A 115,343-nucleotide genomic window follows, 5' to 3' on the forward strand; every position below is an offset into this window, starting at 1 on the left:
GACCAAACAATAAAAAAAGAAGTTTGAAAAAAATTCAAACTTCTTTGTTCGCTTAATCTGTATTTTAGAAGAAAGGCACTCCCTCTACTTCGTAAGTTCCAAGAACAGAGCGCATTTGACCTGGTTCTTCCCAAATATATCCTTCGCCTAATTCTTCTCTTTGATTCTTTTGTTCAGTTTCAAAGACAAACAACGGAACATTTTCCTCTTTAATATGTGTATTTGTCAATTCCATCAAACTAATCTTGCTAACATCGATATGAACTATTTCTTTTAAGAAATTAAGTATATTCGCTAAACCAGTCTTTCCTTCAGAAAGTTCCGCTAACGCAAATTCCAACTTGTCATCAATTGAATGGACCAAAAATTTTTTAGTACCATCCTCCAAATGCAACATAATTGTACCAGCAACTCTTTTGCTTGCCAAAATTTCCACCTCGATCAACTTGTTCTATGGCTTACATAAAAATTCTAGCACATTTTCAGAAAAAATACACTTTTTATTTCTTATTTTCTTTCCGTTCTAGTTCAGATAATGCTTCTTCTATCCAAATAGGTAACTGCTCCGCAATAGTGGTAAATCCGATCTTACGATTTTTATTCGTGAAATACCTTTTTCTGCGATATGGAACAGCTGGATTTGTTTTTTCTAACGTTCTTAAAGATAAACTGATTTTTTTGGAATATTCATCAATGTCGATGATCTGAACTGTTACTGGCTGTCCGACTTTTAACAATGAATGGATATTTTTCGTATAACCGGATTGTACTTCCGAAACATGAATAAGTCCTTGCGTCTCGTTATCAAGAGAAACGAATGCGCCATAAGGCTGTATTCCTGTCACTTTTCCTTCAATTATTTGTCCAATTTTATAAGTCATCTACTTCCCTCTCTTCGCATTTATCATTATACTGTAAATAGCTCAAAAAAAGAAGCGACGAAAATGACTGGAGGTCTTAAGATGATCGAATTTGATAAACAGATTTCAAGAAAAGATACAGAAAGTGTAAAATGGGACGCAATTGCTGAGACATATCAAATGGATGACTTACTTCCTTTGTGGGTAGCAGATATGGACTTCTTGTCTCCCGGTGGGGTAGCTAAAGCGTTTAGTGAATACATCAAACATGGAATCTTTGGTTATGCCACTCTGTCTGATAAACTATATCAGGCTATCATTCATTGGGAACGCCAACACCATGCTGTGGAGTTGACGAAAGAAAATATCGTTTTTACAAGTGGTGTGTTAACTAGTTTAGCTGCAGCAGTACAAACTTTTACAAAACCAGGCGATTCTATTTTGATTCATGACCCAGTTTATCCTCCATTTTCCTCTATTATAGAAACAAATCAACGTCACATCGTTCGAAGCTCTTTGCTAGAAAAAAATAATCATTTCATCATGGACTTGTCTGACATGGAGAAAAAAATCGAAGAAAACAATGTAAAAGCAATGATTTTATGCAATCCTCACAATCCTGGAGGGCGTGTTTGGAGCAAAGAAGAATTGAAACAGTTAAGCGAATTGTGTTTAAAACATCAAGTGATTCTGTTTAGTGACGAGATCCATCAAGATTTAACTTTATTCGATCATACATTTACTTCCATGCTAACGATTGATCCTAATTTAGATGATCTACTAGTTGCTTTTACTTCCGCAACCAAGACTTTCAATCTAGCTGCAATCAAAAATTCAATGGTATTTATCAAAAATCCAGAGATGAAAGCTGATTTTGAAAAACATTTAGTGATGAACCAACAGCACGAAATCAACACTTTTGGACTGATTGGAACCCAAGCGGCTTATGAGACGGGTGGAGAATGGTTAGGCCAACTGATTCCTTATCTAGAAAAAAATGTTCAAACAGTTAATCAGTTTTTTGAACAGTATCTTCCGAAAGTGAGAATAATGAACCCTGAAGGAACTTACTTAATGTGGTTAGATTTTACCGCCTATATTTCAGACGACCAAGAATTGGAGAACACTCTTGTTCGGAAAGGAAAAGTCGTATTAAATCCTGGCATCACGTTTGGTCCTTCCGGTCATGGGCATATGCGCTTGAATATTGCTTGTCCAGAAGAAACTTTACTGGAAGGACTTAATCGAATCAAGTATGCTTTAGAGACAATCGATTAAATCATTTATTCAAAATAAAAGGACGAGACCTTACTAGGTTTCGTCCTTTTTCATAATTACTCCGTACCATACCAAACTATTCTGAAATTTCAATTGTTTCAATCACTACATCATGTACAGGTCGGTCTTGTGGACCACGTTGTACATTTGCGATTTCATCTACTGTGTCCATCCCTTCTAGTACATGTCCAAAGACTGTATGTCGGAAATCTAGCCAAGGAGTTCCGCCACCTTTATACGCTTCAATGATTTCTGATGGGAATCCAGCACCTTCTAGTTGTCCAAGCATATTAGCTGGCACATTTGTGTTATTTACAATAAAGAATTGGCTTCCGTTTGTGTTTGGACCTGAATTTGCCATAGATAAAGCTCCGCGAAGGTTGAACAGTTCACGACTGAATTCATCTTCAAAACTTTCGCCATAAATACTTTCGCCACCCATTCCTGTTCCAGTTGGATCGCCGCCTTGGATCATGAAATCAGGAATAACGCGGTGAAAAATCACGCCATCATAATAACCTTTTTTGGAAAGTTCAATGAAATTTTGAACCGTCTTCGGTGCTAGTTCAGGGAATAATTGAACAGTAATGTCACCACGGTTTGTTTTGATAACAGCTTTTGGTCCTTTTTCACTTTTTAAATCTAGTTGTGGGAATGCCATATTGTTTCCTCCTAATATTTGCATACTTCATAATAATAATAACATAATACCTAACCTCTCGTAAAAATACTAGATTTGTTTTCTTTTATTTTTCATCACTAGATACATTCTATAACTTACCGTTTCGATTTCGAATTCAAACATTTTTGAGAAGCATTCTCAATTAAATTCTGCTATAGTGTGAAAAGGGAGGAATTTTTATGGAAATCTATGACATTACAATCATCGGTGCAGGTCCTGTAGGGATGTTTGCCGCTTTTTACGCAGGAATGCGCCAAGCTAAAACAAAAATCATTGACAGTCTACCTCAACTTGGTGGTCAATTAGCAACTTTGTATCCCGAAAAATATATTTACGATATTCCTGGGTATCCAGCAATAAAAGCAAGTGAATTAATCGATCAATTAGAAAAACAATTAACTACTTTTAACCATACATTCCATTTAAAAGAAGAAGTTCTCTCGCTTACTCGTGAAGACGAAGTTATCGAGATTACTACAAATAAAGGCATCCATTATTCCAAAGCAGTCATTTTAGCTTTAGGAAATGGTTCATTCCAGCCAAGAAAATTGAATTTAGATAATGCTGAATCATTTGAAAACCGCGGATTGGATTATTTCGTGAATGATTTGATGAAGTATGCTGGAAAAAAAGTCGCTATTGCTGGAGGTGGTGATTCTGCTATCGATTGGGCGTTGATGTTAGAGCCTATTGCAAGCGAAGTTTACTTGATTCATCGTCGCCCGGAATTTCGTGCGCACGAACATAGTGTATCACGCTTGAAATCTTCATCTGTCAACTTGCTTACTCCCTATCTCATCGATGGATTATCAGGCAATAATGGGGAACTGACAGATATCCGGTTAAAAAAAGTGAAAAGTGACGAGACGATTGATTTGATGATTGATTCTCTGATCGTCAATTATGGATTCTCTTCTAATTTAGAACATCTTTCTTCTTGGGGACTTGATAGTACCAGAAATGCCATTACTGTAAAATCAGATATGTCTACTTCTATTCCAGGCGTTTATGCAGCTGGTGACATCTGTACCTATGAAGGAAAAGTGAAACTGATTGCTACTGGGCTAGGTGAAGCACCTACTGCAGTGAACAATGCTTTACACTATATTAATCCAAAGGAACGAACTCAGCCTGGTCACAGCACAAGCTTATACGATAAAAATCTTCGTCCTAGTTGATTTTTTATATCTCTTTGCATTTCAAGTTAAACCCGAAAGCAGTTTCTTGCATTTTTTTCATGTTCCGTTAACATGAAATAGAGAAAGAAAAAATAAAGGGGGAGCAATAATATGGTCGTCAAAACTGAGACTTTAGAAGAAAAGGCAAGAGAACTATTGAAGGAACGTGGCGTAACTGTAGAAGATATCGCACAACTTGTCATGTTTTTACAAAAAGACTATATTTCTGATTTGACTTTGGCGGATTGTACTGAAAGTGTCAACAGCGTGCTAACAAAGCGTGAAGTACATAACGCCATTATCACTGGAATCCAATTAGATATATTAGCAGAAAAGAAAAAATTGATGAGTCCGTTGCAACATATTATCGAAGATGACGAAGGCCTTTACGGTATCGATGAGATCCTAGCCTTGTCAATCGTGAATGTTTACGGTACGATCGGCTTTACGAATTATGGTTATATCGACAAGGTGAAACCTGGTATTTTAAAAGAACTAAACAGCCACGATGGCGTTCATGTCCATACCTTCTTAGATGATATCGTCGGAGCGATCGCCGCTGCTGCTGCCAGTCGATTAGCACACAAAGAACCAGAAAAAAGAAGTCGCCTTACTCAATAATTCAACAAAAAAAGAAAGAAAACGTCTATTTAGACGAGTTCTTTCTTTTTTGTTTGTTTCAAGCTATTTTTTCCTAAGAAAAGAAAAACAGCAAAAAATAATTCTAATAATACAAAAAATAAGATAAAGCTATGCATGAAAAATTCTTCTGGAAGTACATTGATGATTGGATCAGTAACAGGATCGAATAACCAGTCATCGTTGTTGAAAAACGTTTCATGAAAAAGGATAAAAAAGCGATCAAATCCTACCATCATGAAAAAACCGAAAACAACTGGCAGTAACATGCCGATTTGAAACGGACGAATCAACCGCCAAAGCCGATCATTCTTTTGCAAATATTTGATAAACAAAATACTCGGGATCAAAGTGATGAAAAACACAGCATAATCCACTAAAAACAAAATTTTCACTTCATAAAAGTGATGGGCTCCGCTAGCAGAAACTGGGAAATCTGGCAAGCTGAGGATGGTTTTGAAGGGATTATTGAGATAATTCATTAGGTGATCAAAATTTTTCAGTAATGTCTCTTGATCTAAAGAAGTATAATCCAAAATTTGCAAATGTCCGATATCAAATACGTATAGTGGTCGAAAGTTGATCGTCACACCAACTGCCAGACTGATCAGTGTCAGAAATAGGCTGAACAATCCAGCATATTCCATCCACTGCCATCTCGAATTTTTCATATTAGAAGCTCCATTCATCCAGTGATTGTTTCACATAGGTAGCTGGGATAGGCAACCCAGGTACATCTTCTTCTTTTGTAAAACCTGATAAAACGAGCAAAGTATCTATATTATTGCGTATCCCAGCTTGGATATCTGTTTCATAGTTATCTCCAACCATGATTACTTCTTCTTTTTGCAGCCCTAATACTTCAACGGCTTTATCCATAATGATGGCTTCTGGTTTTCCGATGTAGATCGGCGGCGTTTGGGTTGCTGTCTCTACAAAAGAGATGACTGACCCTGCTCCAGGAAGAAGGCCGCGTTCAGTAGGTATATTCTTATCTGGGTTCGTTCCAATGAAAGTAGCACCTTTTTGAATAGCAAGTGTTGCTTTAACTACTTTTTCATAGGTCAGATAATTATCTAAGCCTACCACTACATAGTCAGGAGCCTCTTCTTCCCATGTAAATCCGGCAGCTAAAATTAAGTCAATCAATCCTGCTTCTCCGATAACATAGACTTTTTTCCCTTTTCCATCTGCTTTCATAAAATCGATTGTTGCCAAAGTAGCTGTGTAGACTGTCTCTGGAGCTACATGAATGTCAAACTCATCTGCTAGACGATTAGCTACTGTTTCTGGTGACTTAGTCGTGTTATTGGTAACAAACAAGAAAGGTAATTTTCTTTTTTGCAATTCTTCCACAAATCGTTTACCGGCCGGTATGGGTTGTGTCCCACGATAAATCGTTCCGTCTAAATCAATTAAATATCCTTTATAGTCCATTCATCCACTACTCTTCCCTTTTTCTTATCGTAAATGCTGTTTTTGTTTTTTCTACTTGTTTAGGTTGTTCTTGTTTTTTTACTTTTTCAGAGGTTTTTGCTGACTCTGTTTTTCGATTTTTAATAACCGGTTTTTTGCGATTAGATGCGACTGGTCCTTTTTTCTCATCGATATACGCACGATTATGGTTTTTTTTCTTTTTTCGGCGCTGAGTTGTCTTTTCTTTTTTACCGCCGATTCTCTCGATGACAAAATACGCACAACCAAAATTGCAATATTCGTAAAGATAGTCTTCCAAGGAATCGATTCGCTGATCTGGATGCGCCCGTCGATTATCCGCTTGGAAAAATCCTTTTAGGCGTAGTTGTTCATAACCCCAATCTCCTACGATATAATCATATCGGGCTAGTACATCACTGTAACGTTCTCCAAGCTTTTCTGCATTAAATCCTTCACGATAATCGGACACAAGCCGATAATGTCTTTCACCTATCAAAAAATTACTGTCATCTAACAGTGTCACTAGCTCGCCTTTGACTTTTTCTGCTTTAGGCTCCTCAACGATTTCTTCCAAAGCAGCTGTCAGTTCTTCGGTGACTGTTGTTTCCTGTTCAGCTGATGATTTTTTCTTAGCAATTTCTGTTTTATGCTCAACGTTCTGCTGTTCATTTTGTTTTGCAGACATGCGTTCACCACCTATCTTTTTTATTATACCTTGTTTTTATTTGATTGGGTAGTGAGCTTTCAAGTAATCTCCTACCACACTTCGGATAAATTCAGGGAACAAAAATTCATTTTTTCCAGCAATCTCAATCGTTGGAAAAAATGGAACAAACATCAAATGATCTACGGTAGTAAAAGTATAATTTTTATTCAGATCGATTGGCTTGTTCTTCCAAAAGACTTGATGGTTAATAGAATCATATGTGATTCCATTATAGACCATCTGCCCAAAAATCTTACCGCGAAATCCCATTCCCTTCATAGGATAGTTACGTAAAAAGTTACGATTTTTTTCTATTTCTAAAACTAAGCGAATCAGATCATTTCCACCCAATGTGACATTTAACAAGTGCATCGGATGTGGCAACGCAGTGTGAAGCTGATCCTGATTGACCCGCCCTTTTGGAATTTCAGTTAAAAACAGACCACTGTTTAATATTGCTGCTTCCGTCTTTCCTCGTTCTTTCACCGCCTCAAGGGCGACTTGGATAAACGAATGCTCATTGAAGATATCTAGACTCAGAGAAAATGGCAAATCTGCTACTTCTTTTTCTTTTAATAATTCATGCCCACGTTCTAGATAACTATTTATTTCTTGTTCATCTTCTGTAAAAGCTGTCATTGTTTCGGTAGGGATGGCTTTGGCTGAATGCTTAAGGATTTTTTTCTCTTCATCGATGGTTAAATGGACTTCACCGACATACTGCCCGTACTTTCCAGCGGCTGCTATTTGGACATCATTGATTACGTGACCTTCTCTGAATAAATGATGGGTGTGCGATCCTAAAATAACATCAATTGCTGGTATTTCTTTTGCAATTTGGAAATCATCCTGAATCCCGAGATGACTCATCAAAACTAAAACATCCACTTGTGAACGTAAATCTTCGACTAATTCTGGCAAAATATCATAAGGATTCCGTATGTCCCAGCCATTCGGATTATAAGTAAGCGGAAATGGAGCAGTAAATGCAATTAGTCCGATTTTCGTCTGGTGTTTCGTTGTAATGATTTTATATGGTTTCGTCCATGCCGGTGGCTGGAGCGTATTTTTATCGAATAAGTTATCCAGGATGATATCAAACTCAGCATGATCGTATAAATGATTCAACTCTTCTTTGGAATTTCCTACGCCTTCATTGTTTCCTATCGTCGCTGCATCATAACCAACTTCATTCATCAGCAAGATATTTTCCTGTCCATTCGTTGCTTCTGACAATGGATGCCAACGATCCACAAAATCACCTAGATCTACTGCAATCGTTGTCGTTTTTTCTTTCTTTTCGTTTTCTCGTTTACGTTGATCCAAAAACCTTCTGATCCTTGGCCAATTTTCTAAATGAGAATGCAGATCATTCGTATGTAAAATCACTATTTTTTCCATGTACCCTCTCGCCTCTCTTTATCTTTATCATACCATAGGCAGCTTTTTCTTCCATTGAAACAAGCTCTATTTCAGAGTTTTTCCTGCCTTGAAGCAAATTGTATAAGTACAATATTCGATAAATCAGTCTGGCTAAAAAATCAGGAACATTCATTTTTACAGTACTATAAAAATAAAAAAAACAGACCCGAAAGTCTGTTGTCGTTTCATTATAATCAGACACATGGCGGAACCTGCTTAGTGCTGCTTCCTTCCAGACCTGACACGCTTCACAAGCCCACCATTGTCCTAGCCTTTCGGCAAAGAATAGTATACCTTATTTTTCATTCGTTGACCAGTCTTTTTTTAATTTCTTTTTTCGCTGGCGGAGCTTTCGGAAAAAGTCAGTCAAAATCATCCCACATTCGTCTTCTAAAATGCCACCTTCTACATATGCTTGGTGGTTAAACCGCTCGTCCTCCAAAAGATTCATCAAGGTACCGGCTGTTCCGCCTTTTGGATCATACGCGCCGAAATAAACTTCTGCTACACGAGACAAAATCATCGCGCCGCTGCACATAGGACAAGGCTCTAAGGTAACAAAAAGTGCAGCATCTTCCAAGCGCCAGCTTCCCACTTTTTCACAGGCTTCCTTGATTGCAAGCATTTCTGCATGTGTAGTAGCATCTTGCGTGGTTTCTCTAAGGTTATATCCTCTTCCAATCACTTTTCCATCCAATACAACCACTGCTCCAATCGGAACTTCATGAAGCATTTCTGCTTTCTTTGCTTCTGCCAATGCAAGGCGCATCCATTTTTCTTTTTCTACTGCATCAAGATTTGTATTTACCAATTACCCTTCCCTGCCTTTGTTTTTTCTTGTTTTACTTTAGCATATGATAAAAAGGCTGTAACTAACTTTTTTTTCTATGGTAAAATAAATACAAGAGGTGAACAAGATGAAAATGGATAAATTACTTGCTCTTTACCCACAAGCACAGAAAAAAAACTCTCCAGCATCAGAAGCGGATATCCTTTCTTTTGCAATTGATGATGCTTTTATCTGGATCAAACAAGATTCATTATCTCAACAAGAAACCAGCCTTTTGAAAGCGTTATTCCCTGTAATCAACGATCAAAAAAAACACCCATGGTATCACTATCTTTTTAAAGATGCTTCTTGTGTTCAAGAAAAAAGCTTTCGTTTGATCCAGCTTCACGTCGAATCAAAAGGAGAATTCTTAAAAAAAGAATGGCAAGATACTATTTTGGAATTATTTCGCTATTCTGCTGATTTCTTTTTTTATACAGACACAGATGCGCTCTTAGTCGAACAAATAAACCGTGATTATCTTGATGCTACTGAAATCAACGGTATTTTTCTATCTTTAGATGCTGATTTTGATACGACAACGTCTGTATTCGTTGGTTCTTTCCATTCACCTGGCACCGACCTCGTCCCTTTGTTTGCTGAAGAAAGAAAAATTTTTTTAACAGAGCAAAACAATCTTTATACTCACAGCCGTACTTTTTCTATGCAAGATGTGGCTTTACATTACTATACAAAAGATACTGTAAAAGATAGTAAGTTGATCAAAAGTTACATAGAACTGATCAAACAAAATGAAATGGAAGTGATCATTCAAGAATTATGGAATGAATTAGGCAATGTCAGCTCTGCTGCAAAAACACTGTTTCTTCATCGTAATACTCTAAAATATCGAATCGAAAAATTTCAAGAACAGTCTGGTTTCAATCTAAAAAAAGCCAACGATTTACTGTTTTGCTATCTTTTATTGCTTCATGAACATAATTAAAGATAGATTAAAGGGGTTGTGACAATAATTTTGTCACAACCCCTTATTTCGAATGAATAGTGTTCAAAAGCTAGTTTCTCTTACATCATTTTTTCAACAAAATGCATTAGCCGGTCTTTTACATCTTCGGTTGAATCTTTGATTGAATCACCATAAACAGAGATTTTCTTTTTTCCTGATTTGATTTTTGCTAACATTCCCATCAAAGAATCCAAGTCACTATCTGAAAGACCATCTACGATTTCTAGTAATTTTTCATTTCCATCAAATTTGTCATAGACGAATTTTTTTACTTTCGTCCGAGTAGTCATATGATGGATCTTTTCCATTACTTTTCCCGATACAACGACTGCTGTCGCTACACTGGCAGCGGCTGCTACGCTTAATCCGATTGTTACTTTTGTTGATGTTTTCATAAGTATCAGCTCCTTTTTATCTATCTCCATCATAGCATAGACAAAAAAATAAACGAACTAATCCACTCAGTGAAATCTCAATCCTTTAGGGAAAAAGTTCTTTACTGTTCCTTTTACTTGTTTCCCAAATCCGACAGGTATCTTATCTAATACTAGCAAAACCCATCCTTGATTCCCATCACGTTGAAATGTTTCTCCTGCTGTGTAAGATTGCCATTCCTTTTGAGTGATCGGCAAGCAAGGTATATTCTCTATCTTTTTTGTAGCAAGCGCTAATGCATAGCTAGGTTCAAATCGATTCTTTTTGAAATCTCCTAAATGCAAACCTGTACGTACGACTTTTAAACCATCGAGAGAAGGGGCTAACTCAGGAACTTCCCAAAGATGGTCGTTGAACACTAAAAGTCTTCCAGTAGCTTCATAATGAAAATCATTTGAAAACTCCGTCCAGAGTTTTTCCTGCTCTTTTGTCATTTGCACTTTACTTTTTTTTCGTGTCTTCTTTTCTTTATGCATCTGATTTTGTCCATGAAAAGTCAGCTTTGCAACAAAATGTCCTTCACCCTGATCTTTATGAGGCCATATACGTATTGTTTTTTCCAAACCAGCTACGCTTCCCCATTCAGAACGTCCTGAACTAACGGATTGAGTCAAAGGAATCTCCTCAATCGTTACTGGATAATTTTCTACAAGCCAGCTAATGATCTCTTCATTTTCTTCTGGTGCAAACGTACAAGTCGAATAAATCAGTTGTCCTTTATTTTTTAGCATTTTTATTGCTGAAGACAAAATCTCTTGCTGACGTTTTTGACAGTATAGCGGAGATTCTTCTGTCCACTCTTTTATTGCATTTGGATCTTTTCGGAACATTCCTTCTCCTGAACAAGGAGCATCAACCACGATCCGATCAAAAAAGCCCGAAAAATGAGGGACAAGTTCTGCGGGTGCATGATTTGTCACTATTGCGTTCGAAACTCCCCATCGTTCTATATTTTCTGATAAAATCTTCGCACGTTTCGGAAAGATCTCATTCGTCACTAATAACCCTTTCCCCTTCATTTGAGCAGCTAATTGGGTTGATTTACCACCGGGAGCCGCACACAAATCCAAAACTTTTTCACCGGGTTTTGCTGCAGCAGCTGTTCCAACGATCATTGCACTTGGTTCTTGGCTATATTCATACCCAGCTTGATGGAGGAAAGACTTTCCATTGACAGTGCCAAGAAATCCCTCATTGCTGTAGGGAGCGGGTTGTAATTCTTCGCTATGGTAAGTTTGGACCATGTCCAATCCTGCCGGTTTTAGTGGATTCCACCGAAATCCTTTTTTCACGCTTCCTTGTTCAAGCGCAGAAAAAAAATCGGATGCTTCTTCGCCTAAAAGAAGACGATATTTTTTGATAAATTGCTGTGGTAACGTTGTCGCTTCCTCCTTCATTCCAATGTTTCGTTAGACATTTTACAATCTTTTTTACGAAAAATAAAGGTGGCTGATCTACTTTTTCATGTTGCTGCCTAAGGTGACTGTTCCTTTAAGATATTTTCCAAGTATTCATCCGTCACCTCGTTTTTATCCCAAACAGCGTTCATCATTTCAAGAAAATCTTGAGAAGAATCATCTGAGCGCAAACTTCCCAATGCATTAAGCCATACCAATTCAAGCGACTTTTCTTCTTTGATCTTCGTGTGACCTTTGACATATGAGAAAAATGGCCGCTTAAATAGCGAATCCATGTCTAAATCAGATTTTGCAATGATTTCACGAATACTTTCATGGATAGAAAAAAAATCTTTCAATAAGTAGACAATGCTTAAAACATCATCGGAACTGCATTCAGCTAAGTAGTTTTCAAAATAAACAGTGATTTCTTCTAATATCTTCTCTTTTAACCCGCTGATTGATTTGAAATGTGTATAAATCGGGTATGTAGAACAACCGCAGAACTCTGCTAACTCTCTTGCAGTAATTGACTTCATTCCATATTCTTCCACGTATACCATACTTTTGAACAGCAAATATTCTTTACTATAATTTGTTACTCTCCCCATCATTCTTACCTCCGTCTCTTTTCATCTACCCATAAATAAATAACATAAATAATTCTAAAAATATTATTGATAATTATCAAAACATATTTAGTTATATCCATTAAAAATCAATTTTTCCGCCTTAAAAACAAGAATATCTTGACAAAATACCCTAGGAAATAAACAATAGAATAAACAAGGTAACAAAAAAATTAAATAACGTTATATAAAAAAGAAGGCGACACTCTGTGAGAATAACACAGACTGAAATGACTTTCCACTCACAGTTTTTGTCTAACTATATACAAAAACAGAATAAAAAGGAGGTATTTATGCTAATTGAAGCAAGAAAAAAAGAGTTACTTGTTCTACAAATGGTCATTCAAAAAAATAATTGTTCTTTACAAGAATTATCCAATGACTTACATATTCCAAAACGGACAATCAAAGAACTGATCCGAAAAATAAATGTATCACTCAAGCAATTTTTATTGATTGATGAATTTATTTATTCTAATCATAAAGGAGAGATCCAAACCAAAGAAACCGATCAAACTAAAAAGTTAGCTGTTTTTTCTAAGTTAAAATTATGCTACCTAAAAGAATCCAATCGTTTTAACTATTTGATGTTACTAATCAATTATCCACAAACTGCTGTACCAAAAAAATATTTACTTGAACAACTTTATATATCGCCCTCCTATCTCGAAAAACTGACAAAACAGCTCAATCATTCCTTAAAAAAATTCCATTTACGGATCCTATCTGTAAAAAATTGCTGTACTCTTGAAGGAAATGAGTTATCTATCCGTCTCTATCTTTACTTTTTTCTTTCAGATACATTTGGAGGTAACGATTGGCCATTTTCCTCACTTGAATTAAATGCACTAAAAATGAACAGTACAGATGAGCAAATAGAAAAAATTTCAAAACAAGAAAAAAATATCTACTTGCTGTTAACTTTATTCATATTACGAAACAAACAACAGGCATATTTTCCAAAAACTTCTTCTGAAATCACTGAATTGATGGACTTATTGCAGCATACACATGATTATTCAGAATACTTTACTTCTTTTTCAGTGAGTTGTCCTTGTGAAGAGACAGAAACAGAGAGAGCCTACTTTAATTATTTTTTCTATTGTTTTTTTCCAAATCAAATCTCTTTTCGACAAAAACAGGAGATTGGTTTCTTATTTTCCACAAGCAAAAACCTTATTTGTCGACAAGTCGGTCAATTGATGACTTACTTAACTCAACAGTTTCCTCTCAACCATTTAGAAAATAAAATACCAATTTATTTTTATTTTCTTGTGTTGGCAGTTGTTTTTTTCGAACTGTTGGGTGAATCCAGCAGTAGTTTTTCTACACTTTGCTTTCCAGAAGCCACGTCCAATCATTCTAGTTCTTTTATACAGGAAAAGAAATTAAGAGAAAAAATCGATACAATTTTTTCAAAAAATGGGGAAAGAAACCAAATCAGTCAATACCTTAGTCAATTGATCCAACACTTACTACTAACAGAAACGAAAGAGCAGTTACTCATCCATTTACAGATAACCAAACAGTTTACAGGAAATTATCATCTTCAAAGCCATTTGCAGGAGTTATTTCGCAAAGATGCTGTTAAAATTACCGCATATTCAGAACATGCTGATTTGATCATTACAGATCAGCATGAGAAAATTTCAGATGAAACGGAGACTTTCTATCTGGATACAACGCACAATACAGTGTTATTTGGCGAGTTAATAAAAGCTGTTCATGAACTGTATATGAAAAAAGGTTATGAGAACAAAACAAAGAGGATGTGACAAAATTCTTGTCACATCCTCTTATTCCAAATAAACGGTATTCAATCAGCTAACTCTCGGTATTAGCTCAGATCAAAGCACTGATTTCACAACTTCTTTATTTTAATCTCTTCGGTTGCCGCCGAACAATAAGATCAAGCGCAACAGCTGCAGGAATGTCGAAAGTGCTGCTGCAACATAAGTCAGTGCTGCTGCAAATAATACGTGTCTTGCCATCGGTACTTCTTCTTCCGTCAGTAGTCCGCCTTCACTCAAAATTTGGATTGCTCGCCGAGACGCGTTAAATTCGACTGGTAATGTCACCAATTGGAACAGTAACGCTAAAGAAAAAGCGAAAATCCCGATATTGATTAACGTAGAGTTCCAGCTAAGCAATACACCTACCATAATCAATGGGAACGAAATCATCGAACCAAAGTTAGCTGCTGGAACAAGTGCTGCACGAATCTTCAATGGGACATAACCCGAAGCATCTTGTACCGCATGTCCGCATTCATGAGCTGCTACACCTATCGCAGCAACTGAAGTAGACTGTGCAGTTGCTTGAGACAAACTCAACATCTTATTACCTGAATTGTAGTTATCTGTGAGATCTCCGGCAATTTGTTGAACACCGACATTATTTATCTGTTGACTTTGTAATATATATTGTGCTGCTTGTGTACCAGTCACATTGTTTTTGCTTCTCACTTGATCGTATTTTCGGAAAGTACTATTGACGTACGCTGACGCAATTCCGGAAATAACTAATCCAAGAATGACCAAAAGAAATGTCGGATCTAAAAAACCATACATTCCATAACCATACATTTTCGTTTCACTCCTTTTCGTTTACTTTATTTTATCATTAGTAGTAGGAAAAGAATGTGAAAAGACCTTGAATATTCTTTAATTCTTTTTCACAAATTCCGATTTCAGTTTCATCGGTCCAAATCCTTCTACCTTGCAATCGATATTATGATCGCCTTCTACTAAACGGATGTTCTTGACTTTTGTTCCTTGTTTAATGGCACCTGACGCACCTTTTACTTTCAAGTCTTTAATCACTGTCACGCTATCGCCCTCTAACAGACGGTTTCCATTTGCATCTAATACCACTAATCCGTCTTCTATGTCAGTTTCTTGTTCTTCTTTGTTCCATTCGTTCCCGCATTCTGGGCAAATCAACAAGCCTCGATCTTCATATGTGTACTCTGAGCCACATTCTGGGCAATTTGGTAATGTCATCTTCTTTCTCCTTTAAAATCTTTAGTGAGCACTATTGTAACGGAAAAAGAAGATCTTGAAAAGATACATTTGTGATTTTTACTACAAAAGGCACGTTTTCGAACGAAGTATCATTCTGTTTTTCTGCTCTTATACGATTGGCATATATCTTGGATCTCTTTATAGATTTCCTCTACTTCTGCTAAATCTTTTGCATTCGCACCACTTGCTAATGGATGGCCTCCTCCATGATGGCGTTTAGCCAATTCATTGATGATCGGCCCCTTAGAACGTAAACGTACGCGGTAATACCCTGAAGGCTGCTGAACAAAAATCCCCCAAGCCAGCACTTCGTCAATCACTCCAGGAAGTGAAACGATCGAAGCTGTCTCTGAATCATCGATTCCATATTTATCAAGAATTTCTTGCGGAAGGATTATTCTTCCTGCACCATTTTCATCCACCTGGATATTTTGATAAAGATAACCGGAAAGTTTAGCGACTTTCATCGGCATTTGTTCAATCTCTCTGTTCAAAGCACTTGCATCAAATGGATAATTTCTCAATATCGAAGCAATCTCTAATGTACGGGACGTCGTGGAGGGATACAAAAAGCGCCCTGTATCTCCGACGATTCCTGCATAAAGTAACCGTGCAGCCTTAACGTTCATCTTTAAAGATTCAGGAAACATCAAAGCAAATTCTGCAATCATCTCACTACAGCTACTTGCTTTTGTATTTACCCACACAAGATCTCCATAAGGGTCATCATTGGGATGATGGTCGATTTTGATCAGTTTTTCTGCCAACTGATATCTTTGATCACTGATTCTGGGTGAATTAGCTGTATCAGTCACGATGACTAGCGCTCCTTGGTAGAAGACATCTTCAACTTCTTGCATTTCTGCTAAAAAGCGAAGCCCTTCAATCGTTTCACCTACTTGACGTATTTCTTTTTCTGGGAAACTTTCCCGTAATAGTTCGGCTAATCCTACTTGTGATCCTAATGCATCAGGATCAGGGCGCAAATGCCTGTGGATAATGATTTTATCGTATTTTTTTATTGTATCTACTATTTCTTGCTGTACTGTCATTTCACTCCTGCTTTCTAAGAACGTTCCATTACTTGACAAACAACGATTGCTTTGGAAACGATGGTGTTTTCAATAAACACTTCGATATCCAGTTTAGCGGAACGTCTGCCGATTTCCAATACACGTGGACGAATGTCTAATTCGCTTTCCAATTGGATCAGCCGCAAATAATGTAGGTTCACTTGTTCAATCAAGATATTTCGTTTTTGGTTCATCACCATTGTTTTTTGTGCGACATCAGAAATGATTTCGCTAAGTACGCCAAAAGAAATGGTTCCAACGCCATTGACCATTTGTGGTGCTACTACGAATTTGAACTTAGGGTTTTCCAAACGATTTCCTTCACGGTCAGTATCAATCGTATGGATATTTCCAGATATCTGATCCGAAATCGTATCTGCAATCTGCGGTTGTCGCTGGACAAGCTGCATCGCTTTCATTACATCTTGCCGGGTAATCAAGCCTTCCAATGTCAAGTCATCGGAAACGACCGGCATGACTTCTAGCCCATCCCAGATCATTTGATGGCTAACAGAGGCAATACTCATTGTTTTCTTTACACTGATTGGTTCTTTCGTCATCACCCGATCGATGATCTGGTTTGGCGATTTCCCTAAAACATCTTTTGCCGTAACAATCCCCATCAAACGATGATGGCGGTTGACGACTGGAAAACGCGAATGCTGCGTTTCTTCTGACAAACGCTGATAATCAGAAATCGTATCTGTCTGCTGCAAATAATGAGTCTTTTCAGCTGGCATATAGATATCACTGACAAGCATGATATCTTTTTTGATCAATTGGTCGCTTAACGCTCGGTTGATCATGGTTGCGACTGTAAATGTATCATAAGAGGTGCGTAAGATCGGCATTTCAAGATCATCAGCTAGCTTTGCAATCTCAGCAGTCGTATTGAATCCTCCTGTGATCAATACTGCGGCGCCATCTTCCAATGCTAATTTTTGGACTTCCGCCCGGTTGCCGACGATCATTAGTGATCCTGGCGTAATATAGCGTTCCATGGCATGTTTAGTCATCGCGCCGATGACGAATTTATTCAAGACCTTGTCTAATCCTGCCGCCCCGCCTAAAACGTCCCCTTCAATGATCCTGACGACCTCGCCAAATGTCAAACGTTCAATATGTTTTTTTAATTTGCGTTCGATACGGATGGTCCCTACTCGTTGAATTGTTGAAACTAGTCCGACATTTTCCGCATCTTTGATTGCACGGTACGCTGTTCCTTCACTGACATTCAATTCTTTTGCGATGCTTCTTACAGAAATTCGATTGCCAACAGGTAAACTTTCAATATATTCTAAAATCAAATCATGTTTTGTCGCCATTTTCTGCCTACACTTCCAGCGTTTCCGAGACGCTCATTATTTTTCCTTCACTATCTTCCAGTAACTCTACAAAAGATTCGGGATCTTGTTCAATGACAGGGAAAGTATTGTAATGGATTGGAACTACTTTCTTGGCACGAATTGTTTGCGCAGCCTTTGCTGCATCTTCTGGCCCCATCGTATAGTTATCGCCAATCGGCAAGAAAGCGACATCAATATCGAATTCTTCTGCAAGCAATCCTAGATCACTGAAATAAGCAGTATCCCCTGCATGATAAATCGTTTTTCCTTCTGCTTGAATAATAATTCCGCTAGGCTCGCCCATATACTGAACGATACCGTCTACTTCATAGCTTGAACTATGCTGTGCATGTACGAATTTTACCACGCCGAATGGAAACGCATGTTTTCCACCGATATTCATACCGAATGAATCTACTCCTCTGCTGTTCGCATAATCAGCAATCTCAACAATACTGATAATTGTGGCTTGATTTTCTTTTGCAATAGGAATCATATCTCCTATGTGGTCACTATGACCATGAGTAATCAGCAACCAATCTGTCTTTACTTCTTCTGCAGTTAAGTCTGTCAATGGATTTCCTGTAATAAACGGGTCAATCATCACGCGTTGGCCATTTTCCATTTCAATTGTTAAACAGGAATGTCCATGATACGTAATTTTCATATTTTACACCTCGCGTTTTCTCTGTATCTTTTTTATTAAAAACGATTTCATCACTTGCACATCAATGAAAAAATATAGCTGCTAAATATATTTTCATTGGATTGATAGTACAGTATGTACAAAGCAATTGTAACAGATAATACAGGATGCACCAAGTACCAAGCAGATATAATCTCAAGTTTGAGGTCTCTGCTCTGCTTAGCTTCTCTTCTCGTCCCTTAACTAATTAAATCAGCGTAAATAGGATGGACGATCTTTTCTAAATCGGCTACTTTTATCCGAAGGCTTCTCCCGATTTCACCGCTTGACACAATTACTTCTTCTTTTTCTTTTAAAGAACTGTCTGCTAAAAAACAATAATCAGGATGTGCGAGTTTTATTCCAATAGGGGTGTTTGCTCCGTGGGGATATCCTGTATGCATTAATACAAAATCCATTCCAGGAAAACCAACTTTACGATCTTTCGTCACTTGTCTCGTTTTTTTGTAATCTAAGTGATCGTTCAAAGGAATCAATGCGATGATCACCCCAGTTTTGTTTCCTTTCACTACGAGAGTTTTACATATCAAAGCTGGATCAATCCCTCTTTTTTGTAGTTCTTCTGTGAAAGATTCTTCTACCACATGACTAAAATCAAGTGGTTGATAGCTGATCTTTTGTTCTTCTAAATAACGTTCGACTTTTGTTTGACTCATCATTGATTCACTCCCTTTATTCTATCGTTTATTATAAAGCGAGGGATGCTGTATTCAAAAATTATTTGTTTTTCGCAAAAAAAGAGCAAGACGAGCACTCTATAGAGAGGTTCATCTTACTCTTTTTGTTTATTTTTTATTTCGACGTTGAGTAGCTTCCATAATGACTGGCAAGATCACTGGGCGGCGTTTTGTTTGTTCAAATAAGTAACGGCCTAATTGATCTCGGATGTCTTGCTTTAATTTGCTCCACTCAAAATCATTGCTTTCTAAATGTTTCTCAACGATTGTTTCAATCATATTGCTGCTTTCTTTCATCAGATCACGGCTAGCTTTTACGTAAACGAATCCCCGTGAAGTAATTTGAGGTTTTGAAATGATTTTCTTTTCTCGCCGACTGATAGTGACAACCGCTACGAAAATCCCGTCTTCTGACAAGATTTTTCGATCACGTAAAACAATGTTTCCGATATCACCTATGCCTAATCCATCAATCATTACATTTTCTGCACTTGTAGTTCCTGCAACACTCATACGCTTGTTCTTATATTCCAGCACGTCTCCGCGTCCAGTAATATAGATATTTTTGTATGGCATCCCTACTGCATGAGCCAAATCTGCATGAGCAGCTAATTCACGATACTCTCCTTGAACTGGCACAAAATATGTTGGTTTCATCAAATTGATCATTAATTGCAAGTCATTAGGATTGGCATGGCCAGAAACGCGCATATTCTCAGAGATCAACTTCACTGTTCCACCAGCTCGATAAATGATATCTTCCGTTTTCGCCACGATGGTTTCCATCGCGATGCTTGGCGTAGTAGTGATATAAACCAAATCTCCTTCTTCAATCTTGACATTACGGTGTGTACCGTTTGCCATTTTTTGCAGAGACTTGATGGGTTCACCCATTCGGCCAGTTTCTAAAATGATCAGTTCTTCTGGATCATAGTTTTTCATGTCTTTCAACGTAACAAGCAGATCTTCACTTGGTAATTGAAGTTTTTCTAAACGCATCGCTGTGCGAATAATTCGTTCGAAATCTTGACCAGTCAAGACAACTTTTCGTTGTGCTTTTTCTGCTGCATCCAATACTTGTTGCACTCGTTGCAAATTACTTGCTACACAAGCGACGATGATACGCCCTTCCCAATATTTGATCGTATCAAATACTTCATCTGCTATTTGGGCTTCAGAAGCTACAGGCTGAGGATTTTCTGCATTTGCCGATTCACTTAGTAAGGCTAAGACTCCTTCTTTGCCGATTTCCGCCAATCGTGCATAATCTGTTTGATACATTGGGATAGCCGTTTGGTCAAATTTAAAATCTCCCGTATAAACGATACTACCTTCTTTTGTTTTCAGATTGATCCCCACTGAATCTGGTATCGTATGAGTGGTACGGAAAAAGCTCACTACTGTTTCACCAAAGTCTATTTCTGTATGCTCATCTACCACATGGAAATCCTTAAATCCTTTGGCTGCTTCATTACGACTGACATTCAATTTTGCTAACTCGATCGTCAACTCTGTCCCGAATACTGGTACAGAAATTTTTGACAACAAGTAAGGAAGTGCCCCGATCGCATCTGCATGTCCATGTGTTAAAAAGACACCAGCTACACGATCAATGTTTTCTTCTAAATACGTAAAATCAGGGATTACGACGTCGATCCCCAACAACTCATTTTCAGGATATTTTAGCCCACAATCTAAAATAAAAATATCCTCGCCCACTTCTGCGACATACATGTTTTTTCCATTTTCACGAACGCCGCCTAATGGGATAATTTTAATGGTACTCACAAACTTCACCTCTTCTTATGACATCCAAGTTTAAAGATGTCGATTTTCTTCTTTATCTAAATATATGAGCCATTCCAATGAAGCATATGCAAAATCACTATTTCTCAACTTATGGAGAATCAGCAGGAAAATTACCAGCACATCCGCGTTCTGACAGTTGGATGGGCATTTTATTTTGGATATACTTCATTAACAAAATGGATCTTTTGCGAAACGCTATAGCCAGAATACTTATATAAGTATTCAGCTGTTCCCCATTATTATACAACAAATAAACTAAATCGCTAGTATCAGCAATTGTTAGAACAACTATGCACGTAAAAATCCCTCTGTAGCATCTAGGATTTCTTTTGCTATTCCTCTTTCATTTCTTCTTCGTCGGTTTGAAACATACTTTTTTCATTTTACCACATTTTTTGCAATAACTATAGTGACTTTTTATATATACAGAACCTCATGTTGATGGTGTGCAAACAGCATAAGATTTAAGCTAGCTTTAAGATAGGTTGTCTATTATCAAATGCATCTACTAGGAGGGATGCAAAATATGAATTTTATGAAACGTGCATGGAAAAGTACAAAAGTAAAATGGGGACGTTCATTGTTATTATTTGCCGTGTTCACAGCCATTCTTATTTTTGTGCTAGCTGGCCTCACGATTCGAAGCGCTGCAGAAGAAGCAGCGAATCAAGCACAAAAAGAAGTTGGAGCAACAGTGACTTTAAGTGCCAATCGAGAAGCTTCATTTAAAAAACAGGAACAAACTTCTTCAAGCGGTTCTACCACTGAAGAACGTCCAGATCCAGGCAGTTTTTCTCTTACACCAGTTTCCTTAACGGACGCGGAAAAAATAGCTGAATTAGATAATGTAAAGAGTTATTCCTTTGAAAGTTCCGCCTCAGCTATGGCAAAAGATGGAATAACTGCCATCACTAGTTCTGATTCAAGTGAAGACAGTTCAGAAACTACTGATGCAGGCGGTGAACCTGCTGGAGGAATGGGCGGGAATCCGCAAATGACTCAAGCAGACTTTCAAATCAGTGGTGTGTCAGCAACTGCACAAAATAGTAATTTTTCTGATGGAACAGCAAAAATCACGGATGGTGAAGGAATAGATGACAGCGACAAAGGCACAAACAATGTAGTCATTGATTCTACTCTAGCAGAAACAAATGACCTGGCAGTCGGAGATACTTTCACAATCACGAGTACTGAAGATGAAGATACCACTTATGAAATGACGATCAAAGGAATTTATGAATCCAGCGAAACAAGCGGCAGTATGGGTATGAAATTCAACTTCATGAATCCGTCGAATACACTTTACACTTCTTACACTTTTGCAAATGAACTAAATGGGACATCTGACGATAACACGATAGATTCTGCTATTTACACTCTATCTGATCCAGATAAAATGGATGAGTTTCTCAAAGAAGCTGAGAAGCTGATCGACACAGATACATTTAGCTTACAATCAAATGATTCCATGTATCAGTCAATGTTGGAACCTTTAAACAACGTGGCAAGTTTTTCTAAAAATGTTGTTTTACTAGTGGCTGTAGCCGGTATTATCATACTTACTCTGATCATTATGATTACCATTCGGGAGCGTCGGCTTGAGTTAGGCGTCTTGCTATCTTTAGGAGAATCCAGAAGTAAAATCATTCTCCAATTGTTTACCGAAGTGGCTATTTGTATGATTCTTGCATTAGGAGTTGCTTCGCTTAGCGGAAACGTCGTCGCGAATGCCGTGGGACAGCAGCTACTTGACCAACAGACAGAAACCACGACACAAAACCAGCAAGCTCCTGGCGGTGGACAAATGCCAGGTAACAGACAAGAACAAGGCGGTCAACGCGATGGTCAACAAGGAACCACGAATAATCCATTTGCTGTTTCTGATCAAGTCAGCGAATTGGAAATCAATGTCAAACCTGCACAATTGGGACTATTAGCCGGAGTAGCATTTGGAATCAGTCTGTTTTCTGTCTTTTTAGCTTCTATAGGGATATTAAGATTAAACCCAAGAAAAATCCTATTAAACTAAAGGAGGAATTTGATGTTACGGACAGAACAATTGGGATTTTGGTATCAAGATCCGCAAGATGCGCTTTATAAAGATGTAGAACTGAATTTCGAAGCTGGAAAAATGTACGCTATTTTAGGAGCAAGTGGTTCTGGAAAAACGACTTTTCTTTCGCTTATTTCTGGACTAGATGCACCAAAAGAAGGAAAGGTATACTATCAAGATCGTTCACTGAACAAAATCGGGTTAAGAAGTTATCGTAAAAATGATGTCTCGATTATTTTCCAAGCTTACAACTTGCTTCCTTATTTATCGGCTCTAGACAACGTCATAGCAGCAATGGAAATCACTAAGACCAAGCAAGAGAATTATCGACAAGTTGCTTTAGATCGACTGGCTCGTGTAGGAATTGATGAAATATTAGCAAAAAAACAGGTGACCAAACTTTCGGGAGGTCAGCAGCAGCGAGTCGCTATCGTTCGTGCTATCTGCCGTGAACATCAACTAATCGTAGCGGATGAGCCTACTGGAAATCTAGATGAAACAACTTCACAAGATATCGTCAAACTTTTCCAAGAAATCGCCCATGAACAAAATCGCTGTATTATCATCGTGACTCATGAGATTGAAGTAGCAAAAAGCTGTGATGAAGTCTTTGAACTAAAAAATAAAAAATTTCAAAAAATCGAAGTTTAAAAAACAGGATAATGATCAAATAAAAAATCCGAACCATATCTGCGAGACAGATATGGTTCGGATTTTTTATTTGCTTGATTCAATTAGTAATAAGTGGTTTTTATTTTTTTTCGTCTTTTCGAGAAAACTTGTCTTTGACTTCGTCGCCTAAATTTCGAGCTTTTTCTTTGATGTCAGCACCTAGTGATTGTGCTTTCCCTTCTGTTTCTTTGCTCTTGTCGTCTGTTGCTTTGCCGTATGCTTCTTTTCCTTCACCGACTACTTTATCTTTCATATCTTTAGAACGTCCTTTTAAATCTGCCATTGTGCTTCCTCCTCTTAGTTTGTTTATTGATCTACCTTCAGGGTAACATCAACAACAGATACAGACAAACAGAACGCTCGTTTTCTAAAAAAGATAGTTAGAGCTGTTGATTAAAAACTTTTTTCGAAAGTCCCCCATACTTTGACTTCTTTTTCTTGGACCATTATTTCTCCTTTAGCGATAACTGTATCAATATCAAGCGTTTCTTTATCCAAGATACACAGATCTGCATCAGCACCAATTTCGATTTTTCCTTTTTTATCCAATTTCAATATACGTGCTGGATTACTGGTTATAGCTCGTAAGGCGATTTCCAAAGGGATACTTTCTTTTTGCACAGCTTCTTTGATCCCTACTAGCAATGCCTTGGCACTTCCTACTCCTAACCCTAGGAAATGATTGTTTTCATCAAAATAAGGCAAGCTTCCTTGTCCATCTGAGGTCATCGTGAAATTATCTAAAGAAACATCTTCCTCGATCAATCGTTTCAGTGCTTTGCTGAAGCGAACTTCACCATCTGTCTTCTCCCAAAAATCAGGATCTTCGCTAGCAGTGAAGTCAATCGTGCCACCACGTTTGGCAAATGCCACGCAAGCTTCAAATAATTCTGGTGTGCGATTTGCATGAGTAGGCAAAAATTGTGTGATCGGAATTTCTGTTTCTTCTACGATTCGTGTCAATAGCTCTAGCTTTCTTTTTCCTCCGCCTAAGTGGACATTGATGATCCCAGCTTTTCCGGATAACATGCCTCCTACACGAGCATCTGCTACTGCACGAGCGAACTCTTCAAAACTTGGCTGAGAAGAACGGTGATCGGATACTGCGATTTCTCCGATTCCGATAATTTTATCAATTGTCAAAAAGTCTTTGATGATAGAATCTGTTACTGTTTTTACCGGCAATCGGTACGAACCTTCGTATACATAAGTGGAGATTCCTTCTGCTTCCAGACCTTTCGCTTTGCTGATCAACGCAGTCATATCTCTACCTTCTCCGTCTGTTCCCAAACAACCGACAACTGTCGTTACACCAGCTGTAGTCAATTGGCTCAATGTGACTTCTGGCGTTCGATTTTGATAACCGCCTTCTCCTCCTCCACCTAAAATATGGAAATGACAGTCAATGAAACCCGGGGTTAGTACTTTTCCCTCACCTGAAAGTTCTTCTACTTCCACTCCTTCGTAGCCGCCTTCTAGCTGTTCTTCTACAGCCAAAATCTTCCCACCGGCAATCAGTACATCCATTTTTCCTAAGTAATCTGGTGCAAACACTTCAATTTGTCGAATGATTTTCATACATTTTTCCTCTTTCTTTAAGTATAACTGATGATAGGATCTTAAAAAATAATCCAAACGATAGAATCTTTACTCCTTTGATTTTACCGTAAAATGACGGTTCTTGGAGTCCTTATCTACTGTTTGGATTACTTTTTTATTTACAGGTCTCCAGTACTACTGCAGACCTATTGCAATGGCAATCATGATGAAAATAGTTCCTAAAACAAACAGGAATCCTTGCATCTTGATTTGGAATCTTGCCCATTTTGCCCATTCGATCCGTGCAACACCTAGCACACCAATCAAGCTGGCTGATACGGGTGTAAAAGCGTCCATAAAACCTGAACCAAGCTGATAAGCAAGAACTGCTACTTGTCTGGATACACCTACTAAATCTGCCAGTGGAGCCATGATTGGCATAGTCAAAGCTGCTTGTCCTGAATTTGATGTAACAACCAAGTTGAACAAACTTTGGAAGATGTACATCGCCCAAGCACCAATGACAGCTGGAACACCGGTCAACGCCGTCCCGATCCCATGCAAAATCGTATTCAAAGCTGAAGGAACAGATGCATCAGATCCTCCCAAGACAAGAAGAATCCCTTTGGCCATACCTACTACGATTGCTGTACCAGCTAAATCAGCTGCACCAGATTGGAAAGAAGAAGCGATGTCATTGACTTTCATTCCATCTAATTTGAAAAGAACAGCAATGATTCCAGCAACTAATCCCATCACAAAGAATTGAGAAGCGATTTCTGGAATGTAATAGCCTTTTTGAGTCACGCCCCAAACGATCCAGACAAGGACAACTAACATCTCTAATAAGATCAATTTATGCCCAAGCATGAATTTTTTATTTTCATCAGATGTCTTTTTGATATGAGAACGGAAATAATCATCTGATTTGTAAGTCAACGAACTTTCTGGTTTTTTACGGATTTTTTCTGCATATATCATCATATAACCAGCGGCTAATGCAGTAACAACTACCCACATAATCAATCGGAATGTCGCACCAGACAACACGGGGATTCCAGCAATCCCTTGAGCCACCGCTACGCTAAACGGGCTCATCCAAGAGGTCGCATTTCCGACTTGAGATGCGACATAAGTCACGGTTACTGCTACGATCGAGTCATATCCTAACGCAATGACAAATGGAACCATCACCATTGAGAATGGAATTACCTCTTCTGCCATCCCGAATGTAGCGCCACCGAATGAAAAAGCAAAGAATAATAGCGGTAAAGCTAAACGCTCCAGTCCCTTAGTTTTACTGATAAACGCATAGATACCTGCGTCGATCGCTCCGGTACGCATAATAATACCAAAAGCACCTCCAACAACAAGGATCAATGCAGCGATCCCTACAGCAGATCCATACTTATCTCCAGATACTAGTCCTTCAAAAACAAAATTTAAGAAACCAAAGCCGCCAAAATCATCTGTTCCCCATATTTTGGCTGTTTTATGCAATTTTTTAGAAGTATCATAGATATTTTCGCCGTACTGATCGTAAAGCACATCATCTGTCAAGGAAATTTCATCTAGTTTTTCCTGCGTAAGATTTTTTTCTCCGTCAGCAATGACTTTTTCCAATCCTTTTTCCGGAACATCCAGTTTTTCACGTTCTGCTGGATGATCTTGCAGTTCTTCTAATTGATCAAACACATACGACTTATCCAGCTCGTAAGCATAACGGAAGGAATCTTGACGTAAAACAGTACGAGTACTTGTTTCGCCATTTGCATCTTTGTATTCAATATCTTGCGTGCTGAACTTTCCTGCTGGAACGACAAAAGTCAGTATCCATGCAAAGATGACTACACCAAAAATAATGACATACGTATGGGGTGTCGATAATTTAGTGAAGTCGCGTTTCGGTTTTCCTGAAGAATTTGTTTTCTTCAAATTTATTTCTTCCTTTCTTTTTTCAGTAATTTTGATGAATAAAAAATGGATAATCAAATGAATTATACAGTAAAAATGACATTTCCACATGAATAATTTATTAGAAAATCACTTTTTTCTATTTTGCTTTTTTTCTCCTATGTATGATTATTTTTTTCTCTTTCCATTTATATTAAGTATTTTATTTCTCTGTTTTTCCTTAAAATTCTTTTTTTATTTTTAGATTAGAGAAAATCTCGTCCTGTTTTTTTCATTTTACAATCATTGAAAAATTGAATTTCATTGCAAAAAAAATAATAAACACTTATAAATATCCATTATCTATCCTTCAATTTTTGTGTATTTTATTTCTATTAGAAAAAGGTATCCTGTTGGACAATTTTGTTATATCAGGTAAACTTCATTGCAATAATGATAACAAATGTACTATAATTACTTTGTAAAGAGTTTTGGGGAAGACTCTTTCATCAACGTGTATTAAGAGACAAGAAAGAATCCATATGGATTCTTTCTTGTCTCTTTTTCCACTACTTTTTATTTTTCTGACACTACATATTCTTATAACTCATTTCTCATAACTGTGAAACAACTTATAAAAATAACAAACTTTAAACAAAACAAGCTTAAAATCAAAGATGATCCATCTTAAAATAACTAAAACAAAAAAAGTAGTCGTTGTTAATCCTCATTAATAATCGTTTTCTTTTTTTCAAACGCTCCATTTTTATGTGGAACATTATTTTTTTAAGGAACTTTGTCAACATGTGGATAACTATTTTCCACTTGTGTCCTGGACTAGCTGTTTTGCTGTAAAATACAAAACTTGCTGCAGCAAAAAGATCGTTGCAAGAGAGGCTGTTCCGCAGATCGCTGGATCTAGATTTGGCAAAGTCAAGACTGCATCATGTAAATTGGCGTGGTTGTCCAAAACCAAATCAGCAAATTCAAATAATCGCAAACCACTGCTATGTTGCGATTTGATACTTCGTGACAAATCAAATCCAGTAACAATGATTAATGGATGACCATTTTCTTTGATCCACTGAGCTAGTTCGATGATTGCCGGGTTTCTTCCTTCATTCGAAAGAAGAAGAAAAATGTCTTCTGATTTGACAGAAAGCTGATCAATAATTGCCTGTCCTGCACCTTCTAGCGTTTCATAGACACCTCCGGCTGGATTTTCAATCAATATACTTGGTACAAGATCCGGGGTTTGATCCCAAAATTCAAATGCTACACCACTTAGTGTGCGGCTAGCATATATCTGCAATCTACCACCTTGATTAATTTGTTTCGCGATCCAAGTGCCAGCTTGAAGCATCAGCGGCTCTTCTATCCTTAATTTCTCTTCCAATTGGTGATAATAGTCAAAATAACATAAACTCATTTATCTCTCCCGCCTAGCTATACTTGACATGAATAGAAACAGCTGCCTAATCTAAGGAAGTACATAAAAAAACAGTAGTTAGACAGTAACACATGTGGTCTTTGCTGTTTCAAACACAAAAAAGGCATTGAACGAATACGCCCAATACCTTGACATAGCAAATAAAACAACGTGCAGACCATGGAAAATATCTACATAGGGGTAGAATTTTCACCCTAGATTAGGTACAATAAATTAGGTCGATGCACTGCATTGACTATGGCAAAATGATCGGTCAGGGTGTATGTGTGTGACTGGTCATTCCCTGATTCTTAGCGCCAACTAAGGGTCAGGGAGCCTTTTTTTATTCAGCTGTTTCTATCTGAATTTATTGTAAGTAATCTCTTATCCAAGTGCAAGCACGAAAATACAAAAAAACATTGGTATGATTTATATATATATAAATAACATAAAAAAAGGAATGGCTTATCCCGATACAACAAGCATTCCTTTAAAAAAGATTCTTTTATATAAGTGAAAAAAGCTTTTTTCCACCAATTAAATAAATCTCTCATCTCAATAGTTTATCCATTATTTTATCTTTTTTTGCGTATACCTACTAAATATTACCGTCTTCTTCTCGTTCTTCTACTTTGTTCGAGAGAATCTGTACTAGAAAAAGTAGTTGTATGTCTACCTTTTCTGCCTATCCGAGACTTTCTTTTCATATATGGGATATAAATGATTAGATACAGTACAGCAAAAAATAAAGCAAATACGCAAGCTTCCCAACTACCTAACGCCAATTCAACCATCAAGGTAGCAACCGCAACGGATGCTGCATACCAGATAAAAATCAGAAACGTTTCTTTTTTTCTGACCATGCGAAACATGATAAATAGACTAATAAGCAATAGTGGCAACACAAATATCCAATTGCTTCCTTCCATCAGCCACTTGAGTATATCAAGCAGCGACTGTGCAACAGCGACTAATTTTCCCATAGTGAACACACACCTTTTTTTATAATTAAAAAATTCGCCTTTTTATTCTACTATGAATCTTCTGGCTTGGCTTTCATTTCTCTTATGTAATCATTTTCTTTTATACAACTTAAAAAAAAATTAAACCATTAGCAGAATATTTTCTGAATCTATTCACGAAAGTCTTTTTCTATCTTTCGTTTTCCACGACTCAACTGATCTAGAGTCAAAAAACTAAAACGACAGTTGCGCAAATGACGCACAAGCTGCCGCTTTAATAACAAATAGCCTTTCATTCTCAGCAGGCCACTTATTTCCAGTTAACTTTCTGTTCTTAGCTTTTTACTCAACTGGATAATATATGCACTTAATGAAGTCCCAATTTCCGAATGTTGAAGTCCATATTCAATATTTGTCTTCATATATCCTAACTTATCGCCTACGTCGTATCTTTTTCCTTTAAACTCTCTCGCATAGACCGCCTCTGTCTGGTTAAGAGTCTGAAGTGCATCCGTTAGCTGTATCTCGTTTCCTGCTCCTGGTTCTTGAGTTTCTAATATCTCAAATATTTTAGGAGTCAGTAGATAACGTCCGATAATGGCTAAATTACTTGGTGCTTTTCCCATTTCAGGTTTTTCTACAAACCCTTTTACTCTGCAACGACCCTTTTCGCTATCTGTTTTAGGATCAATAATTCCGTATTTAGATGTTTCATTTTCTGGTACACGCATGACGGCAACAGCGGAAGCTTGTGTTTCTTCATAATCCATCATCAATTGTTGAGTCAATGGGATATCATCTTTCATCAAATCATCCCCCAGCATGACGACAAACGGTTCATTTCCTATAAATGCTTTTGCTTGAAGCACGGCATCCCCCAGTCCTCTTGGATGAGATTGACGGATGAAGTGAAGATTGACTTGAGTCGTTTCTTCAACTAAAGCGAGTAATTCTGTTTTTTCCTTTTCCCGCAAATTGTTTTCCAATTCGATATTTGCATCAAAGTGATCTTCAATGGGTCTTTTTTCTTTTCCCGTTACGATCAAGATGTCTTCGATTCCCGAATCCAATGCTTCTTCCACAATAAACTGGATCGTTGGTTTATCCACGATTGGAAGCATTTCTTTTGCCATGGCTTTTGTTGCCGGCAAAAAACGTGTTCCTAGCCCAGCGGCAGGAATGACTGCTTTTTTGACCTTCACTTGCTGTTCCTCCTAAACGACGATTAACTATTGATCATCTATTTAACGAAGAGAAAATTCATTCTCCATTTTTCCGTCACGTAACATGATTTCTTTTGCTGCTTTTTTGATATCTTCTCCATTATACAAAACATTATAGATTGTTTGAGTAATTGGCATCTCAACACCTAGCTGTTGAGCTAGCTCTACTGCTGCTTTTGTCGTTGCCACACCCTCAACGACCATTCCCATGTTTTCTAGAACTTCTTCCAGCTTATGTCCCTGTCCTAACAAGTTACCGGCACGCCAATTGCGAGAATGAACACTTGTACAAGTAACGATCAAGTCCCCCACACCACTCAAACCGATAAATGTCAGAGGATTGGCACCCATCGCGACACCAAGACGGCTGATTTCTGCCAATCCTCGAGTCATGATTGCTGCTTTTGCATCATCTCCGAATCCTAATCCATGGATAGCGCCGGCACCAATTGCAATGATATTTTTCAGTGCTGCACCAGTTTCTACGCCAATCACATCATTATTTGTATAAATCCTGAAATAATCATTCATGAACAGTTTTTGTACATAGGCTGCTGCTTTTTGATCAATACTTGCAGCTGTAATTGTTGTGATATCATGTACTGCCACTTCCTCAGCATGGCTAGGACCAGATAATACAACAATTGCCTGTCTTTTTTCTTCTGGAATTTCTTCAGCCAAAACTTCTGAGATTCGTTTATGCGTATCTTGTTCTAGTCCTTTACTTGCATGTATAATGATTGGCTTAGTATTCATTTTACCAATAAGTTCCTGTGCGACTGAACGAATCGCTTTTGTTGGAACAACAAATAAAATAGCATCTGCGTTATCCACTGCTTCTGCCAATTCTTTATATCCGATAATCGATTCTGGGATCGTCAAATCAGGTAAAAAATGCTGATTTGTATGATACTTATTGATTTCATCAATCTGTTCAGGTACATTTCCCCAAATACGGACATCATGCCCGTTTTCTGCCAATGTTTGTGCTAAAGCAGTGCCCCAAGATCCAGGACCAAGAACTGCGATTTTTTGTTTCATGGATATTCCTCCAAATAAATAATTGATAATTTCCATTATAGTATACATTTCTTAAAGTTGGGACTAATTTCCATTGTTTTTAAGTGTTTGTTTACTTCTTTTATCGTTTTTACTTGAAATAATCAATGATATGTTACAATAGTCTACATTTTATTTTTACACTCGTTATGCTTTGCTTGTTCCTAAGAGGAAGCAGTTTTGACAATGTTACTACCAGCATTACTATTAGGAGGTTAGGAAACTTCTCCTAGTGAGTATTGATTTAAAATACATAAGAGACAGATTGAACATTTCTAAATCTGTCAGGTCCTGCAACGGACAGATTGTCTCTGTTGACGGTTGACATAGGAACTTTTGTTTTAGTCAACATTCTGGATACAAAACGCTATGTAAACTGGCGCAACTCGTTGTACTTGGACTTTTACTACGGATCCATGCAACAACTAAATAGTACTATTGCATAACAAAAAATGGTTGACACCCACATGTCCCATTAAACAGATTATAAGTTGAACTGTAGATAATGCAAAAAATGTGTTTTATAACGTAATTGATGCCAATATTTTAAAAAAATAAAGGGAGCAGTTATCGCTGCTCTCTTTATTTTTTATATTCTTTTTATCCAGTCTATCCTAATAATCAAACTGACGATAGTAGCGGCGTATCTCTAATGGATGGCAGTTCAACTGCTCCACATGAGCATCGATGCGTTGTGTCACTACATGCATCAATAAGAAAGACAAAACACGTCCGCGATATTTTTCACTGATACCTTCTACTGGATAGTCTTTTGTGTCTATCAATGTATAATTGCTGCAAATTTTTGGCAAAAGTTTAGCCACACGTTCAGATAACACTCTCTGTTCATCTTCGCCTAAAAATAATGTGACTGGGGTTGTTTCTTCTACGATCTCTAACGTCCCGTGAAGAAACTCGGCAGCATGGATAGATTTCGATGGAAGCCAGCTTTGTTCTTCCCAGTAACACATGGCATATGAATAAACAGCTCCCCATTGATTCCCTGCTCCAATAAAATAATGCATACTATCACGTCGATGTTTTTCTGCAAATGATAAGCCAAATGCATCTGCTTTTTTCTCTGCTTCCACTAGCCCTGTTGGTAAATAACGTTCGAGCTGTTCATAGTATTCTGAATAAGCTTCGAATTCTCCATTCAAATACATCAATCGATCTGCTGCCATAAAAAATTTGATTTGTTCTGTTCCAGGAGCTGGATAAGTGACCACAAAATCGCATAGCTGAGACAACTTACTGTTCGCTTTATCGATAAATCCAATCAGTGTCGCTCCTACTTTCTTGATTTGTTCTACTGCTTTCACTACTTCTTGAGTTGTACCGGTAACAGAGGACAAAATAACGATAGAATCTTTTGTTAATCTTTTGTTTCCAGTAGTGTAATATTCTGCAGCATGCTGTACAAAGACAGGCAAGTTGCTTTTCCCATTCATATAAGTGACAGCTTGCATCGAGGAAGCATACGTTCCACCGATTCCTAGATAATAGACAGCGTCAAATTTTTCCGCATAAAGTTTATCGATGATTTCTTCTACTTGCGGACGTAAAGCTAGTGCGCCTTTTATTGCTTTGATTTGTTCTTCTTCATTGAATTTCAGCATGATTTCCACCTCTTATAATTTACTTTTCAAGACTGTATCAAAGTCTTCAAAAATCTTTTTGTTCAAGTCAATACCTTTAGCTACTGCGGTTTTATAAGCGAATAGTTGAAACGGAACGACAAGCGCTAATACAGACAGATATTCATCACATTCTATTGCTAATCCAAGTGTTTTCTCGTTTCTTGCTTTTTTTGTGGTAATGGTGAGAGTCTCTCCAACGTACCGACTCATATATCTTTGCAACTTTTGCGAACGTTCCTTATTTACACTTTCCCCTTCAATAAAGAATAGCAAATGCGAAGCATCTGCCTCCAGGTATGGGCCGTGCATATAAGCTTCTAACTCAAATCCTTGTGACGGAACGCGGATTGTTTCAGTCAATTTCGTCTCTGCTTCTTTAGCTGTTCCCCAGTTTGGACCATATCCAATGGTGACGAAACGCTGTGCTAAACGAAATAAACTTTGATATCCATCAAAAAATTCTTCCGTTTTTTGAATAATCGCTGGTAAATGGTTGATTATTTTGCGCAACTGTTGCATGTAGTCTTGTTCTATTTTTTTGCTGATTTTATTTTTACTTATTCCAATTCCTATCCCTAAGAGTAGTAACTGTAAAACAGTCGCAGAATAGCCTTTTGTAACGAAGCCTACTGATTCTACCCCGGCACCTAAATCAATAATTTGTGCAGCTTCTAAAGCAAGTGGACTTTGCACGTCATTTGTGATAGCAACAACAGGTAACCCTTGTTTTTGTATCATTTTTACTGCTTCAACAGTAGAAGCACTTTTCCCGCTTTGTGACACAGCAATCACAGTATCGATTGAAGGAGAAAGTTTTCCATAATGGGAAAAATAAAAAGGTTCTTGAATATCGACAGTAAGATCACCATAAGATTCCAATGCTGGCTTCGCTGCTAAACAAGCGTTATAAGATGAACCCGTTGCTAAGATCAGTAAATTCACTGTTTTTTTCATATGTTCTCTTGTCGAAAAATCATTCTTTTTCAAGATCGTACTTAGTACTTCCTTTTCTTCATAGATATAATCTTGCATCGTAAACATTTTCTCTGCTCCTTTTTTAAAAAATCCCTATCCACGAACCAAAAATTCCAAAGAAAGCTAGTCCGATCAAGATCGTTAATGGTTTCACTTCTTTCTTCAATAGATAAAACACTATGCCAAATGCTCCAAGACATAAGATATTTGGAACGATATCATCAAAAATACTTTGAACAGTCACAGCATTTTCTCCTGAACCGATTTTTAAAGGAATATTGATGGTGATCATCGTGGCAGTCATTGCTCCAACGACCATCAGTCCAATAATAGACGCGCCTAATGTCAAACTTTCCATCATACCGTTTGCCTGGATCTTTTTCAAAAAACCCGTTCCTAAGCGATATCCCCAACCTGTTGCTAGATAGCGAAACAGAATATGCGGAATATTGAAAATCAAAATGAACAAGATAGGGCCTAAAATATTTCCTTGCATGGCTAAAGAGGTACCCACACCTGTGGCAATCAATCGCAAAGTTCCCCAAAAGAAAGAATCTCCTAACCCTGCAAGAGGCCCCATCAAAGATGTTTTGATACTATCGATCGCAGTCACATCAAATTCAGGATCATCCTTATTTTCTTCCTCCATTGCAGCCGTGATTCCTAAAATCAGTGTAACGATATGTGGGGTCGTGTTAAAAAACTCTAGATGCCGTTTCAAAGCTGCTGCCATTTCTTCTTTCGACTGATATAACTTTTTCAAAATCGGAATCATTGCATAAACATAAGCCATATTCATCTGACGTTCATAATTCCAAGAAAACTCCATTTGAAAAGAACGCCAAAATACGTGATTTAGCTCTTTTTTCGTTATTTTGCTGTTTTTGATCTCAGAATTCTTCATCTTCTTCTACCTCCCCTGCAGTTGTTTGAAGTGGTAGTTGACGGACATTCATAATATTGACTACCACAACTGCTAAAATCGCACCAAAAATAGCTACTCCGGTCACAGGAATCTCTAAGTAAGAAGCTATAGCAAAACCTAAGAAAAAATATGGTGCAACTTGTTTGTTGATCAGCAAACGAGCAAGCATCGCAAAACCAAGAGCTGGAATCAACCCTGTAGCTACTGACAACCCCTTTTGAACGAAGTCAGGAATCATATTTAATAGATTTCCGATCGTATTGCTTCCCACCATATAAGAAACCATTACCACAACACCAAGCATCAAGGAAAGACCGATACCGGCAAGCAAGTGCATATGCTCGACTCCTTTATAATTTCCTTCTTCTGCATAACTGTCTGCTTTATGGTTCATAATTGGAATCAAAAGCCCTAAGTAAATATTTTTCAATATCAATGTCAACGTAGCAATCGGCAAACCTAGTAAAAGCGCGGTTTCTGTACCGGCTCCAGCTGTAATAGCAAAAGCCGTCCCTAAAATCCCACCGGTCACAACATCAGGTGGAATCGAAGCACCTACTGAGAACGATCCGATAAATGCTAACTCTAAAGTTGCGCCCATAATGATCCCAGTTTTTACATCACCTAACACGATTCCTGTAAACAGCCCCGTCACAATCGGACGAGAAAGCAACGATGTCCCTAGTGCATATTCTGATTGTGCGACAAATGCAACAATTCCTAATAAGACTGCTTGTACAATCATTGAGGTTCTTCCTTTCTTACAAAACTTCTCTTACATCCACTTTTTTATCTGCTGGTACTTGACGGATCTCTACTTCTATTTGTTTGTCAATTAATCGTTTCAAGCGTTCCTCCTCTTCTGGTAAAATATTTACCGCTTTTCCGATGCTGCGAGTACCAGGTTTTGCCTTGATCCCTCCTAAGTTGATGGTTTTGATTTCTGGATACGCTTCTGCCAGCTTATATGCATCCTCGATCGATTCCACTACGATGAATAACTTATATTTATCTGTCACCCCGCTTTTCAACGCGGCAATCGAGTCATCAATTGATTTGATCACTAGTTTGACTCCTTGTGGCTTGGCTAATTTGATCGTTGTCTTTCGTATCTCATTCGTAGGTACATCATCATTAGCAATCAAAATACAGTCTGCGCCTATTGTTTGTGTCCATGAAAAAGCTACTTGTCCGTGTAATAACCGATGGTCGACTCTTGTCAATACAATCATTTTTCTTCCTCCTAAAATTCGTCTTCTTCTATTTTCTGATTGAGCCGCTCGTTACAAAACTGGATCATTTTTTTTGAATCAGTTAGCACCTGCTGGATCAAAACAGTTGTCTCTACTTCAGCGTCCAACCGAGATACTAGCTCAATCAATAGTGGCAAATTCAATCCGGCAACGAGATAGACATGATCCCGATTGATATATTGTAAGAATTCGTTGTTGACACTTCCGCCAAAAAGATCCGTCAGAACAATGATTTCTTTATCTTTGTACCTCATAAAAAGCTGCCTTACTGTTTCCGCTAAATCAAAATTCTCATCAGTATAGCAATCCAATACAGTAATAGAATGATTTTTCCCATAGATCAGCTCTAATGAATCTAATATCCCTGAAGCAAATTTTCCATGGGAAGCTAAGATAATTTCTCTATCCACTTTTTCATCTCCTCTTTTCACTTACACATACTAAAAAAGCAAGTTGCATGCCAAAATTAGTGGCAACAACTTGCTTATGTTCAAAATTCTTCTTCTATCGAGAGAAACTCTGTATCTTCACTCAAAATATCATAGATATAGGCAATCTCAGAATTGGGGATCATGACACTATAATGCTCTTCAATGACACTAAACGCAGATTTAATAGCAGATAACCCTTCTTTTTGACACTGCTTCCATTTCTCTAATCCTTGATAGGTTTCGATTGGCATTTGTCGGATCAATCGTTCAATGAGACAGCTCACATGGACATACAACGCTAATTTTTTGGGATTGCTGATGCTTCGATTCAACTGCACCTCTAATTCTCTCATAAAATGATCGATTTCTCCCATCACCTTCTCTGTATCTAGAATAGTCACGGAATCCAGTACTTTTTCCAATGAAAAATTACGAATGATGCGCTGATTGAATATTTCCTTCTCTGAAGCATTCATAGTAGTGTCCAACCATTCAGCTAGTACAGACATCTTTTCCCCCGAGATGAGGTCTTCTAATGAAAGATATTCGATATTGGTGATATCAGGATCTGTGGTGCCAATCATTCCTACGACTTCGTATATGGAAAATAATGGGTCACTGTTTTTCTTATCTTTTAATTGCTGATATTCATATGGGATGATTTTCAACTGACAAGCCGTAGGTAAGCTTTTTTCTAGCAGTTCACTTAAGTGGACCGCCGTACCGATTCCAGTGAAGCAAGTAGTAATGAGTGCTTTGGGTTTGTTTTCCTCTGGATAGAGCAGTCGCCATTCTGGCTGGATCTGTCGAACAGTCTCTTCTGCTATCTCTTCTAATGATACATTTTTTTGCAGGCATTCCCCTACTGTGATTGCTAAAGGTGTCGTCACATTATTCAAAATCAAAAGCGGTACGGATAACTGTTTTTTAAAAAACTGATGGATTTCTTTCAGAGATCCCATGTCTACTAATATGATCAATCCATTTGAAACATCGCTGTTTTCGCAATAATCAAGGATTTCTGAAGCAATCTGCTGTGGTGTGACATCTAGTGGCATATCAAATGATTCAAATAGATCCTCTTGTAATAAACGATTTACTACATTTGCCATACTGCTAGCAGTTGCATAACCGTGAGCAGCAATCATCGCTTTTGGCAGTCGTTTTTCTTTTGACCATTTCGCTTTTTTTAGATAGATCGTCAGTAAAATCCGATCCATACTTGTGTCTTCAATATCTAATTTGATCTTACTTAATTCCAGAATTCGTTGGACATAGTGATAACTAGATGGATAAGACTGAGAAACTTGTTGTTCTAATTCTTTGATTAGTTGGATAATATCATGTTCTTCCGGTAACCATTTGATAGTGCTTCGCTGATAGAGATAGTAACTCAAGGCATAGACACTGTTTCCATCGAATTTGATTTGATAGGCAGTTTCCATTTGTCGAAAGGTCTCTCGGATAGATTGTGTCCAATAAACCAGCAGCTCGTGTTTTTCTTGTCTACTGGTCTCAAACAGCAAAAAATCAAATAATTGAATCATTTCTTGCTTTAATTTTCCTTCGCAAGAATATAGCAGACAGTTATTTTTCTTGAAATCAATTAGGATTTGCTCAAAACTTTTAACGATTCGCTGCTGTTCGGGCTGTTGCTTCTCCATTAATTGCTCTAAGGTCTGGTCTTGCGTAATATAGATTCCTTGCTGTGCTGTATTTTTAGTAATAGGCTGCGCAAGTAGTTCTTTTTGCAAATGATGGATCGTGACATGGATTTCAGGCTGTTCACGCTGTTCAGCATATGCTTTTGCTGCTGAAACTTTGACGATATTTTTCAGCTCTCCTATGTTTCCGGATAATTTCTGACTTGTTAAAAGTGACAAAGCTGGTCCACTGACTGACAAAGGGCTCCCCATTTTTCTTTGTTCTTCGAGAAAAAAAGAGTAAATCAGTTCTAGCCGTTCATTACGACTACGCTGATTAAGTGCAGGTAGTTCGATTCGGATAGGTATTCTTCGAATGAAAGTTGTTAAGAAATGACTAGTAATCTCTTCAGTCGTAGCAAAAAAGAGACGTGTTTTGATCCGGCGTGACAAATTAGGTTCTCCCATACGATAAATCACACCTTGATCAAGATAGGTGAACAGTTTTTCCTGACCTTCTGGTGTTAAGCGATGTACCTCGTCTAAAAACAAGATCCCACCATCTGCTGCTTCAAAAGCCCCTTTTTTATTTTCTTCTGCACCAGTGTACGCTCCCTTAACATGTCCAAACAAATTGCTAGTCAAAAGTTCAGGATTATCTGCATATTGTGCACAATTAAAAGTGATGAATGGTGCAGAATCTTCTAGCAGATCATGAAGCAGACAATACTGATAGACCAAATTAACTAAATAACTTTTACCTGTGCCACTTTCGCCTGTAATCAAAAGTGGTAATCCGCCATCTGGATAGTAAAGAGCTGTTTTGATTTGTTCGATACTTTCTTTCAAACTGGCGTCGTATCCGATCATAAAAGAGAATAAGTCTTTTGGTTGCGCGAAAAAAGGCTGTTCCTCTTTGAGATCATCGATAGAAAAATAAAAATTCGTGCGTAACTTAAAAAATTGTTTTTCAAAAGCTTCTTTGTGGAAATAAATCACTGGTCGAGAATTGATTTTGACTAGTAGTTGCTCATCATTTAACTGGTTCAAATAATGACTGACTGTGTTTCTTTTTACCCCAAAATGATCAGCTAACCTTTGTGCTGTAAAGACCTCGTTCATATGTTCTAAATCGAAAAAGGCTGTCTGGTTCTCTAAGTAACATAAAATTTCCTTCTTCAACAACTTATTCACCCCTCCTCCATCATAGAAAACGGATTCATTTTGTCAATAAAATCTTTAATAAAGAATTGAAAAATATATCTTATCATAGACAGCAGCCTACTTATCCCTTATAATTTTTATTCTAAAAAACGTACAGTTCCTTCCAGTTTTTATACTGGAATTTCAACATATGAAAGAATAAGGAGGCTATGACTATTCAATGAAATCGGATAAATATAAAAACAGGAAACATACTTCCTGGAAAACTTTTCGAGAAATCATCGGATCTTATCTCGCTGTAGTTGTATTTTTGCCTTTGCTTTATATGGCTATGACAGAACAAACTCGTTTTATTGGCGTAGATACGCAATATATAGCCGAAACAGGATTTTTATTCATCTTTATCTTGATTTTTGCGTTCTATAAATCCTTCCATACAAAATAAGATTCACAGATTTCAACTTTCCTGTCTGTTTTTAGCTATTACAAATCCTTATATGTGGTATAACAACAATTTATTGGCATAATGAGGAAAAACGAGTTATGATGCTTTCAGAGAGTAAAGAGGTACTGTTGTCACCATCCTTTTTATTGATTACGTACACCACTCTTAGTTTTTTCCCATTGATTACGAAAACAAGGTAGAAACATTGATGTTCCTACCTTGTTTTCTTTTTTTATTTTCAGATCAAAATCTCAAGTAGCTTTTGACTTGATGTCGGGAGGTTGTCTTCGTTCCATCAAACCTGATAGAATCTGCGCCAAACCATAGTTTTCTCCACTATTATTTATTCCTCTAAGATAGTACCCACAATAAACGAATAAATATTTTTCTCATTTTCATACTCCTTCTTTGAAAATCAATTAGATTTCTCTCAACCCACTTTTTTACAAAAATTACGTAGCAAAAAAGATTGCAAGAACAAATTAAAAAAGAAGTAAATAGAGTTTCATCTATAAACATTTACTTGATATATTTTTTATGCAGAATTCATTTATAGAAAAATTAAGTAAAATAGACGTTCCTATGAATGAAGAGACTGGCATGTTTTCTCATTTTCTTTTTTTTAAAAAAAATAGTCTATTCAATTTCTAAAGCTTCTTCATAATAAAACTTTCATTTATGAAAAGGCTTGTTCTCTTTTCATTCTAAATTTCCTAAGCTACAATGTGGTAGTACTTGTTTTTTCAATTGTGGACAAATAAATAATAGGAGGAATCATATGATTCAGTTATTACGTTATGCAAAAGACTATCGTAAGCAAATCATTTTGGGCCCGTTCTTCAAATTTCTTGAAGCTGTCTTCGAACTTGTCCTGCCTTTAATGATGGCTTCCTTGATCGATAATGGACTAAAAATGAATGACCGAGGAAAAATCATTGAAATGGGCTTATGGATGGTCGCTATGTCTGTGATTGGTCTGATTTGTGCTATCATTTGCCAATACTATGCTTCAGTAGCTTCACAAGGATTTGGTACAGAGTTACGTAATCAGCTAATCAAAAAAATCAATACTTTCTCTCACAACGAGTTGAATCATTTTGGAACAGATACCTTGATCACCCGAATGACAAACGACATCAATCAGCTTCAGCTAGCTTTAGCAATGGTCATTCGTTTATTGATCAGAGCACCGTTTTTAAGTATCGGGTCAGTGGTCATGGCTTTTGTGATCGACTGGGAAGTAGGTCTGTTTTTCTTAGCATTATTGCCTATTTTCTCAATCATTTTATTTTTTATCATCAAAAAAACCGTTCCTCTCTACCAAAAAGTGCAAGAAAAACTAGATCAGCTCAATGAACACGTTAGTCAGAATCTTAGCGGTGTTCGTGTCATCCGCGCATTTGCGCAGACAAAAAAAGAAACAGAGAAGTTCGATAAAAGCACAAATGATCTAGCGAACAATTATTTACGTGTTTCCAATATCTCTGCCCTATTATCACCTGCTACAACCTTGATCATGAATATCGGGATCATCTGTTTGCTGACAGTTGGCGGGATCAAAGTAAATATTGGTAGCTTGCAACAAGGACAAGTTCTTGCTTTGATCAATTATATGAATCAAATGCTTTTGGCACTGATCGTTGTTTCAAACCTCGTCGTGATCTTCACACGTGCCGAAGCTTCAGGAAATCGGGTGAAAGAGGTGCTAGACACAGAAAATTCGATTCTTGAAGCTGAGGTCAGTACTACTCCCGATTTTTCTTCTGAAGCAATTATCGCTTTTGACCATGTTGACTTCCGTTATACTCCTGATTCTGGTCTTTCTCTCCAAAATATTACCTTTCAGCTGAAGCGAAATACAGTCCTTGGAATCATTGGTCCAACCGGAAGCGGGAAAACGACTTTGACACAATTGATTCCGCGTTTCTATGATGTCAGTTCCGGTACAGTTATAATGGACGGAATGGATGTTCGTTCTTGGCAGCTGGATCATCTCCGTCAGCAAATTGCTCTTGTTCCCCAAACTTCTGTACTATTTACCGGGACTATTCGTGAAAACCTTCAATGGGGTAAGAAAGACGCCACAGAAAAAGAATGTTGGGAAGCTCTGAAAATCGCTCAGGCAGAAGAATTTGTCCGTCAGCTTCCAAATGGTTTAGATACAAAAGTCATGGAAAATGGGAAAAATTTCTCTGGCGGACAAAAACAGCGACTGACGATTGCAAGAGCTTTGATTGCCAAGCCAGCATTACTGATTTTAGATGACTCTTTAAGTGCGTTGGATTATCAAACAGACTTGGATTTGCGTAAGGCGCTACAGACTTATCTTGGCAGTACAGTGATTATTATCTCCCAACGTGTCCGCTCTATTCAAGAAGCACATCATATCTTAGTGATGGATCAAGGTAAGATTGCTGCTCAGGGTACCCATGAAGAATTACTTGCTCAATCAGCAGAATATCAGGAAATCGTCGCATCACAGGAGGAAGAATAGTTATGAAAGTAAAAAAATTATCCTTGCAGACGCTCCGCCGATTCATTCCTTACCTTACTGCCTATGCAAAAGACATTTGGCTAGCTGTGCTACTAGGAATCATCAATGGGATTGCAACAGTTGTGATGACGTTACAAATTGGTCAAAGTATCGATCAAATGATTGGAGAAGGACAGGTCCGCTTCAATCGACTGTTCCATTTACTTATTCTATTCGGTGGTATCGTTTTAATCAACGTAGTCAGTCAATGGCTCATCCAAGTGTTAAGCAATCGGTTAGCTTACTTATCCGTTGCAAAATTAAGAAAAGATGCATTTGCTCATCTGAATCGATTGCCACTTCGTTATTATGATCAAAACTCCCACGGAAATATCGTCAGTCGATTTACAAATGATATGGACAATATTTCCATTGCAATTTCTGCGGCCTTCAATCAATTATTTTCTGGAGTGGCAATCATCATTCTTTCGTTTATTTTTATGATGCGTCTAAGTCCACTTCTGACATTGGTCGTTCTTTGTTCTACACCAATTATTTTCCTTGTGAGTTGGATCGTTGCTCGTGCTTCACAAACAAATTTCGATAGACAGCAAAGGATTATTGGGGATATCTCGGGCTTTGTGACCGAACGAATCGGTAACCAGAAAATCGTGAAAGCTTTTCAGCAAGAAGAAGCTAGTCAACAGCAATTTGAACTGCTAAATGCTGATCTATATGAAAAAGGACAACGGGCACAATTTTCTTCTTCCTTGACAAACCCGTCTTCTCGTTTTGTAGATCACCTTGCTTATTTATCGATTGGTTTAGTTGGCGGCCTATTGGCATTGAAGAGTGGTTCGTCAATCACTGTTGGTGTGATTTCCAGCTTTACGATCTACTCAAGTCAGTTTTCTAAACCATTTATCGAACTTTCTGGAATCACGACACAACTGCAAACCGCTTTTTCTGGTCTAGAACGAGCATTTGATTTGATCGATCAGCCAGAAGAAAAGCCTGATTTGCCAGATGCCTATGCCTTGGAACCCAAACATATCAAAGGAAAAGTCTCTTTTGATCATGTTTCTTTTTCTTATGACCCCAAACAGCGTTTGATCGAAGATTTCAATTTTACTGCTTATCCAGGTCAAACCATTGCTATAGTAGGAAAAACAGGGGCCGGAAAATCCACACTTGTTAATTTGCTGATGCGTTTTTATGACACAACAAAAGGAACAATTACAGTCGATGACCATGACATCCGCTCTATCCAACGTGATACATTACGTAAAAGTTTTGGAATGGTGTTACAAGATACTTGGCTATTTGACAGTACATTGCGAGAAAATCTTCGTTTTGGGAATCCGGAAGCAAGTGACGCAGAAATCAATGATGCCCTAAAAGCCTCTTACATGTATGAATTTGTAGAACGTTTGCCGGAAAAATTAGATACTAAGATTGGCGGTCAAGGGTTAAAGATATCAGATGGACAACGCCAACTGTTGACGATTGCTCGAACGATGATCAGTAATCCCCCTATGTTGATCTTAGATGAAGCTACCAGCTCAGTCGATACATTGACAGAGAAAAAAATCCAACAAGCCTTCTTAGCAATGATGGAAGGAAAAACCAGTTTTGTGATTGCCCATCGCCTGTCCACAATCAAAAATGCGGACCAGATATTAGTGATGGATCAGGGAGCTATTGTCGAAATGGGCACCCATGATGAGCTGCTTCAAAAAGATGGTTATTACCGACGGCTCTATCAAGCACAATTCACAGCACAATAAAAACAAGCAGTCTTCTGGGATGGGAAGACTGCTTGTTTTTTATTTAGCGTGGATCGCTAAACTTCTTAAAATTTTTTTGTAAGGAATACTACGTCCTACGTAATAAATGGCAATTGATTGAATCGGTAACCATATTACTGTTTTTAACAGGCGGGGCGCCCAAACGACCCAGCTGAACAATGGCACATGGTACATCAACGCAAGCCATAATGGTGTCAAAAATAAGTTGATGATCAGCGTGACACTAAGCGTAGCCAGAATGGCATTTTTCCAAGTGATCTCTTTTCGATAGAAAAAGAATCCGTAGATTGCTCCTTCAATAAATGCATTCAATGTAAATCCAATAAAGAATGCAGATTTCGAGAAGAGGGCCATTCCTACTAAATCAGCTAAAACTGCGCCTATCCCTGACCAAAAAGGACCAAAAAGAATGCCCATGATCACTTGTGGAATAAATGTGACACTGATTTTAATAAATGGGGTCTCGATTGCTACCAGTCGGGACAAAGTGACCATCAATGCAATCAATAAGCCCATAATAGCAATCATACGTGCGTCTAACCGGTGTTTCTTCATTTTTAGCATCTCCTTTAAGAGCTGCTACATCGTATCATGCAGCGAATGCGAAAATAAAACCGCGAACATTACGTCCTTCGTCCAAGAGGCAACATCCCATCCTCTTAGCACTTAACGCTTTATTTTCTACTCTGTATTATTTTTGGGATCTTTTCCCACAGAAACTATAGCATATTTTCACATTTACTGCAAATACGAAAAACTAATATTATTGTTTATATTATCCAATACGTTCGTATTATATCGCATATTATCAGTTTGTTTAGCTTTTATAGCTACATATAGGCGAACATTAAACGTTATTTTTCCATACGCTTATCCATCAAAATGAAAGTGGACGCTTGTCTATTTCATGGACGATTCTTCGAAAATCTAGGAAGCCGGCTTCCAGTCCTCTTAGTAGCACCTCAGCTGTTCCGATATTCGTAGCTAACGGAATCTCATAGACATCAGATAAACGGATAAGTGCTGTTACATCTGGTTCATGGGGCTGTGCAGCCAGCGGGTCTCGAAGAAAAATCACCAAATCTAACTGATCCTCCGAAATCATGGCTCCAATTTGCTGATCCCCGCCTAACGGTCCGGATTTAAACCGATGGATCGGCAAGCCGGTTGCTTCCGTGATCCTCTGCCCAGTCGTCCCGGTAGCAAAAAGTTCATGTTTTTCCAATATTGTTTTATACGCTGTTGCTAATTTCACCATCATAGGTTTTTTTCGGTCATGAGCGATCAAAGCGATTTTCATAAGAGACACTCCTTTTGATATTGTTAACATACTTATTTACTCCAGTGTATCAGTTTTTATTTCTTATGGATATTTATTAAAGCTTAAAACTAGCACATTGACAAAAAAAAGAAAAAATTCTTGTTCAACATGACATTGAAGTTAGTTAACGCTTTCATTTATACTTTAAATAGTTAATAAAACTAAAAAAGAAAGTGTGGAACGTATTATGGTAGAAATGGCTCTGAAAAACGTATATAAAAAATATGACAATGCAGAAAATTATTCTGTAACTGATTTTAATCTATCAATCAAAGACCGTGAATTTATCGTTTTTGTTGGTCCTTCCGGTTGTGGAAAGTCAACTACTTTGCGAATGATCGCGGGACTGGAAGATATCTCTGAAGGAGAACTAAATATCGGCGGAAAAGTCATGAATGACGTGGCACCTAAAGACCGTGATATTGCCATGGTTTTCCAAAACTACGCATTGTATCCTCATATGACTGTTTTTGATAATATGGCTTTTGGCTTGAAATTACGTAAATATGATAAAGCAGACATCAAAAAACGTGTGGACAATGCAGCAGAGATCTTAGGTCTGACAGAATACTTGAAACGAAAACCAGCTGCTTTATCTGGTGGACAACGCCAACGTGTGGCATTGGGACGGGCAATCGTTCGGGATGCAAAAGTCTTCTTAATGGATGAGCCATTATCAAATTTAGATGCTAAATTACGTGTAGCCATGCGTGCTGAGATTGCCAAACTTCACCAGCGTCTTGAAACAACGACCATCTATGTTACTCACGATCAGACAGAAGCGATGACTATGGCTGACCGAATCGTTATCATGAAAGACGGATTTATCCAACAAATCGGTACACCGAAAGAAGTTTATGATACACCCGTCAATATGTTCGTTGCCGGCTTTATTGGATCTCCTGCCATGAATTTCTTTAATGTGACATTGAAAAATGGTGTTATCACAGATGGACATGGGCTTAAGCTTCGTATTCCTGAAGGGAAAAACAAAGTATTAGTTGAAAAAGGTTATGAAGGAAAAGAAGTTATCTTCGGTATTCGTCCAGAAGACATCCACAGTGAACAAGTAGCCCTTGAAGCTTCACCTGAAGCCGTAGTCAAATCAGAAGTTGTCGTTTCCGAATTACTTGGAGCTGAAACGATGCTTTACACAAAAACTGGTTCTACTGAGTTCATCTCAAAAGTAGATGCAAGAGATTTCCATAAACCAGGCGAAATAGTCGATCTTGCCTTCAACATCAGCAAAGGCCACTTCTTTGATAAAGAAACAGAACAAGTCATCAAACTTCCATAAATTGCCCCCTGTTAGAGCTGTGCCAGAAGATGTTGGTGCAGCTCTTTTTAGGACAAAAAACTCTCATCTTAGAGGATTTATTATCCATTACTAGATGAGAGTTTTTTTTGAGAGATCATGTCTAATATGTCGTTTTCTTCGCGTACCCTTGAATCGACTCTTTCCGATTTTCTTTTTTTGCTGCCGTAAATACGGGGATATCAAAATATTTGCTGAGTGTTCCTGCTATAAAATAAGCAATATTATAATCAACTAAACTGTGGATGAGCCCACCAATCCCCATCAAGATGAATACTGTATAAAAATATCCTTGAGAATAATATGTTTCAGGCATATTACCAATAAAGTAAAAGATGCTGACTACTAGCATTTCTGCTAAAGAATGAATCACACCGATCACAAAATTGAACCCTTGGAAACGCCAATTAGCAAAAGTAAACTGTCCATTTTTTAAAACGATACTCGGATGCTTTTGCAAGTACCAAGCCCCAATCAACGCAAACACAAGATGTGATAATGCTCGCAATGCGATGATAACCGGCGTTGTTAAAAAGAAACCAAATGTCGTACCTAGCGCAACAGCCACTGCAACTCCTGGTGTAAAAAACATCGCAATAAATAATGGCACATGAGACGCCAAAGTAAAGGAAGCTGGTGGAATCATGATTTTAGGCATGACCATTGGGATAATGACCCCCATCCCAATCAATAAAGCAGAAATCGTTAGTTTTCGAACTGAATTTTTTCTCATTTTTTCTCTCTCCTAATATGTCTTGACACATAAATGTCGACTTAGTATAACTCACTTACTAATAACTGTCAAGACACATATTCTTTTCTAAATCCATACAAAATGAGTGTGAGTATCAAGTATAAGAATTTTTTGATCAAGAAACAAAAATAGGAGATGTGACAAAATTTGTGTCACATCTCCTTGTTCGGCATAATAGTGGTCAAAAGCTTGCATCAAGTAATAAGACCAACTAACTCAAAAACATGAGAAGCTGTTTTTTGAAATTGTTCCTTGTGACTTAGAGTTAAACGGCAGGCCCACAACCTCTTTCTTAAACGGTGTTCAAAAGCTTGCATCTGCGGTAATAAGCCCAAACAAACGAAAAACATGAGGAACTATTTTTGTTTGGCTGTTCTTATTACTTGATGCAGGACAGCTTTTTCACAACTTCTGTCACAACCTCTTTTTTTACTGCTTATTTTCTGACATCGCATTGCTTAATGCGGCGAATTCTTGTAATGACAAAGTCTCCCCACGACGTTTTGGATCGATTCCAGCTGTTTCCAAGCTTTTTGCTAACCATGCTTTTGTCTGGTCATCTTTGCCATAAGAATGCTGCAAGTTATTCCAAAGCGTTTTTCTTCTTTGCTGAAATGCCGCTTTTGTCAATCGGAAAAATGCTTTTTCGTCTGTCACTTCGACTGCCGGTATATCTCTTCTTGTCAGTTTCAAAATCGCTGAATCTACATTTGGCTGAGGGACAAATACTGTTTTTGGTACGATGAATGCTAAACTGGCTTCCATATAATATTGAACAGCAATCGATAATGAACCATAAGCTTTCGTTCCTGGTTCAGCAGAGATACGATCAGCTACTTCTTTTTGCATCATGACGACTAGTTCATCCACAACCAAATCTGATTCAAGAAAATGCATCATGATCGGTGTCGTAATATAGTAAGGTAAATTCGCTACGACTTTTAACGGAAGCTCCTCATGAAATGTTTCTCTAACAGCTGTTGACAAATCGGTCTTTAAAATATCTTGATGTACAATAGTCACATTGTCATAGGGTTGCATCGTATCAGCCAATACAGGGATCAAACGATCATCGATCTCAAATGCTACGACTTGTTTTGCATGCTTGGCTAATTGTTCCGTCAATGCACCGATTCCTGGTCCAACTTCGATCACGTTCGTATGTTCATCTATTTGCGCAGTTTCTACGATTTTCCTTAAAATATTTGGTTCAGTCAGAAAATTTTGTCCTAAACTTTTTTTAAATGAAAAACCATGTTTCAATAAAATCTCTTTTGTTCTAGAGGGTGTCGCAATTTCACGATATTCACTCATGTTGTTCCTCCACTATTTTCATTGCTTGGGCGAGTTCTTTCGGCGTAATACGAAACATCTTCAAACGTTTTTCCAATTGTTTGCCGTTCGTGTAACCGATGCGCAACTCGTCACCTAGTTTTTCTCGTTTTTCTTTTGCTTGTGCCCCAGCTATTAAACCATAGTCTAAAAGGTCTTGTCTAGTGATTTCAGAAACAGCCGTTTGGGAAATGTCTGGCGTCACGACCTTTTTCAATGCTTCTAAAATAGCAGCATCACTTGCATGCTCGACACCAAGGCTTCCCTTTTTCTTTGGTTTAGCTTGTGTGCGCGGCAAAAAAGCATGTTTTGCCTGAGGAACAGCTTCCATAATGATTTTTCTTATTTTTTCTCCTGAAAAATCAGGATCGGTAAAAACGATCACTCCACGAGTCTCTTGGGCATGTTCAATTTGCATCAGAATCTCTTCATTGATTGCAGACCCTATTGTTTCTATCGTATCTGCATCAACTACTTCCCGCAGCCTTCTTGTATCGTCTTTTCCTTCAACGACTATAATCTCTTGGATCTTCATCTTATCCATGTTCGCTTAGACCAAATAATCGGTGCGTATTTGTCCATGTTTGGGCAGCCACTTCTTCTGTCGGAAGATTCCGAAGTTCAGCAATCTTTTCTACTGTATAACGAGTATAGCCTGGTTCATTCCGCTTTCCTCTAAAAGGAACTGGTGCCAGATAAGGGGCATCTGTTTCCACAAGTAATCGTTCGATTGGTACATTTGCTGCAGCCTCTTGGACGTCTAATGCTTTTTTGAAAGTGACGACACCGCTAAATGAAATATGCATCCCTAAGTCAAGAAATCGTTTTGCCCATTCATAATCACCACTGAAACTATGCATGATTCCACCGATATCTCGAACATCTTCTTCTTTTAGGATTTGATACGTGTCTTCAAGTGCTTCTCTAGTATGAATACTGATTGGTAGGTTCATTTCTTTTGCGATAGCAATCTGTCTGCGAAATACTTTATCTTGGACTTCTTTCGGGTCTTCCATCCAATGATAATCCAAGCCAATTTCCCCTAATGCTACAACCTTTGGTAAAGTCAATTGTTCTTGTAATTTATTTTCGATTTCTTTCGTATAACTGCCAGCCTCTGTCGGATGCCAGCCGATAATACTGTATATATTTGGATAGTCATGGCTTAATTGCAAAGACTTTTCAATCGTTGGCGTATCGAAGCCCACGACCGCCATTTTCGTTACCCCCATTTCTTGTGCTCGCTGAATCGTTTCTGGAATATCTTCATTGAACTGTTCAGCATTTAAATGGGTATGAGAATCAAATATCATGTTTATCTCTCCTTTTCATTCTTACTTTAGCACATAAGCACTACTTGCAGAAGTAGCAAAAATCAAAATAGAAGAACTTGTTTTATTGAAATAGAAAAAGCACGAAGATCTAGAGGACCTAGTTCGTACTTTTTCTGTCTGTTGTTGAAATATTTTACTCTTCTGAGCGTTTTTTCTTTTTTTGATAATAGACTGGGATACCTATCAAGGTAACACCTATACCGATCAATGCTAATTTCGTTTGCGTCATCATCGTCATACCTAAAATGAAAATAGCGCCGAGAATCGCAATAATCGGAACGATTGGATAAAGTGGTACTTTATATGGACGTGGCAATTCTGGCGCTTTTTTTCTTAAAATAAAGACACCGATAAAAATCAGTAAACTGAATAGCCACATCACAAAAATCAACATGTCTGTTAAAAAGTCGAAAGAACCAAGGCTCATCATAATACAAGCTACTGCTAACTGGAAAATCGCAGGAACATAAGGAACCGTAAACTTCTTTGAAAGCTTTGTCAGCTGTTTACTGAAAGGTAGCTCGTCTTCTAAAGCCATCGCATAAGGCACGCGGATCCCAGTTAGTGTATAACCGTTCAATGCACCGTATACCGAGATCAAGATCCCAATAGTGACCAGCTTTCCACCGATTCCCCCAAAAATGACGTCTGATGCTTCAGAAGCTGCATTCAAATTACCGGCAAGATGATCAATCGGCAAAGTTTTCAAAAAAACAAAATTGATCAATAGATAAACGACTGTTACAAAACTCAAACCAAGAATAATTGCTTTAGGCAAATCTTTTTCCGGCCGTTTCATTTCCCCTGCCATTGCACCGACACCTAACCAGCCGTCATAAGCAAATAACGTTGCTAACAACGCACTGCTCAATCCTTCGACAAAAGTAACATCTTTTCCAGCTTCGATTGGAAATAACTGGACAGTTCCTTGTCCTGGGGTCAATAATCCCCATATGACAATCACAGCAATTGGTATTAATTTAACAATCAACGTCACTGATTGTACAGAAGCACCGACTTTTGTCCCTAACAAATTCAACCCTGTCACAGAAACAGCGGTGATCACTGCAATCAACAAAAGATAATCGGTAGATAATTGTAATAAGTTCGTCAATTGTGTCGCAAAGATAATCGATAATGCAGCAATATTAGCAGGAAAGTAAATCAAGCTTTGCGCCCATCCTAATAAAAAGCTGGGCAATTTTCCATACGCAGCTTCAATATATTTTACAGCTCCACCAGTTTCCGGGATTGCTGTAGCTAATTCAGCCACTGTCAATCCAGCACAGATCGTTAAGAAACCACCCAAAAGCCAAGCTAGCAATGTCAAACTTGTAGACTGAGTACTAGCAGTAACAGCAGCAGTTTTGAAGAAGACGCCTGCACCGATCACGGTTCCCATAACGGTAGCTAATGCGCCAAACAGATTGATTTCTCGTTTTAGTTTGCCTTTCATTCCCATCCTCTTTCTTCTTTGAAATTTGGTATAATTTTCAGTATAACTGAGAATATTTTAATTTACCATTCTTTTTTCTCCACTTTCAGTGAAAAACTCCCTCTTAAGACGGATGTATTTCTTTTTTATTTTTCGTATACTAAACCTACCTTTTCCACGAAGGAGGAACAGTTTATGGATTTTAAGCGTTCTTATCCGAAATTAGCAGATTATTTATCCAACCGGGTCGATTTTTCCCGTAAAGAACAACAGCAGTCCCGTTGGCATTGGTTCACATTAATTTTATTTGGATTAATGACTGTTGCAACGTTATCACAAAAACTAATATTGCTGACTGTGTTCATCGCAATCGTTGCATTGATCAAAGGTCCTGTGATGATCTTGTGGGGGATGTTGTATTCCTTTTTGGTTGGGCTTTTTCCGCCTATCGGTATTTTGCTTTCAGCGATTTTCTTTTTATTGAATATCGGAACATTTACAAAGAACTGGCGGATGACCTTAGTCGGGATCTATTTTTATTTCTATCCTTTTGGAGTGATGGCACTTAGTGAAGTCATGCATTGGGATAATCATTGGTTTATAGCTGGCTCCTTGCTTTTAGGGTTGATCTTATTACACGTGATGTTGACAAAGCTCTATCAACATTATGGTATCGGACGTACGATTTTCTGGTATGTCTTTTCGATCCCATTTGCACTGCTTACTGCTCTCTTACCAAGCCGTTTGAAGACAAAAATAAAAGGTTACCATAAAATCAAGTGATAGGATTTTTACAAAATAAAGAAAACAATCATCGAAGTCAAAGCCGATGATTGTTTTTTTATCTATATTTTCAATCACACATATAAGAACACAAACTAATTGAACATAAAGTGATAGAACTTAGAATTAACACATCAACGCTACTGTTAGATATAAATATAGATGTAACAAAGTCATTGCATTCAAACTTTATGAATGTAAGGATAATAAAAAAGAGTACCAGATGAATCAATTAAAATCTGCCCGACCCTTTATCATTATGCTTTTTTTCTGTTTTTACGATTCCTATCCTATTAGTATTATTCTAAATTAACAAAAATCAGCGAAGCTCCTACTTCTTTTTCTAGGATTTATTTTGGATAGTTCTCTGTTTCTGTATTATATGATTGGCTTCGAGTAATAAGAAGGAATTTACGAAAATTGCTTCTCAAATTTCGGAAAAAGGGGGTATGACACAACTAGTGTCATACCCCCTTTGAATTTCTATGCGATTTCTGAGCCATTTGGCATGGATTTTGGTGCTTCGATCACTTGTAAAGAGCCATCTGGTGCTTCTGCAGAAAGGATCATTCCTTGACTGATTTGTCCACGCATCTTTCGTGGTTTCAGATTTGCTACAATGACGACTTTTTTCCCGATCAATTCGCTTGGATCAGGATAAAATTCAGCGATTCCTGACAAGATTTGACGGTCTTGGCTGTCTCCAGCATCTAGTCGGAATTGCAGCAACTTATCTGCCCCTTCTACTTTTTGACAGTTGATGACTTCTGCTACTTTTAGTTCTACTTTTTCAAATACATCAAATTTGATTTGTTTTTCTTTCGTTGAAACAAGTTCTGTTTCTTCTGGATCCCATTTGACTGTATCTTCGTTTGTTTGAGTACCTTCAGACATTTTTTCTTGAATAAAAGCAACTTCTTCTTCCATATCTAAACGTGGGAAGATTGGTGTACCTTTTGCAACTACTTTTGTTCCTGAAGGAAATTCGCCAAAGTGTAATCCTTCAAGATTCATTGTTTCAGAGTCCAATCCTAGTTGATTGAAGATCTTCTCTGGCGTTTCTGTCATGATTGGCTGAAGTAATATCGCTGCGATACGCAAAGATTCAGCTAAATGGATCATGACACTATTCAATTCAGCTTTCTTTTCTTCGTCTTTTGCTAATACCCATGGTTCTGTTTCATCAATGTATTTATTTGCACGAGAAATCAGCACCCAGATTTCAGCCAACGCTGTATTGAATTCCATTTTTTCCATTGCATCATGGTAACGTCCGACAACGTTAGCAGCCGTCGTAGACAGTTCACTGTCAAATGGAGTGACAAGTGAAGCATAGTCAGGAACGAGTCCATCACAATATTTGTTGATCATAGCAATCGTTCGATTCAATAAGTTCCCTAGATCATTTGCCAGATCATAATTGACACGGGAAACAAAATCTTCTGGCGTAAAGACACCATCTGACCCAAACGGAACAGCACGAAGCAAATAATAACGAAGTGCATCTAAACCATAACGTTCCACAAGCATTTCAGGATAAACGACATTTCCTTTTGATTTAGACATTTTTCCGTCTTTCATCAATAGCCAGCCATGCCCAAATACTTTTTTAGGTAGAGGCAAATCAAGAGCCATCAACATGATTGGCCAATAGATCGTATGGAAGCGAACGATTTCTTTACCGACCATCTGAACATCTGCAGGCCAGTATTTTTCGAATAGACTTTCATCTTCGGAGCCATATCCTAGTGCAGTAATATAATTGGATAATGCATCGATCCATACATACACCACATGTTTCGGATCACTCTTGACTGGTACCCCCCAAGTAAAGGTTGTTCTTGAAACTGCAAGATCTTCTAATCCTGGTTTGATAAAGTTGTTGATCATTTCGTTTTTACGAGATTCTGGCTGGATGAATTCGGGATGTTCTTCATAGTATTCCAACAGACGGTCTGCGTATTTGCTCATGCGGAAGAAGTATGATTCTTCTTTTACCAATTCTACTTCGTGTCCACTTGGCGCTTTACCACCGATCACATTACCTTCGTCATCTTTGTACACTTCTGCAAGTTGTGTTTCTGTAAAGAATTCTTCGTCAGAAACAGAGTACCAGCCTTCATATTCACCTAAGTAAATATCTCCCTGTTCTAATAAACGATCAAATATTTTTTGAACAGCTGCTTTATGGTAATCATCTGTCGTTCGAATGAATTTATCATAACTGATATCAAGCGTTTTCCATAATTTCTTGACATCAGCCGCCATTTTATCTACATATTCTTGCGGTTTTACACCTAGTTCTTCTGCTTTTGTTTCGATTTTTTGACCATGTTCATCCACTCCAGTGAGATAAAACACATCAAAGCCCATCAACCGTTTATAACGAGCAATTGCGTCACATGCAATCGTAGTATACGAGTTGCCGATATGAAGTTTGCCGCTTGGATAATAGATTGGCGTAGTGATATAAAAAGTTTCCTTTTCTGCCACGGGGCTCTTCCTCCTTTATCGCATGATGCGAATTCGTTTCCTTGCTAGTATACCATAAAAAAAGCATGCTGTTAGCTTTTTTTCAAAATGAAAAAGACTGGATAAACGACTTCTATCTACGTTCAATCTATCCTTTAAAAGGATGAATAGGTTGAATAAATGCGGGTTTTTGTTTTGTTTCATATCTACTAAAAAACGGCTTTTTATTTCTCCCCTCACACGTGGTATAATAAAGACTATCTATCTTAGTAAGGGACTGGAACAATCATGCAGAAGAAACATCTTTTTTTTACACTTAGTATTGCTTTTCTTTCATTAGCACATTTAATATTCAGCTATTTTTATATTCGTATGTATGGTTATTTTAACCTCCATGGGCATTTGAACAGTTTTATGACAGCAGCTTGGATTTTGCGTTTTATCATTGACGTATATATCGTTATTTGTGGCTTCTTTGCCATTCGTGAAGAGCGGTATAAAGTATTGCCGTTTTATCTGCTTTTCTTTTTATTCAATCTCATACTTCCATTTATTTTTCATATTTAAATGATAACCTAGATTTTTCAAGTAAATCCTTGGTTTTTTTTCAGAGTCTGCTACAATAAGGTAAAAAGTACTTTTACTGTCAATGGAGGTGGTCAGATGAACCGTTTTGCTTCTAAAGAAGAAGAAAAATTATATTATGAACATGAAGCAAGTGAAGAAGAATTTCTTAACTGGTATCAAAAACAGGAACGTCCAGAATATGACAAGCCCTCTTTGACTGTCGATATCGTACTGATGTGCTATAACAAAGAAGAAGATCAGCTGAAAGTTTTGTTGATCCAAAGAAAAGGGCATCCTTATCGAAATTCATGGGCATTGCCTGGTGGCTTTGTCCAAAAGGATGAGTCAACTGGAGAAAGCGTCTTAAGAGAAACAAAAGAAGAAACTGGTGTTGTTATTTCAAAAGAAAATATTGAGCAACTGCATACATTCAGTACGCCTAATCGAGATCCGCGAGGCTGGGTCGTCACAGTCAGCTACTTAGCCTTTATTGGAGAAGAACCGCTAATCGCCGGAGATGATGCCAAGGAAGTACGCTGGTTCACACTAGAACGTCATAGTAACAAGATCCATTTATCTAGCGGAGAAGTGGCTATCTCGCTTGATTTAGTCACTGGAGAGTCTTCTGGCAAAGATACTTTGGCTTTTGACCATAGTCAAATCATCTTGAAAGCATTCAACCGTGTAGTCAATAAAATGGAACACGAGCCGCAAGTTCTACAAGTTTTAGGTAAAGATTTCACGATTACGGAAGCTCGAAAAGTATTTGCTAAATTCTTAGGGATCGATTATAAAACGATCGATCATTCCAATTTTAAGAAAGCTATGCTCCAATATTTCGATGAGATCGGTGAACGTCCTGTAGGAATCGGCCGTCCTTCAAAAATCTATCAGCTCAAGCCGGGGCACCATGAATAAGATTGTGAGCAAAAGATTCAGACCTAATCATTCAAGAAAGAACGCAAAAACAACTCTTTGTGAGTTACGTTTTTTGTTTCAGAATTTTGATGTATTCGTAAACTTTCTGAATAAAAAATTAACAATAGCAGAAAAAGCTCGTACGAACTTTTCTGCTATTGTTTTATTGGTTTGTCATAATTAGTGAGCTTTTCTTCAAAAGAAAAATTCCTAGAAACAAAAGTCATTAAGACTTTTTATTAACAAGGCGAACCCTAACGCTCCTATCAGTTTCATTCATTTTTTATCCCTTGATAACCGAATGTCTGCCCATTTCTTCTACTACCTGGCTCTTTCTTACGGAATTGCTTTCTTCTGCTCCGTCGGTATTGATCAAAAGAAATTTTTTATTATACCATTGGGACTTATAACGCAATTTTGTTATTAATTTATGCCAGTCATGAATAGAAAAATCAGCATGTGCTTCTTCTTTTGGAAAAGATTCTACAAATAAGTAGTCATATTCTTTGACCAATTTCCCAGATAATTGTTCAAGATAATCTTCTCGCTGGTTCTTTTGTTTCAGATAAAGATCCATTACTTTTCTCTTTTGTTTCTGATAATTGCTTGCCTGATCTAACCTGATCTTTCTATGGTGAGCGGAGCGGACTTTCACATTCAATTTCCGCTGTGCATGTTGCAGCTTTTCTTCTGTTTGGTGAAATTTTGGTAAAGTTACTTCTAGAGGTCGAGATGTTTGGATCAATGTCTTCGGATGATAGGCGATCCCGATCCATTTAGCTAAAGATTCTTTTTTTACTGACGAAACATCACAAAGTAGTGCGACATAAAATTCTTCATTATATCGAGCAGAAATCGTAGCGGAGCGAATCGATCCTTCAACTGGCCGATGCTGATTTATCTTGATTAGTTCTTTTTGTTTTGGTAACTTTAAGTAGCCATTTTCCAGATAGATCGTACGGGTTTGGTTGTTGGTCGTATAAGATTGCCACATACTTTTTTTCGTTTTAAGCTTTGGGAAGCTGGCACGTCCCTTGAAATAATTGCGAAAAGCCCGATCCAAATTAAGCTGTGCATTTGCTAAAGCAAGACTGTCTACTTCTTTTAAGAATGGGTATTCTTTTTTTAATGTAGCGGGTGTGAGCGAAAAATTGGCTACTCCTGTTTGTTGCCAACTTTTCTGCCGCTTTTTCAGCAAATGGTTATAGGTAAATCGAGCACATCCAAAAGTACGAATCAATTGCTGTTTTTGTTCTTCTGTCGGATACATACGGAATTTAAAAGCTTTTAGCATCTATGTCCCTCCTAGTTAGCAACCAGAAGAGATTCCTTTTGTCGTTTTAGTTTTTTTGCGTAATATGGGACTTCCTGCTCAGTTGCATAGACAAAATGTTCTGGTGCGATTTCACGAAGTTGACGTACTTGTCCGTCATCTGGTTCAGGTTGATATTTGATTCTTCTGCGTTTTCTCTCATGGTCTGGATCTGGTAGAGGAATAGCAGATAACAAACTTTCTGTATAAGGATGAACACCGTGATTATAGATTTCATCACTTGTTCCCATCTCTAATAACAAGCCGTTATGCATTACACCGATTCGGTCACTAATATGTTTAACCATCGACAAATCATGTGCAATAAATAGATAGGTCAATTGATGTTCTTTTTGGAGATCTTGCAACAAATTGACCACTTGGGCTTGGATCGACACATCTAGTGCAGAAATTGGTTCATCACAAATGATAAAACGCGGTTTTACTGCCAATGCTCGTGCAATACCAATACGCTGGCGTTGCCCACCTGAAAATTCATGAGGATAACGAGTACCGTGGCTTGGATTCAATCCAACAGTTCTCAATAGATCATCGACTTTTTTTGCACGCTCTTCAGATGATTTAGCTAGTCCATTAACATCAATTCCTTCGGCGATAATATCTCTGACTTTCATCCGAGGATTCAACGAAGCATATGGATCTTGGAAAATCATCTGAACATCATGCCGGAATTTCGTCAAACCTTTTTTATCTTTGATCTTCGTTATATCTTGACCGTCGAATAATATCTCACCATCAGTAGGTTCATTCAAACGAATGATCGTACGGCCAGTAGTGGATTTTCCGCTTCCAGATTCTCCAACTAAACCGAATGTTTCTCCTTCATAGATGTGAAAGCTGATGTCATTTACAGCATGTACTTCATTCTTTTTTCCTACATTGAAATACTGTTTCAGTCCTTTAACTTCAAGTAGTTTATTTGGCATCAGCAATTCCTCCTTGACCGTAAGTATGTTTTTGTTTCTCTTTAAAGATAGCCCAGCGACGTTGGATTTCTTCTGGCGGTGTCACTTTGGGTGCCTGCGGAGCAAGTAGCCAAGTTGCTGCCTTGTGTGTTTTTGATAGTTCAAAAAATGGTGGTTCTTGTTCTGCATCGATTTTCATCGCGAATTCATTTCTTGGATAGAATGCGTCTCCTTTTGGCGGGTTCAATAAATCCGGTGGAGAACCAGGAATAGCATACAATCGATCGTTCGCACTATCTAATGTCGGCATTGAACCAAGCAGTCCCCAAGTATAGGGATGTTGCGGGTTGTAGAAAATTTCTTCCGATGTTCCAACTTCAACGATTCTTCCTCCATACATGACAGCGACACGATCAGCGACATTCGCTACTACACCAAGATCATGAGTGATAAAGATAATTGATGTATCGATTTTTGTCTGAATTTCTTTCAGCAGCTCCAAAATCTGTGCTTGAATAGTCACATCAAGCGCTGTTGTAGGTTCATCAGCAATCAGGATTTCCGGATAACATACCAGTGCAATCGCGATCACGATCCGTTGACGCTGACCTCCTGAGAACTGATGCGGATAACTGTTGATACGTTTCTCAGCTTCGGGTATTCCAACTAATTTAAGCAATTCTAATGCAGCTTTTTGTCCCTCTTTTTTTGAAACTTTATTATGCTTTCTAAGGGACTCAGCGACTTGCTTCCCAATGGGCATCGTCGGATCTAAAGAGGTCATTGGATCTTGGAAAATCATCGCTATTTCTTTACCACGGATTTTTTGCATCTCTCTTTCTGATTTTCCAACGATATCGTTACCTTTAAAGAGGATTTGACCAGCATCTATATTGGCGTTGCTTGACAGCAAGCGCATGATGCTTCTGGTCGTCACTGATTTTCCACTTCCAGATTCCCCAACGATCGCCAATGTTTCTCCTTTATTCAAATGAAAATTGACACCGCGAATCGCTCGTACCTTTCCAGCATACGTATCAAAAGAGATTTCTAAGTCTTTCACTTCTAAAATTTTCGTCATCGTCTTCACTCTTTCATTTTAGGATCAAAGGCATCACGCAATCCATCAGCAAGTAAGTTAAAGCCAATCATGATAACCGATAAAGTTACTGCCGGAATCCATAACAGATAAGGCAGATACAGGAATGTCTTGTACCCTTCGCTCAACATCGTTCCTAATGAAGCTGACGGAGGGGTAAGACCTAAACCGATAAAGCTTAAAAAGGCTTCGAAGAAAATAGCAGATGGAATACTAAACATCATTTGAATAATAATGACACTAGAGATATTCGGCAAAATATGTTTGAATGCAATTTTCATTCTTGATTCACCTAATGTCAATCCAGCTAAAACATATTCTTGATCTTTTAATTTCATTGTTTGTGCACGAACGATACGTGCCATTGGTATCCAGTTTGTGATGGCCATAGCAGCCACGATTGAAAAAATTCCTGGTTCAAAAACGACCAACATCAAAATCATGACAACGAGGTTTGGAATTCCTGATAAGATTTCCAAAAAACGTTGCATCACGTTATCGACACGTCCGCCTAACAAACCAGAAACCAACCCGTAAGCTACACCAATCGTTACATCTAGTAATGCAGCAATAAATGCGATCAGCAACGAGATTCTCGTTCCCATAAATAAGCGGCTTAATACATCACGTCCCAAACCGTCTGTTCCTAAAAAGAAATTTACGTTTGAAGGGACGTTTGCTTGAGCATATTTATCAACAAGTTCACCACCAACCATTGCTTTTCCATTCAATCCATCGATATTGATTCCCGGAATACGAGGAGGCAAATTGATATAAGCCACGTTTTGGGCAGTTGGATCATGAGGAGAAACAAAGATTGTGATCACAGAGATCAAAATGATGACCAATAGTAAAACCATTGAAATAACGGCAGCTTTGTTTTTCTTTAAACGGCGCCATGAATCTTGGATAAAATTCAAAGAAGGTGCAGTAATCTGTTCACGTTCTTCTTCGGTATTTTTTTGTAATGGAAGAAATTCATCCGCAGGGATATCTGCGACTGTTTCATAACGCTTTGGTATCATTTCCATTTATCCTCGGCTCCCTTCTGAAACACGAATTCTTGGATCAACTAGACCGTACAATAGATCCACGATCAAAATAACAAAAATCAGCATAAATGAGTAAAGGATCGTTACAGCCATGATCGTAGGATAATCATTTGTTGTGATTGACTTAACGAATTGTTCCCCGATACCAGGAATAGCAAAGATATTTTCTACCACCAGTGATCCGGTCATCAATGCTACAGCTAACGGTCCTAATAAAGTCATCAATGGAATCAAACTATTTCGAAGACCATGTTTAAAGGCGATTTCCCAACGGCTCAATCCTTTTGCTTTTGCTAATTCCACATAATCACTATGCAGTACTTCCACCATTTCCGTACGGATAAACCGAGCAGAGTCAGCAAGCGGCGACATGGCCAACGCAATTGTTGGTAAGATTGTGTACACAAAGCCATCCCATTTTGCGATTGGCAAAACTTGTAATTTGATTGCAAAGATATATTGTAATAAAACAGCAAATACAAAGTTTGGAATGGAACGACCTAATATCGCTACGAGTGTAGAAGATGTATCTGCCCATGTATTTTGCTTCATGGCAGAGATCGTTCCTAAAATCGTTCCTAGGACTGTTCCAAAGATAATTGCCTGTAACCCTAACTGCAAGGATGGTCCGATTCTTCCAGCTAACAAATGTGCGACTGGCTGGTTTTTAAATTGGAAGGAAATTCCAAAATCTCCTTGAAGCAAATTAGAAAGATAAATCCCATATTGTACGATAACTGGTTTATCCAAACCGACTTGTTTATTTAGCATCTCGATTGTTTCAGGACTCAAACGTTCCTGATTCGTATATGGCGTGCCCGGCAGCAATTGCATCAAGAAAAAGGTGATTGTTGCAATTAACCAAAGCGTGATGATCATGAAAAAGACACGTTTTAATACATATTTGATATAACTATTCACTAATGTTTCCCCCTAGCTTTTGACTTCTGACAGATGTTTCGCTACATTATTAGATAATGAACCAAAAATAAAGGAGCAATCAAATGAAAAAAAAATCTATCCCCTACGCAGTAGCTTTTCTACTGATTCTGGTTATTTTAATAAAAAATCTCATCAACCATTCCTTTACACTCATTCAATTATCTAATGATCTATTCTTATGGTCATTGCCGTTTCTGATTATCGGCGGTTTTTTATGGGTCTTTTCTTCGGGTTTCTTCGATCATTTTCAGCGATCGGTCCATCTTGCACGAACAAGGAACCGAAAGAAAAAACCAGAATTTTCCTCGCTCTCGTCTGCCAGCTACGGTATGTACAGCTTTTGGCTGATCATTGCCGGAATACTAATTGCTCTTTCTGCTATTTTCATGCTTTTTTCTTTGTTAGGATAAGTGAATATGAGAACGAGGTTGCGACATTTGCCGCAGCCTCGTTTTTTCTCATGCTCACGGTATTAACGATTATTCTTCAACGTATGTCCATTTGTAATCCCATGAAGCGCCTGCCGCATGGTGAACGATACCTTTGATTTTTTCATTCACTAGGTGACCTTCTGCTTTTTGGTACACCGGAACGACACCCATATCATCAGAGATGATCTTGATTGCTTTTTGGAAATCATCCCAACGGGCTTGTTCATCGCCAGCGTCTGTTGATGAAGCTGCTTTAACTGCTTCGTCATATTCTGCATTGCTCCAGCGACCACGGTTGTATGAATTACCTGTGACAAACAAATCAGTAAAGCTGCTTGGGTCTGCATAGTCAGCAGCCCATCCGCCTAGTACTGCGTCAAAATCACCCGAAGTTGAGCGGTCAAGACGTACAGAGAATGGAACAGGTGTTGGTTTGACTGTTACGCCATCCAAGTTTTCTTGGATTGAGTTTTGAACATATTCGATTACTTTTTTCGATGAATCATCATCAGAAGCCATCAAATCAAATTCTAAAGAATCAACGCCCAATTCTTTTTTCGCTTTTTCCCAATATTCTTTTGCTTTATCTTTGTCATAAGAAACTAATTTTCCAGCTTCTTTTGCAAAGTCTTCGTTCGTTGTTGGACTTTTTACCATATCTGATGGGATCAATCCTGTAGAGACAACTGATCCGTCACCTAGTACTTGTTTTACTAAAGCTTCACGATCGATAGAATAAGAAATAGCTTTTCTTAGGTTCACATTGTTGAATGGTGAATTCTTTTCACGTTGATTGAATTCGATATAGCTTGTCCGCGCTTCTTTAACAGAAGTATAAGCTGGATCGTTTGCGTTTTGCTGTGCTAACTCACCAGACAAGATCACGTCATCTGCTTGGCCATCTTTGAATAAGTTCAATGCAGTAGAAGATTCTTTTACTACACTGACTTTGATTTCAGAAAGTTTTACTGTATCTTTGTCCCAGTAATGGTCATTTTTCTTATAAGTCCATTCTGTATCTGTTCCTGGTCCATCAAAATCTTCTAATGTGAATGGTCCATTATAAACAGCTTTATCACTTGCAGATGCATAGGCATCCCCATTTTCTTCCACTACGGATTGTTTTTGTGGGAAAAATGATGGGAAAGCAAGCAGATATTGGAAATATGGTGTTTGTTTCGTCAATTTGATTTCTAATTCATAGTCACCAACTGCTTTGATCCCTAGTTCTGATTTATCTTTCTTTCCAGCTGTAATGTCTTCTGCATTTTCAACTGGCGCATACAGGTAAGCATATTCAGAAGCTGTAGCTGGGTCTACTGTTCGTTGCCAGCCATAAACGTAATCCGCTGCTGTAACAGGATCACCATTTGACCATTTTGCGTCTTCTCGTAATTTGATTTTGTAAGTTAATCCGTCTTCACTGACTTCTGCCAACTCGCTAGCTCCTGCCGGCTGTGGTTTGCTGTCTTCATCAAGACGGTAAATTCCTTCATAAACGTTATTCAATGCTGTAAAACTGATTGTATCTGTTGCAACTGATAAGTCAGCTGTAGGCATTTCTTGAGGCACGACTAAGTTAAATACGCCTCCTCCATCTGCTGAACCGCTTTTTGCTGAACTACTGTTGCTTGTGGCTGAACTGCCGCCATAACATCCAGCAAGTACAAGGCCGCATACCGCAACCAAACCAAATGTAAATTTCTTTTTCATTTTACGTACCCCTTTATTGGAATTTTCAGAATAATTAATATTTTCTGAAGTTGTTTAAGAGTTTAATGAATAATTATTAAAAAATCAACACTTTTTTTTGTCTTTTTCATAAAATAATGATTTTTTCGTGAGGTTTCAAGGAATTTTTCAGAAAAAATAGCTTTGTACAAGGTTTTCCATGGTCTTCCAAAAGCCATTAAATAATTTTCGTTATATTGTCTATTATTGCCATACAAAGATAAAAAAGAATAAACAAAAAGAAACTGTGACAAAAGTCTTGTCACAGTCCCATATCTGAATAAACGGTGTTCAAAAGCCAGTTTCTCGGTATTAAGCCAAATTTATGCAAAAATGTAGAAAGCCATTTTCACAAAATTTTTCTTAATACTCGAAACTAAGCGACTTTTTCACAACCTCTTCCTTAAACGGTGTTCAATCAGCTGACCCTCGATATTAGTTCAACAAACGGCAAAATATGAAGAACTATTTTTCCGTTTGTTTCTCTAATACTCAGGTCAGGACGCTGATTTCACAACCTCTCCACTAAACGGTGTTCCAAAGCTTGCATCTGCGGTAATAAGCCCAACCAAACGAAAAATAGGAGGAGCTATTTTTGTTTGGCTGTTCTTATTACTTGATGCAGGACAGCTTTTTCACAACCTCTGGTACACGGTGTTCCAAAAGTAGCTTCTTCGGAAATAAGTTGGAATTTCACAAAAATTCAAGAAGTAATTTTCGTAAATTCCTTCTTATTTCTTGAAGCTGATTACTTCTGTCACAACCTCTTTTTATTATTGAGAATCTGGTCGAGGAATAATCGTTTTTGCCATCCAAATATCCGGTTTGTCCCAGCCATTTGCATTTGGTAAGACACCTACGATTTTATAACCTAATTTTTCATAGAATTCATACGGATGTTCACGAAGGTTCTGGATGGAAGCCACTTTATCAAATGTATGCTCATACAGGTCCGTTTGACTTAACGTTGTTCCATGGTCTAAATCATCCGTACCTAAATAAATCGTGATTCCTCCTCTGGAAGCTACTTCTTTTTCTAAGTAATTGACTAATCGAGTACCTATTTGGTTCTTTCGTCGGGAGCTTTCTACAACTAATGGATGCAATTCCCAACCTGTGATACCGTATTGAGGGATTGCACCAATAAATCCTACTAACTCATCTTGGTCTACCGCTGCTACCGCGATTCGTTCTGGATTCATCATTTCTTCTACTTCTTCTGCCGAGCTGTCTCCATATTCTTCCGGCCAAGTCAGTCTCAGTAAATCAGAAAGCTGATCTTTCAATACTGGATTATTACGGTCAAATTCACTGATTATCATACGTCTTCCCCCTTGTTCTTGCTTATTCTAACAGTCCTTTTGAAAAAACGAAATGTTCTCGCTCAAAAATCTTTAGCTACCAATCAGTATCTCTATTCTTTCATTATTTATCTTACTTATAAAATAAAAAAATTATACAGAAACACTTTATTCAAAATAGGAAAGATCAGGAAAGCCATCAATTGGAGGAAAAACTCTGTTTGTTCATCATGATATAGATTATCTTTTGCTTTAAAAAAAACCAATTATGAATTGACAAATAAAACCTGTTTTCATATAATAATCTTAATTTTTAGAATTTTTATATAATTACAAAAAAGCAAAGGGAATCGGTAGAAATACTAAGAGGAACAAAAATTCATTATTGTCGTTTTCAATGTTTTTGTACTTGTTCGTTTTTAGGATACTTATTGATGATTTCAAGGTGTTCATGCCACCTTATTCATCACTTATCCTGTCTTAGGTTCACCTCTACTCCATCTACAGCCGCAGTCAGATCGATCACTCTTTAAAATTTTAACCCGTTTCAACGAAGAAAGAAGGAAATGAATATGAGTCAAAGTGTTTTCTTACCAAATTATACCATTGGAACAGATGCGTATGAAAAAGCAAATGGAATCGTCAAAGAATATGGGACAAAAGTAGTGCTGATTGGAGGGAAGACTGCACTTTCAAAGGCAGAAAACAAAATAAAAGCAGCTTTGACACAGGAAATAGAGGTTGTCGCCAGTCTCTGGTACGGGGGTAATTCAACTTATGGAAATATTGAACAGTTGATCCAGCATGAAAGTGTCCAAAAAGCAGACGTCCTGTTTGCAGTCGGTGGTGGCCGTGCTTGCGATACTGTAAAAGTCATTGGTGAAAAACTAGCTAAACCAGTCTTCACCTTTCCCACTATTGGTTCGAACTGTTCGCCCGTCACTGCGGTATGTGTCATCTATAACGAAGAAGGCGTAATGGACGGACTCTTCTTTCCTTCAAAACCACCTGTACACACCTTCATTGATACAGCAATTATTGCCGAAGCACCTGATAAATACTTATGGGCAGGTATTGGCGATGCTTTATCCAAAGAAGTCGAATCTACTTTTTCTGCTCGTGGCGATGATCTAGGCTACACGGATAGATTAGGAATCCAAATCGGAAAAATGTGCATTGATCGTCTCTTGACTTATGGTACGCAAGCATTGAAAGATAGTGCCGACGATCGTCCCTCATATGCAATTGAACAAGTCGTTTCGGATATCATTGTTACTACCGGATTGGTTTCTGTTTTAGTTAACAATAACTATAATTCTGCTATGGCACACTCATTCTATTACGGTACGACTGTTCTAGAAAAAATGGAGGGATACCTTCACGGAGCATCTGTCAGTTATGGTGTACTGACCTTATTGATGATGGATCAGCAGTTCGATTTGTTTGATAAAATCTATGTGTTTATGAAAAAGAACCAACTTCCAGTATCGTTAACCGACATGAATCTCAATGTCACGACCGATTTAGAAGCAATCTTAGATAAAGCCATGGCAACAAATGATATTAAACATGTGCCTTATGAAATCACCCGAGAAAAATTTAAACAGGCCATTCTTGACGTAGAAACTTATCATGCTACACAAGAAAGCCAGCAAGGATATAAGAAAATCAGTTAAATAATTGCTAAAACCCCCATCAAGCAGGCTGTCATCAAATTGAGGACATTTCTTTGCTTGATGAGGGTTTTTCTTGTCAAAAAAAGCTTTATAGCTTTCGCTATAGAATCTTTTCTCTTATTTAAGTTGAACAGTTCCTTAATTAAGAAAACTGCTCCTTTTATGGTAATTGAAAAAACGAGTAGGATACGATTATTTGGCAACTGTTTTTTTCATTTGCTTGCTTCGCAATTGTCCGCAAGCTGCATCAATATCTGTACCATGTTCTTTACGTATCACACAGTTTACGCCGTTTTTCTTCAATACATCATAAAATCTCAATACATCAGCTTTTGGACTGCGAGAATATTGATCATGTTCACTGACTGGATTATATGGAATCAAGTTGACATATGCTAATTTTTTCTTATCTTTTAATAGATCTGCTAATTGTTGCGCATGCTCTGGTCTATCATTTACTTGATTCAACATGATATATTCAAACGTGATTCGACGGTTTGTTTTCTCTAAATACTCATCCACAGCTTCCATCAATTTCTCAATTGGGAAACTTCGGTTGATCCGCATGATCGATGTTCGCACCTCATTATTCGGCGCGTGCAAGGAAATAGCCAGATTGACTTGCAAGCCGTTATTAGCGAATTCCTTGATTTTGTGTGCTAATCCACTAGTGGAAACTGTAATGTGCCGAGCACCAATTGCCAATCCTTTGGCATCATTGATGATATGCAAAAAGTCCATTACATTGTCGTAATTATCAAATGGCTCACCGATCCCCATTACAACGACATGTGAAACGCGTTCGCCAAGATTGCGCTCATCAAAATAATGTTGGACCATCATGATCTGCGCAACAATTTCTCCAGCAGTCAGATCACGGTTCTTTTTGAGCAGCCCGCTTGCACAAAATGTACAGCCGATATTACATCCTACTTGTGTCGTCACACAAACTGACAAGCCATATTCTTGTCTCATCAGTACAGTCTCAATCATGTTTTTATCAGGGAGTTCAAACAAATATTTTACTGTACCATCCGAAGCTTCTTGGACGACCATCTGTTTTAGAGGATTGATGATAAAATGCTCCGATAATTTTTCGATCAACTGTTTCGATAGATTCGTCATTTCTGTGAAATTACTTACACGTTTTTGATACAACCATTCCCAAACTTGGGCAGCTCGGAATTTTTTCTCGCCGTTTTCTATAAACCAATTGATTAATTCTTCATTCGTCAAGCCATAAATGGACTGTTTTTCCAAAGTATTTTCCCTCTTTTTCTCAAAGTTTCGCTACATACTATACATGATTCATTTCCTTAATGCAATACTTCACAAATAAATCGAATAGAACTTTAATCTCACAAAAACTAAAAAGACAAGACATCATACCGTATTAGAAAAGAGGTTCTATGATATTTGGTGTTGTTACTCAAATCGAGTAAGGACACCAAATATTTTTTTATAACAAAAAGACATTTGATTCCTCTATAATTAAGTCGCTGAACCACTTATAGAAGGAGAATCCAAATGTCTTTACCTAAGAATATCAAAATAAAAGATGAAAATACAGACCAAATGATCAAAGAATTGTTAAATATCAAAGATTCAAACATCGCTTTTCCCAAAGATGCGCTGACCAAAGAACGGGTCCATGGCCGAATGGCCAATGTCTTTACGGGAATATTGACTTATAAACCGCACCACTGCGAACTGTGCGGCTTTGAAACAGTGATTTATCATTCGTATAAAGAGAGCTTGATCCAGCTGATTCCTTATCAAGAAGTTCCTTCTTATCTTCGTTTATTCAAGCAGCGCTTTTATTGTAAACATTGTCGACACACATTTACAGCCAAAACTGATTATGTCGCTGAAAACTGCTATCTTTCGCAACCATTGAAATTTGCGATCGCTATTGATTTAAAGAAGAAGATCTCCATGAAAGATATTGCGGCTCGATACTTTGTATCGACCAAAACGGTCGAACGCGTACTAGACTCTTTCTTTGAAGAACCACAGTTAAAACCTGCTTACTTACCGAAACATTTGATGATTGATGAATTCAAAGGAACCAAAGATTGTGAAGGCGCGATGTGCTTTATTCTCAGTGATGCCGACACTGGAATGATTTTTGATATTTTAGATGATCGGAGAAACTTTAAATTAACCGCCTATTTCCAACGCTTCACCCTAAAAGCAAGGCAAAATGTGACTCATATCGTAATGGATATGAATGCTTCTTATCACGTAGTGACACGAGCTCTTTTTCCGAATGCCTGTGTATCGATCGACCGGTTCCACATAGTCCAACAATTGACTCGTGCCTTCAATAAGCAACGAATCCAAACCATGAACCAGTTAAAGAAAAACAATCCTAAAGCAATGAAAGATTATCGTAAATTAAAAAAATACTGGCGAACGATCTTGAAGAAAGAAACAAAAATCAACTATACTTCTCTTCGACAATTTCCGCTTTTCCAACGGAAATACGTGACCGAATCAGAGGTCCTAGACTATCTGCTCTCAATCGATAAGCACTTACGTGAAAGTTATGAAGTCTATCAGGAATTGTTGGCTGCTTTGGAAACAAAAGATTTTACTGCCTTCTTCGAGTTGATCGACACATTACCAGTATCATTGGATAAAGGATTTAAAAAAGCGATTCTTTCGTTAAACAAATATAAAAAAGGCATCATCAATGCTTTGAAATATCCCTATTCTAACGGCAAATTGGAAGGGAAAAACAATTTAATCAAGGTCATTAAACGCATCGCGTTTGGCTTTCGGACGTTTCGACATCTGCGTATGCGAGTCTTGATCCAACAAAATCTCTGTGAGATTATTTAATAACAAAAAAAAGAGGAAACGCCGAAACGTTTCCTCAAGGTGATTTAATTAAAACAACACCATTTGACAATGAGCCAGAAAAGATGGAAAAAAACCATTTTTTCTTTTGGTATCATCATGCCTTGTCTTTTTATTGGTTATTCGTTTTTCAACCCTTCATCACACAAGTTTTACATGTCATTATCGTCCGGCAACGTTTCTGATGTTTCTTCCTGCTCAATGAATACTTTCCGAGGCTTGCTTCCTTCTGACGGGCCAACAACTCCATGAGCTTCCAGTTCATCTACTAAACGTGCTGCTCGGTTGTAACCGATCCGAAATCTTCTTTGGAGAAGGGAAATACTTGCCGTTTGCATTTCAACGACAAGTGCTTTTGCTTCTTCAAACAGCTCATCTTGTGGCTGTTCTGGAGCACCTGTCGTTTCAACTTCATCTGTCGGCATCATTTTCTCTTCATAATGAGCTTCTTGCTGATCTGTAACAAATTGAACGACCCGTTCTACTTCGTGGTCAGAAATGAATGCTCCTTGCACACGGATCGGTTTATTCTCACCCATTGGCAAGAATAGCATATCTCCTCGCCCTAAGAGCTTTTCTGCCCCATTAGAATCAATGATCGTCCGAGAATCTGTACCGCTTGATACCGCAAATGCCATTCTGGAAGGTACATTTGCTTTGATGATTCCTGTGATAACATCCACACTTGGACGTTGAGTAGCTAGGATCATATGAATCCCCGCTGCCCGAGCCATTTGCGCTAAACGAATAATCGCATCTTCAACTTCATTGCTGGCTACCATCATCAAATCAGCTAATTCATCTACGATCACTACGATGAATGGTAAGGTTGGATGTTTCGTTCCGTTTTCCAAGTTTTTCTGTTGAACAAATTCATTGTAACCAGAAATATTTCTTACTCCGGTTGCCGCGAATTTTTCATATCGTTCTTCCATTTCTTGTACTACTTTTTGTAAGGCTTGCGCTGCTTTTCTAGGGTTCGTCACGACCGGCGTCAACAGATGAGGTATGCCGTTGTACATATTCAATTCAACCATTTTCGGATCGATCATCATCAGTTTTACTTCATGGGGCTTAGCACGCATTAATATACTTGTGATAATCCCATTAATTGCTACTGACTTCCCACTACCAGTCGAACCAGCCACGAGTAAGTGAGGCATCTTCGAAAGATCAGCCGTTTGTACCCGTCCAGAAACATCACGTCCTAAAGGTACTTCTAGTAATTTATCTGGGTGGTTTGGTTGTGCTTCGATGATTTCTCTAAAGGAAACCATACTGATCTTTCCATTTGGTACTTCAATACCAATCAGTGATTTACCTGGAATCGGTGCTTCCATCCGGACATCTTTCGCCGCTAAAGCAAGCGCGATATCATCTGTTAAGTTCACAATTTTACTTACTTTTACCCCTACAGCCGGCTGGACTTCGAATTTTGTGACGGATGGTCCTAAGCTGGCTTTGACGACCTTGGCATCGACACCGAAACTTTGGAAAGTTTGTTCTAATACGCCGATATTTTTTTCAATTTTTTTATACTCATCACTTTGATCCACAGTTGGTATAGAATCAAGCAAATCAACTGTCGGTAATTCATAGTCTTGATTTTCCTGTTCTGCTTCAATCTCAAATTCTAATGAGGTACCGTCATCCTCTGGCAACTCATCTGAAAAACCTTCTGCTGTATTGGTCTGTTTTGGTGTATCTGGTACTGGTTTCTCTAGATTCGCAGGATGGATATTTTCTTGAAAACTGTCGATTGGAACAAAACTTAGCTGCTCCGGCTCTGTATTTTCTGGTTCCTGCCATTCATCAGCAGTATTTTCCCTTTGCTGGCTCACCGCTTTTTTCTTCTCATATTCTGCAGCTTCTTTTTCTGCAGCTTCTTTTGCAGCTAAGCGCCTTGCTTCTTTCGCTTCTGCGCGCTGTTTCATTCTCTCTTCCTTTGCCGCTTGCTTTCGAGCTTGCTTGGCAGGATCACCTTCCAATAATTCCTGTACTCGTTCTCCAATTGATTGGATACCATTTAACAGCTGATAGCCTTCCAGATTACTGAACAGGAATGCTCCTCCTGCCAGTAATAGCACTGCTGCTAAATAACTTCCAGGCTGTGCAATCAAGAAGTAAGTAAAATGATAAAGGATTGCTCCAATCATCCCACCACCAACGTTATTGTCTACTTGACTTTGTTTTATATCACTGGCTAACAAATCCCATGTCGTCCCCATGATATTTGGTTCCCCAGTATGGAGTTTGCCAAATAAATGGGCATGTAACAATAATAAGATACCGAAATAAAAGAGTATGCCGCCAAACCAGCGTCGGTTTTTACCAATTGAAAACTCTGTATTCTTAATGACAATCCAAAATCCTAATACGGCTAATAAAAGACAGAGGATTTGGTAAGTATTTCCTGCAATGATCCGAAAGCCGTTTGCAATCAATATTCCTAAAAAACCTAATTTTAAAAAGCCGAAGACAGCAAATAAAATCAAGGCAAACCCAACACCAATCGTCAGCATTTGTTCCTGCTGCTGTTTTTGCTTTTTCGTTTTTTTCGTCTTTTTCCTTTTTTTAGTAGGCCGTTTCTTTTGTGCCATTTATTATCCCTCATTTCATCAAGTTTCATTATACAAAAAAAAGTAAGGGAACTAAAGTTTTGTTTGAAAGAACTGACGCTTTCTTTCATTTTTCAGCTTATTTTACAGTTTTTCTTAATTTCTAAATGATTTTATCAAGAAAAGGCACGGCCATATCCAGCCGTACCTTCTTGTTTTAAGTATGTGAACTAAAGGTTCTCTCCATTTTCTTCAATCAGTTTTTGGTACCAGTAATAACTGTCTTTCTTATATCGTTCCAAAGATCCTTCTTGTGTTTCATCTTGATCAACATATACAAATCCATATCGCTTTTGATAACCGTTCAGCCAGCTAAGCAAATCTGTATAAGACCAGGTGCAATAGCCTAGGACTTCTGCTCCATCCGAAATTGCTTCTTTGATGGCTTTGACGTGGCTTTGTAAGTAATTGATTCGATAGTCGTCATGGATTTGTTTATCTTCTGTCAACTTGTCATACTCTCCTAAGCCATTTTCCGTAATCAGTACCGGCATGCGGTAACGGCTTGTGATACGACGCAGTCCGATCCTTAATCCTTCTGGGTCAATCTCCCAGTCCCAATTTGTTCGTTCGACAAATGGATTCTCAACTTTTTTATACATTCCAGGAACTCCAGTTTCTTCTGATGAACCTTTTTTTCCTGTCGTATTCATTTTTCCTGCACCAACTCCGTTTAATGGATTGAATGCATTCGTCGCCGTTTGATAGTAATTGATCCCAAGAAAATCTGGTTTAGCAGATTCTAGCAATTCTGCATCGCCAGCTTCAATCGTTGGTGCCCATCCTTTTTCTTCTAAGAACCTCATGGCAGCAATCGGATATTTTCCCCACATATAGACATCCATCCAATAATTGGCCATCAGGTCTTCTGCATTTTCAGCAGCCAGAACATTTTCAGGATTACTGTCAATTGGATAATTTGGCGTATACGCAAAGCTTGGTCCGATTTTTCCAGGCATTTCTAACTCGTGAAATTTATTGATGACAGATGCATTTGCTAAATTAGCAATATGGTTAACTTCATACATTCGTTTCGGGTCTGTCACACCTGGCGGATGTGCTGCTAACAAATAACCTAATGAAGTGAAGATATTTTGTTCATTCAAACTAATCCAGTAATGGACTTTCCCGCGGAATGCCTCAAATAATGTTTCTGCATAATGAGTGAAATCTTCAATGATCTGACGTGATTCCCAACCATTATATTCATCTTGCAATGCTTGTGGAAGATCCCAATGATATAAAGTCAACATAGGTTCGATATCGTTTTCAATCAATTCGTCGATCAATCTCTCATAAAAAGCGAGCCCAGCTTGATTGACTTCTCCTCGTCCATTAGGAAAAATCCGTGTCCAAGCTACAGAGAATCGGTAAGCTTTCAGACCTTGTTCTTTCATTAAAGCAATATCTTCTTTATAACGATGATAGTGGTCTACTGCCAAATCACCGTTCGTTCCTTTAAATGTCTTTCCAGGTATCCGTACAAATCGATCCCAGACTGATTCTCCTTTCCCATCTTCTTGCCAAGCTCCTTCTACTTGATACGCTGCAGAAGCAGAGCCCCACAGAAAATCTTTTGGAAATGAGGTAAGTTCTTTGTGTTCCATTCATCTCTTCCTTTCCTATAACCTTCAATCGTTCCTCTTTTAGAATAACACGAAACCCCTTCCACAACAAAATAAAATTATGTAAAGGAGGTTGTGACAGAAGTGGTCAGCTTCAAGAAACAAGAAGTAATGTACGAAAATTGCTTCTCAAAGTTTTGTAAAATTTCGGCTTATTTTTCGAAGAAGCTACTTCTGGAACACCGTGTATAAGAGGTTGTGAAAAAGCTGCCCTGCATCAAGTAATAAGAACAGCCAAATAAAAACAGCTTCTTATGTTTTTACTTGGCTGGATTTATTACCGCAGATGCAAGCTTTTGAACACCGTTTACCAAGAGGTTGTGAAATCAGCACTTTGACCTGAGTATTAGAGAAACAAACGGCAAAATAGTTCCTCATATTTTGCCGTTTTTTGAGCTAATACCGAGAGTCAGCTGATTGAACACCGTTTAAGAAAGAGGTTGTGAAAAAGTCGCTTAGTTTCGAGTAGTAAGAAAAATTTTGTGAAAATGGCTTTCTACATTTTTGCATAAATTTGGCTTAATACCGAGAAACTGGCTTTTGAACACCGTTTACCAAGAGGTTGTGAGCCTGCCATTCAGCTCCGAGTCACAAGGAGTTGGCAGGAGAACACTGTTTATTCGGAAAAAGGGACTGTGACACGTCTTTTGTCACAGTCCCCTATTTGTTAATTTGGTTCTATGATATTTGGTGTTGTTACTCAAATCGAGTAAGGACACCAAATATTTTTTTATAACAAAAAGACATTTGATTCCTCTATAATTAAGTCGCTGAACCACTTATAGAAGGAGAATCCAAATGTCTTTACCTAAGAATATCAAAATAAAAGATGAAAATACAGACCAAATGATCAAAGAATTGTTAAATATCAAAGATTCAAACATCGCTTTTCCCAAAGATGCGCTGACCAAAGAACGGGTCCATGGCCGAATGGCCAATGTCTTTACGGGAATATTGACTTATAAACCGCACCACTGCGAACTGTGCGGCTTTGAAACAGTGATTTATCATTCGTATAAAGAGAGCTTGATCCAGCTGATTCCTTATCAAGAAGTTCCTTCTTATCTTCGTTTATTCAAGCAGCGCTTTTATTGTAAACATTGTCGACACACATTTACAGCCAAAACTGATTATGTCGCTGAAAACTGCTATCTTTCGCAACCATTGAAATTTGCGATCGCTATTGATTTAAAGAAGAAGATCTCCATGAAAGATATTGCGGCTCGATACTTTGTATCGACCAAAACGGTCGAACGCGTACTAGACTCTTTCTTTGAAGAACCACAGTTAAAACCTGCTTACTTACCGAAACATTTGATGATTGATGAATTCAAAGGAACCAAAGATTGTGAAGGCGCGATGTGCTTTATTCTCAGTGATGCCGACACTGGAATGATTTTTGATATTTTAGATGATCGGAGAAACTTTAAATTAACCGCCTATTTCCAACGCTTCACCCTAAAAGCAAGGCAAAATGTGACTCATATCGTAATGGATATGAATGCTTCTTATCACGTAGTGACACGAGCTCTTTTTCCGAATGCCTGTGTATCGATCGACCGGTTCCACATAGTCCAACAATTGACTCGTGCCTTCAATAAGCAACGAATCCAAACCATGAACCAGTTAAAGAAAAACAATCCTAAAGCAATGAAAGATTATCGTAAATTAAAAAAATACTGGCGAACGATCTTGAAGAAAGAAACAAAAATCAACTATACTTCTCTTCGACAATTTCCGCTTTTCCAACGGAAATACGTGACCGAATCAGAGGTCCTAGACTATCTGCTCTCAATCGATAAGCACTTACGTGAAAGTTATGAAGTCTATCAGGAATTGTTGGCTGCTTTGGAAACAAAAGATTTTACTGCCTTCTTCGAGTTGATCGACACATTACCAGTATCATTGGATAAAGGATTTAAAAAAGCGATTCTTTCGTTAAACAAATATAAAAAAGGCATCATCAATGCTTTGAAATATCCCTATTCTAACGGCAAATTGGAAGGGAAAAACAATTTAATCAAGGTCATTAAACGCATCGCGTTTGGCTTTCGGACGTTTCGACATCTGCGTATGCGAGTCTTGATCCAACAAAATCTCTGTGAGATTATTTAATAACAAAAAAAAGAGGAAACGCCGAAACGTTTCCTCAAGGTGATTTAATTAAAACAACACCATTTGACAATGAGCCGTTAATTTCTCGGCGTAACATCTTCGCCAAACCATTTATCGGATATTTTTTGGAATTCACCTGTTTTCTCTAGTTGATCTAGGGCTTCATTGATTTTTTTCACTAATGTACTATCTGACTTTCGTGCACCAACTGCAAAATCCTCACTTTCATAAGAACCTTTTGTTATGTTGAAGTCTTCTAGTTCGTTTCTTTGTTTCAAATAATAGTCTGCGTATACTTTATCCATCAGCAGACCATCGACCCGTCTGCTTTTCAGATCGATCAATGCTTCATTAAAACTATCATACAAAACAGCATCTTGGTTTTTGACTATCTCTTTTAATACTTCTGGTTGTTTCGTAAATACATCATAACCAGATGACCCATTTTGCGCACCTAATCTCTTATTATTCATTTGTCCAAAGTTTGTGATTCCTGATTCTTTAGGTGTGATCAGCACTTGATCGTTTTCCATATAAGGTTTTGTAAATTGCACTTTCTTTTCTCTTGCCGGCGTTTTGGAATAGCCGTTCCATATCAAATCGATCGTTCCATTGTTCAGTTCAAATTCCTTCATTGACCAGTCAATGGGCTGAAAGTCTACCGTAATCCCATATTGTTCAAAGACTGCTTTGGCTAAATCAATATCAAATCCTGTGAGCTTCCCGTCTTTATCTCTAAATCCCATAGGAACAAATGTATCGTCTAAACCTATAACGATTTTTTTCTCTTCGTTGATAGTCGCCCAATTATCTGCTGAAGTTTTTTTGTTCGAACAGCCTGCAAAAAGAAGAAGACCTGCGATCAAAGCGAATAGAAAACTGGTTTTTTTCATCTCTATCTTCTCCTTTCTTAATGAATTGGGGAAACTTTTAGTAATTGATCACCGACATTTTCTGCAAATACTAAATCATGGGTGACAATAATTTGGGTTACCCCATCTTCTTTCAATGATAGGATCAAACGCTCGACTTGCTGGCGTAATTCAGGATCTAAAGCACTTGTTGGTTCATCATAAGCCAATACCCGTGGATTCATAGCCAATGCTCTGGCAATCGCTACCCGCTGTTTTTGTCCGCCAGAAAGCTGATAAGGATAGTTATTCAATAAATCACTAATCCCTAATAAAGCCGCTAATTCTTCTGCTTTTTTGGTGTATTCTTCTTTTGTCTGTTTCAATACCATTTTTGGTGCTAAGGTAATGTTTTCAAAAATATTCAGATGTGGAAATAGCTGGAAGTCTTGGAATACGACTCCTACAACTTGTTCTTTCATTTTAAGCTCGAATGGGTTGAACGGTACACCATCTAAATAAAATTCTCCGCTGTCAGAACTTTCTAAGCCAGCCAAGATACGTAAAAGCGTGGTTTTACCGCCACCGGAAGGCCCTACGATAGCTAATGTTTTCCCATCTGGAATGATTAGATTCAAATCTTTGATTATTTTTTTTTCACCAAATGCTTTGTTCACTTTCTTCAATTCAATCATATTTCTTCCTCCTATCAGTTAGCGGTAATAATTTAATTTTCCTTCAACTTGTTTCATTACGATTGTTAGAATACCAGTCAATGTAAGATAGATGATTGCCACGCCTAGCAAAGGCAGTAAAGTCGCGTCGCGTTCCATCGCGATTTTCCCAGCACGCATTACGTCACCTAAACCTAATATATAGATCAAGGAAGAATCTTTGACCAAGTTGATAACTTCATTCCCTACAGAAGGTAAAACAATCTTTGTCACTTGTGGGATGACGATTTTCGTCACCGTTTGAAAGGGACTTAATTGCAAAACTTGCGCTGCTTCATATTGACCTTGAGGAATCGATTGTATCCCTCCACGAAAGATCTCTGCAAAATAAGCTGCATAGTTTAAGATAAAGGCAATGAGTGCTGCTTCGAAACGATCAAAAACGATCCCAATCGTCGGCAACCCATAAAAAATAAAAATCAGTTGCAACAACAGCGGTGTTCCCCGCATAACCCACACATATGTTTGAAGCAAGTAGCGTAGCGGCTTAAAATGCAAAGACAATCCTAATGCTAAAACAATCCCTAATGGTAATGAGCCAATCAAGGTAAATAAAAATAATTTCAATGTTGTGAGTGCTCCTACTAATAATTGCGGCATAACTTCAATCAAATACTCCATCTTCTTTTCCTCCTTTAAAATAAAAAAATCCTCTTGGCAAATGCCAAGAGGACGTATTATACGTGGTTCCACCTCTGTTTATTTTTTCCTTGCAGAAAAAACCTCACACAGTCGTTGCCGTTCAGATGAAAACAAAAAGTCCTTTGATCCGAAGATCAAAGGACGTTAATCACGTGGTTCCACCTTTTTTTACCGGCTCCTCACGGAAAAGCCAGCCTTATCTGGTCATCTAGCAACGACCGCAGCTGTAACGGGCTCCCCGGATTTTCCTACTATACGCTTCAGAAAATCGACTCCAAGATGTGTTTCACGGTTAACTGCTGCCTCTTTCCACCAACCAGAGACTCTCTAAAAACACCTAACGGCTACTCTTCTTTTCGATGTCATTTGTTTTAACTTTACGTGTAATTTACATGATTATTTTTCATTTGTCAACTCTTTTTTATGATACACTAATAAAAAAAGGAGGGTGATGCGCGATGAGTCGTGCAACCGAACAAGAAGCTTATGAACTACTAAAAAAACTGGGTATCTCTTTTCAAAAAGTCGATCATCCTGCGATTACGTCAGTCAAAAATGTCCCTTTTTCCCTACCTGGTCCGCAAGTAAAAAATCTATTATTGAAATCAAGAAAAGGAAAACAAATCTATCTTGTCATCTTGCCTGATGAAAAGCATGCCGATTTAAAAGAACTAGCTGAACAATTAAAAGAAAAGCGCTTATCTTTTGTTTCTGAAGAACAGCTTCCTGACCTCCTAGGCGTTCCAGCAGGTACAGTGACTCCATTAGCATTGATGCACGACAAAGAGAAACAAATCCAAGTCGTGATCGATGCTGCTATTGATCGTCAAGATACCGTAGGCTTTCATCCAAATATCAATACCACTACGTTGATCATAGATTTTTCCGACTTTGAAAAGATACTTGCTTACTTAGAACATCTGCCAGTTTATGAAAATTTGTAGCAAAAAATTCCCCAAAGTTAAGATAAATCCATTTAACTTTGGGAATGAATAGAATCATTTGAACCTAGCGTTATTTGAAAAAACTACAATTGAATTAGTAGAAAACTTTTGATTGATACAAATCTTTTTATAAATGCCCAAAAGTAATCGGTGCCGAAGCCATTCCTCGACCTAATTCTTTTTCAAATTTTCCTATTGTTGATATCTCCATATAAAACGGTGAGACTGGTTTAGACAATTCCCCCTTGATTGCTAACGGACGTAAACTATGTTCCAAATTATTCATGACTTTAGGATAATACTGACCTTTTTCTAAGCCTGTTTTTGCTTCTATCAGAAGTATACGTTCCTTTTCATTGATCTCTGGATTTAAAACGAGATCATATAATTTTAGTACCATGTTTTCTATTTCTTCACTTTTAGACATCACAATTTCCTCCCAGAAATATATTTCTCCCCACTACATTCTATAAACAAAGTATACGCTATTTTTAATGATTTTTAAATCACACAGACATAAATAAAAAAGACAGATACCCGACCAGGGTATCTGTCTTTTGCTTTATGCCAGCTATAGGGATCGAACCTACGACCTACGCGTTACGAGTGCGTTGCTCTACCAACTGAGCTAAGCTGGCCTTATCCAAGAGAAATTATATACTCTATTTGGCTGATTGTAAAGAGTCCGATGGAAAATTAGTTTAATTTCATGATATTTTTCATAAAACGTGGTATAATTGATGTGAAAGGCAGGTTTTATGAAAATGGCAACTTTTGGAAAATTTGATACAACTATCGTACCATCGGAAATTGGTGAAAAATTCAAGATCAATACTCACGTAATGTTCACAATTCACGGCAAGTCGCAAACTGGAACGATTTCAAAGCAATTGAAAAATTCCGCTGTTGTTGAGATTGATGAAACTGCAGAAAATGCGAACTTGATGACGCAAAGTAAGGGTGTAGTAATCGTTAACTACAAAGAACTAAAAAAGATTTGAATTTGACCATCTCTGCATTTTTGGGATGGTTTTTTTATATGCAAACGAAAGCTGTGAAAAAGCTGTTCTGCATCAAACGTTAAAAATGACCAAAAAAGGATGTGACAAAAGTTGTGTCACACCCTTTTTCGTATTTACTTATTTTGTACCAAACAAACGGTCACCCGCATCCCCTAGTCCAGGAACGATATAACCATGTTCATTCAATTTTTCATCTAGAGAAGCTGTATAGATGTCAATATCAGGATGCGCTTCTTGCAAAGCTTTTACTCCCTCAGGTGCTGCTACCAAACAAACAAATTTAATGTTCGACGCGCCACGTTCTTTCAATGCATCGATTGCCATGATTGCTGATCCGCCTGTTGCCAACATTGGATCTACTACAAACAACTGACGTGCATCAATGTCTTCTGGAAGTTTGACGAAATATTCATGTGGTTCCAATGTTTCTTCATCTCGATAAAGACCGATATGTCCCACTTTAGCAGCTGGAATCAATTCCAAGATACCGTCAACCATTCCAATACCTGCGCGCAAGATTGGAATAATCGCTACTTTTTTACCAGACAACGTTTTTTGTGTTGTTTCAGTGATCGGTGTTTCGATCACGATGTCTTCCAATGGCATATCCCGTGATACTTCATATGCCATCAACATAGCGATTTCATCGACTACTTCACGAAAAACCTTTGTTCCGCAGTTTTTGTCCCGAATAATAGTTAGTTTGTGTTGAATCAATGGATGATCGATCACTTGAAATTTGCCCATTTTTTAAGCTCTCCTTTGTTCTGTCGTTTCTTTTTAATTGTAAAACAAAATCAAGTGATTGACTAGTCAAACTCGCCATTTTTCCTAAGAAAATCCGTTTTTGAAAAGAAGTTTTCCTGCGGACAAGCAAAGCTTATTCTTTTTTCTTGATCCAAGAAGTAGATAATACCATTGCTGCACGCGTTGCCTTTGTTTGATCCATAGCATTTACCATGACAAAATCATGGATGATTCCTTGGAAGCGTACTTGTGTAACAGGAACCCCTGCATCACGAAGTTTGCGCGCATAAGCCTCACCTTCATCTCTTAATACATCCGCTTCTCCCGTTAAAATCATTGCTGAAGGAAGATCATTTAGTTCATTTATATTTGCTCTCAAAGGCGAAGCTGTGATTTCAGCACGCTCTTCTTCATTCGTCGTATATTGGTCCCAAAACCACATCATTCCTTCTCTTGTCAAAAAATAGTTTTCTCCGAATTCATGATAGGAATCTGTATCAAAATCAGCGTTTGTGACTGGATAATACAGCAATTGCTTGGATATTGGGAGGCCCTTTCGTTCTTTTGTTAAGATCGTCATGACTGTAGCCATGTTACCACCTACTGAATCTCCTGCAACGATTAGATTCTCGAGATCCAGATTTTTTGACTTGGCTAATTTATTCAGCTGTTGCAACACAGCATAATTTTGTTCAATTGCTGTTGGATATTTTGCTTCTGGTGATCGACTATATTCTGGAAAGACAACGACGGAATTCGTACGAACCGCAAGTTCTCTGATCAATTTATCATGGGTTTGAGCACTGCCAAAAACCCAGCCTGCTCCATGAATATAAAAAATAACTGGTAATTTATCCATATTCCCTTCTGGTCGTACGAGACGAATATTGAGTTTTCCCCATTCGCCAGTATCCACCATCAAGTCTTCAATATCGACGGAATATTTGTTCACAGGTGATTCTTGTACTTCTTCTAGTAAAGCTCTTCCTTCTTCCGGTGCTAGTTCATAGATACGCGGATGAGGCGCATTTGCATCACTGAATGCTACTGCTTCCTTTTCTAACGAGATACGATCAGTCATGACTTTTCCTCCCTGAGATTTAGTGTGAAGACTAAAATTACACCTCATATACTAGAGAGCATCACCGATATTGTCAAAGAATCCGTTTTCCCAAAAAATAAACAGAAAAGCCCAACATTGAACTTTTCTGTTTACTAATGGAATTTAAATTTTTATTTTTTATGCAACGGAAATTTTTCAGTTAATTCGCGTACACCTGTTTTGACTTCGTCTAGTTGAGCGTTATCATCTTTTGCTTGTAATGCTTTGACAACTAGTTCAGCCACTTTTACAGCATCTTCTTCTTTGAACCCGCGAGTAGTGATTGCTGGCGTGCCGATTCGAATACCGCTTGTTTTGAATGGACTTAGTGTTTCAAAAGGAATCGAGTTTTTATTTACAGTGATATTCACACTGTCCAAAATGCTCTCTGCTTCTTTTCCATTTATACCTAACTCGCGAACATCGATCAACATCAGATGATTATCTGTCGCCCCTGAAATGACTCTGGTTCCAATTGCTTGATTGAAAACTTTGACCATTGCTTTTGCATTGGCGATGATTTGTTCACTATATTCTTTAAATGCAGGATCTAATGCTTCTTTGAATGCTACTGCTTTACCCGCAATCACATGCTCTAGAGGGCCGCCTTGAATACCAGGAAATACCGCACTATTTATTTTTTTTGCTAATGCTTCATCGTTTGTCAAAATCATGCCGCCTCGAGGGCCACGCAATGTTTTATGAGTGGTAGTCGTTGTGATATCTGCATAAGGAACTGGATTAGGATGAAGTCCTGCTGCTACTAATCCTGCGATATGTGCCATATCTACCATCAGTTTTGCGCCTACTTCATCTGCGATTTCTCTGAATTTCGCAAAGTCGATCGTTCGTCCGTAAGCACTGGCACCTGCTACGATCAATTTTGGTTGATGTTTTCTAGCTAAAATACGTACCACATTATAATCAATAACTTCTGTTGTCGGATCAACACCGTAAGCAACAAAGTGATAGGTTTTGCCACTGAAGTTGACTGGTGATCCATGTGTTAGATGTCCGCCTGCGGAAAGATCCATTCCTAAGATCGTGTCCCCTGGTTCTACCAAAGCGAGATAAGCAGCCGTGTTGGCTTGAGAGCCGGAGTGAGGCTGGACGTTCGCAAATTTCGCTCCGAATAATTCTTTTGCACGGTCAATCGCTAAATTTTCAACGATATCGACAAATTCACACCCACCATAATAGCGATGCCCTGGATAACCTTCTGCGTATTTATTTGTCAAGATACTTCCTTGTGCAGCCATCACTGCTTCGGAGACAAAGTTTTCAGAGGCAATCAGCTCCAAATTATGTTCTTGTCTTTCTTCTTCTTTGGCGATCGCAGCCCAAAGATCAGGGTCAAACGTTTTGTAATCTACCACAAACAACAGCTCCTTTTTATTTTCCTACAATTTTATTTTTCCCATCAAAAACAAATTGCCAAATATTCGTATCTCTTCTATTACGATTAGTTACGCTTAGTTTTTCGTTCACTGATAGAAGATTTACTTGATAGCATTGTATCATACTAAAAGAATGCGACAATAACCAATTGATCATTTTTCAAAATAATTTTGTCCTGCTGCTTTTTTCAAGCGATTCATATAAGCATTCCCCAATCCAGTTTCTGGATACACTTGTACAAAAATCAAATCTAATCCAAGTGTTGGTTCATCTAATCCTCTTAGACCTGCAAACAATCCTTTAGCCGCCGCTTCTACTGAGTTGTCGTTATACATATAAACAGCTGCAGTATCTGTCCGCACTTGATCCGCAATTTCGGGGCTTGCTATGACACCTGCACGGATCTTCTTATTTTTTGCCCATTGAACTGCAGTTGACCAATCGCCATCTCTGACCATCAGAACACGTGTATCGGGTGAGTAGTGTTTGTATTTCATCCCAGGGGCTTTTGGTGTTTCATTTTCTTTTACAAGATGCTGATCAATAGCAACAGGAGATTCGATGACTGCTTCGATTTGTTCTTTCGTTACTGCACCTGGTCGTAAAATCATAGGCATGGCTGTTGGATCACTTAAATCAAGAACAGTGGATTCTACACCAATTCGCGTAGCTCCATCATCAATAATCCCGGTAATTTTTCCTTGTAGATCATGATATACATGATCTGCAGTCGTTGGACTTGGTTTTCCCGACGTATTTGCACTTGGACCGACAAGCGGAACACCGGAAAGTTCGATTACTTCTAGTGTTTTTTTGTTATCCGGCATACGAAATGCAGCTGTGGATAATCCTCCCGTCACAACTGAGGGCAAAGTGTCTTTTTTGATCTTAAATATCAAAGTTAATGGTCCAGGCCAGAAGTTCTTCACAATCTTCTCTGCTGCCGGATGAAAGTTGTCCACATACTCTTTTACTTGTTCAAAAGAGGCGACATGGACGATTAATGGATTATCTTGCGGTCTCCCTTTTACAGAAAACACTTTCTTGACAGCGTTTGGTAAAAGAGCGTTGGCGCCCAATCCGTATACTGTTTCGGTAGGAAAAGCAACAAGTTCTCCTTCTTTCAGTGCTTCGGCTGCCTCTTGCAATTCTGTTTCATCATATCGTTTCGTTTCCACAGTTTATCCACAACCCCTTTTTCATACATTCTTATTTTGTCTGAGTTTATCCTCAAGTTTTCCACTGTTTGTGGATAATCTATTTGTCAATAGTGGATAAACTTGTTGATAAACCAAAAAGTCGTTTACATCCTTGTCAAATAAGTGTTTTTTTATAATAAAAAAACAAATAAAAAATTTTTCATCCACAACTTCAACCATAAACTTGGATCATTCGTTCATTGCCAAAAAGATCCTTTTTTATCGCCACTTTTTTATCTGGAAATGCTTGCTGAAATATTTTTTTTACTGCTTCACCTTGGCGAAATCCGATTTCTAAAAAAATCTTTCCATTTGATTTTAGTACGCTTGGTGCTTCAACTGCTATTTTTTCATAAATAGCTAATCCATCGTTCTCAGCAAAAAGGGCCATTTTAGGTTCGAATGACCGGACACTTTCATCCATCAGTTCCCATTCATTCCGACTGATGTACGGCGGATTAGAAATAATCACATCAAATTGCTGATCCATTACTGGTCCTAATGTATCTCCATGATAAAAACTGATTTTCGTTCCTTCTTTCTGAGCATTTTCTTTCGCTACTTCTAATGCTTCTTCTGAAAGATCCACAGCAGATACATGCCAATTTTTTCTTGCTGCTTTCAAACTAATAGCAATTGCTCCAGTCCCTGTCCCAATATCTATCACTTCTAACGGTACACCAGGCGTCTCGTCTAAACACCATTCGACTAACTCCTCTGTTTCTGGTCGAGGGATCAGTGTTGCTTCAGTTACCTTTAACCGATGATCATAAAAATCTGCATATCCTAGCAAATACTGAGGTGGATGATCTGCAAGCAGAAGTCGCAGATCGGTTTCGATCAACCGCTGTTCTTCTTCTGAAATCTCTTCGTTCATATGAAGGAGCCAATCAAGTTTTTTCCATTGTTTTCGTTCCAAAAATAAAAATTGGATACTATATGCTTCTTTCCCATGATCCTCTAAAAAAGAAGAAGCCCGTGACAGGACTTCTCGATAGGTCATTTTACCCATTTTGCATAGCTTCCAGTTTTGATGTTTGATCATACATGATCAATGCATCAACGATCTCATCTAATTTCCCTGCTAAAATCTGATCTAATTTTTGGATAGTTAATCCGATACGATGATCAGTCACACGATTTTGCGGGAAATTATACGTCCGGATCCGTTCTGAACGATCCCCAGTTCCGACTGCTGATTTTCGATTGGCATCATACTCGCTTTGTGCTTCTTGCTGGATCTTATCGTACACACGAGCACGCAAGATTTTCATTGCTTTTTCACGGTTCTTGATTTGAGAACGTTCATCTTGCATAGCAACAACGATCCCTGTTGGTAAGTGAGTCAAACGTACAGCAGATGCTGTTTTATTGACGTGCTGTCCGCCAGCACCTGAAGCATGATAGATATCTGTACGGATATCTTTGTCTTCAATATCGATCTCTACTTCTTCAGCTTCTGGCATCACGACAACTGTTGCGGTGGAAGTATGGATACGCCCTTGCGATTCAGTTGAAGGAACACGCTGGACGCGGTGCGCACCACTTTCATATTTTAATTTCGAATATACGTTGTCTCCGGTGATCATCATGATCACTTCTTTATATCCACCGATTCCGGTAACGTTAGCTTCCATCACTTCTGTTTTCCAGCCTTGTGCTTCAGCATACTTTTGGTACATATTGAAAAGATCGCCAGCGAATAATGCTGCTTCGTCTCCGCCTGCTGCTCCACGGATTTCCATGATGATATTTTTATCGTCATTTGGATCTTTTGGTAAAAGCAAGATCTTGATTTTTTCTTCTAAGACTTCTTTTTCTTTTTTTAATTCAGATAATTCTTCTTTTGCTAGTTCAGCCATTTCATCATCCAGTTTTTCACCAAGCAGTTCTTCTGTATCGGTGATTCCTTGTACTACTTCTTTATAACGACGATAAACTTCGACTGTTTCGCGCGTGTTTGCTTCTTCTTTTGAAAGCTGCATAAAACGCTTTGTATCAGAAATCACTTCTGGGTCACTTAAAAGTTCTCCAAGCTCTTCATAACGGTCTTCAATTGCTTGTAATTGATCGTACATGCTTATTCTCCTTCTGTAATCATTGATGGGTGAAAGTAATGTTTTCGACAAACGGGGTAATAAGCTTCATTTCCGCCAATTTGCACTTGATCGCCTTCATAAACAGGGTTTCCATCAATATAATGTAAATTCATGATTGCTTTTTTGTGGCAGAACCAACAGATTGTTTTCATTTCTTCGATTTTGTCTGCATAAAGCAATAAATATTTTGATCCTTCAAATAACTCGTTTCGAAAATCATTTTTCAAACCAAATGCCATAACCGGAATATCCAATTCGTCCACAATTCTCGTAAAAGCAATGACATGTTTCTTTTTTAAGAATTGCGCTTCATCGATCAGCACACAATAGGGTTTGCTTTCCATTTTCTGAATTACGTCAAATACGTCTGTTTCTTCAAATATCGGCATCGCATTACGTTTCAGTCCGATTCGGCTTGAAACAACGCCTAAACCATCTCTTGTATCAATACCGCTTGTCATTAAGACAACTGGCTTATTTTGTTCTTCATAATTATGTGCGACTTTTAGGATCTCGATCGTCTTGCCGCTATTCATTGCGCCATACTTAAAAAATAGTTGTGCCATGCTCTTTTTCACCTTCCAGTTTGTTCCTATGGTATTATACTTGATTTTCAGCATTTTTTACAGTGAGAATTTTCATCAAGCACAGATTAGTATTAAATCTATTGCTCACTTTTGTTCCAATTTTTTGACAAGAACTAAACATGGGTTCCATTCATCCCATAAATTTGGAAAAACTTCCAACCTTGAAAATCCTAATGATTCGTAGAAACAAATAGTTTGATCATATATAGAGTAGTGCCCCTCGTCTACAGTCTTCACTTGCAAATATTTGTAATGTTTTGCTGCGTAACCTTCTGCTTCTTTAAAAAGTTTTGTTCCTAATCCTTGGTGATGATAGTCTTTTTTTATTCCCATACAATAGATTTCGGCAGTATCTTCACTTGTCTGTGAAAGAGCGATAAAGCCTAAATATTCTTCTTTTCTTTTTTCACACCATAAAGGTAGTTTACTTGATTCCTCGATATATTTTTCCGTTGATTCAGGAAGCCCAAACCACTCAGGCAAGTCTAGTAATATTTCTCGGACACACTTTCCTTTTTCCTCTCTATCTTTTACAAACGATATCGGCATATTCTTTCTAGATTCTCCCTTTTTGAATTGAGTATAGCATGCTTTCTTTCTTTTCACGTGCTATAATAAGTTAAAATTTCAAAGTTTTACGTAAGGAGCTATTTGATGACAAAAAATATTTTTGATTCCATCGCTAACCATTATGATTCCCCTGACCGTCAAGCATTAGCCAAGATTATTCGCGAAGAACTAACTACTTATCTACCGCGCGACAGCCACCAAAAAGTCCTGCTGGATTACGGAGGCGGAACTGGGCTTGTTAGTTTACCGCTTGCGGAAAGATTCAAAGAACTGATCATTGCCGATGCTTCAGAAACTATGCTGAAAATGGCAGAAGAAAAGATCCAAGCAGCAGATCTGAAAAATGTCCGAACGATCCACGCTGATGCTTCTGTCGAATTTCCTGCTGTCCAAGCTAATCTCATCCTTCTATCACTTGTACTTTTACACATTCCTGATACGGAGAATATTCTTACAAAACTTTATGAAATTTTAGCTCCTGGCGGTCAATTGATCATCGTAGACTTTGACAAGAATGAACAAATTAGTCATCCGAAAGTCCATAATGGCTTTAGCCAAGAAGAATTGAATAATCGATTGGAAAAAACGGGCTTTGTCTCTGCTACTAGTCATACCTTCCATCGTGGGGAAAAGCTATTTATGAACAAAAACGCTTCGCTTTTCTTATCCATCAGCCAAAAAGCTTAAAATGAGATTGCAAAAAAAGTGAGCAACTCCAAGAAATAAGAAGGAATTTTCGGAAAAAGAAGCTGTGACAAAAAACATGTCACAGCTTCTTTTTATTTTTTCATCACATGATTTTAATTTCTGAAAGAGGCCAATAACGGAAAACAACTTTTCCTTGGATCATATCTTTGTCGACTAACCCAAACATTCGGCTGTCTTTTGAAATCAAGCGGTTATCGCCTAGAACAAGATACTTTCCTTTTGGCACAGTATATTCAAAGTCACTCGTAAAGGTGGATGAACTTTCTGCTTGTGCTTGGAATCCTGAGCTATAAGCATATTCTCCTTGTAACTTATCTTCTGAAAATTCTTTTTTGAACTCATCCAGATAAGGTTCATCATACTTTTTGCCATTAATGGTCAACTGGTCATTTTCCATCTTGACTGTATCTCCAGGCATACCGATGATCCGTTTAACAATCATCCGTTCTTCATCCCCCGGTTCCTTTGTAGTAATAATATCCATTCGTTCATAGTTTGAGATCTTAGATGAAATCAATCGTTGTCCATCACTTAATGTAGGGTCCATCGAATGCCCGTTTACAGTAACTGGTGTAAACACGTACACTCTAGCTAATAAAATAGCCGCTAATACAAGGATCAAAATCCCCCAATTTTTCAAAAATTCTTTCACAGCTTACCTCCTACTTGTATTTTCCTCGTTATTTATTACGTTTTTTCACAATACTTCGTTGTACTTTCTTTATTCTACAATGTTTATAAATGAAAGGAAAGAATAAGTGATGTGTTCGTCTTATCTTTCTCGTTATATAAAAAAGGAACGTGACAAAAGACGTGTCACATCCCCCTTATTCCGAATAAACGTTTTTATCGCAACCACTGATACACGGCGTTTCATCACATTATGAATGTCTTCTTCTTTGGCTACGACTATAAACCACTGGTTCTTCCTGCGACTGTGCCTTTTTTGCAATCAATTTCAGACGATAAGGCTCATGATAGCGTAACCCGTCTTTGACAAAATCACCGCCGACGATGAACAATCCGACAGGTTCCAATGTGTCTTCTGTTGAGTCAAGTCGAATGGTCCCTACTTTTTCCATGTCCGAGTAGCTTCGTCCAATATTTAGAACATACTCTTTCTCTCCTGTTTTCTTGACATAGTAATAAGGATACAATGTATTTCTATCGACCAGAAATCCATCCATGCGACCGAGTTCATTTGTTTTGATCTCACCATTTCCAATCAAATACCGCATATTCTCGGCTAATTTTAATTGATAATCTTCGTCATAAGAAACCATGACCTCTTGTGTATTCACTTTATCGATCGAATTTCCATTATCTATCGATTCTTCTGTCTGGATGTTGAACGCTTCATCAGGTAAATACTTCACAAAAAGCTGAGTGACATCGGCTTTCGTGTTTTTATCTAAAAAGTAATAAAATACATTTAAAACAGTAAAATAAACAAGCACTAGAAATGCAAGTCCATATAAGAAAAATTGAAGATAGTTTTGGTTTTGCCAAAGTCCATAAACAATTCTCAATAAATAAAGCGTGGGAATCACACTTAAAATCGTATATCCACGGTTAAGATATTTAGGACTGATGTCTAAATAGCCAAGGAATTTATGCACCCCGTTGATAAGGTCTAGTAAAAATGTCATTGAGAATCACCTGCTTGCTGGTTATACGTTTGGGTATTTCCTGAATCTTGGTTTTGCTGTGCTGTACGTGCTGCATCATCATTTTGCGTGTTATCATCTACAGTCGTACTGCTTGGTATCGTTTCGGAGCTAGCACTTGTATCCGGACTTGTACTTGGATTGGTTGAATCCGATGGAGTGCCATCTGGTACCGTATTACTTGTTTCGCTTGAGCTGTCAGTTGTATATGTCTCATCATACGACGAACTAGTTGTTGTATCGTCCCATGTACTTGTCGTAGTGGTTTCATTCAAACTTTCCGTTGTTGTTGGTTCAGATGTCGAGACTGAAGTAGTTGGTGTTGTTTCTTCTACAGTACTAGAACTTGAACTTGGTGCACGGTAGCTGGAACTATTCACAATACCTGTAGTAGTCGCGACAATCGTCGAGATTGTTAATACAGCGATTGGCTTCAAAATAGGTGCTACTTTTCGCATCTTATCTCTTCCTTCATTGAAATTTATTCTTGTTTCCTTACTTTACTACGGACAAATTATACAGTCTACCTTATTTCTACCATAAATTCTTTATTTTTTTCTTACGTTTTTCCGAAAGATTTCTTTAATTTTCCTCAAAAACTACGGTTGATGTTTTTAAGTAAGCTTTTGCTTCCCGATTGATTTCTTTCAGATCGCATCCTTGCTGCTTGGCAGCGAACACGCAACCACAATAACATTGGCGATAAATATCATACTCTTTGCACATTTGCAAAGAGCGTTCATAGCCTTTGTTTTTCTTGAAATCACTTGGCAAGTATTGTGTCCCGTAAATCTTTTGGATATCCATTCCGATCTGATTGATCAAAGCTGCATTTTTCTTTGGCGAGATGGTCAGGGCACTTCCAAAGTAATCGTATCCTAGTTCTTGCGCTTTTTGCGCAACAAGATCTAATCGCATATTGAAGCATGCACTGCAGCGAGCACCACCTTCTTTTTCGTTTTCAAGATGGTTTGTTAAAACCATTTTGGTGAATTCATTTGGACGGTATTCATCAACGATTAGCGCAACATGATGGTCAGTTTTCTCATTAAATTGGTCTACAAATCGTTTTTGTTCATGTAATCTTCGCAAATACTCACTTTTAGGATGAATATTCGAATTTGAAAAAAATAACGTGATCTCTGCATATTGAGACATGAATTCCAATGTGTGCGTACTGCAAGGAGCACAGCATGTATGTATTAATATCTTAGGCTTTACTTCTTCTTTCTCCCATTGCATGATCATTTTTTTCAGAACTGTATCATAATTTATTTTTTGATTTTTCATTTTCTCTACGATTTGTTGAGCATTAATCAATTTGTTATTCCTCCTCCTTCTTTTTTCTAGGATTTGCCTTATTATAAGCCATTTCTATTTTAATCGAAAGCTGTATTGTTATCTGTTTAATAATTTCTTTGAGTATTCCTAATTCCCCTTGTATACTGGTAGAAACGACTATTGTCAGGAGGATAGTACTGTGCATGTTGATTTATTCTTTCGAAGGCTGCAGCGGCGAGGACAGAAGTTTGCTGCCAATCATTTCTCATCGATCCAAATCATCGTTTTTTATTACGCCGATTGTAAAATTAAGCTAGACAACTAAAAAAAGTCATTTGTGCTACACTCAAAATAGTTCCGACGAAAGAATTATAAGGAGTGAGTACAAATGACCTATAACCATCTTACACCAACTGAACTCGTAATGATAGAAGCTTATTTCAATCAATCACAACCTGTTTCAAAAGTAGCCAATCTGTTACAACGTTCTCGACAAACTATTTATAAGGTCTATCGTTTTCTTAAATCTGGTGGAAGCGCAATGAGCTACTATAAACAATATAAGAAAAACAAACGTAACTGCGGAAGACATCCGATTGTTTTACCTGATGAGCAACAGGAATACATTCAAAAAAAGGTTGTTCAAGGGTGGGCTCCTGATGTCCTTATTGGTCGAGCAGAGTTTCCTATTGCTTGTTCGGTACGCACACTGTATCGAATGTTTAAAGATAAAACCTTTGACACTCACGATTTACCAATGAAGGGAAAAAGAAAACCAAACGGTCATAAAGAAAAAAGAGGAAAACAAGGGTTTCGCCGGTCAATCCGAGACAGAAAGACAGACTATACCCAGTTTGATCATGAATTTGGTCACCTGGAAGGTGACACTATCGTGGGTGGAAAACATAAAAGCGCGGTCATCACATTAGTTGAACGGCTATCTAAAGTCATCATTACCTTGAAACCCGAAGGCAGACAGGCTAAAGACATTGAAAATAGGCTGAATCAATGGTTTCGTTGTGTCCCAAAAAACTTATTTAAATCCATCACATTTGATTGTGGAAAAGAATTCTCAAATTGGAAAAAGATTAGTAATACCAACGATATTTCAATTTATTTTGCGGATCCAGGAACACCTTCTCAACGAGGATTGAATGAACATTCAAATGGCTTATTACGTAAAGATGGTTTGTATAAAGCTATGGATTTTAATGGTGTATCTGAAACCTTTATCCAATCGGTGGCATCGAAACGAAATCATATTCCTAGAAAATCATTACACTATCGGACACCAATGGAAGTATTTTTGAGTTACGTCACAAAAGATGATTTGTCTAACTTAATTTGACAAACGAAATTATATATTGATGACGGTCTTATCACTCGTTCTATTTTATATGCCGATTTTTCGCGAACCAGATAGCCATGTTTCTTTTGTGGACATGCTGTTCATGGCAATCAGTACAGTGAGTGTGACTGGACTATCGACTTTTGATATCAATTCTGTGTTCAATGATAACGGTATTATACTGCTGGAAATATTATTTCAAGTTGGTGGTTTGGGGATCATGATGATTTCTACTGCTTTTGTCATTTTTTCTAAACGACGGATCACACTGAAACAGCGACAGCTGATCATGACGGATATGAATCAACCGCGTTTGTCTGGTATCGTCCGACTGATTCGGATCACTTTTGCTATTTTAATCTGGTTTCAATTACTTTTTGGGACATTCTTTTCTATTTATTTTTATTACAGAGGCTATTTTGATCGTTGGCGTGATGCCGTTTTTTACGGTTTTTATCAGGCGATATCGGCTGTCACGAACTCTGGGTTTGACGTCACTGGGGATTCCATCAAGCCCTTTGCACATGACTATTTTTTCTTGATCCTGATCATGTTTTTGATTTTTGTCGGAGGAATTGGTTTTCCTGTATTGATGGAGTGCCGGGAATGGCTATTATACAAACGTTCCAATGCGAAGCTTCCGTTTCGTTTTTCCTTGTTTACCAAATTAGCTGTGTTAGCTTTTGTTATCTTGTTTGTTTCGGGAACTGTCTTGATTTATCTATTGGAAAAGGACCATTTATTCCAAGATTCCAATATGAGTGTCAAATGGATCAATTCGATGTTTTATTCGATTACGACTCGTAATGCTGGTCTGCAGATTCACGATTTGGGTGATTTTCAAATCACGACACTGATCATTTTTTCTTTACTGATGTTTATCGGATGCAGTCCTAGTTCTGTAGGCGGCGGGATTCGAACAACTACTGTAGCAATCATCGGTTTGTATCTATATTCCTTCCTCAAAAGTGAAGATAACATCAATATTTTTGGACGGAGAATCGATCAAGATGATGTGCGAAAATCAGTCGTTGTCTTTATGCTTTCTCTTGGTATGTGTTTCTTTTGTATCGTTTTTTTATCTGCTACAGAAGAACAAACGCTGATCTCGATCATCATCGAAGTAACTTCTGCGTTTGGAACAACTGGTTTATCTTTAGGGATTACCGGAGACTTGTCTGTTGTGGGCAAAATCACGATTGCTGCACTGATGTTTATTGGGCGGATCGGAATGCTATATACATTGATGTTATTCGTACCAAAAGAAACACGAGATCTAGGCTATGAATATCCAAGCGAGAAAATTATTATCGGTTAAAATGGGAATATAGGTAAGAGGGAATAATAAAATCACAGCAGCTTGAAACAATCATTTTGTTTCAAGCTGCTTTTTTGTTAAATCATGCGATTTTGTCCGATTTCATGCACTTTCAGCCGTAACCTTTTCTTAAGAATAAGAAAAGCAATTTAACCTTTTTTTCAACATATGGTATGATTAGTTGAATTTATTCGTCAGCAAATCGTTTTTGGAGGTTACATAATGGGAATACGCAGTCATTTTGCGATTGCAGTTGGAAAAACGTCGCAATGGGCATTAAAAACTTTTTTTAAAGGCGGATCAAGTTTACCAGGTAAACTAGCGCTGAAAGTCGATCCACATATACTAGATAGTTTGGCAAAAGACTACCAAGTCGTCGTTGTCACCGGAACAAACGGTAAAACATTGACTACCGCTTTAACAGTCAATATTTTGCGCCAGCAATTCGATGAAGTTCTAACCAACCCTACTGGTGCGAATATGGTACAGGGAATTGTATCGACTTTCTTGCAGGCAAAACCAAAAAAAGGACAGAAAAAGTTTGCTGTCCTAGAAATAGATGAAGCAAGTTTGAGCAAAGTCACAGAATATATGAAACCAGAACTGTTCTTATTTACAAATATTTTCCGTGATCAAATGGATCGGTATGGAGAAATCTATACGACCTATAAAATGATTGTAGACGGTGCCGCAAAGTCACCAAATGCAACGATTATCAGTAACGGTGATTCACCAATCTTCAATTCTATCGAAACAGTCAATCCTAGAAAATATTATGGCTTTGACCATGAAGAAGATCGTGAACAAATGGCTCATTACAATACAGACGGTGTCTTATGTCCAAATTGTCATCACATTTTGCATTATAAAATGATCACTTATGCAAACTTAGGGAAATATTACTGTCCAAATTGTGACTTCAAACGTCCTGAATTGGATTATCGATTAACTGATATGGTACGGATGGACAATGTGTCAGCAGATTTCGTGATCGATGGTCATGAATACGGAATCGAAGTTGGCGGTATGTATAATGTCTACAATGCTTTAGCAGCTACTGCAGTGGCAGAGTACTTCAATGTCGATCCTGATAAAATCAAACAAGGTTTAGGATATGACGAGAAAGTGTTCGGCCGACAAGAAGTCATCAATATCAATGGGAAAAAATGTACATTAGTACTTGTCAAAAATCCTGTAGGTATCAATCAAGTAATCGATATGATTGGTCTAGCTCCTTATCCATTTTCTTTAGTGGCTTTATTAAATGCCAATTACGCAGACGGAATCGATGTCAGCTGGATTTGGGATGGTAATTTTGAAAACTTTGCCGATATGGATATCCCAGCTGTTATTTCTGGAGGAGACCGTCATACAGATATGACTTTACGTCTAAAAGTTGCCGGGATTCCAGAAAATAAATTGACAGAAACAAAAGAATTACCAGAAGTAATCGAAAAAATCAAAGAATTGCCAACTGAGCATGTCTATATTTTAGCTACTTACACTGCTGTATTGCAGCTTCGTAAAGAACTAGCTGCTCAAGGATTTATCAAAGGAGGAATGAACCGTGGCTAATTATGAACTCAATATCGCCCACCTTTATGGAAATTTGATGAACACATATGGTGATAACGGAAACCTTTTGATGTTGAAATATATAGCAGAAAAAATGGGGGTTTCTTGCCATACGGAGATCGTTAGCATACATGAACCTTTTGATGCTGATAAATATGACTTGGTTTTCTTTGGCGGTGGTCAAGACTTTGAGCAATTAATCATTTCAAAAGACATCCAGAAAAAGAAAGATTCTTTGATCAACTATATCGAAAATGATGGCGTCATGTTAGCCATTTGTGGTGGCTACCAATTGCTAGGTCACTACTACATGGGAGCTAATGGAGAAAAGATCCAAGGAATCAGTGCACTGGATCACTACACGTTAAGTCAGGAAAATAACCGGTTTATCGGTGATATCGTTATCCATAACGAAGAATTCAATGAAACTTATTATGGATTTGAAAACCACAATGGTCGGACTTTCTTAGGTGAAGGTGAACGACCTTTGGGGAAAGTGGTACAAGGTCAAGGAAATAATGGTGAAGACCAATCTGAAGGTGTCATTTACCGAAATGTCTTCGGTTCTTATTTCCATGGACCTATCCTTGCAAGAAATGAGAACCTGGCAGCTCGTTTGATCCGCCTAGCTTTAGAACAACGTTACGGTAAAGAATTGGATCTGCCCTATCTTGAAGGACAAACAGCCTAGTTATTCGAAAAAGGGGAATGTGACAAAAATTTCGTCACATTCCCCTTTTTCGTATCCTATTTTAAGCGACTTGCTTGGCATAACGGTTCACGTTTTGCTTGATATTCCCGATTGTTTTCGGATCATTGATTCCTGTGACTTCTTGAATCAATTGTTCCAAGTTTTCATGGATCTTCATTTCATGCAATTGACGGCTTTGTTCATCTTCAGGATCATAGTAATTAAAAATAATCCCCATTGTTGCCGTCAAATGTGGGCAAGTCAAGTTATGTTCTTGTAGTTCTCTCACTGGACGTGTAAATCTTTCTTGATAACCTAACTTACGTAATGGTGTCCGAGCGACACGTGTGATCGCATCAGAGATATTTTTGTTTTGGAAGCGATGAATGATTTTTTCAATATACGCATGATGCTGCTCTGCATCAAACCCCCATTTGGCAATCAGCAAACTTCCTGTTTCCTGCAAAACTGATTTTAATTGTGCCACAACTAACGCATCTTGCATTGCTTCATCAATGGTCTGGTAACCTAACAAGGCACCTGTATAAGCGACAGTCGCATGACCAGTATTGACACTAAATAGTTTGCGTTCGATATATGGTTCTAGATCATCTACATATAAAACCCCTTTTAATTGGATTTTTTTATTTTTTCTTTGGCTATCGTCAATGACCCATTCTTTGAAAGGTTCCACTTGGACGAATAAAGGATCTTCATGGTGTTGTAATGGGACGATTCGATCGACTGCTGCATTTGGAAAGCCGATATATTTGTCAGTAAATGATGTTTCTGGAAGATATTTATACACTTCTTTTTCTAGAAATGCTGAACCGCCAATCATATTTTCACAGGCAATGATATCTAAAGATGTTGTGTTTCCTTCCTTTTCTCTTTCTTGGATACCTTTTGCAATCAACTCAGCAATAAAAGGTAAGATATTCGGGCCAATGGCGGTAGTAACTAAATCTGCTTCAGCGATTTCTTGGATTACTTTTTCTGGATTTGTTTGATTGTTGATTCCTTTGACATTTTTTACAGTGATTTTTTCTTTTGATTCATCTGCTAATTCGATTTCGTATTCTTTTCTTTCATTTAAAGCATCAATGATCGTGTGATTCACATCTACGAAAGTAATCTCAAATCCATTAGCTGCCAAAACCTCTCCAATAAATCCTCGACCGATATTTCCTGCACCAAAATGTACTGCTCTCATTTTTCTCTCTCCTTAAGCAATTGCTAGATTTTCCGTTACTTCTTCTTTGCTGAGCGCGTCTGCTAGCTGGACAACATTGTCCATATCACTGCAATAAAGTGCGATTTGCTGTACAAGTTGCAAATGCTCATCTCCGACTCCTGCAATACCGAACAAAACAGTCGCAATCTTTTCTTCTTCTTCGGTACCAAAATCTACACCATCTGGTACTTGAACGACACAGATGCCGGATTTTTTCACATATTTTTTTGCTTCATCTGTTCCATGAGGAATCGCGATAAAATTTCCCATATAAACAGATAACATTTTGTCTCTATCTACCATGGCATCGATATATTCCTCATCAACGCACCCTGCTTCTACAAGCATCTGACCGCAATAGCGGATCGCTTCTTCTTTGGTTTTAAAAGATCGATTGAGCTCGATCATGTCGAATGGCAAACTTTGCATGCTGTTTTCCTCCCTTAAGCTGTCTGTTTCAAATATTGTGCAATCGATTCGTATTTTTGCGGATTGACCATGCTGTTGACTGATAAATGAATGGATTGAGGCGCAACCATCTGTACTTTTTCCGCTAAACTTTCTTTGGCTACGATCAGTGAATCAGGTTCATCTTTTAAATCTTGGATATTGACTTTTCTTAACGGGATAGTTAAATGGTTCTTGTCTAATATATCTTTGAGCACGGTCATCCCCATTGTTGCTGATCCGGAACGATCATCGTGGACAAGTAGAATCTCTTTGATTTGTTTGATGTTTGCTGAAAGAAACTCTTCTGCTGGCTCATTCTCAATTTCAGAAACTGATGTTTTCTGCTTGCTGCTTAATTCTTGAATGATTTCATCATATCGAGGTGAATTCAAAAAGTTTTCTACTGAGACAAAACGCGCGCTCGGTGCTTTTTGTTTTGCTCTTTCTTGTAGTTCGACCTGAGTAACGATCAATGTATTCGAGTCATCTGTCAGTTGGCTGATTGCTTGATTGGTCACCGTTTGAGGCAAGTCTGCTTCCTGTACTTTTTTTCTCAAGATCGAAGCGCCCATCGCACTTGATCCCATCCCTGCATCACAAGCAAAAATGATTTTTTGTACGCCAGAGAATGTAGCTCCTTGAGGAATACCTTGGGCACCTTTGGAAGCTTGCTTAGCTGCCTTTGTCTCTTGAACAGATTTTTCGAAGTCTTCATTTGTATCTTTCGCATCCGCTTTCAAAATTACTGCAGAAATACCAAACGAAACAGCTGCGGCAACAATCACGCCCAAAATAACAGGAAGGTAAGAATTGAACGGTGTCATCGCTAGAATCGCAATGATCGACCCTGGAGAAGCTGGCGCTCTTAGTCCAGCATCCATCAATTGGAAAATGAAACTTCCTGACATTCCTCCGCCTATAACTGATAAGAATAATAACGGTTTCATCATAACGTAAGGAAAATAGATTTCATGGATCCCGCCTAAAAAGTGAATGATCATGGCTCCTGGTGCTGAAGATTTTGCTGCTCCTTTGCCAAACAAAGTAAAAGCAAGTAATACGCCAAGTCCTGGACCAGGATTTGCTTCAAGCAAGAATAGAATAGATTTTCCAGCCTCTGCTACTTGTTCAGTTCCCAATGGTGTCAAAATCCCATGATTGATTGCATTATTCAAAAATAAGATTTTTGCTGGTTCAATAAAAATACTTGTCAATGGAATCAAATGGGCAGATAAAATGATCTCTACACCTTTTGCCATTGCTTGAGTCAATGCATCGACAACTGGACCAATCGCAGAAAAACCTAATAACGCTAATCCAAAACCGATAAGACCTGCTGAAAAATTATTGACTAGCATTTCAAAACCGGATTTGATCCGTTTTTGGAATAGCTGATCAAATTTCTTGATGGCATATCCACCAAGAGGTCCCATGATCATCGCGCCTAGCATCATTGGAATATCTGTTCCGACAATCACACCCATCGTTGCAATTGCCCCAACAACTGATCCGCGGTCACCAGCAATTACTTTTCCGCCAGTATAACCGATCAATAAAGGAATCAGATAAGTTAGCATTGGGCTTACCATGGTAGCGAAAGCCTCATTTGGTAAATAACCATCTGGGATAAATAAAGCCGTTAATACACCCCAGGCAATCAGTGCTCCAATATTTGGCATGACCATGCTTGATAAAGTACTGCCTAATTTTTGTACCCTCGCTTTTAGCGAAATGTTGTTTTTGGGAATCGTCCGTTCCATTTTGTCTCTCCCTCTCTCCTTTTGATACTCTAATTGTATCCGCTTACTAAAAAGAGAAATAGTCGTACTTTGGCACGAAACTTTGTGCCAAAGGTTTGAGTATGTCAGCAAAATAAAAAGATTTCGGTATCAGAAAACTTCAATTTTAAATAAAACTGTTATTTTAATTTTTTTATAATATGCAAACAATAACTTTTGTTAGCATTTCATTTAGATATTTTTCATTCTATTATGTTATTAAATTTTATATTGGAGGCCTATCTATGACATTACTGATCAAAAACATGAACATGAAACGTGGTAAAAAACGTGTGATTCGACAATTAGATCTTTTAGTAGAATCAGGAGAAGTAGCTGCTTTGATTGCCCCGAACGGATTTGGCAAAACAACTTTGCTGAATGGTATTGCCCAACTGCTACCAACAACTTATGATCAATTGTCCCTTCACAACATCTCTCCTACTGCTTATACAGATTATCGCCGGTCTTTCTTTTTTCTAGAATCAACGAATCAGTTATCCGACTATCTATCGGCTGTTGATTATTTGACTTTGATCAAATACTATTGGCAGAGCAAAGTAGAATGCCAAACTGTTTTCCAACGATTGAAGATGACTGAGTACCTTACTTTGCCGATTGGAAAAATGTCTCTAGGAATGAAACAACATGTCTTGCTTGCTGCTTACTTGATCAGTGATTCATCTGTCATGTTATTCGATGAACCGTTGAACGGATTAGACCCAGGAAGTATTGATATCTTGAATAGCCTCATCAGACAATGGCAGAAAGAGGGGAAGACGATTCTTCTTTCTTCCCACGCTATCGCGAATATCCAATCGATTTGTTCTAAAGCATGTTTTCTAAAAAATGGAGAAATCGTCACAGAATCCTCAAATATGGAAGAGATTTTAGCTATTTATCGTAAATTATATGAGGTGTAACTATGTCTTTACTTACATTTGAACGCAATCTCTTACTAAAAAACAAAGTAAACTTTTTATTTCCTCTATTGTTGGTCGTGCTCTTTGCATTCCCACTTTTTTTTGATCATAAACTTGCTTATACAGAATTCGATGAACTGAATCATAACTATGAAGAGATGCAACGTTTGATTGAAACGTTGAAAGAAGATGAGAATGAGAAAGAATTTGTGGAAAGTTTAGAGAAAAGCAACAAACTGATCGAAGCAATCTTACATGCAAAAAACACAGGGAATGTCCAGCAAATGGTCGAAGCAACTTATCATTATGAAAAAGATATACTGGATCGACTGATTTCTGGTCAAAGACAAGGAATTCCAATCATTGAACAACAAAAACGTGTCGAGTTGCTCCGTTATATGAAAGAACATCAGATCCAAAGATATTCTATTTTTGACTTGCCAACGCATCTCCCTTTAGCGAATTACTACGAAAATATTTTTTCAGGAATGATTTCTAGTTTTTTGATTTTATGTATAACCGCCTTGTTTCTTTCTTCCATCATCTCTTATGAAAAAAGAAAGCAGGTAATCTCTCTAGTCAATCTATTACCGGATAGTATGGTAAAGAAACATAGCATCCGTTTTACCGTTTATTATGGTGCAGCTATGCTAAGTCTCGTGATGCCATTTTTGATCGTCTCTATACTAGTAATAATCAAAAATGGTTTGGGAGACTTCCGTTATCCTGTAGGAACGATCATTGGTCAGGAGATACGAATCCTTCCGATGTATGCGTATCTTTTCCAGAGCTTTCTGTTCCTGTTGTTGTGGGTGCTCTTTTTAAGTACAATCAGTTTTCTTCTATCTGCTTTATTTGAACATTCTCTAGTCAATCTTTTAGGTACACTTCTTTGTCTTTTCTTAGCAGAGTATCGCTTGTTTTCTTCGATTGGATGGATAGAATCAATCAGTCATTACTTGCCAACTTCTTATGTTGATTTTCAAAATGTGATCATAGGAGGAGATATTTTCTCGCCACTAGCTTCAGAACAGGTTACTTTCATGAATGGTATCTTGACACTTGGTATATGGAGTATCGTTTTATTATTCATAGGTATGGGCACTATCTATATAAAAAAGAGCTATTAAAACACAAAAATAATAGGGGCGGTGACAAAAACCTTGTCACCGTCCCCTATTTCAAATAAACGGTTTTCTAGAATAAATAGTTTTCAAAAGCTTGCATCCGCAGTAATAAGAACCTCCCAGCAAAAATAGCTCCTCTTATTTTTATCTTGGTTGAAGTTATTACTTGATGCAAGGCAGCTTTTTTTACTGAGAACATTGGTTATATATGTCCATGTTCAAAAATCATTTGGACTTCTTCAATGGTTTCCGCATCACTGAGCGCCATTACTTGGTCGATGTCTGAACAGAAAAAGGCTAAATCTTGGAGCACCGCTAACTGATGTTCTTTTTTTAAAGCCACTACAAATAAGAGTGTCGCGATTTTTGGTTCCTCTTTTGTTCCAAAGTCCACACCATCAGGCACTTGGACTAAATAGATTCCTTCTTCTACTACTTCTTCATCTTTGTCAGTCCCATGTGGCAAGGCTACGAAATTCCCGATATAGACACTCGCTTTTTCTTGTCTTTCGATCATTGATTGGATATATGCCGGTTTGATTCCCCCTTGTTGGGTCATCCACTGGCCGATCTCGGTCAACGCTTCTTTCCAATTTTGATAGGATTGATCGAGCAATATTTTTTCTGCTGGTAGCTGGATCATCTTTTCACCTTCATTTCTTTATTTCTTCAATCAGGATTTTCGCTAGCAACTGATAAACGATTTCTTTATTTCCTGAGCGGAAGATCTCGGTGTTCAAGTCATTCATGATGATTGCTCCACTGATCTTTCCTAAAAGAATCCCGTCTTTTTCTTGGATTGGCGAAGGCGCCAGCATAACTAACATACGGGACAAATCGACTGGCTGTCTATCCATCCCTTCAATGGTCAACGGATGTTTCAAATTGAAAATACAAAAGATCGGTTTAGAAATCAATGAGCTGGATGTATGGAATAACCCCATATTTGTATGAGGAATACCGATAGGTGCTTGTTCATATCGCTTAAGCAGCCGGCGATGAACCACCTCTTCATCCGTTACTAGTCCTTCAGGAAAATAAGGAAATAAGCTGCGAATCGTTTCGGAAATCGTCTCAGGATTATCCAGTTCTTGGATAAAAAAACGATCAAGTAATTGATTGATTTGCTCCATGAAATGCATCGTTTCCTCATAAGTATCTTCTAGCATCCACTCGTTATTGCTGTTATACGTATTTTTTTGCCTTTTTTTCTTCTCAATATGCGAAAAAGCTTCTTTTAGCTGCTTGACTTCCTCTTCCAGCAGTAGCGGGGAGACTAAAATATATGTTCCATTATATCCTGGTAGAATAGATGTAGAAATAACAACATCATATTCTTCTTGTAAATCAATTTTTTTCAAATCAGCAATCCGATAGAAATGAATTTGTTGGATGAAGGGAAAATACCTTTTCAATCGTAGTTCCAACATGCTAGTAGAAGCTAATCCACTTGGCGAAAATCCTGCAATACTGATATTGCTTTCTTTCGGACTTCGTTCCAATGAATTCGCAAAATGAAGGACCATATAAGCGATCTCTTCTTCGGATAATTTTTTTTCTTGAAAAATCCGCTCTACTGCTTTACGGATTGCATTCGCAACTTCCTCGTATTGAACCATGATTTTTTCTAAAATCGGATTGGTCAGTGTCTCTTCTTGTAAAACGGCTCTTGAAAACACACCAGATAAATGAGTCAACAGCATTTTGTACAAAGTTTCATCTTCATAAAAATGGACATTCGTCTCTTCACTTACTTCTTGAATCAGTTGTTTTACTAAATAAGCAAGCTGTGTATCGAACGTCTCTTCAAAGAAATTCTGATCAAATGAGTTCGTGAAGTCATTTAATAATCCTGCAAAAAAGACGATCTCATTTACTGGATAAAGTTGTTTTGTCTCAGAAGCGATCCGTGAAAACAATCGTTTAGCTGTCTGTAGTAATTCTTTGTTTGCCAGACCATTATATGTCTCATTTGTCAGTAAATGATTTTTCGTCACACGCTCCATCGTCAATGTCAGCATCAAAACCAAATGTTCAAGCTTTCTATCACTTAGATTGGTCTTTTTTTGGATCAATTCTTCCCCGATTACTTTGCGTGCAAGAGATAGATATTGCGGATCAACGAATCGAAAAAAATAATTCAGTGATGCATCGAAAGAAATACTATGAAAAAGTTCATATTCATTGATTTCTAATTCTAATACATTCGCGGTCAGAAGCCGGCGGTATTTTTCCGGTCCTTCGATCTCGTATCCCTGGTTCCGAATGATTTCCAAAGGCAGTTGGCGAATACTTTCTTCCAACTGTTTGATATCTGCATAAAAAGTGGTATTACTGATGCGATATGATTCCATGAAATGAGCAAGACTCAACGGCTCTGTCGTCAGTAACAACTCGGCTAAAATCGCGTGTTGTCGTTTAGCAGTGGATAAGTCATTACTTTTCCCATCTGTATTTTCTTTTAATTGCTCTAATACTTCTTCTGATGCCTCAATGACAAATGAGCCTCTAGCTGCTTTTTTCAAAAAAGCATTTACCGATTTCAATGAGACTTCAAGATTATCTAATTCGCGGTAAATAGTCCGTTTACTGACCTTCAATAAATTCATCATTTTTTGGATAGATACAGGTGACGGGCTACTGAGAAATTCTGCTAATAATTGTTTTTCTCTGGGCGATAAATACATCTTATATTTCTCCCTTCACGAGTTTTTCGTATTCATTCGTAGCTACCCAATGTTCAACTAGAACTAGCCGAGGGATCTTTTCTTCTAGCTGTTCAGTTACAGCTAGTTCTCTTTGTGCGATATAAATCGTTTCTTCTTGGATTTTGATTTTTTCTATTGATTCTTTTGAGATAACAAACTGTTTTTTCGCTTTTTTTGCTAATTGACTTAAAATCGTCATGCCCATAGTTTGTGAGCCGCGTCTGTTGTTTTTATACAAAAATACAATATTAGCAGGCGACATTTTTTGTTCTGTGATATCTGCTATCTCTTTTTTTTCTTCCCGCTTTGGAAAATGGATCGCTTCTTTTATTCGTGACAGCAAGATATCTGTTTCCAAAAAGTGATCCAGTACATAGATTTGACTTTGAGGTACTTTTTCTCTTGCAAGATCCGCTAGTTCATGTTGCACGATAACCAGCTGATTTACTTGGTTATTCAATTCATAGATAGAGCTGTATCCGACAGAAAGATCGATTTTTTCTGCTGCTAATTTCTTTTTCAGCAGGGCGGCTCCCATAGCACTTGATCCCATACCTGAGTCGCAAGCAAAAATGACGGAATGAATGATAGATGGTTCCAAGATTTCTCCCCTTTCTTTGACCGTTTTGTTCTCTTTTTCTTTATTTGGTAATTTCAATAGTATCGCTGCACAAATGAAGGTCACAAATGTACTGATTGCTATCCCTATACTTACCCCAGCTAGTTGTGGATAAGGCGCATTGGCAAAAATCACGAGTAGTGACCCAGGCGATACAGGTGCAGCTAATCCCGTATCTAACCATTGAAATATCAACGTGCCGCTTGCCCCACCAGCCATTACAGCTAAAAATAGATACGGTCGCAGCAAGACAAATGGAAAATAGATTTCGTGAATCCCGCCAATCGCATGGATCATCAATGCTCCACTCGCATTTACTTTTTCCTGTTTTTCTGCAAAACAAAGGATAGAAAGTAAGATCCCTAAACCAGGTCCAGGATTTGCCTCCATCAAAAATAAGGAAGAGTACCCGACTGTTTGTGAGAATTCGATTCCTAAAGGTGTCAATACACCATGATTGATTGCATTATTGAAAAATAGTACTTTTAGAGGTTCTAAGATCAGACTGACAAGTGGTAACAGATTCATTGTGACTAGCCAAGACACAACGGAGGCGAGCAACAAGTGAACACTATGTGAACTACTCACCACTTAGCTAAACCTGACGGTTCTTAACGCTTGAAGTGGGAGCTTCTTGGGAATAGAGCATACTTGATAGCGTATTTCTTTACTAACAGCGGTGTCTCTTATTTACCAAGCTATCCCCGTAGTTCCTACGGTTCTTGATGATTGGATCTAAGCCAATCCCATAGAATGTAGTCTTAGACCTTCGGTCAGAATATTGATACTAGCATTGATATCACGATCATGATGAGTATGACAAACAGGACAAGTCCATTCTCGAATTTCAAGAGATTTCTTGCCATCTTTATGTCCGCACTCTGAACAAATCTGACTAGACGGAAACCATTTATCTACTTTGATGATTTTTCGTCCATACCAGTCAGCCTTGTATTGTAATTTAGTCACAAACTTTGACCAAGAAACATCAGAAATACTTTTAGCTAATTTATGATTTCGCAACATACCTTTTGTGTTTAAGTCTTCAATACAGATAATATCGTGATTTTTGATCATTTCTGTACTCAACTTATTCAGAAAATCAGTACGTTGATTCATTACTTTTTCATGCAATCTAGCTACTTTGCGTTTTTGTTTTTGATAATTTTTAGCTTCAAATAGATTGGTACCTTTATTTTTAGCCAATAAAGCACGCCTAGACAATTTGCGTTGTTCACGCTTTAGTTTCTTTTCCATTTTGGACGTGAATTTATTATTATCAATTTTTTGTCCATCAGAAAGAATCGCAAAGTCCATAATGCCTAAGTCAATACCAATTGTGGAATTAGTTTTAGGTAATTCGATAATTTCTTCTTTACACAACAAAGAAATATAGTATTTACCGCTAGAATGACGTGATATTGTAGCAGATTTGATAATCCCTTTTGGTTGTCTATGAAGCTTAATTCTTACTAATGACTTCAATTTAGGAACTTTGATGAATTTACTATCAATCAAAGCAATTGTACCATTTTGATTATTCGTTGTATAACTCTGAACAGGATTTTTCTTACTTTTGAAACGTGGAAATCCAACGGATTTATCCCGAAAAAAATTCTTGTATGCTTTATCTAAATTAAGTTGGGCATTGGCTAAAGCAAGGCTATCAATTTCTTTCAAAAACGGAAATTCTTTCTTGTATTTAGCTGGTGTCGGAAAAGTCATTTTTTTAGAAGAATCATTTTTAACTTCTTCATACGCCTTTTTTCGGTCATCAAGCATTAGATTGTAGACCTTACGGACACAACCAAAAGATTTGGCAAAGAAGATTTCTTGTTCCTCTGTTGGATAGATTCTGAATTTGTATGCTTTTAGTTGTTCCATAAAGTTCACCTACTTTCTATTTATGATTGTTTCCTTGATTTTGGATATACTTCTTAATCACATCAATTGGTGCGCCACCAGTTGTCAGAAGACAAAAGCTTTTAGACCAGAACATTTCTTTCCAAAGAAATTGTTTGACTCTTGGAAAGTCACGTTTTATCAATCTTGAGCTGGCACTTTTATAGGCATTGATGAATTTTGTCAATTCTGTTTTAGGTTGAGCTTTGAACATAATATGAACGTGGTCTTTATCATGATTCCACTCCACTAAAGTAATGTGATACGATTCTGAAATTCTTTCAAAAGTAGTTTTGGCATAATCAGATATTTCATCATCAATCACTTGTCTACGATATTTCGTTACTAAAACAAGGTGGTAATAAAGAAGAAATACTGAATGATTATTTGTATCTAATTCCATGTTATATCAACTCATTTCTTGTATAGACTGATTGTAACATGGGACAAAATAAAAAGGCAATACGCCTTAGTTGTCGGTCTTCGAGTTACCAACGGTAACCCTCATACCGAACGGCATTCATCACCCACCTATAGAGGATGGGCGACTTCTGCCTAATTCTGTTAAAACTGGTTCAATAAAAACGATTCCAATTATACAAATAACGCTACCAGTCAGTCCTACTAGTAGGTTGCTGACAAGCATTTCATATCCAGCCTTGAATTTCACATGGAATCTAGAAACAAATTGTTCATATACGATGCCGGCAAGCGGCCCGATAATCATCGCTCCTACGATTTGTGGAGCATTGGAACGAGCGATCAACCCTAAAGAAGCAATTGCACCGGCGACTGCCCCTTTTTGTCCCCCTACCGATTTCCCGCCTGAATAACTGATCAAGATGGGTAAAAGCAGCTGGATCATCCAATGGCATACCTCTTCTAATGTGGTGTGCAAATCGCCAGACACACCTTTTGTTGCTAATGACAAGATTCCCCAAGCGATAAACAGACTTAGATTTGGCATGATCATTTCATTTAAGTGATGTCCAGCTTTTCTCAGTTGTTTCATAGACACGCGACTGCTGTTGTTTGCTTTCCATTTGTATTCCATCTTTTTCACCATACTTCTATTTATTGATGGACGGATTTTATGTAGAAAAAGCAGCAAACGAAAAACCGTCTGCTGCTTTCAGCTATCTGGGAACTATTTGCCTGGTTCAGACGCAATGATTGCTAGTTCACCTTGGACCGCCCACTCAGAAACGCCATTTGGAATAATACAGCTTGTTCCTTTTTCTAATGGATATGTTTTTCCGTCAACGACAAGGTCTCCTGCTCCTTCGATTACCGTCATCAATGTATAAGGGGCTTGTTTTTTGAAAGATGTGATTCCTTTAATATCCCACTCATATACATTGAAAAACTCAGTTTCTAAATAAGTGACGATCGATGAATTCCCTTTTCGGACTTCTTTGATTTGTAATTCTGGTGTTTTCGCAGGGACAGTTGTTACATCGATCGATTGTTGGATATGCAGCTCTCTTGTTTGTCCTTGCGCATCTTTTCTGTCGTAGTCATACACGCGGTAAGTCGTGTCAGAACTTTGCTGTGTTTCTAAAATCATGATTCCTTTACCAATAGCATGGATCGTTCCGCTTGGTACATAAAAGAAATCACCTTTTTTAACTGGTACTTTCTTCAAAAGGTCATCCCAGCGCCCATCTTTGATCATCTCAGCTAGTTCTTCTCTTGTCTTTGCATGATGACCATAGATGATTTCTGCACCAGGTTCAGCATCGATGATATACCAGCATTCAGTTTTTCCTAATTCACCTTCATGTTTCATCCCATAGGCATCATCTGGATGTACTTGTACAGATAGATCATCTTCTGCGTCTAAGATCTTGATCAATAATGGAAACACTGGTTCTGAAGGATGGCCAAACAATTCCTTGTGTTCTGACCATAGTTCATCTAATCTTTTCCCTTTGAATTTGCCATTTTCTACTACACTGACACCATGAGGATGCGCACTGATCGCCCAATCTTCTCCGATTTTATCGTTAGGGATATCAAAACCGAAGACTGAACGTAAACGGCTTCCTCCCCAAATTTTTTCTTGAAAAACTGGTTTTAAAAACATAGGTTCCTGCATAATTCAAACTCCTCTCATTTTTCATAGCTATTATAGCATTATTTCGGTAATACCGCTTTCTCTTTCAAAAAGTTTTCAACAATTTCATCTCGACATATGAGATACTCCGCACGATGATCGACAGGATGTACGCGATTTGACAAAAATATCAACGCTTCTTGTGTTTTTATATCAATCAAGAAAAACGTACCTGTATAACCAGTATGAAAAAGAATCGCATGACCGTCTTCTACATCTTTTTTTAAATCCCACCCTAGAGAACGATAGCCATTTTTTTCTGGAGTGTGGTCTTGTAGCAAAGAATCAATCGTTTCTTCTTCTAAAAACCGACCATTACGGATTTTTCCCTTGTTCAAATACATTTGGACAAAAGTAATGCTGTCGTTCAAATCGATAAAGAGCCCAGCATTCCCTGCATGTTCAGCTAAAACTCTTGCTTTCGGATCATGCGTTTGTCCACGCAAAACCTCACCCGAAGGCAGTTGTTCTGTGGGAACGATTTTTTTGGAAGGAAAAGGAAGAAATAAGCTGTTCATCATTCCTAATGGTTCCAATACTTGTTCTTGGAAAATCTCTACTGCAGTTTCTTGGTAAATTTTTTCCAGCATCAATCCAAGAAGAATCGTTCCGACATCTGTATATTTTACTTCTTTTCCTAGTTGCTCACCTGGTTCTAGCTTCAAATAAGCGGCGATCAATTCTTCCTGAGATAGCTTATCTCTGTTTGGTATCCATGTTTTGATATCAGAAGTATGTGTCAGTAAATGACGCAAAGTGATTGTCTGATTTTCAAATTCAGGAAGATATTTATGAAGCGGTTGATCGAGTTCTATCTTTCCATCTTCTAATAGACGTAAAACTAATGAAGTGGTTGCAACGACTTTCGTCAGTGAGGCTGCATCAAACAACAGATCTTCTGTCATCAGCTGCTTTTCAGGAACGACTTGGGCAAAGCCGGCTGTAAATGTTTCTACTTGATTTTCTTTTATGAAGGCGACTGCTACACCCGGATAAAATCCTTCTTCCATTTTTTTCAAAATAAGCTGTTTCGTGTGTGGATACATCTTTTTCTCCTGCTTTTCTATCAGATTCTTACAGTCCAAGCTTAAAGCTTAATCTATGAGGAATCAACCTTTTTTACACAAAAAAACTGCGCGAAAAACCGCGCAGTTTCCTCCGGTATACTATTTTCTCTTTCTATCTCTAGAATAAGCGATAGTATGACCGTTCATAAAATGACGAGACATGCGACAATCGTTAAGAAAGAAAAAGTTAAGCGTCGCATCGAATGTCAGTTTTATTCTTTTCTTTTGGCTCACTGACGAACCACCATTCGATTCCTATAGCATCATAGATTGTGAGTACTGTGTGCTTTTTGTCTAAGAAGAAATCAACTGATAGTTGCTGCAAGTGAGCAATCAGTCCTTCCATGCTTTCAGTATCGATCATGAATTTCAGAAAATCAAGTCCAATCACTTCATCTGTAGGCAAATCAATTGCGCCTCCGCTAGCTTCTGTCAAACCAACATGGAAATCTCCTTCATTCAATACATGGATGCCCTCTTCTTCATTATGTACCTTCAAACCAAGTACATGATTAAGAAATTGGCGTTCTTTTGTTAAGTTAGTAACATTTAAATGGATTTTTTCAAAATAAGAACCTGTTGATAGTTTACTGAATTTTTCTTCAGATTTTCTTAATAATGCTTCTTGATCCATTGTTTCCGGAATTTCTCTTTGGTCGTTCTTATTCTCTTCATGGTAAATTTCCAATTCATTCTCTTCTGGGTCTACGAGCAAAATCCCCATACGTCCATGATCTTCTAAAGCTTCTTTGATTGGATAATTCATTTTACGGATACGACAAAGGATATCTGCCATTTCTTCTGTGCTAGGGATAATCAATGAAAAACGGTTCAGCTTTTTGATCTCCCCCATGTGATCATTCGCTCTAGGACTTTCTTCCAGCAGCAACATTTCACTTCCAGCTTCTTCTGTTCCTAAAATGGCTAATTCGTTTTCTTCTCTTTTCAAATCAAAGCCAACAACGTTCTTGTAAAAATCAATCATTTTATCTCGGTCTTTCACCCGAATGGCTACACTTTTTAAATAGGTGGCAGCCCCCAATTGAAAATCTTTCATATTTCTTGCTCCCCTCTACGTCAAGCTTTATTTTAACGATGGATTCTTCTTCTTTCAAGCAATAACTTTGATTTTGTTAAAAAAAATGTGAGAAAATTCGCATTTTGCTTGTTTTTTGTAAATTAATGAGTAAAAACTCTTATAAAAAGAGGTTGTGAAAAAGCTGTTCTGCATCAAGTAATAAGAACAGCCAAACAAAAATAGCTCCTCCTATTTTTCGTTTGGTTGGGCTTATTACCGCAGATGCAAGCTTTTGAACACCGTTTAAGGAAGAGGTTGTGAAATCAGCGGTTTGACCTGAGTACTAGAGAAACAAAACGGAAAAATAGCTTCTCATATTTTGTCGTTTTTTGAGCTAATACCGAGGGACAGCTGATTGAACACCGTTTAAGGAAGAGGTTGTAAAATCAGCGGCTTGACCTGAGTATTAGAGAAACAAAACGGAAAAATAACTTCTAATATTTTGCCGTTTTTTGAGCTAATACCGAAGGACAGCTGATTGAACACCGTTTATTCGGAAAAAGGGACTGTGACACGACTTTTGTCACAGCCCCTAAAAAAAATAATAAATTTGTACTATTCTATGAAGCTTCTTCTTCAGAAAACTGACTGTTATAAAGATCTGCATAGAATCCGTCTTTTTCCATCAATGTATCGTGGTTTCCTGTTTCTACGATCGAACCATGATTCATCACAATAATGTTGTCTGCATCGCGTATTGTAGACAAGCGGTGAGCAACAACGAAACTTGTCCGGTTTTCCAATAGGCGGTTCATCGCTTTTTGAATCAGTATTTCTGTTCGTGTATCTACACTAGATGTTGCTTCATCAAGGATCAGGACATCCGGATTTGCTAAGAATGCCCGCGCAATTGTGATTAGCTGACGCTGCCCTTGCGAAATATTGCTTGCATCCTCGTTTAATACAGTGTTATATCCTTCTGGCAATTTACGAACAAAATCGTCTACGTGAGCAGCTTTAGCAGCCTCAATGATTTGTTCGTCTGTTGCATCGTCGTTCCCATATTTGATATTGTCATAGATACTTCCTGTAAACAGCCAAGTATCTTGCAGTACCATTGAAAACTGTGCGCGCAATTCATCACGTGAAAGATCACGGGTATCTACACCATCGTAACGAATACTACCTCCAGAAACATCGTAGAACCGTTCAAGAAGGTTGATCAGTGTCGTCTTCCCTGCACCAGTCGGACCTACAATAGCGACCATCTCACCAGGTTTGACATCCAAGTTAAAATCAGTCATTAGCAAGTTATCTGGTGTGTAGCCGAATTGAACATTTTCAAAACGAACTTTGTATGGTGTATCTTTTTCTTCTGGAAGGCCAGATTTTTCATTGGACATCTCTTCTTCATCCAACACTTCAAATACCCGTTCGGCTGAAGCAACTGTTGATTGGATAGTGTTCATCAAACTTGCAAGTTGAGTGATTGGTTGAGAGAACTGTGTTGTATATTGCAAGAACGCTTGAACATCCCCTAATGTCATGTTCCCATTTGCAACTTTTACTCCGCCTAGTACAGCGACGAACACATAGCCTAGATTTTTAACGAAATTCATCAACGGCATGATGATTGCCGAAATAAATTGAGCTTTCCAACCAGCGGCATACAGATTCTGATTTTCTTTTTCAAATACTTCCTGGTCTTTTTCAGTATGATTGAATGTTTTAACAATGGTATGACCACCATATGTTTCTTCTACTTGGTTATTCAATAAACCTAAACTTTTTTGCTGATCTGCGAAAAACACTTGTGATTTCGGCGCTACGATCATCACGATGATCAAGCTTAAAGGGATCATCAATAACGCGACTAACGTCAATTGCCAGCTGATTGAAAGCATCATCACGATGACCCCAATCAATGTGACTGCACTAGTTACAAATTGAGTCAAATTTTGCTGCAGCGTGCTTGCGATGTTATCCATATCATTGATTGCTCGAGACATGATATCCCCATTTGTATGTGTATCATAATAGGAAATCGGTACACGATTCATTTTGGCTTCCAAATCATGACGTAATTCATAAACTGTTCGTTGGGAAACACGTGTCATAATAAATTGCTGTAAAAAGTTGAATACAGCAGAAATCAAATACATCACGATTACTGTCGCAATGATCTGCGCGATTTTATCAAAGTCTATCGGAAATTTTGTTACTTGTTGGCCTTGTTGCATCTGTTGAGCGCCAGCCATTACACCTTTGAATATTTCTGTGGTTGCTTTCCCCAAGACCTTTGGTGTTTGGATTTGGAAGATCACGGCTGCTATTGCTAGTACAAATACAGCGATGATCGCAACCATACGTTTAGACATATAGCCAAACAATCGGCGTACCGTTCCCCAGAAATTTTTAGGCTTTTCACCTTTTACACCGAGATTTCTGCCAGGTCCACCATGTCCTGGACCGCCTGCTGGTCCATGAGAGGGACGTGTGTTTGTTTTACTCATGCTAAGTCCTCCTCTCTTAGTTGTGAATGAACGATTTCTTGATAAGTTTCGTTTGTTGCTAATAGTTCTTCATGTGTTCCTTTGCCAACCAGTTTTCCTTCATCTAGCACAAGGATCATATCTGCATCCATTACTGTACTTACTCGTTGAGCAACTAAAACGGTGATACTTTCTTTCATATTCGTTTTCAATGCTTGGCGAAGATTGGCATCCGTTTTGAAATCCAACGCTGAGAAGGAATCATCAAACACATAGATATCTGCTGTTTTGACTAATGCCCGTGCAATTGCCAGACGCTGTCTTTGTCCACCAGAGAAGTTTCCTCCTCCTTGTTCCACATGGCTATCTAAGCCATCTTCCATCTCTGAAACAAAATCTTTAGCTTGTGCGATTTCTAATGCTTTCCAAATCATTTCATCTGTTGCATCCGGCTTACCATACTGCATATTGTCTCGGATCGTTCCAGAGAACAGAACTGCTTTTTGAGGAACAAAGCCCATTAATTCTCGCAAATTATATTGAGTCATGTCACTAATGTCCGTTCCATTTATTTGGATCGAACCAGATTCGATGTCATATAATCGAGGGATCAAATTGACTAAGGTCGTTTTACCTGAACCAGTCCCCCCTATGATTGCGACGATCTCGCCCGACTTGGCTTGGAAATCAATATCTTCCAATGCAAGTTTTTCTGCTCCATGATATCGATAATTGACATGATTGAAGGCCAATGTTGCGTTTTTTCCAGCAAAAGAAACTGTTTTAGGATTTTCAGGGTCATGGATACCGATTTTTTCATCCAAC

At 38.0% G+C, this 115,343-nt stretch carries 109 protein-coding genes, 1 tRNA gene, 1 other RNA gene, 3 pseudogenes, 1 riboswitch and 1 other annotated feature (1 of these 116 only partly in view); of the genes and pseudogenes, 29 read left to right on the top strand and 85 right to left on the bottom strand.

Annotation, left to right across the window (positions count from 1 at the left end; translation table 11 throughout):
• Positions 1-64 precede the first annotated feature (64 nt).
• On the bottom strand, positions 65-427 hold the full coding sequence (locus IGL70_RS09960) for a hypothetical protein (RefSeq protein WP_002287172.1): 363 nt from the start codon (positions 425-427) through the stop codon (positions 65-67).
• A 73-nt stretch (positions 428-500) separates the two neighbouring features.
• Positions 501-881 carry a CvfD/Ygs/GSP13 family RNA-binding post-transcriptional regulator gene (locus IGL70_RS09965; protein ID WP_002287231.1) on the bottom strand — a complete coding sequence of 127 codons (381 nt, stop codon included), beginning with the start codon at positions 879-881 and terminating at the stop codon, positions 501-503.
• Positions 882-944: 63 nt separating this feature from the next.
• On the opposite strand from IGL70_RS09965, the gene IGL70_RS09970 reads away from it, so the two are divergent.
• Complete coding sequence (locus IGL70_RS09970; RefSeq protein WP_179131911.1) at positions 945-2,138, top strand: MalY/PatB family protein; 1,194 nt, start codon at positions 945-947, stop codon at positions 2,136-2,138.
• Between the two features lie 76 nt (positions 2,139-2,214).
• Here the strand turns inward: IGL70_RS09970 and IGL70_RS09975 are convergent, their stop codons facing one another.
• Positions 2,215-2,799 (bottom strand): peptidylprolyl isomerase, encoded by a 585-nt coding sequence (locus IGL70_RS09975; RefSeq protein ID WP_002287167.1) that lies wholly within the window; start codon positions 2,797-2,799, stop codon positions 2,215-2,217.
• A gap of 200 nt (positions 2,800-2,999) precedes the next feature.
• Between IGL70_RS09975 and IGL70_RS09980 the strand changes: the two genes are divergently transcribed.
• Both IGL70_RS09980 and IGL70_RS09985 read left to right on the top strand, forming a co-directional pair.
• On the top strand, positions 3,000-3,998 hold the full coding sequence (locus IGL70_RS09980) for an NAD(P)/FAD-dependent oxidoreductase (protein ID WP_104873661.1): 999 nt from the start codon (positions 3,000-3,002) through the stop codon (positions 3,996-3,998).
• A gap of 111 nt (positions 3,999-4,109) precedes the next feature.
• Entirely contained in the window at positions 4,110-4,619 is a 510-nt protein-coding gene (locus IGL70_RS09985) for a phosphatidylglycerophosphatase A family protein (protein ID WP_002287163.1), read from the top strand.
• 29 nt (positions 4,620-4,648) lie between these two features.
• On the opposite strand, the gene IGL70_RS09990 is transcribed toward IGL70_RS09985, so the two are convergent.
• The 6 genes from IGL70_RS09990 to tadA all read right to left on the bottom strand — a co-directional run bounded on the left by IGL70_RS09990 (position 4,649) and on the right by tadA (position 9,013).
• Positions 4,649-5,308 (bottom strand): TIGR01906 family membrane protein, encoded by a 660-nt coding sequence (locus IGL70_RS09990; protein ID WP_002317806.1) that lies wholly within the window; start codon positions 5,306-5,308, stop codon positions 4,649-4,651.
• A 1-nt stretch (position 5,309) separates the two neighbouring features.
• The gene (locus tag IGL70_RS09995; RefSeq protein WP_002287159.1) at positions 5,310-6,074 is read right to left on the bottom strand and encodes a TIGR01457 family HAD-type hydrolase; all 765 of its coding nucleotides are present in this window, start codon (positions 6,072-6,074) and stop codon (positions 5,310-5,312) included.
• A gap of 7 nt (positions 6,075-6,081) precedes the next feature.
• Positions 6,082-6,759 (bottom strand): YutD family protein, encoded by a 678-nt coding sequence (locus IGL70_RS10000; protein ID WP_002287156.1) that lies wholly within the window; start codon positions 6,757-6,759, stop codon positions 6,082-6,084.
• A gap of 36 nt (positions 6,760-6,795) precedes the next feature.
• Complete coding sequence (locus tag IGL70_RS10005) at positions 6,796-8,181, bottom strand: bifunctional metallophosphatase/5'-nucleotidase (RefSeq protein ID WP_002307275.1); 1,386 nt, start codon at positions 8,179-8,181, stop codon at positions 6,796-6,798.
• 208 nt (positions 8,182-8,389) lie between these two features.
• An RNA gene (gene ffs / locus IGL70_RS10010) (signal recognition particle sRNA small type) lies at positions 8,390-8,476 on the bottom strand.
• 21 nt (positions 8,477-8,497) lie between these two features.
• Positions 8,498-9,013, bottom strand: a complete 516-nt coding sequence (gene tadA, locus IGL70_RS10015; protein ID WP_002287154.1) for a tRNA adenosine(34) deaminase TadA — start codon at positions 9,011-9,013, stop codon at positions 8,498-8,500.
• Positions 9,014-9,119: 106 nt separating this feature from the next.
• Between tadA and IGL70_RS10020 the strand changes: the two genes are divergently transcribed.
• Entirely contained in the window at positions 9,120-9,977 is an 858-nt protein-coding gene (locus IGL70_RS10020; RefSeq protein ID WP_002287150.1) for a helix-turn-helix domain-containing protein, read from the top strand.
• A gap of 80 nt (positions 9,978-10,057) precedes the next feature.
• Here the strand turns inward: IGL70_RS10020 and IGL70_RS10025 are convergent, their stop codons facing one another.
• From IGL70_RS10025 to IGL70_RS10035, 3 genes are all read right to left on the bottom strand, one after another.
• Positions 10,058-10,393 (bottom strand): hypothetical protein, encoded by a 336-nt coding sequence (locus IGL70_RS10025; protein ID WP_002287147.1) that lies wholly within the window; start codon positions 10,391-10,393, stop codon positions 10,058-10,060.
• A gap of 66 nt (positions 10,394-10,459) precedes the next feature.
• Positions 10,460-11,830, bottom strand: a complete 1,371-nt coding sequence (locus tag IGL70_RS10030; protein WP_002287145.1) for an RsmF rRNA methyltransferase first C-terminal domain-containing protein — start codon at positions 11,828-11,830, stop codon at positions 10,460-10,462.
• Between the two features lie 77 nt (positions 11,831-11,907).
• Positions 11,908-12,444 (bottom strand): TetR/AcrR family transcriptional regulator, encoded by a 537-nt coding sequence (locus tag IGL70_RS10035; protein WP_002287143.1) that lies wholly within the window; start codon positions 12,442-12,444, stop codon positions 11,908-11,910.
• Between the two features lie 308 nt (positions 12,445-12,752).
• Here IGL70_RS10035 and IGL70_RS10040 point away from each other — a divergent pair, with 308 nt between their 5' ends.
• Complete coding sequence (locus IGL70_RS10040; RefSeq protein ID WP_104873662.1) at positions 12,753-14,234, top strand: helix-turn-helix domain-containing protein; 1,482 nt, start codon at positions 12,753-12,755, stop codon at positions 14,232-14,234.
• Between the two features lie 102 nt (positions 14,235-14,336).
• Here IGL70_RS10040 and IGL70_RS10045 read toward each other — a convergent pair whose 3' ends face one another.
• The 7 genes from IGL70_RS10045 to IGL70_RS10075 form a co-directional block, all read right to left on the bottom strand.
• Positions 14,337-15,044, bottom strand: a complete 708-nt coding sequence (locus IGL70_RS10045) for a zinc metallopeptidase (RefSeq protein WP_002287139.1) — start codon at positions 15,042-15,044, stop codon at positions 14,337-14,339.
• A 78-nt stretch (positions 15,045-15,122) separates the two neighbouring features.
• Entirely contained in the window at positions 15,123-15,461 is a 339-nt protein-coding gene (locus tag IGL70_RS10050; RefSeq protein ID WP_010829721.1) for a zinc ribbon domain-containing protein YjdM, read from the bottom strand.
• Between the two features lie 110 nt (positions 15,462-15,571).
• Complete coding sequence (locus IGL70_RS10055) at positions 15,572-16,534, bottom strand: DHH family phosphoesterase (RefSeq protein ID WP_002287135.1); 963 nt, start codon at positions 16,532-16,534, stop codon at positions 15,572-15,574.
• 14 nt (positions 16,535-16,548) lie between these two features.
• On the bottom strand, positions 16,549-17,880 hold the full coding sequence (locus IGL70_RS10060) for a DRTGG domain-containing protein (RefSeq protein WP_002287134.1): 1,332 nt from the start codon (positions 17,878-17,880) through the stop codon (positions 16,549-16,551).
• Between the two features lie 7 nt (positions 17,881-17,887).
• Entirely contained in the window at positions 17,888-18,568 is a 681-nt protein-coding gene (locus IGL70_RS10065) for a metal-dependent hydrolase (RefSeq protein WP_002287133.1), read from the bottom strand.
• A gap of 218 nt (positions 18,569-18,786) precedes the next feature.
• Complete coding sequence (locus IGL70_RS10070) at positions 18,787-19,266, bottom strand: aminoacyl-tRNA deacylase (RefSeq protein WP_002287132.1); 480 nt, start codon at positions 19,264-19,266, stop codon at positions 18,787-18,789.
• Positions 19,267-19,392: 126 nt separating this feature from the next.
• The gene (locus tag IGL70_RS10075) at positions 19,393-21,072 is read right to left on the bottom strand and encodes a ribonuclease J (protein ID WP_002287130.1); all 1,680 of its coding nucleotides are present in this window, start codon (positions 21,070-21,072) and stop codon (positions 19,393-19,395) included.
• Between the two features lie 547 nt (positions 21,073-21,619).
• On the opposite strand from IGL70_RS10075, the gene IGL70_RS10080 reads away from it, so the two are divergent.
• Positions 21,620-23,122 carry an ABC transporter permease gene (locus tag IGL70_RS10080; RefSeq protein WP_104873663.1) on the top strand — a complete coding sequence of 501 codons (1,503 nt, stop codon included), beginning with the start codon at positions 21,620-21,622 and terminating at the stop codon, positions 23,120-23,122.
• A gap of 12 nt (positions 23,123-23,134) precedes the next feature.
• A complete protein-coding gene (locus IGL70_RS10085) occupies positions 23,135-23,797 on the top strand; it encodes an ABC transporter ATP-binding protein (protein ID WP_104873664.1) in 663 nt (220 codons plus the stop codon).
• A gap of 100 nt (positions 23,798-23,897) precedes the next feature.
• Here IGL70_RS10085 and IGL70_RS10090 read toward each other — a convergent pair whose 3' ends face one another.
• The 14 genes from IGL70_RS10090 to IGL70_RS10155 form a co-directional block, all read right to left on the bottom strand.
• Positions 23,898-24,101 (bottom strand): CsbD family protein, encoded by a 204-nt coding sequence (locus tag IGL70_RS10090; RefSeq protein ID WP_002287127.1) that lies wholly within the window; start codon positions 24,099-24,101, stop codon positions 23,898-23,900.
• 110 nt (positions 24,102-24,211) lie between these two features.
• On the bottom strand, positions 24,212-25,396 hold the full coding sequence (gene iadA, locus IGL70_RS10095; protein ID WP_002287126.1) for a beta-aspartyl-peptidase: 1,185 nt from the start codon (positions 25,394-25,396) through the stop codon (positions 24,212-24,214).
• A gap of 156 nt (positions 25,397-25,552) precedes the next feature.
• On the bottom strand, positions 25,553-27,292 hold the full coding sequence (gene yfcC, locus IGL70_RS10100) for a putative basic amino acid antiporter YfcC (protein WP_002294022.1): 1,740 nt from the start codon (positions 27,290-27,292) through the stop codon (positions 25,553-25,555).
• 772 nt (positions 27,293-28,064) lie between these two features.
• Entirely contained in the window at positions 28,065-28,679 is a 615-nt protein-coding gene (locus IGL70_RS10105) for an SIS domain-containing protein (RefSeq protein WP_002287124.1), read from the bottom strand.
• A gap of 605 nt (positions 28,680-29,284) precedes the next feature.
• Positions 29,285-29,662 (bottom strand): hypothetical protein, encoded by a 378-nt coding sequence (locus IGL70_RS10110; RefSeq protein ID WP_002298948.1) that lies wholly within the window; start codon positions 29,660-29,662, stop codon positions 29,285-29,287.
• A 299-nt stretch (positions 29,663-29,961) separates the two neighbouring features.
• Positions 29,962-30,843, bottom strand: a complete 882-nt coding sequence (gene galU, locus IGL70_RS10115) for a UTP--glucose-1-phosphate uridylyltransferase GalU (protein WP_002287122.1) — start codon at positions 30,841-30,843, stop codon at positions 29,962-29,964.
• Positions 30,844-30,885: 42 nt separating this feature from the next.
• Entirely contained in the window at positions 30,886-31,905 is a 1,020-nt protein-coding gene (locus IGL70_RS10120) for an NAD(P)H-dependent glycerol-3-phosphate dehydrogenase (RefSeq protein WP_002287121.1), read from the bottom strand.
• 632 nt (positions 31,906-32,537) lie between these two features.
• Positions 32,538-33,542, bottom strand: a complete 1,005-nt coding sequence (locus IGL70_RS10125; protein WP_002287119.1) for an SIS domain-containing protein — start codon at positions 33,540-33,542, stop codon at positions 32,538-32,540.
• Between the two features lie 12 nt (positions 33,543-33,554).
• On the bottom strand, positions 33,555-34,604 hold the full coding sequence (locus tag IGL70_RS10130) for an SIS domain-containing protein (RefSeq protein WP_002299093.1): 1,050 nt from the start codon (positions 34,602-34,604) through the stop codon (positions 33,555-33,557).
• A gap of 16 nt (positions 34,605-34,620) precedes the next feature.
• On the bottom strand, positions 34,621-35,442 hold the full coding sequence (locus tag IGL70_RS10135; protein ID WP_002287116.1) for a PTS system mannose/fructose/sorbose family transporter subunit IID: 822 nt from the start codon (positions 35,440-35,442) through the stop codon (positions 34,621-34,623).
• Positions 35,429-36,208, bottom strand: coding sequence for a PTS mannose/fructose/sorbose/N-acetylgalactosamine transporter subunit IIC (locus IGL70_RS10140; protein WP_002299096.1), 780 nt, complete (start codon positions 36,206-36,208; stop codon positions 35,429-35,431). Before IGL70_RS10140 ends, IGL70_RS10135 begins: the two co-directional genes overlap by 14 nt.
• Positions 36,209-36,224: 16 nt before the next feature.
• Positions 36,225-36,695 (bottom strand): PTS sugar transporter subunit IIB, encoded by a 471-nt coding sequence (locus IGL70_RS10145; RefSeq protein WP_002287114.1) that lies wholly within the window; start codon positions 36,693-36,695, stop codon positions 36,225-36,227.
• An 11-nt stretch (positions 36,696-36,706) separates the two neighbouring features.
• Positions 36,707-37,126, bottom strand: coding sequence for a PTS sugar transporter subunit IIA (locus IGL70_RS10150; RefSeq protein ID WP_002294017.1), 420 nt, complete (start codon positions 37,124-37,126; stop codon positions 36,707-36,709).
• A gap of 80 nt (positions 37,127-37,206) precedes the next feature.
• Positions 37,207-39,984, bottom strand: a complete 2,778-nt coding sequence (locus IGL70_RS10155; RefSeq protein WP_179189396.1) for a sigma 54-interacting transcriptional regulator — start codon at positions 39,982-39,984, stop codon at positions 37,207-37,209.
• A 190-nt stretch (positions 39,985-40,174) separates the two neighbouring features.
• Between IGL70_RS10155 and IGL70_RS10160 the strand changes: the two genes are divergently transcribed.
• The 3 genes from IGL70_RS10160 (at position 40,175) to IGL70_RS10170 (ending at position 44,659) form a co-directional block, all read left to right on the top strand.
• Positions 40,175-40,399 carry a hypothetical protein gene (locus IGL70_RS10160; RefSeq protein ID WP_002294014.1) on the top strand — a complete coding sequence of 75 codons (225 nt, stop codon included), beginning with the start codon at positions 40,175-40,177 and terminating at the stop codon, positions 40,397-40,399.
• 778 nt (positions 40,400-41,177) lie between these two features.
• Positions 41,178-42,893, top strand: a complete 1,716-nt coding sequence (locus IGL70_RS10165; protein ID WP_002319016.1) for an ABC transporter ATP-binding protein — start codon at positions 41,178-41,180, stop codon at positions 42,891-42,893.
• A gap of 2 nt (positions 42,894-42,895) precedes the next feature.
• Positions 42,896-44,659, top strand: coding sequence for an ABC transporter ATP-binding protein (locus IGL70_RS10170; protein WP_010723747.1), 1,764 nt, complete (start codon positions 42,896-42,898; stop codon positions 44,657-44,659).
• Between the two features lie 39 nt (positions 44,660-44,698).
• On the opposite strand, the gene IGL70_RS10175 is transcribed toward IGL70_RS10170, so the two are convergent.
• Together IGL70_RS10175 and mgsA are read right to left on the bottom strand one after the other, a co-directional pair.
• Complete coding sequence (locus IGL70_RS10175; RefSeq protein ID WP_002289509.1) at positions 44,699-45,235, bottom strand: folate family ECF transporter S component; 537 nt, start codon at positions 45,233-45,235, stop codon at positions 44,699-44,701.
• 37 nt (positions 45,236-45,272) lie between these two features.
• Positions 45,273-45,371: riboswitch (THF riboswitch) on the bottom strand.
• Positions 45,372-45,557: 186 nt separating this feature from the next.
• Positions 45,558-45,980 carry a methylglyoxal synthase gene (gene mgsA / locus IGL70_RS10180; protein WP_002291069.1) on the bottom strand — a complete coding sequence of 141 codons (423 nt, stop codon included), beginning with the start codon at positions 45,978-45,980 and terminating at the stop codon, positions 45,558-45,560.
• 208 nt (positions 45,981-46,188) lie between these two features.
• Here mgsA and IGL70_RS10185 point away from each other — a divergent pair, with 208 nt between their 5' ends.
• Positions 46,189-47,298, top strand: coding sequence for an ABC transporter ATP-binding protein (locus IGL70_RS10185; protein ID WP_002289507.1), 1,110 nt, complete (start codon positions 46,189-46,191; stop codon positions 47,296-47,298).
• 121 nt (positions 47,299-47,419) lie between these two features.
• Here IGL70_RS10185 and IGL70_RS10190 read toward each other — a convergent pair whose 3' ends face one another.
• The 5 genes from IGL70_RS10190 to IGL70_RS10210 all read right to left on the bottom strand — a co-directional run bounded on the left by IGL70_RS10190 (position 47,420) and on the right by IGL70_RS10210 (position 52,192).
• Positions 47,420-48,049, bottom strand: a complete 630-nt coding sequence (locus tag IGL70_RS10190; RefSeq protein ID WP_002294011.1) for a hypothetical protein — start codon at positions 48,047-48,049, stop codon at positions 47,420-47,422.
• 450 nt (positions 48,050-48,499) lie between these two features.
• On the bottom strand, positions 48,500-49,384 hold the full coding sequence (rsmA, locus tag IGL70_RS10195) for a 16S rRNA (adenine(1518)-N(6)/adenine(1519)-N(6))-dimethyltransferase RsmA (RefSeq protein WP_002324187.1): 885 nt from the start codon (positions 49,382-49,384) through the stop codon (positions 48,500-48,502).
• Positions 49,377-49,946 carry a ribonuclease M5 gene (gene rnmV, locus IGL70_RS10200; RefSeq protein WP_002305490.1) on the bottom strand — a complete coding sequence of 190 codons (570 nt, stop codon included), beginning with the start codon at positions 49,944-49,946 and terminating at the stop codon, positions 49,377-49,379. The genes rsmA and rnmV overlap by 8 nt, the downstream gene beginning before the upstream one ends.
• On the bottom strand, positions 49,939-50,715 hold the full coding sequence (locus IGL70_RS10205) for a TatD family hydrolase (protein ID WP_002324188.1): 777 nt from the start codon (positions 50,713-50,715) through the stop codon (positions 49,939-49,941). The genes rnmV and IGL70_RS10205 overlap by 8 nt, the downstream gene beginning before the upstream one ends.
• Before the next feature lie 154 nt (positions 50,716-50,869).
• A complete protein-coding gene (locus IGL70_RS10210; protein WP_002319648.1) occupies positions 50,870-52,192 on the bottom strand; it encodes an APC family permease in 1,323 nt (440 codons plus the stop codon).
• A gap of 174 nt (positions 52,193-52,366) precedes the next feature.
• Here IGL70_RS10210 and IGL70_RS10215 point away from each other — a divergent pair, with 174 nt between their 5' ends.
• Positions 52,367-52,954, top strand: coding sequence for a hypothetical protein (locus tag IGL70_RS10215; RefSeq protein WP_002307249.1), 588 nt, complete (start codon positions 52,367-52,369; stop codon positions 52,952-52,954).
• Positions 52,955-53,437: 483 nt separating this feature from the next.
• Here the strand turns inward: IGL70_RS10215 and metG are convergent, their stop codons facing one another.
• Positions 53,438-55,447, bottom strand: coding sequence for a methionine--tRNA ligase (metG, locus tag IGL70_RS10220; protein ID WP_002289325.1), 2,010 nt, complete (start codon positions 55,445-55,447; stop codon positions 53,438-53,440).
• Between the two features lie 267 nt (positions 55,448-55,714).
• Between metG and IGL70_RS10225 the strand changes: the two genes are divergently transcribed.
• Both IGL70_RS10225 and IGL70_RS10230 read left to right on the top strand, forming a co-directional pair.
• Positions 55,715-55,993, top strand: a complete 279-nt coding sequence (locus IGL70_RS10225; protein ID WP_002289337.1) for a hypothetical protein — start codon at positions 55,715-55,717, stop codon at positions 55,991-55,993.
• A gap of 96 nt (positions 55,994-56,089) precedes the next feature.
• The gene (locus tag IGL70_RS10230; RefSeq protein WP_002293995.1) at positions 56,090-56,911 is read left to right on the top strand and encodes an NUDIX domain-containing protein; all 822 of its coding nucleotides are present in this window, start codon (positions 56,090-56,092) and stop codon (positions 56,909-56,911) included.
• Between the two features lie 283 nt (positions 56,912-57,194).
• Here IGL70_RS10230 and IGL70_RS10235 read toward each other — a convergent pair whose 3' ends face one another.
• The 5 genes from IGL70_RS10235 to opp3b are packed head-to-tail and all read right to left on the bottom strand — an operon-like array spanning position 57,195 to position 62,221.
• On the bottom strand, positions 57,195-58,205 hold the full coding sequence (locus tag IGL70_RS10235; RefSeq protein WP_104874045.1) for an RNA-guided endonuclease TnpB family protein: 1,011 nt from the start codon (positions 58,203-58,205) through the stop codon (positions 57,195-57,197).
• 11 nt (positions 58,206-58,216) lie between these two features.
• The gene (locus IGL70_RS10240; RefSeq protein ID WP_002289330.1) at positions 58,217-59,170 is read right to left on the bottom strand and encodes an ABC transporter ATP-binding protein; all 954 of its coding nucleotides are present in this window, start codon (positions 59,168-59,170) and stop codon (positions 58,217-58,219) included.
• On the bottom strand, positions 59,160-60,230 hold the full coding sequence (locus IGL70_RS10245; RefSeq protein WP_002289332.1) for an ABC transporter ATP-binding protein: 1,071 nt from the start codon (positions 60,228-60,230) through the stop codon (positions 59,160-59,162). Before IGL70_RS10245 ends, IGL70_RS10240 begins: the two co-directional genes overlap by 11 nt.
• A 5-nt stretch (positions 60,231-60,235) precedes the next feature.
• The gene (locus tag IGL70_RS10250; RefSeq protein ID WP_002293994.1) at positions 60,236-61,279 is read right to left on the bottom strand and encodes an ABC transporter permease; all 1,044 of its coding nucleotides are present in this window, start codon (positions 61,277-61,279) and stop codon (positions 60,236-60,238) included.
• Positions 61,280-62,221, bottom strand: a complete 942-nt coding sequence (gene opp3b / locus IGL70_RS10255) for an oligopeptide ABC transporter permease (protein ID WP_002293573.1) — start codon at positions 62,219-62,221, stop codon at positions 61,280-61,282.
• Between the two features lie 83 nt (positions 62,222-62,304).
• Between opp3b and IGL70_RS10260 the strand changes: the two genes are divergently transcribed.
• Positions 62,305-62,652 carry a DUF3899 domain-containing protein gene (locus IGL70_RS10260; protein ID WP_002293992.1) on the top strand — a complete coding sequence of 116 codons (348 nt, stop codon included), beginning with the start codon at positions 62,305-62,307 and terminating at the stop codon, positions 62,650-62,652.
• A gap of 69 nt (positions 62,653-62,721) precedes the next feature.
• Here IGL70_RS10260 and IGL70_RS10265 read toward each other — a convergent pair whose 3' ends face one another.
• Positions 62,722-64,386 (bottom strand): peptide ABC transporter substrate-binding protein, encoded by a 1,665-nt coding sequence (locus IGL70_RS10265; RefSeq protein WP_002299119.1) that lies wholly within the window; start codon positions 64,384-64,386, stop codon positions 62,722-62,724.
• 178 nt (positions 64,387-64,564) lie between these two features.
• On the opposite strand from IGL70_RS10265, the gene IGL70_RS10270 reads away from it, so the two are divergent.
• The gene (locus tag IGL70_RS10270; RefSeq protein WP_077940620.1) at positions 64,565-64,684 is read left to right on the top strand and encodes a ribonuclease P; all 120 of its coding nucleotides are present in this window, start codon (positions 64,565-64,567) and stop codon (positions 64,682-64,684) included.
• 493 nt (positions 64,685-65,177) lie between these two features.
• On the opposite strand, the gene IGL70_RS10275 is transcribed toward IGL70_RS10270, so the two are convergent.
• A complete protein-coding gene (locus IGL70_RS10275) occupies positions 65,178-65,726 on the bottom strand; it encodes an aminoglycoside 6'-N-acetyltransferase (RefSeq protein WP_002293989.1) in 549 nt (182 codons plus the stop codon).
• Between the two features lie 551 nt (positions 65,727-66,277).
• Between IGL70_RS10275 and IGL70_RS10280 the strand changes: the two genes are divergently transcribed.
• Entirely contained in the window at positions 66,278-67,381 is a 1,104-nt protein-coding gene (locus IGL70_RS10280; protein ID WP_002325414.1) for an iron-containing alcohol dehydrogenase family protein, read from the top strand.
• Here the strand turns inward: IGL70_RS10280 and IGL70_RS10285 are convergent.
• Positions 67,378-67,584: a hypothetical protein gene (locus tag IGL70_RS10285; RefSeq protein WP_002321602.1), complete on the bottom strand. Its 207-nt coding sequence runs from the start codon at positions 67,582-67,584 to the stop codon at positions 67,378-67,380. The genes IGL70_RS10280 and IGL70_RS10285 overlap by 4 nt on opposite strands.
• Positions 67,574-68,641, bottom strand: a complete 1,068-nt coding sequence (gene rlmN / locus IGL70_RS10290; RefSeq protein ID WP_002293986.1) for a 23S rRNA (adenine(2503)-C(2))-methyltransferase RlmN — start codon at positions 68,639-68,641, stop codon at positions 67,574-67,576. The genes IGL70_RS10285 and rlmN overlap by 11 nt, the downstream gene beginning before the upstream one ends.
• Positions 68,642-68,908: 267 nt before the next feature.
• On the opposite strand from rlmN, the gene IGL70_RS10295 reads away from it, so the two are divergent.
• Positions 68,909-70,225, top strand: coding sequence for an ISL3 family transposase (locus tag IGL70_RS10295; protein WP_104770650.1), 1,317 nt, complete (start codon positions 68,909-68,911; stop codon positions 70,223-70,225).
• 170 nt (positions 70,226-70,395) lie between these two features.
• Here the strand turns inward: IGL70_RS10295 and IGL70_RS10300 are convergent, their stop codons facing one another.
• Positions 70,396-72,843, bottom strand: coding sequence for a DNA translocase FtsK (locus IGL70_RS10300; protein WP_002289244.1), 2,448 nt, complete (start codon positions 72,841-72,843; stop codon positions 70,396-70,398).
• Positions 72,844-73,031: 188 nt separating this feature from the next.
• Positions 73,032-74,468, bottom strand: a complete 1,437-nt coding sequence (locus IGL70_RS10305) for a glycoside hydrolase family 1 protein (protein WP_002289243.1) — start codon at positions 74,466-74,468, stop codon at positions 73,032-73,034.
• An 816-nt stretch (positions 74,469-75,284) separates the two neighbouring features.
• On the opposite strand from IGL70_RS10305, the gene IGL70_RS10310 reads away from it, so the two are divergent.
• Positions 75,285-76,601 carry an ISL3 family transposase gene (locus IGL70_RS10310; RefSeq protein ID WP_104770650.1) on the top strand — a complete coding sequence of 439 codons (1,317 nt, stop codon included), beginning with the start codon at positions 75,285-75,287 and terminating at the stop codon, positions 76,599-76,601.
• Positions 76,602-76,678: 77 nt separating this feature from the next.
• Here the strand turns inward: IGL70_RS10310 and IGL70_RS10315 are convergent, their stop codons facing one another.
• The 3 genes from IGL70_RS10315 to IGL70_RS10325 are packed head-to-tail and all read right to left on the bottom strand — an operon-like array spanning position 76,679 to position 78,807.
• Entirely contained in the window at positions 76,679-77,494 is an 816-nt protein-coding gene (locus tag IGL70_RS10315) for an amino acid ABC transporter substrate-binding protein (RefSeq protein ID WP_002289242.1), read from the bottom strand.
• Positions 77,495-77,511: 17 nt separating this feature from the next.
• Positions 77,512-78,147, bottom strand: a complete 636-nt coding sequence (locus tag IGL70_RS10320; protein ID WP_104873904.1) for an amino acid ABC transporter ATP-binding protein — start codon at positions 78,145-78,147, stop codon at positions 77,512-77,514.
• Positions 78,148-78,165: 18 nt separating this feature from the next.
• On the bottom strand, positions 78,166-78,807 hold the full coding sequence (locus IGL70_RS10325; protein WP_002289240.1) for an amino acid ABC transporter permease: 642 nt from the start codon (positions 78,805-78,807) through the stop codon (positions 78,166-78,168).
• A gap of 155 nt (positions 78,808-78,962) precedes the next feature.
• Positions 78,963-79,197: a binding site (T-box leader), on the bottom strand.
• 89 nt (positions 79,198-79,286) lie between these two features.
• Between IGL70_RS10325 and IGL70_RS10330 the strand changes: the two genes are divergently transcribed.
• A complete protein-coding gene (locus IGL70_RS10330) occupies positions 79,287-79,772 on the top strand; it encodes a prolyl-tRNA synthetase associated domain-containing protein (RefSeq protein ID WP_002299691.1) in 486 nt (161 codons plus the stop codon).
• Positions 79,773-79,899: 127 nt separating this feature from the next.
• On the opposite strand, the gene IGL70_RS10335 is transcribed toward IGL70_RS10330, so the two are convergent.
• Positions 79,900-80,199 (bottom strand): bacteriocin immunity protein, encoded by a 300-nt coding sequence (locus tag IGL70_RS10335; RefSeq protein ID WP_061343876.1) that lies wholly within the window; start codon positions 80,197-80,199, stop codon positions 79,900-79,902.
• Between the two features lie 138 nt (positions 80,200-80,337).
• Positions 80,338-80,410, bottom strand: a tRNA-Thr gene (locus tag IGL70_RS10340).
• Between the two features lie 120 nt (positions 80,411-80,530).
• On the opposite strand from IGL70_RS10340, the gene IGL70_RS10345 reads away from it, so the two are divergent.
• On the top strand, positions 80,531-80,773 hold the full coding sequence (locus IGL70_RS10345; RefSeq protein ID WP_002294094.1) for a hypothetical protein: 243 nt from the start codon (positions 80,531-80,533) through the stop codon (positions 80,771-80,773).
• Between the two features lie 138 nt (positions 80,774-80,911).
• On the opposite strand, the gene upp is transcribed toward IGL70_RS10345, so the two are convergent.
• The 10 genes from upp to IGL70_RS10395 all read right to left on the bottom strand — a co-directional run bounded on the left by upp (position 80,912) and on the right by IGL70_RS10395 (position 88,475).
• On the bottom strand, positions 80,912-81,541 hold the full coding sequence (gene upp / locus IGL70_RS10350) for a uracil phosphoribosyltransferase (protein WP_002294095.1): 630 nt from the start codon (positions 81,539-81,541) through the stop codon (positions 80,912-80,914).
• A 133-nt stretch (positions 81,542-81,674) separates the two neighbouring features.
• Complete coding sequence (locus tag IGL70_RS10355) at positions 81,675-82,622, bottom strand: alpha/beta hydrolase (protein WP_104873905.1); 948 nt, start codon at positions 82,620-82,622, stop codon at positions 81,675-81,677.
• A gap of 152 nt (positions 82,623-82,774) precedes the next feature.
• A complete protein-coding gene (gene glyA, locus IGL70_RS10360; RefSeq protein ID WP_002294099.1) occupies positions 82,775-84,019 on the bottom strand; it encodes a serine hydroxymethyltransferase in 1,245 nt (414 codons plus the stop codon).
• Positions 84,020-84,035: 16 nt separating this feature from the next.
• On the bottom strand, positions 84,036-84,164 hold the full coding sequence (locus IGL70_RS10365) for a hypothetical protein (protein ID WP_002322641.1): 129 nt from the start codon (positions 84,162-84,164) through the stop codon (positions 84,036-84,038).
• 29 nt (positions 84,165-84,193) lie between these two features.
• The gene (locus IGL70_RS10370; RefSeq protein WP_002318664.1) at positions 84,194-85,219 is read right to left on the bottom strand and encodes an L-threonylcarbamoyladenylate synthase; all 1,026 of its coding nucleotides are present in this window, start codon (positions 85,217-85,219) and stop codon (positions 84,194-84,196) included.
• A 21-nt stretch (positions 85,220-85,240) separates the two neighbouring features.
• A complete protein-coding gene (locus tag IGL70_RS10375) occupies positions 85,241-85,420 on the bottom strand; it encodes a hypothetical protein (protein ID WP_002300130.1) in 180 nt (59 codons plus the stop codon).
• Positions 85,413-86,252, bottom strand: a complete 840-nt coding sequence (prmC, locus tag IGL70_RS10380) for a peptide chain release factor N(5)-glutamine methyltransferase (protein WP_002294103.1) — start codon at positions 86,250-86,252, stop codon at positions 85,413-85,415. The genes IGL70_RS10375 and prmC overlap by 8 nt, the downstream gene beginning before the upstream one ends.
• A complete protein-coding gene (gene prfA / locus IGL70_RS10385; protein WP_002289676.1) occupies positions 86,245-87,318 on the bottom strand; it encodes a peptide chain release factor 1 in 1,074 nt (357 codons plus the stop codon). Before prfA ends, prmC begins: the two co-directional genes overlap by 8 nt.
• A 2-nt stretch (positions 87,319-87,320) precedes the next feature.
• Positions 87,321-87,905, bottom strand: a complete 585-nt coding sequence (locus IGL70_RS10390) for a thymidine kinase (protein ID WP_002289675.1) — start codon at positions 87,903-87,905, stop codon at positions 87,321-87,323.
• 105 nt (positions 87,906-88,010) lie between these two features.
• Positions 88,011-88,475, bottom strand: coding sequence for a GNAT family N-acetyltransferase (locus tag IGL70_RS10395; RefSeq protein ID WP_240186782.1), 465 nt, complete (start codon positions 88,473-88,475; stop codon positions 88,011-88,013).
• 105 nt (positions 88,476-88,580) lie between these two features.
• Between IGL70_RS10395 and IGL70_RS10400 the strand changes: the two genes are divergently transcribed.
• Entirely contained in the window at positions 88,581-89,183 is a 603-nt protein-coding gene (locus IGL70_RS10400) for a class I SAM-dependent methyltransferase (RefSeq protein ID WP_002289673.1), read from the top strand.
• 103 nt (positions 89,184-89,286) lie between these two features.
• On the opposite strand, the gene lepB is transcribed toward IGL70_RS10400, so the two are convergent.
• The 4 genes from lepB to IGL70_RS10420 form a co-directional block, all read right to left on the bottom strand.
• Positions 89,287-89,856 (bottom strand): signal peptidase I, encoded by a 570-nt coding sequence (gene lepB / locus IGL70_RS10405; protein ID WP_002294105.1) that lies wholly within the window; start codon positions 89,854-89,856, stop codon positions 89,287-89,289.
• A gap of 229 nt (positions 89,857-90,085) precedes the next feature.
• Positions 90,086-90,853 carry a DUF6681 family protein gene (locus IGL70_RS10410; RefSeq protein WP_002302142.1) on the bottom strand — a complete coding sequence of 256 codons (768 nt, stop codon included), beginning with the start codon at positions 90,851-90,853 and terminating at the stop codon, positions 90,086-90,088.
• Positions 90,850-91,329, bottom strand: coding sequence for a hypothetical protein (locus IGL70_RS10415; RefSeq protein ID WP_002294107.1), 480 nt, complete (start codon positions 91,327-91,329; stop codon positions 90,850-90,852). Before IGL70_RS10415 ends, IGL70_RS10410 begins: the two co-directional genes overlap by 4 nt.
• 124 nt (positions 91,330-91,453) lie before the next feature.
• Entirely contained in the window at positions 91,454-92,191 is a 738-nt protein-coding gene (locus tag IGL70_RS10420) for an epoxyqueuosine reductase QueH (protein WP_002287242.1), read from the bottom strand.
• Positions 92,192-92,351: 160 nt separating this feature from the next.
• Between IGL70_RS10420 and IGL70_RS10425 the strand changes: the two genes are divergently transcribed.
• The 5 genes and pseudogenes from IGL70_RS10425 to IGL70_RS10445 all read left to right on the top strand — a co-directional run bounded on the left by IGL70_RS10425 (position 92,352) and on the right by IGL70_RS10445 (position 97,084).
• Complete coding sequence (locus IGL70_RS10425) at positions 92,352-92,477, top strand: hypothetical protein (protein WP_275887723.1); 126 nt, start codon at positions 92,352-92,354, stop codon at positions 92,475-92,477.
• Positions 92,478-92,540: 63 nt separating this feature from the next.
• Positions 92,541-93,500, top strand: a complete 960-nt coding sequence (locus IGL70_RS10430) for an IS30 family transposase (protein WP_002303350.1) — start codon at positions 92,541-92,543, stop codon at positions 93,498-93,500.
• Positions 93,501-93,510: 10 nt separating this feature from the next.
• A pseudogene (locus IGL70_RS10435) lies at positions 93,511-94,818 on the top strand (TrkH family potassium uptake protein); the annotation flags it as partial.
• A 222-nt stretch (positions 94,819-95,040) separates the two neighbouring features.
• Positions 95,041-96,393: a Mur ligase family protein gene (locus tag IGL70_RS10440; protein ID WP_002287244.1), complete on the top strand. Its 1,353-nt coding sequence runs from the start codon at positions 95,041-95,043 to the stop codon at positions 96,391-96,393.
• Positions 96,386-97,084, top strand: a complete 699-nt coding sequence (locus IGL70_RS10445) for a type 1 glutamine amidotransferase (protein ID WP_002287245.1) — start codon at positions 96,386-96,388, stop codon at positions 97,082-97,084. The genes IGL70_RS10440 and IGL70_RS10445 overlap by 8 nt, the downstream gene beginning before the upstream one ends.
• A gap of 61 nt (positions 97,085-97,145) precedes the next feature.
• On the opposite strand, the gene IGL70_RS10450 is transcribed toward IGL70_RS10445, so the two are convergent.
• Genes IGL70_RS10450 through IGL70_RS10460 form a run of 3 tightly spaced genes read right to left on the bottom strand, consistent with a single transcriptional unit; the run spans position 97,146 to position 100,528 of the window.
• Positions 97,146-98,297, bottom strand: a complete 1,152-nt coding sequence (locus IGL70_RS10450; protein WP_086325033.1) for a mannitol-1-phosphate 5-dehydrogenase — start codon at positions 98,295-98,297, stop codon at positions 97,146-97,148.
• 12 nt (positions 98,298-98,309) lie between these two features.
• Positions 98,310-98,747, bottom strand: a complete 438-nt coding sequence (locus IGL70_RS10455) for a PTS sugar transporter subunit IIA (RefSeq protein ID WP_002287247.1) — start codon at positions 98,745-98,747, stop codon at positions 98,310-98,312.
• Positions 98,748-98,761: 14 nt separating this feature from the next.
• The gene (locus IGL70_RS10460; protein ID WP_104873907.1) at positions 98,762-100,528 is read right to left on the bottom strand and encodes a PTS mannitol-specific transporter subunit IIBC; all 1,767 of its coding nucleotides are present in this window, start codon (positions 100,526-100,528) and stop codon (positions 98,762-98,764) included.
• Positions 100,529-100,791: 263 nt separating this feature from the next.
• On the opposite strand from IGL70_RS10460, the gene IGL70_RS10465 reads away from it, so the two are divergent.
• Positions 100,792-101,469, top strand: coding sequence for an ATP-binding cassette domain-containing protein (locus IGL70_RS10465; RefSeq protein ID WP_104765279.1), 678 nt, complete (start codon positions 100,792-100,794; stop codon positions 101,467-101,469).
• A 2-nt stretch (positions 101,470-101,471) separates the two neighbouring features.
• Positions 101,472-102,599, top strand: coding sequence for an ABC transporter permease (locus IGL70_RS10470; RefSeq protein WP_104873908.1), 1,128 nt, complete (start codon positions 101,472-101,474; stop codon positions 102,597-102,599).
• A 199-nt stretch (positions 102,600-102,798) separates the two neighbouring features.
• Here IGL70_RS10470 and IGL70_RS10475 read toward each other — a convergent pair whose 3' ends face one another.
• From IGL70_RS10475 to IGL70_RS10525, 11 genes and pseudogenes are all read right to left on the bottom strand, one after another.
• Entirely contained in the window at positions 102,799-103,239 is a 441-nt protein-coding gene (locus IGL70_RS10475; RefSeq protein WP_002287254.1) for a PTS sugar transporter subunit IIA, read from the bottom strand.
• 10 nt (positions 103,240-103,249) lie between these two features.
• Positions 103,250-105,283: a BglG family transcription antiterminator gene (locus tag IGL70_RS10480; RefSeq protein WP_104873909.1), complete on the bottom strand. Its 2,034-nt coding sequence runs from the start codon at positions 105,281-105,283 to the stop codon at positions 103,250-103,252.
• 1 nt (position 105,284) lies between these two features.
• A pseudogene (locus IGL70_RS10485) lies at positions 105,285-106,499 on the bottom strand (PTS transporter subunit EIIC); the annotation flags it as partial.
• Positions 106,500-106,658: 159 nt separating this feature from the next.
• The gene (gene tnpB, locus IGL70_RS10490; RefSeq protein WP_002323589.1) at positions 106,659-107,807 is read right to left on the bottom strand and encodes an IS200/IS605 family element RNA-guided endonuclease TnpB; all 1,149 of its coding nucleotides are present in this window, start codon (positions 107,805-107,807) and stop codon (positions 106,659-106,661) included.
• Between the two features lie 16 nt (positions 107,808-107,823).
• Positions 107,824-108,228, bottom strand: coding sequence for an IS200/IS605-like element ISEfa4 family transposase (gene tnpA / locus IGL70_RS10495; RefSeq protein ID WP_002287522.1), 405 nt, complete (start codon positions 108,226-108,228; stop codon positions 107,824-107,826).
• A 153-nt stretch (positions 108,229-108,381) separates the two neighbouring features.
• Positions 108,382-108,879 (bottom strand): annotated as a pseudogene (locus tag IGL70_RS10500) (PTS transporter subunit EIIC); the annotation flags it as partial.
• A 93-nt stretch (positions 108,880-108,972) separates the two neighbouring features.
• On the bottom strand, positions 108,973-109,923 hold the full coding sequence (manA, locus tag IGL70_RS10505; RefSeq protein WP_002332170.1) for a mannose-6-phosphate isomerase, class I: 951 nt from the start codon (positions 109,921-109,923) through the stop codon (positions 108,973-108,975).
• 38 nt (positions 109,924-109,961) lie between these two features.
• Positions 109,962-110,987, bottom strand: coding sequence for a serine hydrolase domain-containing protein (locus IGL70_RS10510; RefSeq protein ID WP_104873911.1), 1,026 nt, complete (start codon positions 110,985-110,987; stop codon positions 109,962-109,964).
• A gap of 208 nt (positions 110,988-111,195) precedes the next feature.
• The gene (locus IGL70_RS10515) at positions 111,196-112,065 is read right to left on the bottom strand and encodes a VOC family protein (RefSeq protein ID WP_002325397.1); all 870 of its coding nucleotides are present in this window, start codon (positions 112,063-112,065) and stop codon (positions 111,196-111,198) included.
• A gap of 581 nt (positions 112,066-112,646) precedes the next feature.
• Complete coding sequence (locus tag IGL70_RS10520) at positions 112,647-114,539, bottom strand: ABC transporter ATP-binding protein (RefSeq protein WP_002287265.1); 1,893 nt, start codon at positions 114,537-114,539, stop codon at positions 112,647-112,649.
• Positions 114,536-115,343 carry the 3' portion of an ABC transporter ATP-binding protein gene (locus tag IGL70_RS10525; RefSeq protein WP_002287267.1) on the bottom strand. It continues 920 nt past the right edge of the window, so only the last 808 of its 1,728 coding nucleotides appear in the window; the start codon falls outside the window, past its right edge; the stop codon is at positions 114,536-114,538. The genes IGL70_RS10520 and IGL70_RS10525 overlap by 4 nt, the downstream gene beginning before the upstream one ends.

The sequence above is a fragment of the Enterococcus sp. DIV0901a genome, assembly GCF_051711525.1.
GTDB classification, from domain to species: Bacteria; Bacillota; Bacilli; order Lactobacillales; family Enterococcaceae; genus Enterococcus_B; species Enterococcus_B faecium.

Bases quoted from the DNA above. Each gene is read 5' to 3' on its own strand.
- IGL70_RS10055 (WP_002287135.1), bottom strand. From the start codon at position 16,534: ATGACAGTACAGCAAGAAATAGTAGATACAATAAAAAAATACGATAAA.
- IGL70_RS10475 (WP_002287254.1), bottom strand. From the start codon at position 103,239: ATGATCCAGCTACCAGCAGAAAAAATATTGCTCGATCAATCCTATCAA.
- IGL70_RS10400 (WP_002289673.1), top strand. From the start codon at position 88,581: ATGACAAAAAATATTTTTGATTCCATCGCTAACCATTATGATTCCCCT.
- IGL70_RS09965 (WP_002287231.1), bottom strand. From the start codon at position 881: ATGACTTATAAAATTGGACAAATAATTGAAGGAAAAGTGACAGGAATA.
- IGL70_RS10040 (WP_104873662.1), top strand. From the start codon at position 12,753: ATGCTAATTGAAGCAAGAAAAAAAGAGTTACTTGTTCTACAAATGGTC.
- IGL70_RS10145 (WP_002287114.1), bottom strand. From the start codon at position 36,695: ATGATTGTATTGACAAGAGTCGACCATCGGTTATTACACGGACAAGTA.
- IGL70_RS10365 (WP_002322641.1), bottom strand. From the start codon at position 84,164: ATGATACAATGCTATCAAGTAAATCTTCTATCAGTGAACGAAAAACTA.
- IGL70_RS10270 (WP_077940620.1), top strand. From the start codon at position 64,565: ATGGTCTTCCAAAAGCCATTAAATAATTTTCGTTATATTGTCTATTAT.
- manA (WP_002332170.1), bottom strand. From the start codon at position 109,923: ATGCAGGAACCTATGTTTTTAAAACCAGTTTTTCAAGAAAAAATTTGG.
- IGL70_RS10465 (WP_104765279.1), top strand. From the start codon at position 100,792: ATGACATTACTGATCAAAAACATGAACATGAAACGTGGTAAAAAACGT.
- IGL70_RS10510 (WP_104873911.1), bottom strand. From the start codon at position 110,987: ATGTATCCACACACGAAACAGCTTATTTTGAAAAAAATGGAAGAAGGA.
- mgsA (WP_002291069.1), bottom strand. From the start codon at position 45,980: ATGAAAATCGCTTTGATCGCTCATGACCGAAAAAAACCTATGATGGTG.
- IGL70_RS09990 (WP_002317806.1), bottom strand. From the start codon at position 5,308: ATGAAAAATTCGAGATGGCAGTGGATGGAATATGCTGGATTGTTCAGC.
- IGL70_RS09995 (WP_002287159.1), bottom strand. From the start codon at position 6,074: ATGGACTATAAAGGATATTTAATTGATTTAGACGGAACGATTTATCGT.
- IGL70_RS10215 (WP_002307249.1), top strand. From the start codon at position 52,367: ATGGATTTTAAGCGTTCTTATCCGAAATTAGCAGATTATTTATCCAAC.
- IGL70_RS10460 (WP_104873907.1), bottom strand. From the start codon at position 100,528: ATGGAACGGACGATTCCCAAAAACAACATTTCGCTAAAAGCGAGGGTA.
- IGL70_RS10105 (WP_002287124.1), bottom strand. From the start codon at position 28,679: ATGAGTTTATGTTATTTTGACTATTATCACCAATTGGAAGAGAAATTA.
- IGL70_RS10080 (WP_104873663.1), top strand. From the start codon at position 21,620: ATGAATTTTATGAAACGTGCATGGAAAAGTACAAAAGTAAAATGGGGA.
- IGL70_RS09975 (WP_002287167.1), bottom strand. From the start codon at position 2,799: ATGGCATTCCCACAACTAGATTTAAAAAGTGAAAAAGGACCAAAAGCT.
- IGL70_RS10205 (WP_002324188.1), bottom strand. From the start codon at position 50,715: ATGATATTTGATTCTCATACCCATTTAAATGCTGAACAGTTCAATGAA.
- IGL70_RS10440 (WP_002287244.1), top strand. From the start codon at position 95,041: ATGGGAATACGCAGTCATTTTGCGATTGCAGTTGGAAAAACGTCGCAA.
- IGL70_RS10025 (WP_002287147.1), bottom strand. From the start codon at position 10,393: ATGAAAACATCAACAAAAGTAACAATCGGATTAAGCGTAGCAGCCGCT.
- IGL70_RS10260 (WP_002293992.1), top strand. From the start codon at position 62,305: ATGAAAAAAAAATCTATCCCCTACGCAGTAGCTTTTCTACTGATTCTG.
- IGL70_RS10320 (WP_104873904.1), bottom strand. From the start codon at position 78,147: ATGATTGAATTGAAGAAAGTGAACAAAGCATTTGGTGAAAAAAAAATA.
- IGL70_RS09985 (WP_002287163.1), top strand. From the start codon at position 4,110: ATGGTCGTCAAAACTGAGACTTTAGAAGAAAAGGCAAGAGAACTATTG.
- IGL70_RS10235 (WP_104874045.1), bottom strand. From the start codon at position 58,205: ATGCTAAAAGCTTTTAAATTCCGTATGTATCCGACAGAAGAACAAAAA.
- IGL70_RS10170 (WP_010723747.1), top strand. From the start codon at position 42,896: ATGAAAGTAAAAAAATTATCCTTGCAGACGCTCCGCCGATTCATTCCT.
- IGL70_RS10125 (WP_002287119.1), bottom strand. From the start codon at position 33,542: ATGCTGAAATTCAATGAAGAAGAACAAATCAAAGCAATAAAAGGCGCA.
- IGL70_RS10130 (WP_002299093.1), bottom strand. From the start codon at position 34,604: ATGTTTACGATGCAAGATTATATCTATGAAGAAAAGGAAGTACTAAGT.
- IGL70_RS10335 (WP_061343876.1), bottom strand. From the start codon at position 80,199: ATGTCTAAAAGTGAAGAAATAGAAAACATGGTACTAAAATTATATGAT.
- IGL70_RS10090 (WP_002287127.1), bottom strand. From the start codon at position 24,101: ATGGCAGATTTAAAAGGACGTTCTAAAGATATGAAAGATAAAGTAGTC.
- IGL70_RS10470 (WP_104873908.1), top strand. From the start codon at position 101,472: ATGTCTTTACTTACATTTGAACGCAATCTCTTACTAAAAAACAAAGTA.
- IGL70_RS10330 (WP_002299691.1), top strand. From the start codon at position 79,287: ATGAGTCGTGCAACCGAACAAGAAGCTTATGAACTACTAAAAAAACTG.
- IGL70_RS10035 (WP_002287143.1), bottom strand. From the start codon at position 12,444: ATGATGGGGAGAGTAACAAATTATAGTAAAGAATATTTGCTGTTCAAA.
- IGL70_RS10455 (WP_002287247.1), bottom strand. From the start codon at position 98,747: ATGCAAAGTTTGCCATTCGACATGATCGAGCTCAATCGATCTTTTAAA.
- IGL70_RS10225 (WP_002289337.1), top strand. From the start codon at position 55,715: ATGCAGAAGAAACATCTTTTTTTTACACTTAGTATTGCTTTTCTTTCA.
- IGL70_RS10240 (WP_002289330.1), bottom strand. From the start codon at position 59,170: ATGCCAAATAAACTACTTGAAGTTAAAGGACTGAAACAGTATTTCAAT.
- IGL70_RS10085 (WP_104873664.1), top strand. From the start codon at position 23,135: ATGTTACGGACAGAACAATTGGGATTTTGGTATCAAGATCCGCAAGAT.
- rsmA (WP_002324187.1), bottom strand. From the start codon at position 49,384: ATGAGTGAATATCGTGAAATTGCGACACCCTCTAGAACAAAAGAGATT.
- IGL70_RS10315 (WP_002289242.1), bottom strand. From the start codon at position 77,494: ATGAAAAAAACCAGTTTTCTATTCGCTTTGATCGCAGGTCTTCTTCTT.
- IGL70_RS10230 (WP_002293995.1), top strand. From the start codon at position 56,090: ATGAACCGTTTTGCTTCTAAAGAAGAAGAAAAATTATATTATGAACAT.
- prfA (WP_002289676.1), bottom strand. From the start codon at position 87,318: ATGTACGATCAATTACAAGCAATTGAAGACCGTTATGAAGAGCTTGGA.
- IGL70_RS10005 (WP_002307275.1), bottom strand. From the start codon at position 8,181: ATGGAAAAAATAGTGATTTTACATACGAATGATCTGCATTCTCATTTA.
- IGL70_RS10190 (WP_002294011.1), bottom strand. From the start codon at position 48,049: ATGAGAAAAAATTCAGTTCGAAAACTAACGATTTCTGCTTTATTGATT.
- IGL70_RS10120 (WP_002287121.1), bottom strand. From the start codon at position 31,905: ATGAAACAAAAAATCGCAGTTCTTGGTCCTGGATCTTGGGGCACTGCT.
- IGL70_RS10295 (WP_104770650.1), top strand. From the start codon at position 68,909: ATGTCTTTACCTAAGAATATCAAAATAAAAGATGAAAATACAGACCAA.
- IGL70_RS10520 (WP_002287265.1), bottom strand. From the start codon at position 114,539: ATGAGTAAAACAAACACACGTCCCTCTCATGGACCAGCAGGCGGTCCA.
- IGL70_RS10140 (WP_002299096.1), bottom strand. From the start codon at position 36,208: ATGATTGTACAAGCAGTCTTATTAGGAATTGTTGCATTTGTCGCACAA.
- tnpA (WP_002287522.1), bottom strand. From the start codon at position 108,228: ATGGAATTAGATACAAATAATCATTCAGTATTTCTTCTTTATTACCAC.
- IGL70_RS10210 (WP_002319648.1), bottom strand. From the start codon at position 52,192: ATGAAAGGCAAACTAAAACGAGAAATCAATCTGTTTGGCGCATTAGCT.
- IGL70_RS10480 (WP_104873909.1), bottom strand. From the start codon at position 105,283: ATGTATTTATCGCCCAGAGAAAAACAATTATTAGCAGAATTTCTCAGT.
- IGL70_RS10345 (WP_002294094.1), top strand. From the start codon at position 80,531: ATGAAAATGGCAACTTTTGGAAAATTTGATACAACTATCGTACCATCG.
- iadA (WP_002287126.1), bottom strand. From the start codon at position 25,396: ATGAAAATCATTCGACAAATTGAAGTGTTTGCACCAGATTACTTAGGA.
- IGL70_RS10275 (WP_002293989.1), bottom strand. From the start codon at position 65,726: ATGATAATCAGTGAATTTGACCGTAATAATCCAGTATTGAAAGATCAG.
- upp (WP_002294095.1), bottom strand. From the start codon at position 81,541: ATGGGCAAATTTCAAGTGATCGATCATCCATTGATTCAACACAAACTA.
- tnpB (WP_002323589.1), bottom strand. From the start codon at position 107,807: ATGGAACAACTAAAAGCATACAAATTCAGAATCTATCCAACAGAGGAA.
- IGL70_RS10110 (WP_002298948.1), bottom strand. From the start codon at position 29,662: ATGGGAAAATTAGTCGCTGTTGCACAGTCGCTGCTTGATATACTCAAG.
- IGL70_RS10265 (WP_002299119.1), bottom strand. From the start codon at position 64,386: ATGAAAAAGAAATTTACATTTGGTTTGGTTGCGGTATGCGGCCTTGTA.
- IGL70_RS09970 (WP_179131911.1), top strand. From the start codon at position 945: ATGACTGGAGGTCTTAAGATGATCGAATTTGATAAACAGATTTCAAGA.
- IGL70_RS10050 (WP_010829721.1), bottom strand. From the start codon at position 15,461: ATGACATTACCAAATTGCCCAGAATGTGGCTCAGAGTACACATATGAA.
- IGL70_RS10175 (WP_002289509.1), bottom strand. From the start codon at position 45,235: ATGAAGAAACACCGGTTAGACGCACGTATGATTGCTATTATGGGCTTA.
- IGL70_RS10355 (WP_104873905.1), bottom strand. From the start codon at position 82,622: ATGACTGATCGTATCTCGTTAGAAAAGGAAGCAGTAGCATTCAGTGAT.
- IGL70_RS10000 (WP_002287156.1), bottom strand. From the start codon at position 6,759: ATGTCTGCAAAACAAAATGAACAGCAGAACGTTGAGCATAAAACAGAA.
- rnmV (WP_002305490.1), bottom strand. From the start codon at position 49,946: ATGGATAAGATGAAGATCCAAGAGATTATAGTCGTTGAAGGAAAAGAC.
- IGL70_RS10060 (WP_002287134.1), bottom strand. From the start codon at position 17,880: ATGGCGACAAAACATGATTTGATTTTAGAATATATTGAAAGTTTACCT.
- IGL70_RS10065 (WP_002287133.1), bottom strand. From the start codon at position 18,568: ATGAAAATTACGTATCATGGACATTCCTGTTTAACAATTGAAATGGAA.
- IGL70_RS10160 (WP_002294014.1), top strand. From the start codon at position 40,175: ATGAAATCGGATAAATATAAAAACAGGAAACATACTTCCTGGAAAACT.
- IGL70_RS10250 (WP_002293994.1), bottom strand. From the start codon at position 61,279: ATGGAAATGATACCAAAGCGTTATGAAACAGTCGCAGATATCCCTGCG.
- IGL70_RS10430 (WP_002303350.1), top strand. From the start codon at position 92,541: ATGACCTATAACCATCTTACACCAACTGAACTCGTAATGATAGAAGCT.
- IGL70_RS10410 (WP_002302142.1), bottom strand. From the start codon at position 90,853: ATGACATTTTTACTAGACCTTATCAACGGGGTGCATAAATTCCTTGGC.
- IGL70_RS10135 (WP_002287116.1), bottom strand. From the start codon at position 35,442: ATGAAGAATTCTGAGATCAAAAACAGCAAAATAACGAAAAAAGAGCTA.
- IGL70_RS10185 (WP_002289507.1), top strand. From the start codon at position 46,189: ATGGTAGAAATGGCTCTGAAAAACGTATATAAAAAATATGACAATGCA.
- IGL70_RS10390 (WP_002289675.1), bottom strand. From the start codon at position 87,905: ATGGCACAACTATTTTTTAAGTATGGCGCAATGAATAGCGGCAAGACG.
- IGL70_RS09980 (WP_104873661.1), top strand. From the start codon at position 3,000: ATGGAAATCTATGACATTACAATCATCGGTGCAGGTCCTGTAGGGATG.
- IGL70_RS10450 (WP_086325033.1), bottom strand. From the start codon at position 98,297: ATGAGAGCAGTACATTTTGGTGCAGGAAATATCGGTCGAGGATTTATT.
- IGL70_RS10300 (WP_002289244.1), bottom strand. From the start codon at position 72,843: ATGGCACAAAAGAAACGGCCTACTAAAAAAAGGAAAAAGACGAAAAAA.
- IGL70_RS10305 (WP_002289243.1), bottom strand. From the start codon at position 74,468: ATGGAACACAAAGAACTTACCTCATTTCCAAAAGATTTTCTGTGGGGC.
- IGL70_RS10020 (WP_002287150.1), top strand. From the start codon at position 9,120: ATGAAAATGGATAAATTACTTGCTCTTTACCCACAAGCACAGAAAAAA.
- IGL70_RS10310 (WP_104770650.1), top strand. From the start codon at position 75,285: ATGTCTTTACCTAAGAATATCAAAATAAAAGATGAAAATACAGACCAA.
- IGL70_RS10515 (WP_002325397.1), bottom strand. From the start codon at position 112,065: ATGAAAGATTTTCAATTGGGGGCTGCCACCTATTTAAAAAGTGTAGCC.
- prmC (WP_002294103.1), bottom strand. From the start codon at position 86,252: ATGGGTAAAATGACCTATCGAGAAGTCCTGTCACGGGCTTCTTCTTTT.
- IGL70_RS10280 (WP_002325414.1), top strand. From the start codon at position 66,278: ATGAGTCAAAGTGTTTTCTTACCAAATTATACCATTGGAACAGATGCG.
- IGL70_RS10070 (WP_002287132.1), bottom strand. From the start codon at position 19,266: ATGATGAGTCAAACAAAAGTCGAACGTTATTTAGAAGAACAAAAGATC.
- IGL70_RS10045 (WP_002287139.1), bottom strand. From the start codon at position 15,044: ATGTATGGTTATGGAATGTATGGTTTTTTAGATCCGACATTTCTTTTG.
- IGL70_RS10165 (WP_002319016.1), top strand. From the start codon at position 41,178: ATGATTCAGTTATTACGTTATGCAAAAGACTATCGTAAGCAAATCATT.
- IGL70_RS10395 (WP_240186782.1), bottom strand. From the start codon at position 88,475: ATGCCGATATCGTTTGTAAAAGATAGAGAGGAAAAAGGAAAGTGTGTC.
- IGL70_RS10030 (WP_002287145.1), bottom strand. From the start codon at position 11,830: ATGAAGGAGGAAGCGACAACGTTACCACAGCAATTTATCAAAAAATAT.
- IGL70_RS10245 (WP_002289332.1), bottom strand. From the start codon at position 60,230: ATGACGAAAATTTTAGAAGTGAAAGACTTAGAAATCTCTTTTGATACG.
- IGL70_RS10375 (WP_002300130.1), bottom strand. From the start codon at position 85,420: ATGGTTGAAGTTGTGGATGAAAAATTTTTTATTTGTTTTTTTATTATA.
- IGL70_RS10415 (WP_002294107.1), bottom strand. From the start codon at position 91,329: ATGCGAAAAGTAGCACCTATTTTGAAGCCAATCGCTGTATTAACAATC.
- IGL70_RS10325 (WP_002289240.1), bottom strand. From the start codon at position 78,807: ATGGAGTATTTGATTGAAGTTATGCCGCAATTATTAGTAGGAGCACTC.